The 95,711-nt window shown below is 42.3% G+C and carries 87 protein-coding genes, 1 other RNA gene and 1 riboswitch; of the genes, 25 read left to right on the top strand and 63 right to left on the bottom strand.

The annotated features are described in order from the left end of the window. From WCV88_02950 to argS, 6 genes are all read right to left on the bottom strand, one after another. A partial coding sequence (locus WCV88_02950) for a choice-of-anchor Q domain-containing protein (protein MFA6475140.1) occupies positions 1-1,878 on the bottom strand: 1,878 nt, incomplete at its 3' end. 73 nt (positions 1,879-1,951) lie between these two features. Then, positions 1,952-4,279 carry a hypothetical protein gene (locus WCV88_02945; protein MFA6475139.1) on the bottom strand — a complete coding sequence of 776 codons (2,328 nt, stop codon included), beginning with the start codon at positions 4,277-4,279 and terminating at the stop codon, positions 1,952-1,954. 3 nt (positions 4,280-4,282) lie between these two features. Then, on the bottom strand, positions 4,283-7,171 hold the full coding sequence (locus WCV88_02940) for a hypothetical protein (GenBank protein ID MFA6475138.1): 2,889 nt from the start codon (positions 7,169-7,171) through the stop codon (positions 4,283-4,285). Between the two features lie 5 nt (positions 7,172-7,176). Continuing rightward, the gene (locus WCV88_02935) at positions 7,177-7,467 is read right to left on the bottom strand and encodes a hypothetical protein (GenBank protein MFA6475137.1); all 291 of its coding nucleotides are present in this window, start codon (positions 7,465-7,467) and stop codon (positions 7,177-7,179) included. 39 nt (positions 7,468-7,506) lie between these two features. Further along, a complete protein-coding gene (locus tag WCV88_02930; protein ID MFA6475136.1) occupies positions 7,507-8,646 on the bottom strand; it encodes a glycosyltransferase family 1 protein in 1,140 nt (379 codons plus the stop codon). A gap of 17 nt (positions 8,647-8,663) precedes the next feature. Next, the gene (gene argS, locus WCV88_02925; protein ID MFA6475135.1) at positions 8,664-10,274 is read right to left on the bottom strand and encodes an arginine--tRNA ligase; all 1,611 of its coding nucleotides are present in this window, start codon (positions 10,272-10,274) and stop codon (positions 8,664-8,666) included. A gap of 30 nt (positions 10,275-10,304) precedes the next feature. Here argS and smpB point away from each other — a divergent pair, with 30 nt between their 5' ends. From smpB to rsmG, 7 genes are all read left to right on the top strand, one after another. Beyond that, positions 10,305-10,751 carry an SsrA-binding protein SmpB gene (smpB, locus tag WCV88_02920; protein MFA6475134.1) on the top strand — a complete coding sequence of 149 codons (447 nt, stop codon included), beginning with the start codon at positions 10,305-10,307 and terminating at the stop codon, positions 10,749-10,751. Between the two features lie 96 nt (positions 10,752-10,847). Continuing rightward, positions 10,848-11,219, top strand: a transfer-messenger RNA (tmRNA) gene (ssrA, locus tag WCV88_02915). A 29-nt stretch (positions 11,220-11,248) separates the two neighbouring features. Further along, positions 11,249-11,761, top strand: coding sequence for a translation initiation factor IF-3 (gene infC, locus WCV88_02910; protein MFA6475133.1), 513 nt, complete (start codon positions 11,249-11,251; stop codon positions 11,759-11,761). A gap of 31 nt (positions 11,762-11,792) precedes the next feature. After that, on the top strand, positions 11,793-11,993 hold the full coding sequence (locus WCV88_02905; GenBank protein MFA6475132.1) for a hypothetical protein: 201 nt from the start codon (positions 11,793-11,795) through the stop codon (positions 11,991-11,993). A gap of 21 nt (positions 11,994-12,014) precedes the next feature. Beyond that, on the top strand, positions 12,015-12,356 hold the full coding sequence (gene rplT / locus WCV88_02900; protein ID MFA6475131.1) for a 50S ribosomal protein L20: 342 nt from the start codon (positions 12,015-12,017) through the stop codon (positions 12,354-12,356). A gap of 92 nt (positions 12,357-12,448) precedes the next feature. After that, positions 12,449-13,303, top strand: coding sequence for a phosphatase PAP2 family protein (locus WCV88_02895; protein ID MFA6475130.1), 855 nt, complete (start codon positions 12,449-12,451; stop codon positions 13,301-13,303). Next, positions 13,257-13,802 (top strand): 16S rRNA (guanine(527)-N(7))-methyltransferase RsmG, encoded by a 546-nt coding sequence (gene rsmG, locus WCV88_02890; protein ID MFA6475129.1) that lies wholly within the window; start codon positions 13,257-13,259, stop codon positions 13,800-13,802. Before WCV88_02895 ends, rsmG begins: the two co-directional genes overlap by 47 nt. Here the strand turns inward: rsmG and WCV88_02885 are convergent. The 3 genes from WCV88_02885 to rlmN are packed head-to-tail and all read right to left on the bottom strand — an operon-like array spanning position 13,780 to position 17,068. Then, complete coding sequence (locus tag WCV88_02885; GenBank protein MFA6475128.1) at positions 13,780-14,985, bottom strand: replication-associated recombination protein A; 1,206 nt, start codon at positions 14,983-14,985, stop codon at positions 13,780-13,782. The two genes, rsmG and WCV88_02885, sit on opposite strands and share 23 nt — an antisense overlap. After that, complete coding sequence (locus WCV88_02880; protein MFA6475127.1) at positions 14,952-16,052, bottom strand: hypothetical protein; 1,101 nt, start codon at positions 16,050-16,052, stop codon at positions 14,952-14,954. Before WCV88_02880 ends, WCV88_02885 begins: the two co-directional genes overlap by 34 nt. Next, the gene (rlmN, locus tag WCV88_02875; protein MFA6475126.1) at positions 16,049-17,068 is read right to left on the bottom strand and encodes a 23S rRNA (adenine(2503)-C(2))-methyltransferase RlmN; all 1,020 of its coding nucleotides are present in this window, start codon (positions 17,066-17,068) and stop codon (positions 16,049-16,051) included. Before rlmN ends, WCV88_02880 begins: the two co-directional genes overlap by 4 nt. A 14-nt stretch (positions 17,069-17,082) precedes the next feature. Between rlmN and trmB the strand changes: the two genes are divergently transcribed. From trmB to WCV88_02860, 3 genes are all read left to right on the top strand, one after another. Then, positions 17,083-17,742 carry a tRNA (guanosine(46)-N7)-methyltransferase TrmB gene (gene trmB, locus WCV88_02870; GenBank protein ID MFA6475125.1) on the top strand — a complete coding sequence of 220 codons (660 nt, stop codon included), beginning with the start codon at positions 17,083-17,085 and terminating at the stop codon, positions 17,740-17,742. A gap of 124 nt (positions 17,743-17,866) precedes the next feature. Next, entirely contained in the window at positions 17,867-18,028 is a 162-nt protein-coding gene (locus WCV88_02865) for a hypothetical protein (GenBank protein ID MFA6475124.1), read from the top strand. 16 nt (positions 18,029-18,044) lie between these two features. Beyond that, positions 18,045-18,431 carry a hypothetical protein gene (locus WCV88_02860; GenBank protein ID MFA6475123.1) on the top strand — a complete coding sequence of 129 codons (387 nt, stop codon included), beginning with the start codon at positions 18,045-18,047 and terminating at the stop codon, positions 18,429-18,431. On the opposite strand, the gene eno is transcribed toward WCV88_02860, so the two are convergent. The 33 genes from eno to glmS all read right to left on the bottom strand — a co-directional run bounded on the left by eno (position 18,406) and on the right by glmS (position 52,053). After that, positions 18,406-19,662 carry a phosphopyruvate hydratase gene (gene eno, locus WCV88_02855; GenBank protein MFA6475122.1) on the bottom strand — a complete coding sequence of 419 codons (1,257 nt, stop codon included), beginning with the start codon at positions 19,660-19,662 and terminating at the stop codon, positions 18,406-18,408. The two genes, WCV88_02860 and eno, sit on opposite strands and share 26 nt — an antisense overlap. Beyond that, positions 19,650-20,750: a phosphoglycerate kinase gene (locus WCV88_02850; GenBank protein ID MFA6475121.1), complete on the bottom strand. Its 1,101-nt coding sequence runs from the start codon at positions 20,748-20,750 to the stop codon at positions 19,650-19,652. Before WCV88_02850 ends, eno begins: the two co-directional genes overlap by 13 nt. Before the next feature lie 97 nt (positions 20,751-20,847). Then, the gene (locus WCV88_02845) at positions 20,848-23,250 is read right to left on the bottom strand and encodes an IPT/TIG domain-containing protein (protein MFA6475120.1); all 2,403 of its coding nucleotides are present in this window, start codon (positions 23,248-23,250) and stop codon (positions 20,848-20,850) included. Positions 23,251-23,384: 134 nt separating this feature from the next. Beyond that, the gene (gene rhuM / locus WCV88_02840; protein ID MFA6475119.1) at positions 23,385-24,062 is read right to left on the bottom strand and encodes a RhuM family protein; all 678 of its coding nucleotides are present in this window, start codon (positions 24,060-24,062) and stop codon (positions 23,385-23,387) included. Positions 24,063-24,310: 248 nt separating this feature from the next. Continuing rightward, positions 24,311-25,021 (bottom strand): hypothetical protein, encoded by a 711-nt coding sequence (locus tag WCV88_02835; protein ID MFA6475118.1) that lies wholly within the window; start codon positions 25,019-25,021, stop codon positions 24,311-24,313. 246 nt (positions 25,022-25,267) lie between these two features. Then, positions 25,268-27,007, bottom strand: coding sequence for a hypothetical protein (locus tag WCV88_02830; protein ID MFA6475117.1), 1,740 nt, complete (start codon positions 27,005-27,007; stop codon positions 25,268-25,270). Between the two features lie 430 nt (positions 27,008-27,437). After that, the gene (locus WCV88_02825; GenBank protein MFA6475116.1) at positions 27,438-28,205 is read right to left on the bottom strand and encodes a prolipoprotein diacylglyceryl transferase family protein; all 768 of its coding nucleotides are present in this window, start codon (positions 28,203-28,205) and stop codon (positions 27,438-27,440) included. A 2-nt stretch (positions 28,206-28,207) separates the two neighbouring features. After that, a complete protein-coding gene (locus tag WCV88_02820; protein ID MFA6475115.1) occupies positions 28,208-28,945 on the bottom strand; it encodes a thioredoxin domain-containing protein in 738 nt (245 codons plus the stop codon). A gap of 4 nt (positions 28,946-28,949) precedes the next feature. Then, entirely contained in the window at positions 28,950-30,131 is a 1,182-nt protein-coding gene (locus WCV88_02815) for a pyridoxal phosphate-dependent aminotransferase (GenBank protein ID MFA6475114.1), read from the bottom strand. Between the two features lie 32 nt (positions 30,132-30,163). After that, positions 30,164-31,420, bottom strand: coding sequence for a DUF4147 domain-containing protein (locus tag WCV88_02810; GenBank protein MFA6475113.1), 1,257 nt, complete (start codon positions 31,418-31,420; stop codon positions 30,164-30,166). After that, positions 31,389-32,342, bottom strand: a complete 954-nt coding sequence (locus tag WCV88_02805; GenBank protein MFA6475112.1) for a D-glycerate dehydrogenase — start codon at positions 32,340-32,342, stop codon at positions 31,389-31,391. The genes WCV88_02810 and WCV88_02805 overlap by 32 nt, the downstream gene beginning before the upstream one ends. Further along, positions 32,339-33,109, bottom strand: a complete 771-nt coding sequence (locus tag WCV88_02800) for an inositol monophosphatase family protein (GenBank protein ID MFA6475111.1) — start codon at positions 33,107-33,109, stop codon at positions 32,339-32,341. The genes WCV88_02805 and WCV88_02800 overlap by 4 nt, the downstream gene beginning before the upstream one ends. Beyond that, positions 33,106-34,095, bottom strand: coding sequence for a transketolase C-terminal domain-containing protein (locus WCV88_02795; GenBank protein ID MFA6475110.1), 990 nt, complete (start codon positions 34,093-34,095; stop codon positions 33,106-33,108). The genes WCV88_02800 and WCV88_02795 overlap by 4 nt, the downstream gene beginning before the upstream one ends. Positions 34,096-34,099: 4 nt before the next feature. Beyond that, the gene (locus tag WCV88_02790; GenBank protein ID MFA6475109.1) at positions 34,100-34,903 is read right to left on the bottom strand and encodes a transketolase; all 804 of its coding nucleotides are present in this window, start codon (positions 34,901-34,903) and stop codon (positions 34,100-34,102) included. Beyond that, positions 34,887-35,513 (bottom strand): ribulose-phosphate 3-epimerase, encoded by a 627-nt coding sequence (locus WCV88_02785; GenBank protein MFA6475108.1) that lies wholly within the window; start codon positions 35,511-35,513, stop codon positions 34,887-34,889. The genes WCV88_02790 and WCV88_02785 overlap by 17 nt, the downstream gene beginning before the upstream one ends. After that, positions 35,510-35,959, bottom strand: a complete 450-nt coding sequence (locus WCV88_02780) for an RpiB/LacA/LacB family sugar-phosphate isomerase (protein MFA6475107.1) — start codon at positions 35,957-35,959, stop codon at positions 35,510-35,512. The genes WCV88_02785 and WCV88_02780 overlap by 4 nt, the downstream gene beginning before the upstream one ends. Then, entirely contained in the window at positions 35,956-36,639 is a 684-nt protein-coding gene (locus WCV88_02775; GenBank protein ID MFA6475106.1) for a thioredoxin domain-containing protein, read from the bottom strand. The genes WCV88_02780 and WCV88_02775 overlap by 4 nt, the downstream gene beginning before the upstream one ends. Continuing rightward, on the bottom strand, positions 36,626-37,507 hold the full coding sequence (locus WCV88_02770; GenBank protein MFA6475105.1) for a M56 family metallopeptidase: 882 nt from the start codon (positions 37,505-37,507) through the stop codon (positions 36,626-36,628). Before WCV88_02770 ends, WCV88_02775 begins: the two co-directional genes overlap by 14 nt. Beyond that, positions 37,494-37,871 carry a BlaI/MecI/CopY family transcriptional regulator gene (locus WCV88_02765; GenBank protein MFA6475104.1) on the bottom strand — a complete coding sequence of 126 codons (378 nt, stop codon included), beginning with the start codon at positions 37,869-37,871 and terminating at the stop codon, positions 37,494-37,496. The genes WCV88_02770 and WCV88_02765 overlap by 14 nt, the downstream gene beginning before the upstream one ends. Before the next feature lie 149 nt (positions 37,872-38,020). After that, positions 38,021-38,494 carry a MauE/DoxX family redox-associated membrane protein gene (locus WCV88_02760; protein ID MFA6475103.1) on the bottom strand — a complete coding sequence of 158 codons (474 nt, stop codon included), beginning with the start codon at positions 38,492-38,494 and terminating at the stop codon, positions 38,021-38,023. Continuing rightward, on the bottom strand, positions 38,463-39,080 hold the full coding sequence (locus WCV88_02755) for a DsbA family protein (GenBank protein ID MFA6475102.1): 618 nt from the start codon (positions 39,078-39,080) through the stop codon (positions 38,463-38,465). The genes WCV88_02760 and WCV88_02755 overlap by 32 nt, the downstream gene beginning before the upstream one ends. Beyond that, positions 39,070-40,062, bottom strand: a complete 993-nt coding sequence (locus WCV88_02750; GenBank protein ID MFA6475101.1) for a ketose-bisphosphate aldolase — start codon at positions 40,060-40,062, stop codon at positions 39,070-39,072. Before WCV88_02750 ends, WCV88_02755 begins: the two co-directional genes overlap by 11 nt. A 27-nt stretch (positions 40,063-40,089) precedes the next feature. Next, entirely contained in the window at positions 40,090-41,202 is a 1,113-nt protein-coding gene (locus tag WCV88_02745; protein ID MFA6475100.1) for a hypothetical protein, read from the bottom strand. Between the two features lie 164 nt (positions 41,203-41,366). After that, positions 41,367-42,179, bottom strand: coding sequence for a Bro-N domain-containing protein (locus WCV88_02740; protein MFA6475099.1), 813 nt, complete (start codon positions 42,177-42,179; stop codon positions 41,367-41,369). Between the two features lie 93 nt (positions 42,180-42,272). Further along, the gene (locus WCV88_02735) at positions 42,273-43,538 is read right to left on the bottom strand and encodes a hypothetical protein (GenBank protein MFA6475098.1); all 1,266 of its coding nucleotides are present in this window, start codon (positions 43,536-43,538) and stop codon (positions 42,273-42,275) included. After that, positions 43,535-43,699: a hypothetical protein gene (locus tag WCV88_02730; GenBank protein MFA6475097.1), complete on the bottom strand. Its 165-nt coding sequence runs from the start codon at positions 43,697-43,699 to the stop codon at positions 43,535-43,537. The genes WCV88_02735 and WCV88_02730 overlap by 4 nt, the downstream gene beginning before the upstream one ends. Before the next feature lie 310 nt (positions 43,700-44,009). Beyond that, positions 44,010-44,264 (bottom strand): Trp family transcriptional regulator, encoded by a 255-nt coding sequence (locus WCV88_02725; protein ID MFA6475096.1) that lies wholly within the window; start codon positions 44,262-44,264, stop codon positions 44,010-44,012. Between the two features lie 160 nt (positions 44,265-44,424). Continuing rightward, positions 44,425-45,684 carry an adenosylhomocysteinase gene (ahcY, locus tag WCV88_02720; GenBank protein ID MFA6475095.1) on the bottom strand — a complete coding sequence of 420 codons (1,260 nt, stop codon included), beginning with the start codon at positions 45,682-45,684 and terminating at the stop codon, positions 44,425-44,427. A 59-nt stretch (positions 45,685-45,743) separates the two neighbouring features. Next, positions 45,744-46,697 carry a carbohydrate kinase family protein gene (locus WCV88_02715; GenBank protein ID MFA6475094.1) on the bottom strand — a complete coding sequence of 318 codons (954 nt, stop codon included), beginning with the start codon at positions 46,695-46,697 and terminating at the stop codon, positions 45,744-45,746. An 11-nt stretch (positions 46,698-46,708) separates the two neighbouring features. After that, on the bottom strand, positions 46,709-47,887 hold the full coding sequence (metK, locus tag WCV88_02710) for a methionine adenosyltransferase (GenBank protein MFA6475093.1): 1,179 nt from the start codon (positions 47,885-47,887) through the stop codon (positions 46,709-46,711). A 135-nt stretch (positions 47,888-48,022) separates the two neighbouring features. Continuing rightward, positions 48,023-48,859 (bottom strand): MBL fold metallo-hydrolase, encoded by an 837-nt coding sequence (locus WCV88_02705; GenBank protein ID MFA6475092.1) that lies wholly within the window; start codon positions 48,857-48,859, stop codon positions 48,023-48,025. 5 nt (positions 48,860-48,864) lie between these two features. Continuing rightward, on the bottom strand, positions 48,865-50,136 hold the full coding sequence (locus tag WCV88_02700; protein ID MFA6475091.1) for a ComEC/Rec2 family competence protein: 1,272 nt from the start codon (positions 50,134-50,136) through the stop codon (positions 48,865-48,867). An 84-nt stretch (positions 50,137-50,220) separates the two neighbouring features. Continuing rightward, positions 50,221-52,053: a glutamine--fructose-6-phosphate transaminase (isomerizing) gene (glmS, locus tag WCV88_02695; protein ID MFA6475090.1), complete on the bottom strand. Its 1,833-nt coding sequence runs from the start codon at positions 52,051-52,053 to the stop codon at positions 50,221-50,223. Between the two features lie 299 nt (positions 52,054-52,352). Between glmS and WCV88_02690 the strand changes: the two genes are divergently transcribed. Then, positions 52,353-53,255 carry a VanW family protein gene (locus WCV88_02690; protein MFA6475089.1) on the top strand — a complete coding sequence of 301 codons (903 nt, stop codon included), beginning with the start codon at positions 52,353-52,355 and terminating at the stop codon, positions 53,253-53,255. 198 nt (positions 53,256-53,453) lie between these two features. Here WCV88_02690 and prfB read toward each other — a convergent pair whose 3' ends face one another. Then, positions 53,454-54,548: a peptide chain release factor 2 gene (prfB, locus tag WCV88_02685; protein ID MFA6475088.1), complete on the bottom strand. Its 1,095-nt coding sequence runs from the start codon at positions 54,546-54,548 to the stop codon at positions 53,454-53,456. A gap of 34 nt (positions 54,549-54,582) precedes the next feature. Between prfB and WCV88_02680 the strand changes: the two genes are divergently transcribed. Genes WCV88_02680 through folP form a run of 7 tightly spaced genes read left to right on the top strand, consistent with a single transcriptional unit; the run spans position 54,583 to position 60,116 of the window. Continuing rightward, complete coding sequence (locus WCV88_02680; GenBank protein ID MFA6475087.1) at positions 54,583-56,277, top strand: hypothetical protein; 1,695 nt, start codon at positions 54,583-54,585, stop codon at positions 56,275-56,277. Then, positions 56,273-56,611: a 6-carboxytetrahydropterin synthase QueD gene (gene queD, locus WCV88_02675; GenBank protein ID MFA6475086.1), complete on the top strand. Its 339-nt coding sequence runs from the start codon at positions 56,273-56,275 to the stop codon at positions 56,609-56,611. Before WCV88_02680 ends, queD begins: the two co-directional genes overlap by 5 nt. Further along, positions 56,611-57,093, top strand: coding sequence for a 2-amino-4-hydroxy-6-hydroxymethyldihydropteridine diphosphokinase (gene folK, locus WCV88_02670; protein ID MFA6475085.1), 483 nt, complete (start codon positions 56,611-56,613; stop codon positions 57,091-57,093). The genes queD and folK overlap by 1 nt, the downstream gene beginning before the upstream one ends. Next, complete coding sequence (gene folE, locus WCV88_02665) at positions 57,080-57,637, top strand: GTP cyclohydrolase I FolE (protein MFA6475084.1); 558 nt, start codon at positions 57,080-57,082, stop codon at positions 57,635-57,637. The genes folK and folE overlap by 14 nt, the downstream gene beginning before the upstream one ends. Continuing rightward, positions 57,606-58,622, top strand: a complete 1,017-nt coding sequence (locus WCV88_02660; GenBank protein ID MFA6475083.1) for an anthranilate synthase component I family protein — start codon at positions 57,606-57,608, stop codon at positions 58,620-58,622. Before folE ends, WCV88_02660 begins: the two co-directional genes overlap by 32 nt. After that, entirely contained in the window at positions 58,619-59,344 is a 726-nt protein-coding gene (locus WCV88_02655; protein ID MFA6475082.1) for an aminotransferase class IV, read from the top strand. Before WCV88_02660 ends, WCV88_02655 begins: the two co-directional genes overlap by 4 nt. Next, positions 59,331-60,116: a dihydropteroate synthase gene (gene folP / locus WCV88_02650; protein MFA6475081.1), complete on the top strand. Its 786-nt coding sequence runs from the start codon at positions 59,331-59,333 to the stop codon at positions 60,114-60,116. Before WCV88_02655 ends, folP begins: the two co-directional genes overlap by 14 nt. Here the strand turns inward: folP and WCV88_02645 are convergent. The 3 genes from WCV88_02645 to WCV88_02635 are packed head-to-tail and all read right to left on the bottom strand — an operon-like array spanning position 60,093 to position 63,707. Continuing rightward, complete coding sequence (locus WCV88_02645; protein MFA6475080.1) at positions 60,093-60,545, bottom strand: hypothetical protein; 453 nt, start codon at positions 60,543-60,545, stop codon at positions 60,093-60,095. The two genes, folP and WCV88_02645, sit on opposite strands and share 24 nt — an antisense overlap. A gap of 53 nt (positions 60,546-60,598) precedes the next feature. After that, a complete protein-coding gene (locus tag WCV88_02640) occupies positions 60,599-63,403 on the bottom strand; it encodes an ATP-dependent DNA helicase (protein MFA6475079.1) in 2,805 nt (934 codons plus the stop codon). Continuing rightward, the gene (locus WCV88_02635; protein ID MFA6475078.1) at positions 63,366-63,707 is read right to left on the bottom strand and encodes a hypothetical protein; all 342 of its coding nucleotides are present in this window, start codon (positions 63,705-63,707) and stop codon (positions 63,366-63,368) included. The genes WCV88_02640 and WCV88_02635 overlap by 38 nt, the downstream gene beginning before the upstream one ends. A gap of 48 nt (positions 63,708-63,755) precedes the next feature. On the opposite strand from WCV88_02635, the gene mutM reads away from it, so the two are divergent. From mutM to WCV88_02600, 7 genes are all read left to right on the top strand, one after another. Continuing rightward, positions 63,756-64,586, top strand: a complete 831-nt coding sequence (gene mutM, locus WCV88_02630; GenBank protein ID MFA6475077.1) for a bifunctional DNA-formamidopyrimidine glycosylase/DNA-(apurinic or apyrimidinic site) lyase — start codon at positions 63,756-63,758, stop codon at positions 64,584-64,586. Positions 64,587-64,740: 154 nt separating this feature from the next. Then, a riboswitch (TPP riboswitch) is annotated at positions 64,741-64,833 on the top strand. Between the two features lie 37 nt (positions 64,834-64,870). Continuing rightward, positions 64,871-65,908 (top strand): thiamine ABC transporter substrate-binding protein, encoded by a 1,038-nt coding sequence (locus tag WCV88_02625; GenBank protein ID MFA6475076.1) that lies wholly within the window; start codon positions 64,871-64,873, stop codon positions 65,906-65,908. After that, the gene (locus WCV88_02620) at positions 65,884-67,209 is read left to right on the top strand and encodes an ABC transporter permease subunit (GenBank protein ID MFA6475075.1); all 1,326 of its coding nucleotides are present in this window, start codon (positions 65,884-65,886) and stop codon (positions 67,207-67,209) included. Before WCV88_02625 ends, WCV88_02620 begins: the two co-directional genes overlap by 25 nt. Further along, the gene (locus WCV88_02615) at positions 67,179-67,784 is read left to right on the top strand and encodes an ATP-binding cassette domain-containing protein (protein ID MFA6475074.1); all 606 of its coding nucleotides are present in this window, start codon (positions 67,179-67,181) and stop codon (positions 67,782-67,784) included. The genes WCV88_02620 and WCV88_02615 overlap by 31 nt, the downstream gene beginning before the upstream one ends. 17 nt (positions 67,785-67,801) lie before the next feature. Then, positions 67,802-68,479 carry an ANTAR domain-containing protein gene (locus tag WCV88_02610; protein ID MFA6475073.1) on the top strand — a complete coding sequence of 226 codons (678 nt, stop codon included), beginning with the start codon at positions 67,802-67,804 and terminating at the stop codon, positions 68,477-68,479. 3 nt (positions 68,480-68,482) lie between these two features. Then, positions 68,483-69,505, top strand: coding sequence for a hypothetical protein (locus WCV88_02605; protein ID MFA6475072.1), 1,023 nt, complete (start codon positions 68,483-68,485; stop codon positions 69,503-69,505). A gap of 137 nt (positions 69,506-69,642) precedes the next feature. Beyond that, positions 69,643-70,959 (top strand): glutamine synthetase family protein, encoded by a 1,317-nt coding sequence (locus WCV88_02600; protein MFA6475071.1) that lies wholly within the window; start codon positions 69,643-69,645, stop codon positions 70,957-70,959. Here WCV88_02600 and WCV88_02595 read toward each other — a convergent pair. The 17 genes from WCV88_02595 to WCV88_02515 form a co-directional block, all read right to left on the bottom strand. Continuing rightward, a complete protein-coding gene (locus WCV88_02595; GenBank protein MFA6475070.1) occupies positions 70,941-71,090 on the bottom strand; it encodes a hypothetical protein in 150 nt (49 codons plus the stop codon). The genes WCV88_02600 and WCV88_02595 overlap by 19 nt on opposite strands. A 13-nt stretch (positions 71,091-71,103) precedes the next feature. After that, entirely contained in the window at positions 71,104-71,694 is a 591-nt protein-coding gene (locus WCV88_02590) for a DUF6580 family putative transport protein (GenBank protein ID MFA6475069.1), read from the bottom strand. A gap of 108 nt (positions 71,695-71,802) precedes the next feature. Beyond that, positions 71,803-74,097: an adenosylcobalamin-dependent ribonucleoside-diphosphate reductase gene (locus WCV88_02585; protein ID MFA6475068.1), complete on the bottom strand. Its 2,295-nt coding sequence runs from the start codon at positions 74,095-74,097 to the stop codon at positions 71,803-71,805. A 90-nt stretch (positions 74,098-74,187) separates the two neighbouring features. Further along, positions 74,188-74,760: a cob(I)yrinic acid a,c-diamide adenosyltransferase gene (locus tag WCV88_02580; GenBank protein ID MFA6475067.1), complete on the bottom strand. Its 573-nt coding sequence runs from the start codon at positions 74,758-74,760 to the stop codon at positions 74,188-74,190. Positions 74,761-74,768: 8 nt separating this feature from the next. Then, positions 74,769-75,242 (bottom strand): transcriptional regulator NrdR, encoded by a 474-nt coding sequence (gene nrdR / locus WCV88_02575; GenBank protein ID MFA6475066.1) that lies wholly within the window; start codon positions 75,240-75,242, stop codon positions 74,769-74,771. Positions 75,243-75,367: 125 nt separating this feature from the next. Then, entirely contained in the window at positions 75,368-76,522 is a 1,155-nt protein-coding gene (gene ftsZ, locus WCV88_02570; protein ID MFA6475065.1) for a cell division protein FtsZ, read from the bottom strand. 102 nt (positions 76,523-76,624) lie between these two features. Beyond that, entirely contained in the window at positions 76,625-77,875 is a 1,251-nt protein-coding gene (gene ftsA, locus WCV88_02565) for a cell division protein FtsA (GenBank protein ID MFA6475064.1), read from the bottom strand. Between the two features lie 4 nt (positions 77,876-77,879). Then, positions 77,880-78,257, bottom strand: coding sequence for a diacylglycerol kinase (locus WCV88_02560; GenBank protein ID MFA6475063.1), 378 nt, complete (start codon positions 78,255-78,257; stop codon positions 77,880-77,882). Then, positions 78,254-78,667: an rRNA maturation RNase YbeY gene (ybeY, locus tag WCV88_02555; GenBank protein ID MFA6475062.1), complete on the bottom strand. Its 414-nt coding sequence runs from the start codon at positions 78,665-78,667 to the stop codon at positions 78,254-78,256. The genes WCV88_02560 and ybeY overlap by 4 nt, the downstream gene beginning before the upstream one ends. A gap of 2 nt (positions 78,668-78,669) precedes the next feature. Further along, positions 78,670-79,848, bottom strand: coding sequence for a hypothetical protein (locus WCV88_02550; GenBank protein ID MFA6475061.1), 1,179 nt, complete (start codon positions 79,846-79,848; stop codon positions 78,670-78,672). Positions 79,849-79,865: 17 nt separating this feature from the next. Further along, a complete protein-coding gene (locus tag WCV88_02545; protein MFA6475060.1) occupies positions 79,866-80,453 on the bottom strand; it encodes a hypothetical protein in 588 nt (195 codons plus the stop codon). After that, entirely contained in the window at positions 80,431-87,549 is a 7,119-nt protein-coding gene (locus WCV88_02540) for an Ig-like domain-containing protein (GenBank protein ID MFA6475059.1), read from the bottom strand. The genes WCV88_02545 and WCV88_02540 overlap by 23 nt, the downstream gene beginning before the upstream one ends. Next, positions 87,546-87,989, bottom strand: a complete 444-nt coding sequence (locus WCV88_02535; protein ID MFA6475058.1) for a GatB/YqeY domain-containing protein — start codon at positions 87,987-87,989, stop codon at positions 87,546-87,548. The genes WCV88_02540 and WCV88_02535 overlap by 4 nt, the downstream gene beginning before the upstream one ends. Before the next feature lie 14 nt (positions 87,990-88,003). After that, entirely contained in the window at positions 88,004-88,258 is a 255-nt protein-coding gene (locus WCV88_02530) for a hypothetical protein (GenBank protein MFA6475057.1), read from the bottom strand. Positions 88,259-88,330: 72 nt separating this feature from the next. After that, positions 88,331-94,984 (bottom strand): DUF2341 domain-containing protein, encoded by a 6,654-nt coding sequence (locus WCV88_02525; GenBank protein ID MFA6475056.1) that lies wholly within the window; start codon positions 94,982-94,984, stop codon positions 88,331-88,333. Positions 94,985-95,029: 45 nt separating this feature from the next. Further along, entirely contained in the window at positions 95,030-95,437 is a 408-nt protein-coding gene (locus tag WCV88_02520) for a M48 family metallopeptidase (GenBank protein ID MFA6475055.1), read from the bottom strand. Between the two features lie 6 nt (positions 95,438-95,443). Beyond that, the coding region (locus WCV88_02515; GenBank protein MFA6475054.1) for a hypothetical protein at positions 95,444-95,711 on the bottom strand (268 nt) is incomplete at its 5' end.

The following is a 95,711-nucleotide window of genomic DNA, read 5'->3' as shown; positions in this document are numbered from 1 at the left end:
CGTTACACTCACTAGTTTTACAGTGGTACCTTTACTGTTTAAGACAATAACATACTGACCATTACTAACTAATGCCGCAAGTGGTGTACCCGGTTCAGAAAACACCTGAAAAGTAATAGTTGAGCCGTCAGTGTAGGTTACAATGATACTTCCATTAGTGGCAGTTGATACACTGCTGGCCGTGTCCTTTACAACTGAAGTTTCTGGTGTAGGTTCGGGAGTTGGAGTTGGAGTCGGTTCTGGTGTCGGTGTAGGTGTCGGTGTAGGTTCTGGAGTTGGCGTGTGTGTAGGAGTCGGTTCTGGAGTGGGAGTAACAGGAGCAGCTGACACAGTCACTGTTCGAGTAGCCGTACTGGTATTACCAGAAGAATCAGTTGCCGTATAAGTGATAGTTTGAGTACCGGGTGTTGTGGTAGAAATACTTCCGGTAGGAATTACTGACACCGTACCATCAAAATTATCTGTCGCCGTAGCACCAGCATCAGTGTAAGAAGCATTATAATCAACTGTGACTGGATTAGACCCGAGCACAGTAATAACTGGAGCAATAATATCGACTAATTCATAAGCACCACTATCACAGTTTGAACCTTGAGGTCGACTTATACCACGAGCATCAGTTGTAACTAAGGTAGAAGTATTATCTGTACAATTAGCCGACGGGATAATATTTACAGCTGGTGATAAATCACTAAGGGCATGAGTTTGTATAGACCCACCATTATCCGCTAAAGCACTAAGTAAGGGATCAGTACTAGTTTTATCGGTAAGATCTGTAAAGTAAGGTAAACAACTGGTACCATTATCAATATTATAACCACCCGACGCAATAATTCCTGGGCCAAGAACAAGACAATTTGCATTTGCTGTGGCAGAATTATTCACCACTAAAGAATTCTTTATAGTTAAACCTGAACTGTCTACTAACACCCCGCCACCACTCGATGCACTACTTGTAACTGTATTGTTGCTAATAGATGCAAAAGCTACATTTGCTATGCTACCACCAGACATGAAAATGCCACCACCATAGCTATCGCCGGTGCTGGATGTAACTGAATTACCACTAACTGTAACATTAGTAGCCGTTACTGTGCCTGTGCTAGCTAAAGTCATGCCGCCTCCAACTGCCCTCTGACTGGCACTACTTACAATGTTATTATCAATGGTTACTGCATTCAATGTTAGATTTGCTCCACCAAAATATAAACCGCCACCTTTAGCTCCACCGGTTGTACCGGTGCCAGTACGAGTTACGCTATTACCAGAAATTATACAGTTTGTCATGGAAACATTAGTTGCTGCACCAATAATAGAAATACCTCCACCAGAAGCAGTGTAGGGAACAGCATTAGCATCTACTACAATTGAATTGTCACTGATTTTACAATCTGAAAAAGACACCGTGCCATTCCATACATAAACACCACCACCTTGGTCTGAGGTAGTTTTTACAAACTTGCCACCAGAAATGGTTACACCAGTAATAGTTGCATTATCGATCACCTCAAACACACGACTATCAAATGCTGCATCTGTTGTTATGGTTGTATTATTAATACCATTACCCTGAATAGTTACTCCATTGGGATCGGTTATGTCTAAATCCCCAATCTCTGATAAATCTTCATCACTGCCGACACCTTGTGGAATACTTAAAGTATATGTATCACTACCTAATACAATAATATCGGCGCCAACATTGTCATTAGCGTCCATCACCGCTTCTCGTAGTGAACAATCTCCAATATCACACGTACCTGGTGTGGGGTCGTCTGTTCTGGTTACAGTATACGTTTCCGCCTGCACCGGTGCCGCTAATACTATACTTGCACCAAATACCAGGGTAAACAACGAGATGAATTTTATGTGATTCATATTCAATATTAATGGCTTATATACTAAAATTTAGCCCTCATATAATCACGAAATGAGTCATTTTGTCAAGCCCCTAGACAGCCGCGGGCTTTTCACTTGCCATGATGGCACGAATCTTCTCTGCTTCAAATATTACAATATCATCATTATTGCTATCCTTTTTAATTGTAACCAAACCGGCATCAACTAAAGCCTGTCTGCCAACTTTTTCTGTACCGCTGGTGTATAAATAATCTTTAAGATTTAACAATGCCTCGAATGGTTTAACCACAGCTAGTTCTTTGAAATTAGGAATAACTATAAGTAACATGGCAACTAAATCTTGTTTAGATATCTTAAATCTATCTAGTTCATCAAATACATTATTTTTATGATCACCAGATTCCGTTTTGTTTTTTTCCTTTAAGTAGTCAAATAAACTATTAACGGCTTTTTTATTTTCATCCAGGGCTAAAGCTTCTATCAAATTAGTAGTTTCCTGCATATTGGCCATAGCCTGATAAATTAACTTATTGTCGTCATCCATCAGACCACATTTTATAAACCAGTCTTGCTCATAGCTAGCACGCATTGCGCGACAAACCACGGCAATATTTTCTAAACGAACTTTCATAGTATTCCAGGTATCAGGTTCGCTATTACCTTCTATCAATAAACTAGTTCCATTGCGTACTACTTCACGAAATTTAGCTGATGTGCTTTGACCAATTGAAAAAAATATTTTTTCGATCTCTGCAACTTGTTCCAGAGTGATCGCCGCAATTTCTGTAACTGGTACACTTGGAGCAATTCCTTCAACTGATTGAGCTGCTGCATCAACTGGTTCAGCTGGTGTCATTAATTCTGTCAGTTTAGTTAAGTCAATTTTATCCATTGTACCGATCCCGATTAAACCGTGCATGCGCTCACGAATTTGTGTAATCAATACTTGATCGTCTGCTTTTTTCCATTTTAAGTCTTTGGCTTGTCTGTCACCCATTAAGGCCTTAAAAGATGGATCTTTTGTCAATGCAACTAAAGCCTTACTTTGAGTGTCTTTCAAGATTTTATTAAGTTGCTCAACCATACCTACTTTATCCGCGTTGGCAAACCCTACTAAACAAGTTCTAGCCGAACGTTCAAATTGACGTCCCATGATGGCAAAGGTTATACGCATAGCCTCACGCACCTCTACCAAGGTTTTTGCATCAACTTTGCAACGCTCAATTAATTGTCCAACATTCTGAGGTACCGTTCCTTCGTCGATTAAAGTAATATCTCCAGGTTCATTTAAATTATCCGCTTCCTTAGTATGATTAAATAAATGCAATCCAGTACGTAATAAATCTGCTCGTTTTTTAGTATCTTTATTGTCTTCACGTGGTGCAATTTGATCAAACAACTCAACCATGGCACTCCAAAAGGCTTTTTCTTCATCCGGATTAAATCCATCTAACCGTCCTTCACATTCCCGTAAAAAAGTGTCTGTAATAGTTCCGGCTCTAGTATCCAAGGCTATAGCCGCAATTTTTTTTGGCACTTCGTATTCTAGTACACTAAACTTATCATTCTGATTAATTAATTTTTTCAAATCGGCTTGTTGTTTTTCAAAACGTTGTAAGAGGCGTTTGGCACGATCAACTTGCCGTTTAAGACGCGCTTTTTTCCTATCGATGGCTTTGTCATCTTGACCGTAAGGTTCTAAATCCAGACAATTATTAAATAATTCTATATCGGCTTTTAATTCAGTAATTTGCTGATTGAATTCAGAATTAGTTTGCAGGGCTTCGATGCGCTGTTTAACTGAGCCACCTCTAGGGGTACGAATAGTTAGGTTGCTCATCAATGTTTCCACTTGATTGACTCTGGCTCCAAACCAATCAACGGCATCTTGCAACGCAAAGAAACGCATGTCTTCCAGCGCCGCGGCTGCACCATCCATATTGCCATCCATTTGCTCAGCCAAAGAACTACCTTCGCTCGGATTCACCTCTTGATATATAGCTACTAAACGTTCTTTATCTGCTTCAACCCGTGTATCAACCAAATCGGCGATAATATCCCTCGCTTCGGCATGAGCTGCCAAAGTTTGTTCGTCTTTAATTTCACTAGGACGTTGCCGTTCTAAACGACCATTTCTAAAACGACGTTTAGTATCAGAATACTTAAACCCCAATATCTCCTCAGATACTAATCGAGAAAATTGATAATAGCTTAGTTCCTCCTCTTTTAATTCAACCATGGCATCACCCTCAGCGGCCGGCCGCTCGGTAGCCATATCGAAAGTCACAGCGTAAATATCCTGCTTAGCTTTTTCGAATTTAGGGTTTATCTCGCGCCGACTCTGTTTATCCCCACGCTTTTGTCTTCTTTCACCATTTGGGATATTGTTTTTAATACTTGGTTCAAATTTTTCTGGCATAAATTATGGTTTTTTAAAAATATCAGATTCATCTTTAAATAATCTATCCAGCACTTCTGTGATACGTACTGTATTAACAGTCTTTTTAACTTTTCCTTCAACAAAACCCATGTCTTGTAATGTGCCACCGGCTAGTAGTGCTTGAAAGTACTTTTCTTTTCCAGATTTTGGTAATGATGGATCTGCATCATCAAAACAACCTGCTTTCTTAAATCCTGCCATAATAGCTTCTTTTACTTCATCTTTGTCACCAAATTTTTCCCAAAAATTAATTACCATAACAGCACGATTAATTTCACTAACAATTATTTTACAGCGCAGCTCTATTGCATTTGCAAAGTCATGTTCAACAATAGGCTCCAAGCTTACCACCGACAAGTCAAAAACGTTGTCCCGTAATCTATCGAGTTGCGCCTTACGAGCTGAAGCGGCAGTGGTTTTTTTACGTTCTGCGTCAGCCTCTCTTTTTAGCTGCACCAATGCATCACTAACGCCAATGATTAACTTATCTGGTAACCGCACTAACCAAGTAAACTCTTGTAAAGCGCCAGCATGGGTTGATTGATAAGTAACAACAGCTTGTCTTAAAATAACTAAATCATCTTTTATTTTCTTTACTTCAGCAATGAAGTCAGGATTAATAGTACCATTGTTATTGATCGTATCAGGAATAATTCTTGGAATTCTTTCAAATATATCTCGATGTGTTTCTACAAACTCGACTGTTTCTAAGGCGATATCTATCGCTTGAACAGCAAGTTCATAATCATTTTTAGCCTCATCCGACATATAATCAGCAGCTGCAGCAAAGGGTGCTAATTTGGCTTTTAATGCTTCTAACTTGTTTTTGTCAGTTCTAGCTTGAACAATTTGGTCAGGTAATGTAGCTAGAGCGGTTTGTATACCATTTGAAAGTGTATCCGGTAAATGAAACAGCCATTTATTGACCTTCGACCAAGTATTAAAACTCCCTCTATTTGTATCTCGATCGACATCCTCATATTGAAAATCGGCATCAACCAATTGCTTTTCATCAATATTTTTCAAAAGTGAAAAAACTTCTGTGACTTTATCAAGTTTAGACATAACTTTCAGAACCATATCATCAGTCACTGGTGTTTTATTGGTAATGGCTTCACCGATTTTTTTCAAATCTGGTGTTGCTGCCAATATTCTATCAACGTGTTTGATTGTATTATTCATCAATACTCTTGCCTCTACTTTACGTGAAGCAATTGTACCTCGTAATTCCTGCGCTTTGGTTTGTTCGACTTGTTCGTTAATATCAGGTAATTCAGTTTCTGCTACTGTTGTTTCAGTTGGTCCAACCGACCCGGCTTTTTTTAATAAACCTATTTTCGCATTCATGTCATCAAAGGCAGTACCGGCCGATAAACCAACTTCTACTCCGGCACCACCTAAAATACTACCGGTTAACGCGTTAATGTGTTCAGTACTACCGGCGTAACCATACATTAGGTGCGTAACAACTGATCCAGCAATACCACTTAGGCCTCCAATCACGGTTGATCTAGTACGGCGGGCTTTTTGATCAGCAGTAATTTTTCTATCTAATTGTTTCTTTAAAGCCGTACCTGTCTGCTCATGCACTTGGTTTAATTTAGACTGCACTCTTTTACGTTCACTTTCAGTTAATCCATCTAGGGCTAATTCTATCGCTGCCAAGGCTTTTTCTAGGTTATCGAGCAAGTCAGTTTGTGCTTTAAAACGATTGTCTTTTCCAAATGAGATATAATCCTGTTTGTCTTTTTTACTACTATGGAGACGCTCCTGAATATCGGCTACAACCGTGTAGGCATCAATAATATTTGCTTCACTTGGATCAGCTTGTAAGGCAGTTATCACCGGTACTAAAGCCCCTTCCAACATTTCCGCTGATTTAGCTGCGGGATGTTCAATTAATCCAACGGCGGCTTCAAATTTACGCAACTTTAAGCGATCGGCTTGATTCCATTTTTCCCAATAATTTCCAGCCGCGGCTCCAATTACTCCTGCCCCGACTGCGGTCGCCGCAATTACTCCCACAGCGCTAGCTTCACTACCCATGGCAAAATGGGCACCAGCCGTGGTAGTTACACCCCAAAATGAACCAGAGGTAATAATAGTTTTGGCACCTTGAACAAACTTCGTAAAAGCTGATTTTGGTTTAGTGATATCATATGGCGCCGAACTTAACACGCCTAAGTTTTTTACTTCAGCTAATTGAGCAAGTTCAGTTTGTAAAACAAACTTTAAATGATGTTCAATGGCTTGTTTAGTTTCAGGGGTATCAATATCAATTTCTCCAACACCCCAGACAGTGAATTTTTTTCCTACTTCTAAATCAATTTGGCCAATAATTCTATCTAAACCCGTTGTAAAATGTTCATGGCTCTTTAACTGATTATATGAAATTGATCCACGCTGAAAGCCATCTAATATTGCTGAAAACTTCTTTTCTGTATCGCCGGTATCACCTACTTCGGTATACCGTTGCAATCTGCGGCACATAATAGCCACCTCCATGGCTGCAGTAATTAACTCACTAACATAGTTATCTTTTCTAAATAACTCAGTTTGTTTATCTATTACTTGATCGGTTAAATCGGTATCTAAACCGATAGGCATTTTATGACGTTCAACCGCCTTTGTTTCAATCACTGTAGCATGAGCACTAACAGATAAATGTTGTTTAACTTGATTAACTATTTTTTTAACAGCAGCATCATCTAATCCTTCGGTTTCAAACCGCGTGACAAATTTATCAACATCAACGTCGGTTTCTCTATATAATTCCTGTAAAGATGTTTTATACTCATTATCTAAGATAGTTGGTGTTACTGGAATGACAGTTTCATGAATTTTTTGTCTAAATTGTTGCCGCTCAATCATAAAACTTATTTGATGTTAAGATAATCTTCTCTGAATTGTTGGTACACCTGCAACATAATCTCTTCGTAATTTGGCACAGTTTGCAAAATGGCGGCCACTTTTCCGGTATTTTCTGGTGGCGTTAAAGCTTGCTGTAACTGAATCACTTGTTCTTCTACTAAAAAAGGCTCCAGCCGTTCAAATAAACGCTGCTCCAATTGAATGGTCAAATCCATGATCATTTTCTCACGCAATACTGGTGGTAATGTTGCACCAGGGTGAGCTTCATTTAATAATTGATCTAACAATTCATTCATATGTAATGGAACTATTTTAACACAAAAAAACCGGTTTTGTCAACCGGATTTTATTTTTTTATACACCTCTAATGTCTGCTGAGCGCACTTTTCCCAGCTAAATTGCTTAGCTTGGATTTTGCCTTTTTTTATTAAGCGCGTTCTGGTGGCTTTAGACATTACTTTATCTAGAGCATTTTGTATAGCTAATGACGAACTTGGATCTATCAACACAGCGGCTCGACCAGCCACTTCCGGTAATGATGAAACCTTTGAAGTAATTACTGGAGTACCAGATGCCATGGCTTCCACTACCGGTAAACCAAAGCCTTCATATAAAGATGGAAACACGAAAGTAATCGCACCATGTAATAAGGCTCTTTTATCTTGGGCTGAGATGTATCCGATATACCGCACGCTCCCCGCCCGCACCGCTTGAATGGCGGCATAAGTATCTGTAAACTGATGGCCCTTGCCACCGGCTAACACTAATTGCACATCTTTATAACGTTTTGGTTTACGCCGCACTAAGGCATCGAAGGCTTGAATCATACCGGCGATATTTTTCCGTGGTTCGAGTGTGCCAACATAAAAAAAGTATTTTTCTTTTAAATGAAAAGATTTACGCACCGCATGGATGGTTAATTTGCTAGGTGACTTTACTGTTTCATACCCTTCTGGAACGACTATAATTTTTTCCTGAGAAATCTGGAATTGTTTAATAACATCATGCGCGGTGGATTGCGACACAGCAATAATCTGTTTGGCTTTACGTAAACTGCGCGGCACCAAAACTTTTACCGAAAAATCTTGTTTGTCAGGAAACCATTCGGGATGTTGGTAAATGGCTAAATCATGCACCGTCACAACCGCCGGTTTATTGTATTGTAATGGCAAAACATTGGCCGGTGAATGAAAGACATCTAATTTAGCTTGATTAATAATGCGTGTTACTAACACATGAGAATAGGCTAAAGGGAGATATTTTTTATATTCAGACAATGGAAATTGTATGAGTTGAACATTTTTACGTTTAAACTCCAACACAGAAGTTGAGCGGTGATCATAAAACAACACATACTGATTGGTTTTATCCAATTTCAACAAGTACTTCACTAAATAATAAGTATAGTGACCAACGCCGGCTTGTTCGCCAATTCCCGGATTTAATATTGTCCGACAATCAATCCCAATTCTCATATCCCCCTAATATTATTTTACATGTGTTCCGGCGCGGTAATACCCATTAATTTTAAAGCATTATTTAAAATAATTTTAGTGGCTTGAGCCAACTGATAACGGCTCAGATTAACCGTACCGTCTTCTTCAATCACGCGACCAACACTGTAAAATCTATGAAAAGCCCGGGCCAATTCTAAGGCGTACTGGGGTAATTTATGTATATAATAGGTGTGGCTAATATCTTCAACTAGTTCCGGCCATTGAAATAACAATTTGGTTAAAGTTTCTTCGGCAGCACTGGTTAAGGTAATAGGTGCGGGCTGATGCTGACCAGCCTTGGCTAATAAACTACACAACCGAGCATGCGCATATTGCACATAAAACACGGGGTTATTATCGGAGCGTTCCCGCGCTAAGTTTAAATCAAAATCCATATGCGTGTTGGAATCGTACATTAAGAAAAACCAACGTGTTACATCTAGACCGATCTCCTCAACTAATTCTTCTAAAGTAACAAATGTACCTTGCCGTTTGGACATGCGCATTTCTTTACCATTAAACATTAAGCGCACCAGCTGCACAAAAATAACATCCAATTTGCCGGCGTAACCCAACGCGGCCAGCACGGCCTGAATGCGACCTTCATAGCCATGATGATCAGCGCCTAAATACCAAATGGCCTGTTCAAATTGCCGGTCTTTGAATTTGTCGATTAAATATAAAATATCAGAAAAAAAGTAAGTGGTCTCACCATTGGCTTTAAATATTACTCGATCTTTATCATCCCCAAATTTAGTCGTAGCAATAAAGGTGGCGCCATCAGACACATACAAGATTCCCAATTGGTCTAATAATTGTTTAGCGGCGGCTATTTTTTTATCATCATATAAACTCCGTTCTGATTTCCAGACATCATAATGAATGTGTAATTTATCGGTGACAAAAGTTTTTATTTGCTTAACCATTTCGGCCAGTGCCCATTCTCTTACTTCTTGGCGCATTTCCGCCATTGGTTTGTTGGTCAATTTTATTCGCCCCGCTAACTCTTTAACATATTCACCTTTATAGAGTTCATCTGGATAATCAACGTTCAAACCCTGCAGTTGCATATACCGGCGTAAAACTGATTCAGCTAAGTTATCGAGTTGTTTACCGAAATCATTGATGTAGTATTCAGAGGTGACATCATAACTGCAAGCGCGCAACACCTGCACTAAGGCATCACCAGTAAAACCAGCGCGACCATTACCGAGATGAATTGGGCCGGTTGGGTTCGCCGATAAAAACTCCACCATGATTTTTTTCGGATGGCCGTTTACCACACCACTAGTGTTGGTGCCGAATTTTTCACCTTGTTCCAAAATTAACCGCAATCCTCCAGCTAGAAAAGTATTATTTACAAAAAAGTTTATAAAACCGGGCTGGACGACTTCGATTTTATCAATCCCGTCACGATCAATGACGTCACATAATTCCTGGCCGATTTCCATTGGGCTACGCTTTAACACCTTGGCTAATTTCATCGCCACGTTGCTCGAGTAATCACCCTGGCTCGCATGGGTGGGATACACTACTTCAATTACAAAATCGTTTACCCCCAAAGTAGCAATCGCCTTTTGCATCTTATCTATAATCACGCTTTTCATTCCGCCTAGTATAGCCTATTATGTAGACCTATGCCAACTCTTGCTAGCACAGCACATTTACGATCAAATTTCAACGTTTTGGAAGATTACGAGGTTGGTTTAGTATTAACTGGCGCTGAGGTAAAAAGCTGTAAATTGGGTCATGTCAAACTACAAGGTGCTTACATTGCTTATGAAAACGGCGGCTTTTGGCTAAAAAAGGCTCTGATTAGCCCTTACCAGATTCTTAACCAACGTGGTTACGATCCGATGCGGTCACGCCAAGTATTGCTGCATCGTCACCAAATGAAGTCTTTAATTGGCCAAGTGGCCAAGCCAGGCTTGACATTGCTGCCGGAAAGTTTGTATACTACGAGGCATCTCGTAAAATTAAAAATGGTTTTAGCCCGCGGAAAAAAGAAGTACGACAAGCGCGCTGACATCAAAAAACGAGACGTTAATCGCCAAATCGCCCGTGCTCTTCGACAAAAGATATAAGCCTTCACTCTCACTCTCTAAACACTTAAACTAAACCGCCAGGTTTAGTAGGAGGGCCTGCCCTCCGAAGCTCGGAGCGCAGCGTAGAGCGTAGGAGGGGATGCTTATATTCGATAATTTTACCAACGTACATTAGCTAGTGATGTCGGATGTCATCTAATACATCCATCGTATAAGTGCAAACTTCATACAAAAAGTAAAAGCGGCTTTCATGCCTGCTTTTGCTCCTGCTATTGCCTAAAAACAGTAGCCGTCCGCCAGTTTGATACCTCATAGGGCTGAACGGATGCAAACTCATGAGGCATAGCCGCACCGGCTGACCGGTGCCGGCCGTACTAAAGATCAGATCGAGCAGCAGGGTTGTGCACGGTGCTGAACTGCCACTCTAAACCAAACCATTGTGCTAGGCTAGTAGACGATGTATCGCGGTAAGATTAGACGCGGGTGTAATTCCCGCCATCTCCACAAGCCAAACTAATTAGTAACAAAAAACCTGTATTTCAAAAAAAGAATTTCGTATCAATGAACAAATCCGCGCACCACAAGTCCGCGTCATTGATCAAGCCGGTACCGTCCTTGGTGTTATGAGTGCAGCTGAAGCGATCCGTTTAGCTCATGAACGAGAACTAGATTTAGTTGAAGTCTCTCCAGTGGCTAATCCACCTGTCTGTAAGATAGTCAATTATGGACAATTACGTTACGAGGCCAACAAGAAAGAACGTAAACAACGGGTTAAACAGAAGAAAACTGAGGTGAAAGGTATTCGTTTATCGACTACCATTGGCGAACATGACGTCTCGGTGCGAGTGAATCAAGCCAAAAAGTTTCTGGCTGAAGGCAATAAAGTCCAAATTGAGTTGCTCTTGCGCGGTCGGCAGAAAGCTCATCCTGATATCGGTAAAGATGTTATTCTCAAATTCATGAACCATTTACTCGATGTCGCCACAATAGAAAGTAATGTCAGCTTGCAAGGTGGTAAAGTATCTGCTATCCTCATGCCGAAGAAATAATTGAATCACACGTTTATAATTTAGTTAATGTATGAAGAAACTTAAGACCATCAAAAGTATCAGCAAACGGATCAAAGTCAGTGGGGGTAAAAAGAAACGCCTGATTTTACGCACCCCGGGGCAAGATCACTTTAATTCACGCGAAAGTGGCAAAACCACCCGCAATAAACGTCGTGATTTTGAAATCTCCAAGGTGTTCCACCGCACTATTCGCCGGTCTCTCACTCAATAATTAATTTATATTTGAATCAATATGCCACGCGTAAAAAGAGGTGTTGCTCATGTCAAACGCCGCCACAATCTATTAAAAAGAGCTAAGGGTTTTAAATGGGGTCGAAAAAACCGCATTCGTTTAGCTAAAACCGCTGTTACTCGAGCTGGTGTTAATGCCTATCGTGGACGCCGTCAGAAAAAACGTTTAATGAAAGCCAATTGGGCCGTGAGTATTAATGCCGGTAGTCGTCCACTCGGTATCACCTATAGCCGACTCCGCGCTAAATTACGCGAACAAAAAATTGAGTTAGATCGTAAAAGTATGAGTGAATTAGCCAAGCGCTTCCCGGCCGTATTTGAGAAGTTAGTGCAATCACTCTGACTCTAAAAAAGTTTCTCCACCACTTATATCCAGAAGAGTGGGTCGTAGCCATCACCTTTACGGTGGTGGCTATTGTTTTTGCCCTATCCCCTTTGCCGCTACGGTGGTGGGATGATGGTTTAAAGTTTATTTTTTTTGAACGCTTTGTGTTTGCTTCATTCGTTTTCGCTATAGTTTACTATCTGTGGTACTACCGTACGACATCACTTCATAAAAGTTTTATCTTCAGTTTGCGTGTGTGGTTAGTGTTTTATCTGACCTTGGTGATTCATTTTAATCTAAAAATCAATGTTAGTATTTGGCAGAATATTTTATATGATGCTTGGTTTCATCAAGTTGATTTATGGATGACACCAATTAGTAGTATTTTAGAATCTTGGCACCCGTTAGTTGATAAGGTGTTTGACACTGCCCCCTGGTATGCCACATTATTTGAGTTTTGCTTCTTGGGTACATTTTTAGTTTTAAGTTTAAAAAGTAAACGCGGCTTTCACTTAATGTTTTGCTCTACCATCATTGTTTTATTACTTGGTAGCCTGGGTTATGTGTTGTTTCCGGCGGTTGGACCATTTTTATACGACACACCGGCTTCACCTCATATGCGCGCTGTCTTGAGTGCGATGTATCAACAATATTATGCCTATGTCTCGAGTCATGGCCAGGTTTATTCTCCCGATTATTTAATCAATGGTTTAGCGGCTATGCCCAGTTTACATATTGCTAACATTTTAATTTTTTCTTTTTTCATTTATCATTATATTAGGCCACTGAGTATTGTGTATATTCCATTAACGGTGTTCATTTTCTTGGAAGCCACTTATACCAAATTTCATTATTGGACAGATTTAATGGTCGGCATTCCTTTGGCTGGTTTAGCAATTATTATTACTTATTGGTTATATGCTATCTACGATCGCGCACTACTGCCAACTCGTCACCACCGCTAATCAACACATTAATTTAATATCCCGTAAAGATATTAATAATCTTTACGCCCATCATGTGTTGCCGAGTAAATTATTCATAGATTTAAAACGGGTTCAATCTGGCGATAACATTCTAGATATTGGTAGTGGGGGTGGTTTTCCTGGCATGATAATTGCTTTGTTAGATTCAACCATTCAGGTAACACTGACTGACAGTATTAAAAAGAAAACTGATTTTTTACAGCTGTGTGTTGAAAAACTTAATTTAAAAAATGTCACTGTGTATCATGGTCGGGTAGAAAGCATGCCCAGTGAATTTAAGCATAAATACGATCATGTCACCGCCCGAGCCGTGGCACCATTAGCCACTCTTTGGCGCTATGCTCAACCTTTATTAAAACCAGCTGGTACATTAGAAGCCATGAAAGGCACATCTGATCCAATTCCAACCCATTTAAAACACACCGTTATCCCCTGTCCCGGGTATGATAATACAGTTATTGTGTCGGTTCAGTCTTAAAATATTTTTTACCCTGCAAATGTGTCGGCAAATTTGCTTCACCAGAGGCTTGACCATAACCAAATTGTTTCATTAAAGCGGTTGGGGCATTACGTAAATGCATGGGCACCGGGGAATTAGGTGTATCTTTAATATCTGTTTCAATCATTTTAGCGGCTTGGTAAACAGCCCGGGATTTTTTCGCCTGGGCACAATAGGCCACGGCTTGAAAAATGGCATACTGCCCTTCCGGTATACCCAACGCATGCACTGTTTGGTAGGCAGACTGACACACCACTAAAGCCTGGGGGTCGGCATTACCAATATCCTCCGAGGCAAACTCTACCACGCGCCGCATAATGTATAGCGGATCTTCCCCGGCAAACACCATGCGCCCACACCAATACAACGCGGCATTCACATCATTAGCCCGCATGGTTTTATGGAGAGCCGAAATAATATTGTAATGTTCCTCGCCGGTTTTATCGTAGCGCAGGGCAATTTTTTCGAGAATCCCTTTTACATCTAGGGTTGTAATTTTAGCCACATCCGGAAATGATTGTTGTAATAATTCAATAGTATTCAACGCCACCCGTCCATCACCGTCGGAAATATTCACGATCAATTTAATAATGTCCGGTTGTAGAGACATGCCATGGCATGTCTCTACAACGGCATGTTGTACCATTTTTATTAAATCAACGTTGTTTAATTTTTCAAACACCACCACCTGACACCGCGATAACAACGCCGAATTTAATTCAAATGATGGATTCTCCGTGGTGGCACCAATCAAGGTTACTGTCCCCTGCTCAATGTGTGGCAACAAAGCATCTTGTTGGCTTTTGTTCCAACGATGAATTTCATCTACAAACAAAATGGTTTTTTGAGCATGCAATAATTGATCCGTCTTGGCTTGAGCAATCACGTCACGTAAATCTTTCACCCCAGACGTGACCGCCGATAACGAAATAAACTTAGCTTTGGATGCTTCGGCAATAATGTGCGCTAAAGTCGTTTTACCGGTGCCCGATGGACCCCAAAAGATTAAGGACACCAAATGATCTTGTTCGATCATGCGTCGAATCATGCCATTCGGCCCGACTAATTTTGGCTGACCTAAAAAATTAGCCAGAGTCTGTGGCCGCAACCGTTCGGCTAAGGGTTGGTTTAACTTTGTGTTGTGGGTAAAGAGGGTATCCATAATCTACCAATAGTAATATCGTCTCTATTTTTTCCCCATTTTTTAAGGTTGCTAGATAAATCGCCTGATAAAACTGTCGGCGGTAACTCGTGTAAGTTTTTACCAATATTGTTTTTTATGCCATCACTGGACTGTACCAAATACAATGGTGCGCCCGGGTGTTGTTGTCTAATGTCTGCTAATGAGGTAACCATCACTTCATGTTGCTGGCCATGTGCTGTCCGACGAAAAATCCCTCTAGTCCAGTCAGTCTTTACTACAATATCTGGTTGCTCCCGGCCTATAACGGGTGGCCGCAAATTATACACTTGATCGTCTGCCACTATCACCTGCTGACCATCACCAATATCAATTGTTACTAAACTATCCAACTTAGGCAAATACCGCGTGGCCAATACAGTAGTAGATCCTTGACCTTCCATCGTGTTCAAACAAGTTGCTATAGCGCTCGACACCTGCGCTGTCACGTACTCTGCTACAGCTTGCGCCGTAGTTAATGTATCTGGCAGCGAGGCTAAAACTTGCTCAGCGGTTAAGCTCACCAGTCGCGCGGCTTCGAAAGAATTATTCCTCGGCGTAGACACACCGTCAGCTAGCGTTAAACTGCCATGTACTCGATCGGCTCGAATTACATCCTGGCCAAATTTGCCCAATAAGTATTTATTCCATTCCGGATCACGTCTGGATTTTGCTAACCCGGCTGTCTCAATGGTAAATGTTTCCAGCGGTTGTTTTAGTTCAACTTGGGGTAATCGGCTTAACATTTGATCTGCTTCACTAACAACTTCGGTAATACGCCCAGTTAATTCGGCAGTGATGCGCTCTGCACTGAAATGTTCTAATTGATCGGTTAACTGTTCGAGTAACTGTTGGGCTTGCAGTAATTTATCCGGCTGACTTTTTTCTTTTAATATCCACTGTCGCGCGCGTTCAAAGCGAGCTTGCCAGGTATCAGGGGCTGCCCGGAGCAAACGCTGACGCTCAGCTAGTTGCCACACTAAGTCTTTGGCATGCGCTAATAACTGCTCATGATTGGTATCAATCTGTCTTTCAAATTTTTCTGTCATATTTGTGTCACTAATTGGCCACAGGCGGCGGCAATATCTAACCCACGGGAATACCGGATGGTCGTAGAAATGTCGGAAGATTGCAGGATGTGTTGGAATTGCTCGAGATGTTCTTGGGAGGAACGTTGGAGTGAGGCAGTAGTTTGGTTCCAAGGAATCAGATTCACTTTTATTTGATGTTTTAAAGGCACAAACATTTTTACTAGGGCTTTGGCTTCACTCGGCATATCATTTACATTTAACAGCATGACATATTCCAGTGTGACATGATGACGACGATTATGTTTGGCGGCTAAGTATTCCTCAATCCCAGTTTTGATTTGTTTAATAGTTTGGTGTTTATGACTGGGCACAATTTTAGCGCGCGTCGCATCCGTGCCAGCGTGCAAAGATACAGCCAAACGCACATCAGGAAAATCTGGGTCAGCTAATAATTGTTTTAACGAACCAGGAAAAGCTACGGTAGAAATTACAATTCTGGTTTTACCAATGCAAAAATCTTGCAGCAAGATATTGATCGCTTCTTGCACAGCCGTGATATTAGCCAATGGTTCACCCATACCCATAAACACGACATTGGTAATTGGTTCAGTGAAGTTGAATTTCCAATAACGTACTTGGTCAATAATTTCATCGGTGGTTAAGTTGCGTTTTAACCCCATCGTACCGGTGGCACAAAACGTACAACCCATGCCACAACCCACTTGTGAAGATACACACACGGTGCGCGTACCACGAGAGTTCTGCATATACACCGATTCAATTTTTTGCCCATCGTGTAAAGTAATGATCGCTTTTTTAGTATCATCTTGATCTGAAGAAAATACTTTTATGGTTGTTAATGATGACCAGGGAAAAGTATGAGCCAATTCTTCACGTAAAGTTTTTGATAAAGTAGTGACATGTTCCCAATCCGGTTGCGTAAACCAAGCCAAACGCACTTGATCAATGCGGTAGCGCGGTTGTGCCTGATCAACTAAATACTGACTGATTTGATTTAAGACTGTCTCCATCATGCTATACTAATGAAATGTCGCGAAAAAAGCTAGCTAAATTCGCTGAATTATCTAATTTTCCTCATGTTTTTGAGAAACCAGATCAGATGCCGACCTGGCCAACTCCTTTAATTGTTGAATTAGGCTGTGGTTACGGTGAGTATACTCTAGCCCTGGCTCAGCGTTATCCGGTTAACCATTATGTGGGTATGGATATTCAAGGGGAACGCTTATGGCGTGGTGCGACCGCCAGTGAAACTTTGCATTTAAACAATGTCTGGTGGTTACGCGGCTTTGTGGATCACTTACCACAATATTTTGCTCCACAAACTATTACTGAAATTTGGTTAACCTTTCCTGATCCGCACCCTAAAAAAGGTGGCACCAGAAAACGTTTGACTAATCCTCGTTTTTTAGAATTTTATAAACAACTGCTAGTCCCGGGTGGTCGCTGTCATCTTAAAACTGATTCTGATCAATTATTTAATTATTCACAAGACAGTATTGTAGCATCAGGCGGCGTAATTGATGGCTACACCGGGCCGGATTTGGATATCATAACGCGGTATGAGAAAAAACACCGCGCGCTGGGTGCTGCTATCCATTACGTTACCTGGCACTGGCCAGAGTACACCTCCCCAACCCCCCGCCTTGCCGGCGTGGCAGGTCCTATTCTAGGAGGGAGTAAGAAATAATCTGTTTCTTTATTTAACCCTTCCTACAATAGGAAGGGTGCCTGAGTCTTCGAAGGCGGGATGGTGTTCTGAGGTTCAAGACTATTGGTTGACAAAACCTAAAAAATATCGTATCTTTCCGGCTATGATCTCGGATATAAAACAACAAGCCCTCGAGGCTTATAAAAAATATCATGCCCTAATCCAACAATTAGGCAGTGAACAAAAAAAACAACTGCACGACATGATTACTAAACTAGAACAAGAAAAATTAGCCGCCATTCAGAAACAAATTGATCAATCATAAACATAAATAATATATTATGGGACAAGCATTGGAAAAACCAGGTCATCAACTAGAAAAAGGTAGAAGTGAACCAAAAATTGATCCAGTTAAAGACACTCAAGAATTCTTAGTGAAAGTTTGGAATGCCAGTGGAGCCGCCATTAAGCAAGAAATTGATGAACCAGCTAAACCATTATTAGATGCAATTGGTCGATCGGATCAAACCGGTGAAGTTACTAAAGCTGCCCAGGCTGTTCATACAAATATTGAACAACAAGCTGAATTAGATCAACAGGGTTTATTAAAAGAACTGCATAAACAACAAGAATATTTAAAAGACCCTGCCCTGGTTACACCTAAACCACCGGAGCCAAAACCAACTGTATCAGTGGATGGAATTAAGCCTGCTCCTGCTCGGCAATAGCCAAGAGACGATTATATTTAGCGACACGATCACTCCGTGATAACGAACCGGTTTTGATATACTCAGCATTTACCGCGACGGCTAAATCGGCAATGGTGGTATCTTCGGTTTCACCGGAGCGATGCGATACCACTACAGTGTAACCATGAGTTTGCGCCAAGCGAATCGTATCAATGGTTTCGGATAAACTGCCAATTTGGTTTACTTTAATTAAAATGGCATTACCAACTTGACGCTCGATACCCAGTTGTAATCTCTCCACATTAGTGACGAATAAATCATCCCCCACTAACAAAATAGTTTTACCTAATTTTTTAGTTAAGTCTTGCCAGTTCGACCAATCATCTTCCGCTAAACCATCCTCTATGGAAATAATATGATATTGGTTTACCCAGGTTTGGTAAAGTTGCATGAGTGCAGCAGGACTGAGTGATTTTTTATCAACGGTGTAAGTACCTTTAGAATCATAAAATTCTGACGAGGCAGGATCAAGGGCGATTTTAATATCCTTACCAAAAGTGTAACCGGCTAATTTAGTCGCCGCCGCAATGGCTTGTAAGGCAGATTCGTTACTTTTTAAGTATGGGGCAAAACCACCTTCATCACCCACACTGGTTGATAATTTCTGTTCATGTAAATACTTTTTTAGGGCATGAAACACTTCTGAACCTTGCCGAATTCTTTCCGAAAATAGCTTGGCTTGGGGCACAATCATGAATTCTTGAAACTCCAAACCGTTATCTGAATGCTTACCACCATTTAAAATGTTCATCATTGGGTGAGGTAATGACCAACCCTTAAGTGGCAAACGATAAAGTTTACGAATATGTTTATAAAAGGGTGTACCAGTAGCATCGGCACCTACTCGTGCCGCGGCTAGTGACACGGCTAATATGGCATTGGCTCCCAACTTTTTTTTATTTTTAGTACCATCTAACTTTAACATCATCTCATCTAACGCCCGATGTTGCAAAACATCTTGTCCCACTAATTTCTTAGCAATAATCGTATTAACATTTTTTACGGCTTTTAACACACCATTACCACCGTACCGTTTTTTATTACCATCGCGTAATTCGACCGCTTCATGTACACCAGTCGACGCACCGGATGGCACCATCGCCTCAGCGGAATAACCATTTCTTAGTGTGACTCGCGCTGCTACAGTTGGATTACCCCGTGAATCTAGTACTTCACGAGCCTGAATCGATTTGATAATTAGTTTAGACATATAATTCCTGGTAGTTGTTTACCTTCTAAGAACTCTAACATAGCACCTCCGCCGGTAGAAATAAAGGAGACTTTATCGGCTAAGCCGGCTTGGTGGACAGCACTGACGGTTTCACCGCCACCTAATACAGAATAGGCACCACTGGCTACTACCGCTTTGGCCATACCTAAAGTGCCAGCGGCAAACTCGGGTTGCTCAAACATACCCATCGGGCCATTCCAGATAATGGTTTTAGCACCCGACAGGGCTTGAGTGTAAGCCTGCACTGTGTTCGGTCCGATATCCAAAATACGGTCTTGTTTATCCCACACCACATCACTGGGTAACATGATCTTGTCAGAGATTAAACTTTTAACTGTATTTATTAAATCTGGTTCAACTAATGATTTTTTAACATCATAACCTTGGGCTAACATCATAGTGTTAGCCAGTGCCCCACCTAATAATAGTTTATCAACTTTGGGTAAAAGGTTTTTAATTAAAGCTAACTTGGTAGAAATCTTGGCGCCACCAATAATGGCAATCACTGGATGCTCTGGTGTATTTAAAACTTTGGATAATTCTTCCACCTCACGTTGCATCAATAAACCGGCGGCATGAGGTAGATATTGAGCCACACCAGCCGTGGAGGCATGCGCGCGATGAGCGGCACCGAAAGCATCGTTCACATACACTTCGCCTAAACTAGCCAATTGTTTAGCAAACACCGGATCATTGGTTTCCTCTCCTGGATAAAAGCGAATATTTTCTAAGAGCATCACTTCACCAGCTGACATAGCCGTAATGGCCGATTTGACGATTGGACTAATCAACTCTGGTGTATACAGCACTTGTACGCCTAACACTTGGCTGATTGTTTCCACAATCGGAGTGAAGCGCATAGTTTCTACCACCTGCCCTTTCGGCCGACCAAAATGAGCCATGAGTACAATTTTGGCACCATGCTCACGTAAATAATTTACCGTCGGAATGGTTTCTGTAATGCGCGCCGTGTCGGCCACTTTACCCGTCTCATCGACTGGTACGTTGTAATCCACCCGCAGTAAGACGATTTTGTTTTGGAGATCTAGGTTGTTTAGTGTATTCATAATGGTTGAGACCTCGCCCCCACCCTTCAACTCGCCGGGCTCGCTCAGGGCACCCCCTCTCCTTCTGAAGGAGAGGGGGACGGGGGGAGAGGTCTAATTAATTAATTGTATACGCTCCATCTTTTGTGCCGCGTTGGCCGTCGGAATTTTCGATGGTGACATTATAAGAGCCGCGGGGCATTTTGCCAAATGGTATGACCACACTAATTTCTGTAGCCGAGTTTACATAAGTAGCATTGGCTTTGTAATCACCAAAATACGCCGTGGCGCCATGTCTAAAATTAATACCAGTGATCCGCAAGGCTTTAGTTTCACCACTACTGGTGGCTGCACTATTTGATGATGGTGCTACACTGGCAACGGCCGGAGCCGGTAACGTGTACGGAAGATCTATGCCGTCACCTAAATCAATTTTCCGAATCAAATCATTCATACTATCGGCCACTAATAAATTATTCCCCTTGCGCACTAAACCAACCGGATTATCAAATTGGGCATGCACCCGATCACCATTTATATAGCCACGGTTACCGTCACCCGCTACCAGTTTAGTAACCCCATCCGCTAGATCAGCCACGCGTATCATGTGCGTGCCGGCTTCGGAAAAAAAGATGTGTCCACGATTATAATACACCTCCACTGGTAAGTTTAAATACGCCTCAGCAAATTTGCCATCCAGATATCCCGGTCGAGTTGGACTACCGGTTAGGGTCGTAACTTGCCCATCGCTTAGACGAATTTTACGAATGGCATCATTGTTTCTATCAGCCACATAGAGATAATTATCACCGTTATCGATGGTTAAACTAATCGGCACATTAAATAAAGCGCTACTACCGGTACCATCTTTATAACCATAGGTTTGGGCTTTACCGGCCACTAATTTGGTGTGGCCTTTATTTCTACCATATAATGTCACCCGTCGAATGACTTGATTACCGGTATCGGCCACATAAGCGTATTTACCATTACTATCTATTACTATGCCGCCCGGTCGAGAAAAATAGGCACAAAATTTCTTCCCCACATCAAATTCATTCGGGCACGCTACCCCTTCTTGGTAACCATTATTATCACTACCGGTGGCATTAACATCACCGGCACCGGTTAAATATGACACACTTTTATCGGCAATATTTACCTCACGCAACCGATTATTATTGCGATCAATCACATAAAGTTTTGTTCCATCTGGAGAAACCGCTAAAGATAAGGCGTCAGACAAACGACCGTTTTCACCAACGAAAGCCGTATCATCGTTGGGTGGATAATTATCAATGGTGCTACCCACTAAGGGACGAATGGCTTTATCGGCCGTGGTGATATATTTTACCTTATTGTTTTCCGTATAATACAATTTGGTTTTATCTTTGGTGATAATAATATCTTTTGGCCGACCCGGTAAACCGTTGGTACCATTTTTGTTATGAAACCGATCTTTACCGGCAAAATGTACCACGTCAGTAAAATTACTCAACGATAAGCGCACAATTTCACTGGTACCGGTGGCGGCAATAAATAAATAGTCACCGTAGCGTGTTAAACTGGTGGGATAGTTAAAAGCAAATTCAAAAGAATCTTTAAACTCTAAATAAATGGTACAAGTTCCCGTTGACCCGGTTGAATCATTTTGATCAACCAGACGAATTTTACCAGCATCACCGGTATTTTGAATCGGCAAATCGCGATCATAGGTATTACCCGGATCACCCGTACCGTCAGTTACATAAATATCATCCGCACTGAGGCTATCACCCTCCACCACTGTTAACCCCCATAAGTTTTCAAAACCGGATGACAAACAGGTGCTATTATTTTTTCCTGAACTGCCTTTTTGCCCGGCTATGATTGTTTGGCTACCAGAAGATAACTCTACTCGCACCAAAGTATAATCCAAACTATTAGCGATATAAGCGTAATCACCACTCGTTCTAACATAGAATTTTTTTGGCCCATTTAAACTACTCGTGATGGTACGTTGACTGGAACCATCTAGGTTCATGCTGATAAATTTATCAGCGGCATAGTCGGTAACATACAATTTAGTCCCCCGCACCATCAACCCTTCCGGCCGATTCAAATCACTGGCAATGGTTGTGGTAGTGCCATTCGAAAATTTCTTAATCTTGCCGTTGCCGGCATCAGCGATATACAAATTTCCTGAGGTATCGCGAGCGATGGCCGCTGGATGACCAAATTTTGTTTGACTGGCACTGCCCACGGTATCACCATAACCACCAGCGCCAACTACCGTACTGACAATACCGGATGAATCAATTTTTCTAACAACTCCATTAAAAGTATCGGCGATATAAAAATTGCCGGCGCCATCACTAAGGATATCTTCCGGAAAATCAAAATAAGCGTCCGTACGGAAACTGCCATCACCGGAGATTAGTTTACCAGCATAAGTGGTGGTATCACCGAAAGCCGCCTGGGTGGGGAGAGGAAAAGAATAAAGAATTAAGAATAATGAAGTAAGAATGAAGAATTTAAACATGCAGGGAGTATAACATATTTTATAATACCAGGTAGGTCAAATGGATCGCTGAAAAGATGAAGGAGATGAAAACGCTGAAATTAAACCCTGAAATCAAGTAGAGACGTTGCATACAACGTCTCTACCGGGTGTTCTTACCTGTTATTTTTGTTATTAAATTTATTGTTCATAAGTTTCTTCGCTGCTCGATCAAAATCAGATATATAATTTTTGTCTTGTTTTTTACGATATTTTTCGTATTCGCTTTCTGCAGAAACTACTGCTACTTCATGACTAATTTTTCCATTGTCTTCTAAAATATTCCTTTCATTAAATCGTCTTTCACTACTTCTAATATCTCTGATGCGAGCCAGTTGTTCTTCAAAATAATCTTGACCAAAAATAGTATTTGGGTTTTTTAATCGTTCATCGTCCATGGTAAAACCCTTGATGATATATTCTTTGAGACGTTCAGTCGCCCAAATTCTAAAATTAGTGGCCATGACACTGTTTACTCTGTATCCAACAGATATAATCGCATCTAAATTATAAAACTCAACATCCCTTGTTACTTGTCTTTTGCCTTCATTTTGAACCTGTGCAATTTTTGCACAGGTTGCTACTTTATTAAGCTCACCCTCCTTAAATATATTTTGTAGATGCTTAGTAATAACACTTCTTTCTACTCCGAATAACTTGGCTATCTTCATTTGTGTCAGCCAGATATTCTCATCATGCAAAAATATCTCCACCTTAACTTTGCCATTTGGCGTAGTGTATAATAAAAACTTCGAAAAGGTGTTTTGTTTAATAATCTGCTTGTTGTTTTTCATAATCTGATAATAAAAGCGTCCCCAATCACTTTGGCAACGCTTTATGCTGGTGATAATAAGGTATTTTTTTGTTGTTGTCAAATTGAACTGTACCAACACAGGTAGAGACGCGATTAATCGCGTCTCTACCTGTGTTGGTACAGTTATTTTGTATACGAAAAAAGGCTCGAGATGGATGTATGGGTGGCGGCGACGACAACGCGTCAAGCCTACCACACCTATCCAAATCGAGCCTTACTACTCTTTGATCACCAGCGCCACTCCGGTGGCAGGTGATCGTCAACCGGGAAAAGCCAGAGGAACCAGTCTGGCATTTCCCACGCGTGATTCAACCCCATGGCGTGCAGCACCATGTGGTCGAACCACACTGCGTTCCATCCGTCGGACACGTACGGTCCGACGAAGAACGCCCACAGGCCGACCACGATCACCGTCGACACGGTGGCCGGCCCGGTTCCCTTCCCAAACGACCTCTCACCCATGTGGGGAAAGAGGAAGATCAGGATCCAGCTGGCGGGGCAGTGATACAGCCGCCAACAGGTATCCCCGACCTTCACCCAGTTGTTCCCCAACAGGTGGAGGAACCCGATGCCCCCGGTCGCCATCAGCACCATGACGGCGGTGACCACGAGCATGAAGAGGACATCCGCGTCCTCCGGCCCGTGGGAGTGGGCATCCGGGTACTTTTTCCTGGCGGCGTTGATGATCAACACCACCAGGATTGCCAGGACGGTGCCTGGCCACTGGAGTCGCTCGACCACCTCTGGGTCGGCGAGTGGGGTCCCGTATCCCCACTCCCACACCCACGGCCCGAGCCAGACGACCGCCACGAGCGCGGCGGCCGCGACCCACACCTTGGGGTGGTACCCCAGGGTGAGCCAGTTGGGGAGGAAGGGCTCGTGATGAGCCTCCTCCTTCCCACCGGCGTGGGCGGCGGGGTCGTCAGTTCCACTGTACATAATTGAGCGCACGATCGCGACCCCGATAATAGTCATCAAGAACGGAACCAGAATCGCAAGAGCCGTAGTGAGACTCATGAAATCTCCCTGTAGAGACGTCCCGGCGGGACGTCTCTACAATTTGTTGTTTGAATTGTTGTTTGTTGAAACACGAATGTCGGCGAACCACAGTAATGACTATGGCTCAAACCGACGAGAAACTGGCGTGATATCTTTTACGAGCCACACGCTAATGGCTCGGGCTGGCTAGGTGGACTTCTTGCCACCACCGATACCGGGCGCGAACCCGACAGCGGAAGCTACTCCAAGCAGGGCGGCCATATCCGTCCCCTGAATGAAGTAAAACTTCGCCAGCTCCTTGACCACGTCACCTCTGACCTTTTCGTCAGAGAGTTTGGCGGTGTCAAGGAAGGCTTCCATTTCCGCCATTCGAGTCTGGCGGAGAATGTCGGCCTTAGCCTTGGCCACGGTCTGCTGGATGAAGACCGTGAGCCTCTCATCACTCACCTGCCGGATGTTGTCCGGCAGATCCACGTCCTTGAGCCGCAACTCAATAACGTGGATACCAACTTCGTGCATGTGGTGCACGAAGTGGTCCAAGTGATTCCCCACCTCGGCCGGGATGTCCGAGATGGGCTCATCCCCCGGGGCGAGCGGGGTACGAGGACGACGCGGAGCACCACGACGAGCGAACTCGTAGAGGTGCCCCGTCAAGCCATACAGCCACGTCCCCACCGAACCGGCGAGGGCCTGCCCGAGAATCTCCGCCGCGTGTTCAAGCTGGTGATCCAGCGAGTCCACGTGGAAAAGATAAGGCAGACCGACGGCCCGCAGGGACACGCCGATCTTCAGCCGGATTTCCGGACCGGCCATGCTCGTGGGCACGAACCCAACGATCATGTCCACATCCGGAATGACCTGCAAGGTCCCGTACTCCCCGGGGCGCGGGGCGTCGGGCTGCTTGTGATCACCATGACCGCCGGCAGCGTGTCCGTTGCCGCCGTTGCCATGGTTCCGATTGAAGATCTCTGCCACCATCAGTTCCGGGATGGCGAACCCCGGAACTCCCCCAAAGAACGCACCAGGGAGAATCCACTGGGCGTCGTTGAGGAACGGGCGTGGATCCATCCTGGGATTGTCCAGGATGGTTGGATCCGCATGGTGGGCTCCGTGTGCCACCAATGCGGGGGTCGGCCGCCACGCACACATCCACTCCCAGACCGCCTGTGGCCCTTGGGAGAGAACGTCGCTTGGTACCGACTCCTTCGCCGGGGGGACACCCGTGAGATCCCCGACGAAGGTGTAGACCGTGGGCCCCGTGCGCACGGCCTTGAACTTTCCCGGCCTGTCCAAGCGGAAGAACACCTGGTCCCGCTTGGACCACCGGTGGGTCTGGATGATCGCCCACGCCACCGTTGCCACAATCAGGCAGACGGTGCCGAGTACCCACGCCACGGCCACTGAGGCCTGGGCGATGGGACCCTGCGGGGCGATCTCGGTCGCCGCCCATTTCATCCCCACGAGCCCCCAGTGCAAGAGGCTTGCGCCCCAGGCACAGAGCACTCCCCAGAAGAACGACCCTGACGGGAACGCCCTCCCGGGTGAGAGGATGAAGATCGTGGCGAGTCCGAGTGCCACGATCAGGACGGTCGCCCCCTGCATCCAGGGGTAGATCCAGACCGACCTATCAATAGGGACGTGGCACAACAAAAACATCGCCAGTCCCCAGAGAACAACCTGCACAGGAACCGGGGCTTCCACCCCGATATTCCCGTGCCTCCCCCGCACAAACAGGGAGAGGACGACCAACGTCGCCCCCGCCCCGAACAGGGGGGTCACCCACTCGTTTTCGGGACCGAGGAACGCGAACGCGCCCCCACCCCCGAGCACGGCGAGCAAAAACCCGAGGATAGCCACCAGCCGGGCCGACAGCCCGGACAGGAGGTTTTCCATGACGTCATTCAGATCAGAAAAGAAGCCGGTCATGGCCTCTCCTTTCGGTTTTTGTGACCAAACCCCACCCAGTGTGATCAGAGCATCATTGCCCCAACCGTCCCCTGGATAAGGCTCACAGATAGACCGAGATTAATAACCGACGTCCCGGTACCCCCTGTCCTGGTAGAGACGCGATTAATCGCGTCTCTACCAGGACAGGGGGTGGGATGGTTCGGTTATTCATTTCGATCTACCTGCACCGTATATTTCAAACCAAACAGAAATATATGGTTTTTTTAATTCTTTACATTGATAAATTGTCAAAGGACTCGAAAAACCGTGACAAATAGCTTGTTTTTAAGGCACAAAAAAGCGCCTCAAAAACAGAACACATTATCACATTTTTTGAGTTTTGTCAAACCCAACAAAAACCGGCGGAATTACAATGCCCTGTCCTGTAGAGACGCGATTAATCGCGTCTCTACAGGACGTGTGTGTATTTCTTCCTTATAATCTGCCTCGTGCCAAACACAGTTAAACCACCTAATACCATCACAACTCCCCACCATTGGGCGGCGGTAAAGCCGTACCAGTGGTTATCGGCGATGCGCCAATTGTCTAAAATAATTCGCACCAAACCTTCCCACAGTAAAAATATCGTCACAAAATATGGTGGTAAGGCTTTGGTTTTGTACCGTAGATAAGTAAATAAACTAAATAACACTGCTCCATCTATCACTAGATATAACCCATGATTATGGCGCACGAGGCCATCCACAAAATAAACCTCACCTAAGAAGAAATTTGTCACCGTTCCGGGATGGTCAAAAATAAAGAAACAACCCAACCGGCCGATGGCAATACCTAACGGTAAAGCGTACACCATTACTTCCGCATAAGGTAGAAACGGTAATTTTTTATATTTAAAATAAATCACTCCGGCTACTAAAGCCCCAAAGAAACCACCGCTGATTGACATCCCTCCTTCCCAAATTTTTAAAGCATCTAACACATGTCCGCTAAATAAAGACCATTCATCAAACACAAACCACACTCGACCCATCAACATGGCCGCCACCATTATCCAAAAACTGGCGTCCACTACGGCGGTGTCATTTAATTGCCGCTGTTTAGCAAACTGTTTAACGACCAATACCGCTACGATAATACCAAGTGCCACAAACAAACCCCACACTTGAATCACGATTGGTCCAAGCGTAATCGTTGCCCAATGTAAATTCGGTAACATATTTACAAGCCTAACACACCCACTAAATAATCTTTATTGACGTAACCATCAATTAATTGTTTATCGCCATTATTATTAATAATCAATAAATTCGGTTGGGTTTTAATACCCAAAATTTTTGCCTCCTGAGCATCGGATTCTAATTGTTTTAGTGTAGCACTACTAGTGAGACAAGTTTTAAATTGACTTTCATCTAACTGTTGGTCTTTAGCTAAAGATAATAAAACATCACTGGATAAATCAGCTTGGTGTTCATACAGGGCGGTACTGTACTCAAGTAGTTTATTTTGGGCAGCGGCACAGGTGGCTGCACTACTAGCCGCTTTGGCTCGAGGATGAATTTGTACCAGTGGATACTGTTTTATTATTAACCGGACTGAATCACTATGGTCATTGGTTAAAGCCACGACATCCGGAAAAAACTTTTTACAGAAGCGACATTCATAATCAACATATTGTACCAGCGTGATAGTGTAATTTTCTTTGGCACCAAAAATTTGGTTGTCAGCACCAGAAATGTCTGTCGAGGTTTGTTCAATTACTTGAGTGATTGGTTCGGTGAGAATTTGACTCTCCGTATCTAACGGCGCAATAGCATAACTTGTTATTTCACCACCCGAAAACACATAGGCAAAAAAACCAAACCCGGTAGCCGTCATTATCACCATACCAATCACAATGCCAACAATAAAGGTTAAACGGGCACTAGTGTGGGCGGTAAAAAAATGCTCTTCGGGCATATATTTAGCCGATGAGTTTTGGCCAGACCTTTTCTAAGCGAGCAATGGCTTGTTCAATTCTGGGTACGGCATTGTTGGCAAACGATAATCTAATGTATCCCTCACCAAACCGGCCAAAGGATGTGCCGGGTAACACAGCAATATTGGCTTCATCAAACATAAAGTTATACACATCTTGGCTACTACGCCCGGTACCGGTAATATCCGGGAATAAATAAATGGCGCCTTGTGGTAAATGGCACGACACACCATCAAGGTTTTCTAAACCAGCGTAGAGCACATCACGGCGTTTCTTTAATTCCTCGCGCATTTTGGCTACCGCTTCTGGCATACTAGGATCTTTCCAGGCAGCAATACCGGCCCATTGCACAAAGTTGGCTGAACAAGATACGGTATTGTTTATCAAATTAGCAATCACATCAGCGGTGGCCTTATTTGGGCATAAACCATAACCGCAGCGCCAGCCACTCATGGAAAAAGTTTTAGTGTAAGCATCCAACACAATGGTACGCTCACGGGCACCGGGAATACTGAGAATACTTTCAAATTTACCTTCAAAGACTAATTCTGAATAAACTTCATCGGCAAAAATCATGGCATCATATTGTTTGGCTACATCGACAATGGCTTGGAGTGATTCATGCGTTAAAATGCCACCAGTGGGGTTTTGCGGTGAGTTAACAATAATCAATTTAGTATTTTTATTGGCAACTCTGCGTAATTCTTCCACATCAAAATTGAAACCGTTCTCCCCTTTCATTTCTAACGCCACTGGTTTAGCTCCAATAAAATTGATCACTGACTCATAGGTGGGAAAACCTGGGTTGGGATAAATTACTTCGTCGCCTTCATTTACCATGGCTAACAGGGTATAAAAAATCATCGGTTTACCACCAGGTGTAACCACCATCTCTTCCGGTTTGGCGGAAATATTACGCGAGGCTGACATTTGTTCGGCCAGCACCTCCCGCAACTCCATTAAACCAGCTGACGGTAGATATTTCGTTTTATTATCGCGCAACGCCTGAATGGCTGCCTCAACAATTGGTTGGGGTGTGGGAAAATCGGTATCACCAATTTCCATGTGGATCATATCCCTGCCTTGACGCTCAGCGTCTTTAGCGCGAGCTAAAACGTGAAACGCCTGTTCTGTACCTAAACGTGAAATTCGATTGGCAAAATTCATATATGTAAATAATTTATTATGTGTCTATGGTATCACAGGACTGGGGGTTTTTCAACCAACAACAGCACGATATCCCCCACATTGGTACCAGTTGGTCCGGTAAACAATAATTGGTGCAATTTGTTTAAGATTGTATAGGAATCGTGATTATCCAAAAATTTATTGGTGGTAAAGACGCGATTAATCGCGTCTTTACCACCAATAAACGTCCCAAAGGCGGCAGCGACCGGTTTAGGTGTAAAACCATCAACCCCGTCGGTGGCCAATGATAATAGGCTGATACCGGGTGCCAAATGCGGTAAAGCCGCCAATACTAATTCTTGATTACGCCCACCATAACCGTTGCCTTTTACCGTCACTGTAGTTTCACCACCGGCTAATAATAAAACCGGTAACTGTTTAATAGCTTGAATCTTTTTAGCATAACGACACAATCTCTTAGCTACAATTCTAGCTTCTCCAGATAAACGATCGGTTATAATAACCGGTGTGATCTGTTTCTGTTTGGCTAGTTTAACTAAATAATTTAAAGCAATTTTATTTGAACCGATTAGGATATTCTTTACTTTTTTTGAATTTATCTTTTTAGGAGTTTCTAATAAGATAATTTTTTCTAACGGTTTATTATAGATATGATATTTTTTTAGAATTTGCCTGGCTTGTTTAGTGGTAGATGCATCCGCCACGGTAGGGCCTGAGGCGATAACATCTAGCGGGTCACCAATCACGTCAGAAATAATCAAATTCAACATCGCTGCAGAACACACTGCGGCTAATTGCCCACCTTTAACCTGTGAAATATGTTTACGCACAGTGTTCAACTCAATAATATCCGCCCCGGCTCTCATTAATTTTTTAGTGAGTTCAACTTGTTGTGGCAAAGTGATACCTGCCCGCGGAATAGTAAACAAACTCGACCCTCCCCCACTCCACAAGCCAATTACTAAATCATTTTTTCCAGCAGATCGTACTAATTTCAATATATTGTTACTAGCTTGTACTGTATTTTGATCTGGAAACGGATGTGACCCCGTCTGTACAATAATTTTCCCTATTGCCTGTTGGCTATTGCCTGGTACATTTATATAACCGGCGGTAATCTTTTTGCCGAGCATTTTATTAATTTGTACCGCCATGCCAAAAGTGGCCTTACCGGCACCAATGACATAAATATGTTTATAAACACCTAATTTTGGTAAATTAACCTTAACCATTTGCTCAGGCTGCAAAGCTCGTAAAGTTGCTTGAGCTAACTGTTTAAGCAACTTGATTGGGTAATTTTTTTCCACGGACAAACGCCTTAATATTTTTTGCTACTACCATGGCCATAGCAGTGCGGGTATCAATGGTGGCCGAACCGATATGCGGTAATAAAACAGCGTTAGATAATTTGGCTAAACCGGGTACCATAGCTGGTTCTTTTTCATAAACATCCAAACCAGCACCAGCGATCTGTTTCGATTTTAAGGCTTGTACTAAAGCCACTTCATCTACTACGGGACCACGTGACGTGTTTATTAAATACGCTGATGATTTCATTAGGGCTAACTGTTTTTTACCGATCAAATGTTGCGTATTGGGCAATAACGGGACATGTAAAGACACCACGTCGGATTTTTTTAAGAGTGTATTTAAACTAACTTTTTTTGCCCCCAATGATAATTCTACTTCCCGCTCTTTTCGTTTGGTGTAATACAACACATGCATACCAAAACCGTGATGCGCAATTTCAGCCACACGGGTACCAACTCGACCCATGCCAATCACACCTAATGTCTTACCAGAAATGCCGTGTCCTAAATACATCATTGGTCCCCAACCCGGATACTTACCTGCCCGCATAATGCCATCAGTTTCTACCAAGCGGCGAGACACTGCCAACATTAAGGCCACTGTCAGTTCGGCGGTTGTTTCTGTGAGGACACCGGGTGTATTAGTCACAGCCACACCATGTTTCTTAGCTGCCACGATATCAATATTATTATACCCAGCGCCATAATTGGCGATCAATTTTAAACGGGGTGCTTGAGATAATAAGGCATCATCAATTTTATCGGTGAGGATAGGTACGAGAATATCACAATCTTTCACGCCGGCTTCAAGCTCACGACGTGAAATCACACTATCTTTGTTTCTTAATTTTACTGTCCCCAATGTATTGATGATGTTGAGAGCACTACCGGGAATCGGGCGGGTGATAAATATTTTCATAAAATATTGACTAGTTGTTTATGTAATGATTTATTGGTAGCTAAAATATGTTGATTATTGTCACGCCAATCCCAGGTGCGTCCATCTAGTTGAGTAATAATACCACCAGCTTCTTGCACCAACAACCCACCGGCGGCTATATCCCATGGGTAAGCTCCACCGATCATATAAGCGTCAATTTTACCTGACGCTAAAGCCATGAAAGTTTGTGCCGCCGAGCCAAATGATTTGTAATAGGTGGTATGTAAAGCGAGCAACGAACGCCAATGGGCAAATTGTTCCAACGAACTCCGCAGGCGCACATTACTAATGGTTACTACCATATCTTCTAATCTGGTTACTTGGCTGACATGAATTTTTCGACCATTACAGTAACTTCCGTGTTTTCGTTTAGCATAATAGTACTCATCGTGAATTGGGTCGTAAATCGCGCCGTGTGTCACGGTATTATTTTTTACTAAAGCCACAATAATACCAAACAAAGGTATTTGGCGTGCAAAATTACTGGTGCCATCAATTGGATCAATAATCCAAGTGTACTGACTTTTACCCCGTAACTCACCACTCTCTTCACTGAGAATATTATGATAGGGAAATTTTTTTCGAATCGCTGAAATCAAAATTCTTTCTGATGCATAATCCGCCTCAGTGACAATGTCATGTTGTGAAGTTTTGGCCGTGCCGGTTGTGATGACACCATAATTTTTCCGAACACTTTTACCGGCTTGAAATATTATTTGTTTTATAAAACGATCAAGCTGCGTCATTTACGTTTCAGCACAGTGTGAATAGCGGCCACGATATCGGCTTGTTTCATGTGACAGATGGTCATTAATTCGTCGGCCGTACCGGATTCACCGTAACGATCTTGCATACCAATAAACTCAATCGGCGCGGGATAATGTTTGGCTAATGTTTCCGCCACAGCGCCGCCTAGCCCACCAATCACACTAGCCTCTTCGGCGGTGACAACAGCCCGAGTTTTTCTAACAGATTTTACAATTGTTTCAACATCCAGTGGTTTCACTGTAGTAGCATCGATCACTTCTACGCCAATCCCTTGAGCTTCTAATTCTTTAGCTGCTAACAACGCTTCATATACTAACGGTCCACAGGCTATCACGGTCACATCATCACCGGTATAAAACACTTCGGCTTTACCCACCGTAAAAGGGGTTTGATTAGTAGTAAAAATTGGGTATTTATCACGTCCGAAACGGATATACCATAAATGCGGTTCAGTAATAGTAGCCATGGTCGCTTGATGAGCTCTAATACTATCGCTGGGTACTAACACAGTGGCGCGCGCAATGGTACGCATCGTGGCAATATCCTCAACCGCTTGATGAGTAGCCCCATCTGGCCCAACAGACACACCAGCATGTGCTCCAGCTACAATGCCATGTAAATTATTATAACCAAAGGTGGTACGAATTTGTTCCCAACAGCGGCCCGGTGAAAACGCGGCATAAGACGCCATGTACGGCACTTTACCAACAGCCGCTAAACCCGCGCCCACTGTTATCAAATTCTGTTCAGCCACACCGATTTGCACATAACGCTCTGGGTAAGCTTGTTGAAATAAATGTGAGCGAGTGGATTCACTTAAATCAGCACACAATACCACTACCCGATCATCTTGTTTACCTAACTCTACTAACGCCGAACCGTAACCATCCCGCGTCCCGGTATATTTAATAGCTTTAGGATCAAAAATGTTTTCTACTAAATGAGCTGAAGATACAATTGGCATAAATTTAGGCTAATTCTTTTAGAGCGCGAGTTAATTCATCATTGGATGGGGCTTTACCATGCCAAATATAATCATTTTCAATAAAGCTAACTCCTTTACCTGGTATGACATTAGCAATTATTAAAGTCGGGGCTTGATTTAGGTGTTTACTTTGCTCCATGATGGAAATTACCGCCTCAATATCGTGGCCATCAACTTCCAATACATTCCAATTAAACGCGCGATACTTATCGGCCAATGGATCAAGCGGCATAACATCTTCGGTATTACCATCAATCTGAATATAATTTCGATCCATGATGACAGTGAGATTATCAAGTTTTTTGGCCGCGGCAAACATCACTCCCTCCCAGGTGTTGCCTTCTTGTTGCTCGCCATCACTGGTTAAACACCACACATGTTGCGGGGTTTTATTCATTTTAAAACCTAACGCCATACCGGCGGCTTGCGATGTGCCTGAACCTAATGGACCACTAGTGGAATCCAAACCCGGTAAATCTGTGCGATGGGGATGCCCTTGTAATCTACTACCCAATTTACGCAGCGTCATCAATTCTTCCACCGGAAAATATCCGGCGTGTGCCATGGTGGCATATAGTACGGGGCAAATATGGCCGTTGGATAACAAGATACGATCACGCTCCGGCCAGTCTGTTTCAGTTGGACGAATATTAGCGACTTTAAAAAACAAAGCTGTAAAAACATCAGCCATGCCGAGCGGCCCAGCTGAATGGCCAGAACCGGCGGCATTTAAAGATTTTAAAATGTCTTGACGAATGAGTTTGGCGGTTTTATCTAAGGGATGCATAGGCGGTTGCGATATCGTTAGCTTTAAATAAATAACTATTAGCACATAAAATATTAGCTCCGGCTTTGACTATACTGGGTTTCGATTGATCATTCACACCACCATCCACGGCAATTGGTAAATTCGGTTTTTGGGTGTGTAGATATTTGATTTTTTCTAAAACATCACTGTTAAAACCTTGGGCGGCAAAACCCGGTTCTACACCCATAATCATCACTAAATCAAGCTTCTCAAGATAATCAATTACATCATAACTAGGAGTATGGGGGTTAAGAGCTACTCCACATTGTTTATCTAAACCATGAATCAACTCAATAATATTATCCATATTATTAACTGCTTCACGGTGCACCACAATGCTAGATACCATCGATTGCGCCCATCGCCGAATCGACAATTCCGGATGACGGATCATTAAATGTAACGAGACACGTAAACCTTTCCAATCTATTTGTTCCAGTATAGCCGGATCATTAACAGTCACATTAGGAACAAATTCACCATCCATAATATCTAAATGAATTTCTGGAGCTAAGCCCACCACGGCATTAACCCGTTGTTGAATCGTGGCGACATCTTTTTCTAAAATGGCTGGTAAAACTGTAATCATACTTGTTGTTCAAATTGAGTAATTTTTTGTAAACGTCTAATGTGCCGTGCCTCATTCGAAAATGGTGTGGCGAGGAACTTATCCATAATAGCCGATGCTTGTGATTCGTTCAACCAGTCACCGGATAAACCGATCACATTAGCATCGTTATGCTCGCGCGCATGTTGAGCTGCTTCAACACTAAGTGGTGCTACTGCCCTGATACCGATTACTTTGTTAGCCGCAATCACTACCCCAGCCGCTGACCGACAACATAACACACCTCTACGCTCACCCGGTGCTTGTGCGACGGCTTTGGCTACTAAAAAAGCATAATCCGGATAATCATCTTCCGGATCAAACACTGTAGCACCTAAATCAACATACTCTAAATTGTTTTTTTTCAGAACAGTTTTGAGGTGTTCTTTAAGAGCAAAACCGCCGTGATCGGCACCTAAATATATCATGGTTGGATTATAGCAGCCTCAATAATATCCGACCACTGCTGCTCGGTTAACACGCCTTCATATTTTTTACCATTCACAAACCAAGTGGGAGTAGCGCTAACGCCAGCCAGAAAACCTTCATCAATATCCTTCTGCACCTCATTTTTATATGTATCGTTAGTGATACAGGTATTAAATTTGGTAACGTCTAATCCAGCTTGCTGTGCCCATGTGGAAAATATTAATGGCGCTTGCGTCAGAGCCGATTGATTAGCATAGGCTATGTCGTGCCAAACCCAAAACTGACCTTGCTCATCGGCACATTCCCCCGCCTGCGCCGCAGCTCGACCTTGTAAATGAATGGTATAAAGTGGAAAGTCACGATAGACAAAATAGATATCGTTAGAATATTTGTTTAAGGTAGTTGTGAGAGCGGCTTCAGCTTCTTTACAAAAGGGACATTGAAAATCCTCAAAAGCAATGATGGTTACTTTAGCCGCTGGACTACCGAGCGACGGATCATCATCGGCATCGGGAGCGACATATAAATTATTATTGGTAATAGTGTTGGTATTTTGAGTCACTGGTTTTTGTAAATTTCGATATTGCGCAAACACCAATAAACCAAATAATAAACCAGTCAGTAAAATAAACACCAGTATAACTAAGGCTAATACTTTTCCAAAACTATGATACCACATAGGTCATGATGGTTCGACACATATTTTGTTCCGTTAAACATTGCCCAAAAGCCTGCATCTCCGGCTCGGCCGCAAACGTGCGATAACTAAACAACAACATGGTAATGATGATACTTAACCCAATGACAACGCTGCGACTACTCGGCAAAGTAAGCCGTTCGCCCAACCAAACATTGATGCGTGCCTGACTGGTGGAAAAAAATGACGCCGACACACCTGGTGTGACACACAGTTCTTCGACTACTTTAACAAACGCCGACCGAATCGATGTAGTATTAACCACGGCATTATCCGCCAACACTTCTTGGGCGGTCACATAACGTTGATATTGTTTATACCAAATTGGTACCGCTCCAATAAATAATCGTTTTAAAGGATCAAACGATTTAGCATGCGCCACTTCATGTTGAATGACGGCTAACAATTCAAAACCATCTAAACGCGCAATTAATCCGCGACTAATATAAACCTGTGGCCGGATGTAACCAACACAAACGGCTAGCGTTTCATTACTATCAATATAATTTATCTGTATACCTTGATAAAAAGTATGACGTTTATGATTAGATGATAGTTTTGTTTGATAAAGTTTTGTGCGAATAAAAGCAATGATCGCATTAAGACTAAAAATAATTAAACCAATGACGGCGATGATAAATACTCCTAGAACAAACCGTCCGGCGGTATCGGTTGGAAACAAAGCGTAATTAGCACAACCACACATTTGTTTATAGCCCAACCATCGATCCACCATGTTTTGCAAAAATGGTTTAAGTACATTACCCAAACTAAGTGTTAACCAAATAGTAGTCAGCACTAAAATGCAATTTGAGATGAGAAAACGGTGTATGGCCTTAGCGATGTTCATTGACGATTTTTTTTAAAGCGGCGAATTTTTTCGGATCAATTTGATCAACTGTATCAACAAATTGCGCAATGGCTAAATCACCATATCTACTGACCAACATGTCAATCATAACTTTAGTGGTATGTAAACACAATTCAGTTTCGGTTTGCGCTGTTTTGTATTGATAAGCCTTACCCACTTTAACGCGTTGTAAGACACCTTTTTTGGTGAGCCGATCCATCGTTGTCATCACTGTAGTGTAAGCAATATCCCGGTGGTTTTGCATAGATTCATAAACAGCCCGCACGGTATTAAAATCATTACCCCACATCACATCCATGATATGTTGTTCTAGTTCACCTAATGGTTTTAAGGTATGTAACATAATAGAACAGGGGTGATTAATCACCCCTGTTATAGGCTTTTAGCAAGAACCGCATTTTCCGCCGCAGTCACAGCCTTCACCGACCATAATTTTTTTCATAAAACGCGTGCGTTAGTTAATTACTACTGTATGTAGTATAAATGATTATTTTATGATGTCAACCATTGATCCACCGATAACCACAATGGCTTTGGCATAAACATTATCCATAGGGTACCAACAAACATAGCTGCATCTCGCCAGAATAATTCTTGGAAGGTTGCACCTAATTCAAACCAACCGCCAAAACAACCACAGTCTTGCAATAACGTTCCTCGAGAAATGTTGATGCCAATAGCGATTAAAAAAGACAGCAACATTAACAACACAATAAAGGCACTTAATCGAGACCAAGCACCGAATAATAAAGTTAAACCAAACACTAGTTCTACCCAGGGCAATAAAAATGCGTAAATGGTGACATACGGTTCTGGTAAAATATTCCACTGTCTGGCTAAACCAATAAACTCTGCAATTGGCGCGGTTGTTTTACTTAAACCGGCGATCACAAAAATCAAACCAATGACAACCCGTAGGCCAAATACTAGATACTTATTGACCGAGTTGTTTTGCCACTTCCGCATGGAGTTGATCATAGGTTGGTCCAACTAAACGAGTTCCGTTTACAAAGACGGTTGGTGTGGAAGTAATTTTGGCATTATTACCTTCAGTTTCATCTTCAGAAATACTAGCCAGAGTCGAATCGTCATTTAAACACTGTTGAAATTTATCTCGATCAAGCCCCAACTCAGCCGCATAATCAGCTAAAGTGGTTTCAACATTATCCGCTATCGGCCACTCACTTTGGCGTTGGAATAATAAATCATGGTAATCCCAGAATCGATTTTGCGCATATGCACATTGGCCAGCTTCGGCGGCTAAAGCACCAGACGGGTGTACCTGACGTAACGGAAAATCATTATAAGATAACTTTACCTGACCGGGATATTCCTGTAAGACTTTTTTTAAGTTTGGCTCTAAGGCCTTACACGCCGGGCATTGAAAATCACTGTATTCCTGAATGGAAACTTTAGCGGTGTCGTCGCCGCGCACCGGATCAGCGGTTGATCCTTGTACCGGTGATGAAGTTGACGCTTTCCATTGAATTAAAGCAATTAACCCAACCATGATGGCCAGCACACAAATAACGGTAATAATTTTAACGCGCATAAAATTGTTTAGCTTGTTCTAAAGTAATTTGGTTAATTTTTGGAGCTTGATTAGCACAACCAAAAGCGATCATGCGCCCTTTGACCATGTCCCGCAAGGCATCACGCGCTGGAGCTAAATATTCCCGTGGGTCAAACTGTTCGGGATGTTCAGCGAACTGTTTACGAATGGCGCCAGTTACCACGATGCGACCATCGGTATCAACATTTACTTTACTCACACCAAACTTAATAGTTTGTTGTAGCTGCGGTATATCCACACCTTTACTATTAGGCATATTGCCACCGTATTTATTCACAATCGCCACTAATTCTGCTGGCACACTCGATGACCCGTGCATCACTAAAGGTAAGTTTGGTAAGCGTCGATGAATTTCTTCCACTACTTCATGTTGCAACACACAAGCCTCTTTAAATTTGTAAGCCCCGTGCGAAGTACCAATGGCGATGGCTAGAGAATCAACCGAGGTTTGTTTGACAAAATCTTCCGCTTGAGCTGGATCGGTTACTAAAATTCTTTTCACACCAGCGCCATCTTCGACTCCACCAATTGTACCTAATTCTGCTTCTACACTCACCCCAAACGGATGAGCATATTCAACCACCGCTTTAGTGACTGCTAAATTTTCTTCAAAACTCAAGGCCTTTTTCCCGGATTCATCTAAAGAACCATCGATCATCACAGAGGTAAAACCCAAACCAATAGCGGTTTTAACTACTTCCAAACCGTTGCCATGATCTAAGTGCATAGCCAAAGGTATTTCCGGATGTTCTTCGGCGGCGGCTAAAATGATATTGCGTAAATAAGTTAAGCGGGAATATTTTAATGCCCCGCGCGACACTTGAATAAACACGGGCGATTGCGTTTCCGCTGCCGCATCGATAATGGCTTGCACTTGCTCCATATTATTGGCGTTAAACGCGCCAACCGCATAATGGTTTTGCAAAGCGTGATCTAAAATGATTTTACCTGGTGTTAACATGAAAAACAGTATAACACAGATTGATTATTATTCAACCAATATAAAACCAGATTCACTAGAATGTTCTTTTTCTTCTGGTATTTTTGTACCTCTTGGGGCACGATGATAGCGTTTAGTGACACCATCAAAACCGATTTCTTCAATGAGTACCAATTGATAGTTTTGGTCATATTGATAGTTGGTCTGTGCTACAGAGTCACGGCCGCCTATACTAAACTTTAGTTCTTTATGATCTAATTTACCAGAGGCGGTAAACGTCTCAGTAGTTTCTCTGGTTTCGACCATGGAGCCTCTATCATCGTAGCGCTTTTTAATTTCATAAGATCTCATAACATTACCACTGGTTTCATCAACTTGCCTATCTAATTCACTCTCATGTCGTTTCGTATAAGTAACATATCTTTTTCTTTCCGAACCAACTGATTCAGTGACTTTTTCTTTTCTAAGTTTGCCTCCTATAATAACAGTTTCACGGTGTACATTGACATGCCCCTTACTGGCATCAGTAAATTTAACTTGGTTCGGTTTAAAACCCATAATATCTTCTATGATTTCACCATCAACTCGTGTGCCCACACGTTGAATCACCATACTTTTACAATCTGCTAATACACCACTTGCTATCTGACCAAAAGTGTTGGCTGTAGCTTGCCTGGTTTCAACTTCTCTCCCATCTCTTTGAGTAATTGTGCCATCCCAGACCACATTATGCTCATGATCATATTGTTGCAGAGCAATTCTGCCGGGTGCCTGATATGAATAGACTTGATCCAACCAACCAGCGTCATTGGTTTCTACCACACGCAAAGGTTGCCCCTGTGGTGTTTCGCGACGATACTCACTAACGCTACCAGATTTTGGATTAAACTGAACTTGAGTGACACCGACTAATTTACCTGACAGTATGCGTTCACGAATAATTACAGCTTCATCTTCCGGTTTATTAGGTGCCACATAAGTACTACGTTCAATACCATTGGCCACACCCGGAATTGATGCTTCGCTAACATGACGTTCAATTAATTTTTTCCACCAAGACCGCGCTTCAACCTCACGTGGTTGTATTTGTCCTGATTCTTCACGGGGAGTTCTTTCAGTATGAGTAGGTGGCAACCGTTTTAGTTCTGGTTCTCTGGGCATACACATTCCGATTTAGGTAATTTACAATTTGGACACTGTTCTTCCAGCATCATACCACATTGCATGCAGGCGGTGTCGGTAGTATTGGTGGATACATGCCGACAGGCCAGACAAATTTTTGTTGTTGTAAGAGTATTCATAGAAGGAATGTATCACGAATCACATTATTTTAAAAAGTTATTTTTTGACACAATCGATCGACCCAAGCGTTTTTCTAAGTGTTGTCGAGCATTACCAGCAACGTCTCCACCAGCTCTCGCGTCTTTACGTAGTTTTGGAACACCTTGTGAATTTTCTAGACGATGAATTTCTGTGGTTGTGCGTTCACCAAGCATATTAAAAATCAGTTCAAAGTCATTCATATGATCACGTAGATTTTGACGTTTCAAACCTTTGAGTTTTTTGTACTCATGTGGTGTTACTCCAAAGGTAGACTTAGAAATTTCTGCTGTTAAGATTTCATAATCTTGCTGCTCGGAAGCACCGCGATTTTTCCATTCATCGGTTAATTCTTCACGGATGGCCATACCACGAAGGCGTTTTTCGATCCAGGCTGAACTATAGCCCTTAAGTTTGTACAACATCCGAGTTCGTTTAGTCGCCAATTCTGGATTTTCTACTTCTTGAATGCGCTCATAACCTACTCTAGCTAACCATCGTTTAAAGGGTTCAGCTTTTGGTGACGATATAGATTGAACCAGACGAAAGAGGCCTTCTGTATGCCAACAATACATTTTTTGTTTACCTCCTGTAGTATCTATGGCCAGCATAAGGGGTGGTACAAATTGTACCCCTCCTTTGTTGATCAGATCCGCTAGCTCCTCATCTCTAGATTTTAAACGTTTAAAGTACTGAGCCGGATCACTGGAGTCTGTCAGAGACTCGATTACATCATTAATAACAAACCACCATTCCTTGTGATAGAACGTTTTTCTGATTTGTTTACCTTTAAATAAGGCAATTTTAGATGGTGACATAGGATTGTTTATAAATAAAAAGCGCTCTGGTTGGCGCTATCATTGATGATGATACTACAAAAAATTAGTGCTGTCAAATGAAATTTAAATATGTCACTTCATTGGATACTTAGCCATGAAGGCCTCAAGCTCGGCAGATAATTTAGCTTGTTCAGCTTGCATTTGCTGCCGGTGTAATTGTGCCTCAGTTAACAGTGCTTCGGCCTCTTGTAAGGCTGGATCAGTGGCCAACTGATAATCTTCTCGCACCGCTAATTGATCACTAATCTCGTATTGACCATGGGGTATATTTTTATGCCAAACTTTTTTCTCCAAACGAGAAATTTGAAACCAACCTATGGCTGATCCGACCGCTCCACCTAATACCGCCATAGGTACATTAGAACCTGGTTGACCTGCATTATAGATATAGCCAGCCATCCCTAAAATACCAGCTGCACTGAGAGTCATATGAGCTGTTTTCAACATCTCCCAAGCTTGGCGCGCAGTCACTCGTATTTGCACGGCTGCCTTACTACGATCATAAATTTGTTGACGTGCCGCCAAATAATGTTCAGCACTCTCGGCCACCACGGTCATTTCAAAATACTGTGCTAAGAGTTCATTTAAACGTTGGCCAGCTGTGCGTAAATGTTCCGCCAAAGCTCGCACCGCCGCCTCAGCTTCTGACCGTGCTGGATCTGCAGTGGGAAGCGGTGCTCGTGGGTCTTTGAATAAGGCCTGGCCGCTACTGCCGATATCATCAATTTCTTTTTCAAGGTTAGCGATGTCTGTTTGTAAAGCAGATAGTTGTTCTACTAACAATTTAATTTCGGCCTCACGGTTGGTAGGGTTATCGTCTTTATTTTGTTCACGCCGTTTTTTATCTTGCATATATGCTTGCGTCGGCTCATATAACTCAAAAAATTTATCTGAGTAATCATTAGTTTCTTCCAGATGTGATAAACCAAACTCTAGCGCTGATCCAACCATGGCTCCACCAGCACTAGCTAAAATAGTGAAAGACGGATCGCCACTTAACATATGGGCTGCTGCACCACTGCCTGCTCCTACAATGGTACTAGAGGTGACATAACGTATTGTCGCCCAGGCTAGCTTTGTTGCCTTAGCTTTAAGTAACGCAAATCGTTGTTCATTTTGATATTGTTGCTCCAGCGTTATTAAATTTCCTTCGGCTTGATCTTGTTCTTGCAATAAAGTGTGATAATGCGTCAAAGCACTGTCAAAACGGCGGCTGGATTCAGCCAGATGATCAAGATAAGCCCGCAACGTTTCAGGTGTAGCCTCACCTGTCCTTGGTGTATCTTGCCTTGGCTCACTTCGTCGTGGTAACGGTGGACGAGTTTTTTCGTGGCTCATTTTTTATTCTTATAAAGCTGATCTTGGACATCTGCTGAAAAGGCATCAATGTCACTATTCAAAGATTTAAACGCCGCTTCCATGTCACTAGGTGTGGCTTTGCCCTGAGCAATTTTTTCGCACAATTCATCAAAAGTTGGATCGTTTAGCTGTACATTCATAATGAAAAAATATCAGTTTTTTTTGATTTAGTCAATTATTATCAGAGGGGTATAGTGCCTGGAGTAGATGAATGCATCACCTACTCCAGGACTTGAATGAAGGAGCCACTACCAGCAGAGCACACCGAAATCATCATCTTCAGCGCTATCAGTTTCCTGAGAATCAGTCTCCTCCGGCACCACGACATCAACCGGACGTTCCTCACCACAGTCATCACAACGCATAACAGCGGTGGAGGTGTTCTGATCGACGACGAGGATGAATTGATGCACATGTGACATGTGTGTCTCCCTCTGGCCAACAAACAAATCACTGCCAGTGTTTTGATGTGGCCAAAAGACGTGCACCGCGCGTGACGGTGGCAATACCAACACCCAGTTGTTGGCTGATGGCTCGTTGACTGACGCCGCGTTTTAATAATGTAATAATTTCTAAGCGTTTAGCAATTTCGGCTAACTCACCAGGAGTCAACAGATCATTAAGCACGGCGGCCATAAATTCAGGCCGATCAATCTTGGTGAGAAAGTGAATTAAATTTTTCTTGTACCGCTGCGTATCGTTCATATCTGTCCTAGTGTACTAGTACATGAAATTGATGTCAAGAGGCGAACGATTCGGACAGACTATGACTACCTTCAAACAAATTGCTCATGAAAGAGCAATTTGCAAGTATGACTATAATACCCTTATGAAATAAGGTGATTATGCATGTCACTTCCTCACCCTATGTCCCCATTTCCCAGGAAGACAGATACTTTTTTTGTTCTGGAGTAAGTTGTTCTAATTTAACGCCCATGGTTTTAAGTTTTAAGCGGGAGACACTATCATCGATTTGTTCCGGTACGTTATAGACTTGAGCCGTGAGGGTTTTATGATTCTTAATCGCCCATTCGGTAGTGAGAGCTTGCACGGCAAAACTCATATCCATCACAGAAGCGGGATGACCTTCGGCGGCGGCCAAATTTACTAAGCGGCCTTCACCCAGCACATGAACAATTTTACCGGTTTTTAAAGTGTAGGCTTCTACAAACTCACGCACCCGTTCTACCGATTTACTAAGTTTTTTTAGATTATCAAGATTGATCTCAACATTGAAGTGCCCTGAATTGGCTACTAACACACCATCCTTCATGGCTTGAAAATGTTTAGTGTCTAATACATTAATATTACCAGTCACGGTACAAATAATATCGGCTTGTTTCACAGCTTCTAACATCGGCATGACGCGGAAACCATCCATCACCGCTTCTAACGCTTTAATTGGATCCACTTCTGTCACAATCACGTTAGCTCCCATACCACGGGCACGATCGGCTAAACCGCGGCCACACCAGCCATAACCGGCTACCACAAAAGTTGAACCGGCTAACAACACATCGGTGGCACGCACGATACCATCAATGGTTGATTGACCAGTACCATATCTATTATCAAAAAAATGTTTGCAGGCGGCATCATTTACGGCCACAACAGGAAATTTCAAGACACCATCTTTTTCCATGGCGCGTAAGCGAATAACACCAGTGGTGGTTTCTTCCATGGAAGCGACGATTTTATTATGCAACTCAGGGTGATCTTTTAGGATCGCACTCACTAAATCGGCGCCATCATCCATAGTGACATTGGGTTTATGCGCGACGGCTGCTTGTAAGTGCTTATAATATGAGGCGTTATTTTCACCAGTAATAGCAAACACTGGAATGTTGTAGTGTTTCACTAACGCAGCTGCCACATCATCTTGAGTGGATAAAGGATTTGAAGCACAGAGCACCACATCGGCGCCACTGGCTTGCAGGGTGCGCATTAAATTCGCAGTTTCGGCTGTGACGTGTAGACAACACGACATCGTCATGCCTTTGAGTGGTTGTTGTTTAGAAAATCGGTCACGAATGGCGCGTAAGACGGGCATATCATGGTCGGCCCATTCAATGCGTTGTTTACCACCATCGGCTAATTTGAGATCCTTGACGTCGTAATTTTTCATATGATGGTTAATTGATACACTCGGTAGAAACGTGCCGGCGGCACGTCTCTACCTATCGATTAAATAATTATATTATGTTTAAAATTTTTATAATAGCGTTTTTTAAATTGTGTTTTTGTAAACGTGTGGTTTTGTGTGCCGTATTGTTCGATGGCATACGTCGCACATAAAGCGGCCACACGACCAGCTTGCTCGGGTGACCACTGGCGGAGTATACCAAGAATTATGCCACTGCGGTAGGCATCACCTGCCCCGGTTGGATCTAATACCCGGGTGGGTTTAGCCACCGGCAAAACATAGCGTTTTCCACCCACAAACCAATCGGCGCCTTTTTCACCTTTGGTGACAACCAATTGGGTCAAATTTTGTAGAGACGATTTATTCTGTAGAGACACGCCATGGCGTGTCTCTACAGACATTAATTTTTTTTGAACCACAGCCAGTTCATAATCATTTACCACCAAGGTGTGAGCACCATTTAATAAATAGGTTAATTGTGCTCCGGTTAGCCAGGTAAGTTGTTGTCCTGGATCGACAATAAACGGAACATGATTATGGCGATATTGCTCGGATAGTTTCATCATATCAGCAAGATTACCAGCCGCTATAATACCTAATTTGGTTTGTTTTGTTACGATCTGTGCTGACACGGCCGGATAACTAATGGCACCGAAATGAAAACCAGCTATTTGATTATCACCTTGGTCGGTAATAATGTGAGCGGTGGCACAGGTTTCTTTTGGAATTACACGAATGTCCCGAAGATTGATATGGTGTTTGATAAGATGCTTTTTGTAGGGAGCAAAATCATGACCGACACTACCAACAATACTGGGTTTTTCTCCAAATAATGATAGTGTATAAGCGATATTACCGGCGGTACCACCAAACTCGATGGATAATTTATCTAGACCAAAACTGACATTGAGATTATGAATTTTATTAGGCAGAATATGGTCAGAAAATTTTCCAGGAAAATCCATGATGCGATCGAACGCAATTGAGCCTGACACGATAACCGACATTATTGTAATTTCTTCACGGCTTGTTTAAGTTGGATAATACGATTGGTTTGTTCCCAAGGTAGTTTTAAATCGTTTCGACCAAAATGACCATAGGCCGCGGTTTGTTTATAAATTGGCTGACGTAAATTTAGTGCTTTAATAATCATGCCGGGACGTAAATCAAACACTTGTTGTACAGCGTCAGCTAGAATATCGTCTCCAACTACGCCGGTACCAAACGTATCAACGCGCACCGATAACGGTTCGGCCATACCGATGGCATAGGCTACTTGCACTTCAGCGCGTGAGGCTAATTTAGCCGCCACAATATTTTTTGCAATCCAGCGCGCGGCGTAACTGCCGGTGCGATCAACTTTACTGGGATCTTTGCCAGAAAAAGCACCGCCACCATGGCGGGCATAACCACCATAGGTATCCACAATAATCTTGCGGCCGGTTAAACCAGTATCGCCTTGTGGCCCACCAATCACAAATCGACCAGTTGGATTAACATAATATAGCGTATCTTTATCTAACAAGTTTTTTGGAATAACTGCTTTGATTACCTGTTTAATAATCTGCGGCTTGAGTTTTTTAACCGATAATTCTGGATTATGCTGTGCTGAAATTAACACTGACCGAACCCGCACCGGTTGATCATTTTCGTCATATTCTACCGTAACCTGACTTTTACCATCTGGGCGCAAACCTTTAATAATATTTTTTTTGCGCACTTCTGCTAAGCGTTTGGCTAATTTATGCGCCAAAACAATTGGTAATGGCATTAATTCTTTCGTTTCATTACAGGCATAACCAAACATCAGGCCTTGGTCACCTGCCCCTAAATTAGCCAGATCTTCTTGTTGGTCTTTAATACTATCCACACCCATGGCAATGTCAGGCGATTGCTCTTTTATTGTTACCATCAAACCAGACGTTTCCCAATGAAACCCATAATCGGATTTGGCATAACCAATATCTTTAATGACGGCGCGCACTAAGTTTGGGACATCAATCTTGGCAGAGGTAGTTACCTCTCCACCCACCAAACACACACCATTGGTTAAATAAGTTTCGCAAGCCACTCGCCCCTTTGGATCAAGGGCTAAAATGGCATCGAGCACCGCATCGGAAATTTGATCAGCCATTTTATCGGGATGACCCTCGGTGACTGACTCAGATGTGAAGACTTTACGCATATTTTTGTAATTAATTACTAAGTTGGTGCTTAGTTTTTGAGGCTAATAGTAATCCTTTATATAACAGGATAATAACCGTTAATCTCAAAAACTAACAAGCACTTCAAGACAGTATATATAATATTATTGTGGGGGTCAATTGTTAATCACGATATTCCCCCAGTCATCAGTTCTTTTAATCTCACAATACTGTTGTAACCTATGTACCACCTCAGCGTGCGGATGACCATACGAATTATCTTTTCCCACTTCGATGATACACAACTCCGGTGTAATTTTTTGTAAGAATGCTTCTGAGGATGACGTTTTGCTACCATGATGACCAACTTTTAAAATATCGACGTCATGCAATAAATTTTGTTTGAGTAATTCATCCTCCACTGGAGTTTCGGCATCACCCACCAATAAGATCGTTTTTTCCGTAGTTTGATTTTTATAATGATATTCAGCGACCAATGAAGTATTATTGGTACTTAAAGTGGTCAAAGGTGTATCCGCTTCAGGGTATAAAATATCGATATCATCTTGCTCACCCAACACAATTTTATTCCCCTGTTGTACTACGGTGTGTTGAATATTTTTTGTTTCGATTAAGTTTAATAATTCTTTATAGTCTGATTTTTCGGCTGGCAAGGCTGTGGTGATAATTTGTTTCACACTATACCGCTTCACCACTTCAATCAGACCATCGATATGATCGGCATCCGGATGAGTGAGTAACATCAGTTCAATGGTATTGTCTTGTGGCGCTAACACTTTGGGTAACTGCTCGAGAATTTTACGATCCGGTCCACCGTCAATCAACACATCGCTCCCATTACTGGTACGAATATAAATGGCATCGCCTTGTCCAACATCTAAAAATGCTACAAACGAACCAGTCAGATTACCCGGTAAAGATTGCTGATAAAAATAATACAGCGCCACTCCAACACAGATTAAAATGACCAATTTATTTATTTTTGTAAACATATTTTTTACCACTTAATATAGGCATAAGGCAATGCGGCACACCAATCAACATATTGCACAAGTAAATTTATAATCACTTCCAATAATGTCGCTAACATTTGCGCTAGATTTGGAAATAATACAGACAGGGCTGTGATGACACCGCCGGCAAATAACATGAGATTCGACGTTGGCAGCACCACGATGTTTGATAGCATGGCCACATTAGACCAAGTACCAAAAGTATAACCAATCCACGGTGCTGTGGTGGTAGTGGCGGCTAAGGTAGTGGTGACGGTATCGCGTAATTCAAATTTTTCCGGTAACCATTTGGTAAATGGTTTAACAAACGGCGTCATATACACCAAACCTAAAGTGGCTAAAAACGATAATTGAAAACCAACATCGTGTACTAAGATATATGGATTCACCAGAGTAATTACTCCAGCCGCCCAGGTTAACGTCAGATGAATGCGATGTGGTCGACCAATAAATCTACCTAATAACGGAATTGATCCCATCACCGTGGCGCGAATGACGGTGGCGGAAAAACCGGTTAGCACACAAAAAGCCGTTAAGGCTAAAACTATCACTAATGTTTGATAAAATTTTGGCAACCATTTAGTAAAACTGGTTAATAATTGCACCAACAACAACACGTGCATGCCGGACACAACTAAAATGTGCACCACCCCAGCCCGCTGAAAACTAGTATAAATAGAAATAGGAATCGTATCTTGTTCGCCAATCAACACACCTAATAATAATGACGCGGCCGGTTCGTGCCATAAACTCTCAACCCGTTTCCTTAAATTATTTCTAAACTCATAAATGCTAGTAATTATTTTGTTACCTTGGTTGGTAGCAACGAACGCGGTGGTTGGATAATCACATAAAGCTTGAATATGAAACCGAGCTAAATATTTATCATAAGCAAATCCCTCGATTTGTTTAGGTAACCGAATGGTGCATCTAAGATTTATCACATCACCATAACGATATTCCGGATACAAGTCAGCATCGAGTTGCAGATGTTGTTGTTCTTTGGTAACAACTACCAAACGCTGACTACCTTCATGCAAAACCGGTAAACGATCCACTAACACTGTGTCATTAAATTTCGCTCCGTCTAAATATATTGGGTCAACAAAAAACTGATCATAATAAGCCACCCCGATGGCGGCACATCCCATTAACCAACCCAACAACACATAACGTTTCCAGCCAATTAAGCTGGTGACAAAACCACAACCTACTAAAAAGATAATTAGTTGGGGTATATGCCACACCCCGGCCATAAAGATTAACCATGACAACCAAACAAGCGTTGATCTATGCACAAAAAGCGCCCCAATACTTCGGCAGCGCTCTTTAAAAGTATATTACTCCACTGTGACTGATTTAGCAAGGTTGCGCGGCTGATCAATATCTCGCTTTAATGTATCGGCGATATAATAAGCCAATAATTGTAATGGCACGATGGCTAATAATGGTGTGAGCATTTCTAAGGTTTTGGGAATATAAATCACATCATCAGCGACTTCAGCAATATGTTTATCTCCAACTGTGGCAATGGCCAATACTCGCCCACTACGCGCTTTAACTTCTTGAATGTTACTCAATACTTTTTCATAGACACTATCTTGCGGTGCCAATACAATCGATGGAAAGTTTTTATCAATCAAAGCAATTGGACCATGTTTTAAATCCCCCGCCCCATAACCTTCGGCATGTAAATACGAAATCTCTTTTAGTTTCAGCGCCCCCTCATAAGCAATGGGATAATTATATTTTCGCCCTAAGAAAAATAGATCATGATACTTGCTGTATTTTTTCGCCAATTTGGCAATGGTTTTTTCTTGAGCAAAAATAATCTCTACTTTTTCTGGTAGGGTTAATAATTCTTTGGCAATGCGATTACCCATCACTACGCTTAACCCACGTTGGCGACCAACAAATAAAGCCACTAAGGCAAGCATAGTTAGTTGCGCCATAAACGCTTTGGTTGAAGCCACACCAATTTCCGGGCCAGCATGACAATACGCTCCAGCATGCACCTCGCGGGCAATAGTGCTACCAACTACGTTAACTAAACCAAGTACTAAAGCCCCTTTTAATTTAGCTTCTTTAACAGCGGCAATTAAGTCAGCCGTTTCACCACTTTGGGTAACGGCAATTACAGTAGTGTGCTCATCGATAATCGGTTTACGATAGCGAAACTCCGCGGCCGATTCGACCTCGACCGGAATACCGGCATACTCTTCGATCATATACTCGCCCACTAGCCCAGCATACAAAGCCGTACCCATCGCGACAATAATAATGCGATTAGTATTTTGTAAACGATCGGCCTGTTCAATAAACCCACTCATGTGCGCTAAACCCTCTTCCAGTTTTAAACGGCCACGTAAGGCATTCATGATTACATCCGGTTGTTCATGAATTTCTTTTAACATGAAATGTTTGTAGCCTTGCTTTTGCGCCTGGTTAATATCCCAATCGACTCGTTGAATTTTGGCATCAATGGTTTGTGCCTTCAGATCCTTCATGGTGTAACCAGTATCAGTTAACACACACACTTCCCCGTCGTTTAAATAAATTACTTCGCGCGTGTGTTTCATAATCGCCGCCACATCAGACGCCACCATGTATTCACCTTCGCCAATAATGCCTAAAATCATCGGGCTGCCTAATCGCGCTGCCATAATCTTGCGCGGTTCTTTGTTCGATAACGCTACTACCCCATAGGTACCCACCACATCGTTCAACGCCGCTATAAAAGCCTCTTCAAACGATAAAGTTTTATGGTACTCCTCAATTAAATGTACCAGGGCTTCGGTGTCGGTATCGGAATAGAAAGCATGCCCTTTAGCTTGCAGAGCTGATTTGATATCGTGATAATTTTCGATAATGCCATTATGAATCAAATAAATTTCTTCCCGACAATCGCGGTGGGGATGAGCATTATTGTCACTTGGTTTACCATGGGTCGCCCAGCGTGTGTGCCCAATACCAACTGTGCCAGCTAATTTATATTTAGTTAACTCTCTTTGTAAATTACCCAGCTTGCCTACCTTCTTATGGCAAGCCACTCCAGCATTTTCTATCACCGCCAAACCCGAAGAATCGTAACCACGATACTCCATGCGTTTTAGTCCATCAATAATGATTGGGCTAGCTGGTTGTTTACCGATATATCCAATGATGCCACACATAATGCCGTAAGGATGAAGGATTTGGTGGGGTTAGTCAACCTCTCCAGGCTCCTCACCATGAGCCTACCGGTTGATTGCGTATCCCTGGAAAATATCGTACGGATTGACAAACCTACTATAATGTGAAACACTCATCCGCGTTGGCGATTTGAACGTACTAATGTACGTATTAAGTCCTCCTTCTTGGACACATAAATGCACTAACTATATATGAGCGAAACTTTTATCAGTTTATCTGCGAATATTATATTAGCATTTTTTTCCTTTAGTCATGATTAACTTATGAGTATTGAATAGCTATGATAAATATAGAGAAAGAGATCGAGGAATATATCTATAATTACGAAAACCCCAAAAGGATTCCCCTTTCAAAAAAATATCCTTTTCTAATAAAACCAATTATTTTCTTGCGCCATAAGTTGAGAGATGTTCAAAATTTCTTCGATTTTAGGATCAAGTACAAAAAAAACGATGTTTTTTTTGATTGTGTGGTAGCAAGACATCAATCAGTTTTAAGACGAAGACTCGGAGATAGTAATCCAAAACTGCAAGAACAAAAAATTGTAAATCTAAAACAAGCGATTCAGCAATTAAACGGAATAATAATAGAACCTAATCATATTTTTTCGATTTGGAAGATTATAGGTGAACTAAAATATGAAAATGGATATGTTGATGGGATGCTTTTATCAAACGGTAAAGTTATTGAGGGAATTGGTGGCGGACTCTGCCAACTATCAAATTTTCTTTACTGGATTTTCTTACATGCACCAATTGAAACAGTAGAAAGGTATCATCATTCTATGGATGTTTTTCCTGATTCAGGCAGAACTTTGCCGTTTGGCAGTGGAGCAACTATTTTATACAACTTCATAGATCTGAAAGTAAAAAACATATCTACATCTCCATTACAATTAAGAATATGGCTTACCGATAATCATTTGAAAGGACAAATAGTATCCCCTCACCAGATACAAGAAAAATTTCATGTCTTAGAAAAAAATCATTGTTTTATCAAAAGAGGTAAAAAATATTTTAGATATAATGAAATTTGCATAGAAACAAAAATCAATGATAAGGTGATAAAAATAAATAATATTACCACAAATTTCGTACCCGTACTTTATGACGTGACAGAAGAATATCTGCAAAAAAATAATTTTAAAGTTTTGAATTTTACAAACCGGGAAATAACAATTTAAAACAAGGAATTAATTTTCAAGAATTACATTTGTAATCATAGTCAGTAAACGTGTGGTTTAGCCTAGAAGAGACGTGCCGGTGACACATCTCTTCTAGATTCATATTACAATCTTTTTCAGTGCCTGCCCGCCGAAGCTCTGAGCGTAGGCGGGTCTTCAGTTTTTTTCAGTGCCTCAGCGATCAATTCGACCAAGTCTCTAAACCTCATTCGTCACCCGCGCATCTACCGTCTTACGTAAATACGCCTCAACAAACCCTTCCAGTTTTCCATTTAACACTGCGTCGGGGTCGGATTCTTCATAATCGGTACGATGATCTTTTACCATCTTATAAGGATGTAACACATACGAGCGAATTTGATTCCCCCATTCGGCGGACGTGTATTCGCCTCTGAGTTTTAATTTTTCGGCTTGTTCAGCTTGGAGTTGTAACTGGTGTAATTTCGCGCGCAGGATTTTCATGGCGGTGGCTTTGTTCTGATGTTGCGAGCGTTCATTTTGGCAAGTGACCACGATGTTGGTGGCTAAATGGGTAATGCGTACGGCAGAATCGGTGGTATTAACACCTTGGCCGCCTTTGCCACCAGCTCGATACACATCGATGCGCAAATCTTCATCTTTAATCTCCACGGGCGATGATTCCCCCAGTTCAGGTAACACTTCAATCAAAGCAAAAGAGGTTTGGCGCAAAGCATCAGCGTTAAACGGTGATTGCCGCACGAGGCGATGCACACCGTGTTCACTTTTTAAATAACCATAAGCATAGCGCCCGGTTACTTCCAGTGTCGCCGATTTTATGCCAGCTTCATTACCACGTGCCACTTCAAGCACAGACACGGCAAAACCTTTTTGTTCACAATAACGCAACATCATACGCATCAACATTTCGGCCCAATCTTGTGCATCTACTCCACCAGCGCCAGCGTGAATGGCCACCACGGCCGAAGCATCATCATATTTTTTACCGAAGAGTAAATGAAACTCTAATTCGGTAAACTGTTTGGTGAGTGCGGTGCGTTGGAGTTCTAGTTCGGCGGTAATTTCAGGATCCGGCTCGGTTTGATTTAAATCAGCCATCTCTTGGAGATTTTTCAAACTCACTTTCAAGTCATCCCAGGTTTGAATTTCTTTACGCAAATCATTCACGGTTCGGCTAACCGTTTGGGCATGAGATTGATTTTGCCAAAACTCGGGCTGCGCCATTTCCGCTTCAAGGGTGGCTACTTTAGCCCGCATGCCGGCAATGTTTAATTGCTCACCAATCGTACTAATGCGCTCTAACATATTTTGCATGACAGTACATTAGCATAATGATATAATTGCTGCCATGGATCGCCAACGGGTGTTAATATTTATCGTGCTTGCCTCTGGTTTGCTTGTAATTGCCGGGATTATTTGGTGGTTATGGCCACATTCCACTACCACACCACCCCCCGCGGTAAACGCAGCAGTAGAGCCGATCGACCAAAAAACTTTTTTGGATATTAGTGCCGGCCTAGTGGTTTTTCTTAGTACCAGTGAGACCGGTAAAACGGTTTACGCGACCGATACTGCCAGTACGGCCAGTCTGGCTTTATCTGATCAAAGCCAAGAATTACTGAGCAATTATCTGCTCGCGACTAATCATTGGTATGGTGTGACCAATGGTGTAATGTCTCTACACGAATCATCCGGTACAAGAACAATTGGTCAACTGTCCATTCAACCTCAAGCTATAGCGGTTGATTCAGCAGAATTGTATGTAGCTTGGTTTAGTAACGAACAATTACATTTATATACTATTGCTACAGCCGAAGATAAAATTATTTATACCGGCACAACTGGAGCACTGTATGATCAACTAGTGTTTGCACCTGACGGTAGTGAAATGGCTTTTGTGGAAAATAGTCAAAAAATTATTTCGGTTGATTTAGCTGGCGCGGAGTTATATAACTCGATTAGTTTACCGTTTTATGAGTTTCATTCATTAAGTTGGATTACAGCTAATGAGTTTGGATTAGTAGTAACTAGTGCAACGCAAAATCCTGAACCGTTTTCACCCTATGTTTTGGTGTTACAACGCGATGGGACAAAAGCCGAAGAACATAAAATATTAGATCGGGTTGGTGTACCAGTAGTGGTTTGGTCAACGGATGGTAGTCAATGGTTATTTTTTCACCCCTGGCGCAATACTTGGTTAGCTTATAATCGCTTCAATCAAATTACTCAGGAAGTCCCAGCCAAAACCGCTGGTAAGTTAACGGCCTTTGCCTATCAACCCAGTTATAGCTCACTACCAGTTACAATTGAACCAGATATTCCAAGCACTCCAACCACAACCGGTACATTTACTACCACCGCTGATGAATGGGATAACTACAATAATACAATAAGAAACATCGTGGCTAAGTTAAAGATCGATCTTAAGACATATCGTTTCACGACCACTGATCAAGGTTTGTATGTTGAATTCGTTTATAAACCACCGGTTGAAACCACATTCTTGGATACCCTAAAAACCATCTTTGCTACATTTCCTGATGTGCCAACGGTAACACTGGTAATAAAAGATGATACCGGTAATGTAATTTGGCGCGTTGATAATGCCATTAAGACTAATCTCACCGATCAAGGTAATAATTATATACAACTGGCCAAACTGGGTGCTATTCAACCCACGCGGAAATTTTTTAGCACCGATCTATTTACGGTTTTACACCCAAGTAATCTCACTGGTAAAATTTTACCGGACGGCACTATAGTATTTTATTCTACCGAAACTACCTTTCTCTCCAGTACCGCCTGGACTGGCTACAGTATCACGCTTAAACCGTACAGCGCACCCGGTATAACACTCAACCAATGGTTAAGTGTAAATCGCCCCGATGGTATGATTACTAATTCTATCAACGCTGAAGCGGCTCTTTTACATAACAACACGGTTTATTTATTTACTGTGCAACGCGATGCTGGTTTGAAAGAAACCGATAAAACCGATTTACAATCTATGGCCGACAGCCTGAGTTTTTATGACAACAATTAGTGTTACTAAAGAGTTTACTTTTTCGGCTGCACATTTCTTGACAAAATATCATGGTAAATGTGAAAATTTACATGGTCACAATTATCGTCTGGCTGTTACTGTCACTGGGCCATTAAACAATGATGATCTAGTGATAGATTTTACGGAATTAAAAAATCTGGTAAAAAAACACATACTAGATATTTTGGATCATACAAATTTAAATGACAGATTTTCTAATCCAACTTGTGAGCTAGTGGCTGAATGGATATTTACTGAATTAAAGAAATATATACCAGTAACAACCATTCAGCTTTGGGAAACAGACACATCATCAGTAACCTACACCGGCTAATGCGGGCTTACCTGGGCATCGGCAGTAACATCGAACCGCGCCTTGATTATTTGGATCGCGCTATCACCGCCTTAGAACAGTGTGGCCGAGTTATAGAATTATCACCCATTTATGAAACCGAGCCACTTGGGGCTAGTGCCCACGGTTGGCACTTAAACCAAGTGGTGGTGTTAGATACTTCACTGGAACCAGATATTTTGTTAGCGAGCTGTAAACAAATCGAACAGGCTTTAGGCCGCAAACCATACCCCGGCTACACTGATCGTGAAATTGATATTGACATCTTACTATATAACGATACAGTACTAGCGTCGGATGAGTTAATTATCCCTCATCGGGCTTTGGCTGATAGAAATTTTTTTCTTCAACCACTATCAGATGTCGCACAATTAATAATAGAACCCCGGTCTGGTAAAACTATTAAACAATTATTAGATAACTGTCCGGATACACTCCAAGTAAAACTATATGAACCAAACTAAAATTGAAACTCTGATTGCCCAACTTCTAAAAGAGATAGATCCAGCACCAGCGCGGGAAGGGTTAAAAGACACTCCAGCCCGAGTAGCTAAAAGTTATCACAAATTATTTGCTGGATACGATATTGATCCGGCCTCGTTGTTAACTTTTTTTGATAGTGAACACTACGATGAAATGGTGACGTGCAAAGCGATTGATTTCTATTCAACTTGTGAACATCATTTATTACCGTTTTACGGCAAGGCACACATTGGTTATATCCCACAATCTAAGATTATTGGTTTATCAAAATTGCCCAGAATAGTGGAAGTATTTGCGCGCCGATTACAAAATCAAGAACGTTTAACCTCACAAATAACTGAGTTTTTAGATCACGCCTTACAAGCCAAAGGGATTGGTGTGGTGCTAGAAGCCACTCATTTATGCATGCAAGCGCGTGGCGTGGAAAAACAAAACACCATTGTTACGACATCATCATTTCGCGGCTTATTTAAAATCAACCAAAATACGAGACATGAATTCTTATCGCTTTGTCTTGATCGATAAGACACGTGCATATCAAGGTGATGGTTATCATGGTCTAATCACCTCGTGGCTACAATTAAAAAAATGGTATTGTTCTGGTGCGGCTAGACATCAACTAGTTATTGGCTTTATCAACTATGAACAGGATCAAGTGTATTTTGGAATATTTGATCGTTTCAAACCAGTATCTTTACAGACCCTGTTGAATCCAACACCATTTAAGATAAAACTATCTTACCCAAATTATTCTCAATATAAAAAAGCCATTAATAAAATTATTCACCATTTAAGTATTGGGGATATTTATCAAGCTAATTACTGCTATAGATTATCTGGTAAAACACGGGCTAGTCTTGAGCAAATTGCTTACCGTTTATTACACAATCAACCAACCCCTTATGCGGCTATCATTACTACTCCCGATCACCAAATAGTTTGTAACTCTCCGGAATTAGGGATAAGACTAAATAATAATTTATTGGAGACAAAACCAATGAAAGGAACTGCGTCGGTGTCTTCACCAAGATCACAGCTACTTTCCAGTGCCAAAGAAAAAGCCGAGTTGGATATGATTATTGATGTGCACCGCAATGATTTGAATCGAGTGTGTCTGCCGGGAAGTGTGGTGGTAAAAAAACGACGGGAAATTATTAAATACAAAACGGTTTATCAAGCTCAAGCGGTGATTCAAGGTATGAAAGACAAACACTACAATATACTCGATGTATTAAAAGTGATGTTACCATTTGGTTCAGTGACGGGGGCGCCTAAACAACGGGCGGTAGAAATATTACAAGATTTAGAAACTCAACCCCGCGATGTGTATTGTGGCGCGATGGGTTATATCGCCGGGCGTAATCAAGCTGAATTTAATATCGCGATTCGCACGGCTACTCTGCGAGACAATCAATTGCATTATTACGTTGGGGGTGGTATTACGTTGGCATCTACTCCAGCCAAAGAGTATCAAGAAACCCTAACTAAAGCCAGATTATTATTACCATGAAAATTTCCATAAACGGTCAGTTTGTAAAAAAAATCTCTTTATCTGGGAAAGAACCTGAGTTTATGTGTGCTTATGGTGTGTTTGAAACGATTAGAACCTATGGTGGTAAACCGTTTCAGTTATCGGCTCATTTAAAAAGATTACAAGAATCAGCTAAGGTGATTGGGTTAAAAATGGCTTCTCAGAAAACGATTACTCAATATATTTCAAAACATACTGATGAAAGAATAAAGAATAAAGAATTAAGAATAAAAGTAATTGGGGCACCAAATAGAATTTATGTGTTGTCTGAGGAATTAAAAATAGATTCTAAAATATATAAAACTGGGGTGAAATTATTAAACTATCCCTATCAACCAGCTGTGCCAAAAATAAAATCTTTAGCCAGAATATTTGAATATCAAGCACATGAATTAGCTCTAAAACAAGGCTGTTTTGATGCCTATCTGGGTAATGAATGTGCCTGTGCAAATATATTTATCATAAAAAATAATACTATCATTACTCCCAATCGAGATATTCTGTATGGTGTCACTAGACAAGTTGTTTTGAATTTGTGCAAAAACCGTTATCGCGTTGTGTTTAAGAAAATCACCTGGCAGGATATCCAACATAGTGCGGAATGTTTCATCACCCAAACATCTACGGGGATTGTACCGGTTGGTAAACCAGGTCAGATTACTAAAGAATTAATAAAGTTGTTTGAGTATGAAAAAAAGTAGAGTTAATTTAATGGGTATCGTTAACGTCACACCGGATTCATTCTCGGATGGTGGTCAATTAAAAACCACTCGCGCAGCTGTCCAGCATGCTCTGCAACTCGTGCGTGAAGGCGCTGCGGTGATTGATATTGGCGGTGAATCTAGCCGGCCGGGTGCTAAACCTGTCTCACTGCAAGAAGAACTACACCGGGTTATTCCAGCAATTAAGGCTTTACATAAAAAAACCAACACACCCATTTCGATTGATACTTACAAAGTAGAGGTAGCCAAACAGGCCATTCAAGCTGGTGCTACCTGGATAAATGATATTACCGGCCTGCGTGATCCGGCCATGCGCCAGTTAGCCGCTCAACACCACTGTACCGTGATAATAATGCACATGCTAGGTGAACCACAAACCATGCAAAAACACCCACGTTATAAAAATGTCGTTTTTGAGGTAAATAATTTTTTTAAACAACAAATCAAACTGTGTCTTGCATCTGGTATTAAACCAGATAAGATTATTTTAGACCCTGGCATTGGGTTTGGAAAAACTGTCTCACATAATTTGGCATTGATTAAAAACATTGCTGTGTTCGGAAAAAAACCCGTCATGGTGGGGGCATCACGCAAATCATTTATCGGTAAATTAACCGGCGCTGATATACAAAACAGGCTACCAGGTACGCTGGCAGCCCATTTTATAGCCGTCCAACATGGTGCCGCCTGGTTACGGGTGCACGATGTGGCTGCTCATAAACAATTTTTAGATATGACTGGCGCTAACTGATCCTGACCAAATGCAACTATCATCTGAGGCGGCATGATAATAATTACCTTTAATCTTTCTGGTTCTGGTTAATCTACCTTTAATATATCGGTCATAACCGGCAATATCATAATTTAAACGAATGCGCCGTACTCCGTTACGCATAAAAATACGACCCGTACCAAGTTCCGCTGGAGTTTGCGCTTCATCGGAAAATTTTACTCGCGCATCATTAATTGTTCCATTAGCGTCCATGTCCACAATTCTAATGACAATATTGCCCGTGGCACCGGCTGTATAGCACAACCCGCCATCAAGCAATTCCCAATCACCATTGTATCGACCCTCCAAATTAGACGGTACAAAAGCATAGGCTGACATTGGCATAAACCAACTAGTAACAGCGAACAACGAACTAACAACGAATAGCATTTTTGTAATTTTTTTCATAATTGTCCTCCCCAATTAAAAATTAACTTAATTAATAAATTTATATTAGCACACTATAATAACTTGCACCATTCGCAGTCATTACAACCAGTTGAGAATTCTAGATTTTGAATGTGTTGATAAGTCTCCACTAATTCAGTGGTCACCTGTTTCACATCGTCGTCACTAAACTCATACCGCCGATGCACAAATTGTTGTTTCTTTTTACTCGGCTGAATAAAGTGAATTTCGCCTGACACAGGGGTATAACCAAAATCACCAGCGGCGTCACAGAGTAATTTATAAAACACTAATTGACGGTAATAAGATCCACCCACGGCCAAATTGGCACTTTTATTATCCGGATTGCCGGTTTTATAATCGATCACATGTATTTGTTTACTGGCTTCATCAACCACTTGAATCGCATCAATTTTTCCGACAATGGGCACTTCCCCGACCAGACAATTATACGGTTTAAAGTCTTTCTCCATAAACTTGTTTTTTTGCAAAAACTCATAATGCACCGGGTAATATTTGTCTAGCAACTTTTCACCAAAATCTAAACTATCTTTAAAATCTTTTTTACTCATTAATTGTTTTTCAAGTTCTCTTTTAAATATTAAAAACACATCCGCTTGGCTCGGCAGCTCCTTTAAAGTGTTATGCATGGCTACTCCAAACCCAACGGCGCGTGACATGGTTTGCGGTACACGTAATAAATCTTGATACAAAAACTTGATCGGACACTCCAAATAATCATTCAAGTGCGTGGCACTCATTCGATAATTCTCTAGCAAACTCTTAAGATAAACTTGATTGGTTTCTATAACAACTTTAGGCTGGCTAAGAGTCAGTTGCAAACGCTCGATCGGTTCAGCTTCAACCTCGGCTACACCATCAGCCGGTTTTACAATATCACTCGGTAATTCATTTAAAAACTGGCTTGGCATCAGGGCACGGCCGGTAGCGGATTGTTTAGCCACACTTAAATATAAATGTTCTTTAGCGCGCGTCATGGCCACATAAAATAAGCGCCGCTCATCTTCATTGCGTTCATGCTTGGCCAACTCAGCGCTTAATTGAATAATGCCTTCGGGTAGTTTTAATTTGCTGCGATCCGGTACGTTACCCCAGTGTTTATCGCGACAATGAATCATAAACACATGTTTAAACTCTAACCCTTTGGCTCGATGCGCGGTCATAAGTTGTACAGCATTGGCCTGAGTGGATAACGGTTCTTCTTCTAAAGTTAGATCATGGTGTTGTAATAACTGAAAATAATCTAACACATTCTTAATAGTAATAGTTGGTTCACGGCGTGTTAAATTGACGACGGCATGATACAAACTACTTAATCGGTTTAGATGCTCAATCGCATGATCGTGTTGCAGCACATAGCGTAACCAACTAGATTCGTTCACTATCTGAGTAAACCACTCCGTACACAAATCATTATGCATTGCACTGCGCCAATGAACCACACGCTGCTTAAATTCTGTAATTACCGGATCGGTTAATTGGAGAAGTTTATCATTGTGTAATCCCAGCCAACGAGCATGCACTAAGCTAAATAAATTCGCGTCGCTATCACCGTAAGAAATATATTGAAATAACCGCAATAATTGTTGAATTAATGGATCGGATAAAATATTTCGTCCCGACACACTATGCACTGGTATATTTAATTGTCTGAGCGTTTCTAAGATGGCTTCACCGTCACTATTAGTTCGATACAACACAGCGATTTCTTCCGGAGCCACACCGTTAGCTAATAGCGCCTGAATGCGTTTCCCAACCCAAAATAGTTCTGTACTGGGCGAGCTTAACGTAGCTATTTCTAGTGGAACAGTTGGTAAATCACGCGCCGACTTTAAGTGAGATTTTAATTCTGGAATATATTTGGCTAAACTTTGTTCATTGTGATCAATCACGGCACTGGCGGCATCCAGTATCCATTGTTGGCTGCGATAATTTTGCTGTAAACTGATTAATTTAGCGGCTTTGCCATAGCGGTGTTGGAACGATAAAATATTTTCTAAGGCCGCGCCTTGAAATCGGTAAATCGATTGTTTATCATCCCCCACCACAAATACATTAGGCGCCGGATCATTCCCTGCCAATAAGTTAATAATTTCATTTTGCGCATTATTGGTATCTTGATATTCATCCACTAATAAATGCAAATACTGTTCTCTATACTCAGCTAACAAATCTGGGTCTTTTTTAAAAACAGCGATAACGTGCAACAACATATCTTCATAATCATAGAGTTGTTGATCTTGCAATTTTACCTGATAGGCGCGATACACTTCTACTAAAGCTTGCTGCTTTTCGGTTAGTTCAAATTTGGCTAAATCATCCGGTGAGACATGTTCACGTTTTAGGGTTTGAATGGCGTGGACAATTTCAGAAATATAAAAATCCGGTGCGCCGAATGGTTTTAATAAACTATCAGCTGGAAGCGTTTCGATGATCTCCTGAATTAAAGTAATATGATCCAAATCGGTGATTTGTTGTAAAGCCGCTTGGGCGACAAATAACTCCGGATGATCAATAATCACTTCGTTACAAAAACTATGAAAGGTATGCACTCGCACTTGATAGCCAATTGAACCCAGTAGGCTAACTAAACGTTGCCGCATAGCCTGGACTCCACTTTCAGTGAAGGTTAAGCACAGTATATTACTGGGTTTAAGATCCTGGGTTTGCAACAAACGGGCTATCCTGAGAGCGATAATCTGAGTTTTACCCGTACCGGCTCCAGCCAAAACCAACATCGGGCCATCGACATGATCAACCGCCCGAACCTGTTCCGGGTTTAATAACTGATACTGAACGTCAATTAAATTGGACGACAATTTGGCAGTAGGCATCATCGTTGGGCGAATGGATTGTAACAGTGGGATGATGTTGTTTAAAAGCCGCTTGCGCTTTGGTGGCTAAAGCCAGAGCCACTTTTCTGTTTAACACTTTATACTCAATAGTGTTGACGGTAGTTTTAGCTTGTACTAATACTGTTTTATCTTTAGTGTAGCGCTGAACAATATTTGTTAATAAACGCATTAAGTCGGTTTTTTCTTCGACCTTTTTAACATTAATAAACTGCACCGTACTAATTGACCGGCTGGGTTTTTGTGCACCCTCTTTGCGGGTGATTTTATCTGTCTTGGGTTGTGGCATAGTCAGAGATTATAGTAGCACAAGTGTAAAATGTTGTATAATACCAATATGCCGGAATTACCTGAAGTTGAAACATTAGCGCGAGGCTTACGAACACATATTGTTGGTAAAACTATCACCAAGGTTATTGTTCATGAAGCCAAAAAGTTTAAGGGCACACCAGTAGAATTACGTAAATATGTTCTGAAAAGAACCGTCTCTGCTGTAGACAGAAAAGCCAAATGGTTGGTTTTAAAGCTGTCTTCAGGTTATAGTTTTGTCATTCATCTCAAAATGACCGGGCAGTTACTTTATCAAAAAAAAGAACCCCTGCCGTTACCGAACAACCATACCCGAGTACAATTCATGTTCAGCGATAAAACCCAATTATTTTTTCAAGATATGCGTAAGTTTGGTTATGTAGAGCTTTATAGCCCAACTGGTTTAGCCGAGTATTTTATAAAAAAACGTCCAGGAATAGAACCCATTCAACCGACTTTTACTTTTGCGTACTTTAATCAACAATTAAAAAGTCACGGTAACACATCACTTAAGGCAGTTTTATTAAACCAACAATTAATTGGCGGCATTGGTAATATTTATAGTGATGATATTTGCTGGCAAGCTAAAGTAAAACCAATGCGGCGCGTAAAAACCTTGACACTGTCTGAGCGTAAAGCCATTCACGTAGCGGCTCGAACCATTTTGCAAGAAGCGATCAAACTTGGCGGTACATCTTTTAGCCATTTTTATTCGGTCACTGGTAAACAAGGTTCTTACTGGAATCACCGTAAAGTTTATCAACGGGTGGGCGAACCATGTTTGAGATGCGGTTCGATTATCAAAAAAACCAGATGTGCTGGCCGAGGCACGTGTTATTGTTCGGGTTGCCAAAAATAAACAGACCTCTCCCCCTGCCCCTCTCCTTCAGAAGGAGAGGGGAGCTTTTTATAAATCTTTTCTTTCTTACTCCCTCCTCTCCTGAGGAAGGAGAGGAGGGTTGGGGAGGGGAGGTCTCTCGAGTTGCCAAAAATAACTCAACTGGTAATATGATAGCACTGTATAGGAGCGTCCTTATGGACTGAGAAGTATCCTTACATTACCTGATCTGGGTTATGCCAGCGTAGGGAATACAGGCTGTATTCCCTATAAATTGGGAATTTTATTTTTAATAAACATATTTTGTGAAAAAAATATATATACTACTCACCGTATTTCTTTTTGGTACTGGTTGTGTAAAATCAACACCAGTGGCCACCGAACCGACTACATTAACAGTTTACACATACGACAGCTTATCGGCCGACTATGGATTACTCCCAGCCATTAAAGATCAATTTGAACAGGATCATCAAATCACTTTAAATATTGTTAGTTTTACTGATACTGGGGCGATGTTAAATCAATTAATCGCGGAGAAAAATAATCCTAAGGCCGACGTAGTGTTAGGGTTAGATAACATTAACCTACCTGATTTAAAAACTAATAATCTACTAGATCCATATAAACCAACCAGAGCTAGTGCTATTCCAAAACGACTCCGGTTTGATAATGATTTTACTATGACCCCGTTTGATTATGGTTATGTTAGTTTCGTCTATGATAGTCAGGCACTAACCTTTTCTGAACCGATTAGCTTGATGGAATTAGTAAATAATTCAGCTTACAATAAAAAAATTATTATCGAACAACCCGGTTTGTCCTCCCCCGGTACACAATTATTGTTTTGGGCACATCAGGCTTTAGGCGATGACCAAGCCAAAGAATTTTTTGATAAACTATCCAATCAAGTTCTAACAGTAGCGCCAGATTGGAACACGGCTTACTACTCAATGTTTTTAAATGATCAAGCTCCGATTGTATTAAGTTATGTTACCAGTCCGGCGTACCACATTGATCAAGAACAAACCGACCGTTACAAAACAATTCCCATAACAGATGGTTATTTACCACAAGTTGAAGGTGTCGGCTTGGTGCATGGTAGTGCAGCCACAACTCTAGGACAACAGTTTATTGATTACATGTTGAGTCAACCTGTCCAACAAGCTATCCCTACTACCCAATGGATGTTCCCTGTTTTGAAAAATGAGGTAACACTGCCTGATGCCTATTCACAAATTATCACACCGAATTTAAAAACCAGCTTACCACTTGATGAAATTACTATACAAAATAATTACACACCTTACCTAGAACAATGGCATACCAGCTTTGGTCTGTAATTTGGTTTACTCTCTGGCAAGCTAGTTTAACTACCCTATTGGCAATTTTTCTAGGTGGTAGTCTAGCCCTGTTTGAGCGTGCTACTCGTGCCCATCCCCCAACTTTCCTATTTCCTATTTTCTATCTACCTGTTTTTCTTCCCCCTATCCTAGTGAGTACCAGTTTTATTCAGCTCTTTTCGGGCTCGTCACTGCTCTATACACCAACCATGGTGGTACTGGCCCACCTCTACTACAATATCCCTCTGGCTTATCTTGCGATTCATTCTGCTTTGCAGGCTATCTCATTTCATACCGAAGAGTCGGCTCGGGTGTTAGGAGCGAACAATAAACAACTGTTTCTTACCCTGTGGTGGCCACAACTCAAACCAACTATCCTAGGTGTAGCCGGTATCATCTTTTTGTACTGTATCACTAGTTTTGCACTACCCTTACAACTAGGTGGTATCCATGCCCAAACTCTCGAAGTGTGGCTGTATCAACGCATTATCCTCTATCATGATTATAACCTAGTTGGTTGGATCACCGGCTTGCAGACTGTGATTTTCAGTCTGGTTATTTTATTAATAATTCGTCCCAATCTTAAACCCCAACTATCTTTTACGCCCCCCACCATCATTCATCATTCTTCATTCTTCATTCATTTTATTCATGCCTGTTTAGCAATAATAGTACTAACTCCTCTTGCATTCTTTGTTTTTAAAACAATTAGTCAAACCAATCTTAAAACACTGACCTTATTAACTCACAGCCATTTTTTTCTAAGTATTCTTTGGACAACAATGTTAGCCAGTTCTGTTATTATAACAACTTTATTTATCAGTCTATTATTAAAATCTTCCTTTAAAATCAGTGTTTTATTATTAACCTTATCACCAGTAACACTGGGTTTTATCTGGTTACTGATATTAGGCCAAAGTAAATTAAGCCTCTGGTTAGCTCTGGTAATCGGATTAGTACCGATCACAAATTATTTCATCGCCCAAAGTTATCGGCAACTACCGGAATATTTTCATAACACAGCCAAAATATTAGGTGCTAATTACTTACAACAATATCTGTTAGAAATTAACTGGTTAAAACCGACTATTAGCCAGGTGATAAGTTTAGGCATCGCCTTTGTGTTTGGCGATATTGCCTTGGCTAGTTTACTTGCCCCCAACAATGCTCCAACTAGCATGCAAGTAGCCTTTGGCTTGTTATCTAGTTATCATTTTCAAGTTGGTAGTTTAGCGCTTGTGTGTATATTAGGGATAATTTTTATAACCATATGCTCAACCTCCAGATTACTCAGGCGTTAATCCTTAGAGATATTCACATTACTGTACCCACTGGTGATATTTTAACTGTGCTGGGAAAATCCGGTTCGGGTAAAACTACATTATTACGCTGTATCGCCGGCTTACAAGATTATACTGGTAATATAACAGGTTTCCATCCAAAACGACTTGGATATATTGAACAACACAATACCCTCTTTCCACATCTTACTGTCGAAGAAAATATAAATTATCCCTTACATGTTCGACACCTAAAAAAATCAAGTACTGAGATTATGAATGATTGTGGTGTCGCACAATTAACTACCCGTTACCCCCATGAAATTAGTGGTGGTGAAATTAGGCGTGTAATGTTAGCCAGAAGTTTAGTTTATGAACCAACGGTATTATTGTGTGACGAACCTTTCGCCGCGCTTGATGCTATTACTCGGGTAGAGCTGGCGCGCTGGTTTAAACAACTAATAACGCAAAAAAACATTACTGTCATATACGTTACTCACGATATTAAAGAGGCACAGTTCATGAGCCAGCACTTAATTATACTCGATCAGGGTAAAATGACTGATAATACTAGCCTATTGCACGCTCACTTCTAATACTATACGATACTGCCATGTTAAAACGACAATTAGCCTTATTAGAGCGCATCATGGATACAATTAGCTATAAGCTTGATTTGGATGAAGTATTGAAGGAAGTGGTTGAATTAGTCTCAGATACCATGAAAGCCGACTCTTGTTTGATCTATCTAGTGCAGGATGATCACTTAATTTTGAAAGCGTCCAAGATACCACACCCAAAAATGATTAACCAAGTGGCCATGAAATTTGGTGAAGGTATCACCGGTTGGGTAGCTGAACATCGCCAGTTAGTAGCTCTTACGGAGCAATCTTATGCCGATAAACGTTTTAAAGTAGTACCCTATTTAGATGAGGATCGCTGGGAAGCCTTTGTATCAGTACCAATTATTTATCAGGATGAAATTGTGGGAGTAATTAATGTGCAACACCGCCGCAAAAAACAACATCCAGAAACCGAGTTAAGATTATTACGGTTAATTGCCACTCAAGTTGGTGGAGCCATTTATAACGCTAAACTGATTTCTGAAACGCAAACTCTCAAAGCGGCGCTAGAAACGCGTAAAGTGGTGGAAAAAGCTAAGGGTATTTTAATGAAGAAACAACAACTCACCGAAGAGCAAGCTTATGGTTTGATTCAAAAAAAATCGATGGATACAAAAAAGACTATGAAAGAAATCGCCGAAGCGATTATTATTGCTTTATCGCTGTAAACTATGCTTAATCGTGAAGGATTACTTGAACTTAAAAAACATTTACCCGATAAAACTGGTGAGGAAGGACGTGTCTATTTTTTTGGAACACCAGACGATCCCCAGGTTTTAAAAGAATGGTATCAAACTCATTGGCATGGACAAATTGAACGAACCACCGGTAAAAAAATTCCCATATCACCCTTTCATCATAAAACCAAATATTATGAAATGTCTTTAATCTACGAACTTTTTCCGGAACACACTATCGGTGTTACTGGTGCCGCCGATCCCCGTTTGGATAGTGCCGCTGATGGTGCTGGCTACCCCGTTACTGTGATGAAACGAGTGAGCGGTGATCCTACACAACAAGCTGAGTATGATGCCATAATTGATAAAGCCTATGAAACATTATTGGATCAAACTCAAACAATTGAGCAAAAAAAACGAGCCACTCAAAAAGCTGATCGAGCCGTAGTAAAACATTTTGGGAGTGATTTGCGTGACACGGTAAGAGAAACTAGTGCCAGAGCCACCGATCAATCACCAGCAGCCACCATTGATCGGGCATTAAAGTTAGCGCGCGAGATCAATCCTGATAGTGTTGTAGTACAAATGCTGGAACATGGTATCGCTCCAGTGCGACCCCAATTTAATTTTATTCCTGGTCAGGCTAGTCATGGTACATTTATAGAAGTTGAGATTATTGATCGTGATAGACTGAGAAAAAAGTTAAATGATCGCCAAAATCATGAAGTCTTACAAAGACGCTTTACCCGCTATGATATTTTTCGCCAATTGGATTTAGCTTATACACTTTTGTTTTGTAATTGCCCGCAATCTTTGATAGACGACCCAGCCGTGCAGCAAGCCGCCTACGAGGCCTTGATAACTACAAAACATTATTTAGAAACTACACCGGCAGATCGTATTAATTTTGAACCATACCGAATATTTGCCGGCATTGGTCTGTCTTATATACATGATCGGACTCTTTTGCTCAAAGCCTTGGCACCAGCTGCGATAGAACAAAAACTCCGCAGTTGACAGTTTTTTCCAAGACGCTATACTTTGCTAGTACAATGTCGTACACCAATTAAGACAATGCTGTCTTCACCTCACTTGTATACAATGTATATAAGGGGGCGAAGATTTTTTCTTTATTAGTAATAATTTAATATCTTATGACGACAGCGGAAATATTAGCCAAAGTGAAAGCCGAACACGTGACCATGGTAGGATTTTGGTTTACCGATGTACTCGGCCAACTAAAGGGAATTACTTTTCCGGTAGAAAGACTCGAGCGCTATTTAGAAGAGGGCACCTTTTTTGATGGTTCATCGATTGATGGTTTCTCCCGCATCGAAGAAAGCGATTTAGTGCTCAAACCAATTTTAGATTCGTTCGCCATTTTACCAATTGAGGCGGATGTCCATAAAATCGCTCGCTTCATGTGCTCGGTATATGATGCTCATGGTTTACCGTATGGCTCAGACCCACGTAATGTTTTAGCCCGCAACGTCGCTTTTGCTAAACAACAGGGTTATGATTATTTTGTTGGACCTGAACTAGAATACTTTTATTTTAAAGATAATACCGCCACAGTTGGTTTAGACAAAGCCGGTTATTTTGATCAGATTACTCTGGAACAAGGTACCATTTTGCGTGAACGCACGGTGGAGGCTCTAGAACGACTCGGTTATAGCGTTGAACGTGGCCATCATGAAGTGGCTCCATCACAACAGGAGATCAACATGAAATACAGTGATTCTCTATCGATGGGAGATATTGTCATGACATATAAATATGTGGTGAAAGAAATTGCTCGTGAACATGGCGCCTATGCTACATTCATGCCCAAACCGATTTTTGGCCAAAATGGCAGCGGCATGCATGTGCACCAAAGTTTATGGAAAAATGGGGAAAATATGTTTCATGATAGTCGCGATGAATATGGTTTATCCAGTTTAGCTAAATCCTATGTGGCTGGAATTTTAAAACACATGCCGGAAATAGTCTTAGTAACTAATCAGTATGTAAACTCATATAAAAGACTCGTGCCAGGTTACGAAGCACCCGCTTACCTAGCCTGGGGTCGCCGTAACCGCTCTACGTTGGTGCGTATCCCTCTAACCCGTGGTGAAGCTAATGCTACCCGCATTGAATTACGTTGCCCAGACCCAGCCGCTAACCCTTACTTAACTTTTGCCGTAATGTTACGCGCCGGTCTAAAAGGTATTATGGAAAATTATCAATTAAGCCCAGCCACGGAAAATGATATTTTCGAAATGTCTGATGAAGCGATGGCTAAAGCCAATATCACCGCTCTGCCCGGTAGCTTAAAAGAAGCGATTAATTTAGCCAAAAACAGTGTTTTACTGAAAGACACTTTAGGTGAGGATGTGCACGCTAAACTAATCATGAATAAAGAAATGGAATGGAATAATTACCGCCGTCAAGTGCACCACTACGAAATCGAAACTTATTTGCCAATGCTTTGATTTATCTCCGCCAGCATTTCTTCAACCACACTATCCTCCACGCCATGCAGCTCAGCGATCATGGCAAAAGTATCAAAAGCTTGCCCAGGACAAAACACACAGGCCACCTGCTCGCCAAAATACTTGAGCATAATCTCCTGGGCTTCAGGATGCTCTAACAATACTTCGCCGATGAGAGATTCTTTGGTGATTGTAGGCATGAGAGTAAACTAGATATTTAACGACGGTTAAGGAAATAACCGATAACACTGGTACTAGAAATAAATTCCCTAATAGTTGATTGCGTAAAAACGGCAACCCATTAATATATGATAGCATTAAACCGGCCGACGTGTGGGCGTACATACCACTAAGCTGCCAGACACCAAAATTCGTCCACAAATAAAAGAATAGTGTTGTTATCATACCAAACCCGGTGAACTTTAAACTATCCTGCCAAACTTGAATAGTTTTACGCTGTCGTCTTTTTAACAAAGAACTAGCTAAACCAATTATCGCCCAGGCACTCCAGGTGTAGAGCATAATATTGGTATTACCTATTACCATATCCGTACCAACGACACTACACAAACTAACTAGTAATCCCAGATACGGCCCCAGTAACGCCCCCGCTATAATCGATACACTAGTTAAAGTTTCAACATTTGGATACTCAAGTAATAACAATCTACCTAATCCACCCAAGACAATTAAACTTATTGCGATTATTAAATTCTTTTTTGTAAAATGTTTCATTTTGAATCGTACTGCACCATCCCCCCGCCCTTCCTATTCTAGGAAGGGAGCAAGATAATTTTTCTTACCCCCTCCTACGATAGGAGGGTTGGGGAGGTGTGTTGTTGGTTAACTACACTTAGAATACCCACAGTTAAAGCAAGTTAGGCAGCCTTCGGCCATGGCCATGATACTACTACATTCCGGACACTCTGGGGAGAAACCGGTGTTGGCTACCGACGAACTGGCGGAAATTAGTTTATATTTGCCTTCGGCTTTTTTCACCGTGGTTGTCATAGTGTCTTCCACCATTTGTTCAACTTCAGCTTGTTGTTGCGCCGGGGCTGGTTTTAATTCAAGGTCTTGCATGTGTTGGCTGAGCACCTGCGCGATAGCATCGGGAATAGATAAAATCATACCGTTCTTACCAAAGATCGGCATTGGTCCACGAATCCCTTTAATTTGCTCAACCACAGTTGGCAATGGGATACGAGCGCGTAAGGCGAGCGACACCAACCGACAGATCGCCTCAGATTCTTCCGCAAACACTCCACCGGCTTTACCAATCGTGGCGAACACTTCAAATGGTTTACCGTCTTCATCATGATTAACTGTTACAAACATGGTACCGTAACCAGTTTTAATCTTATACGTGATGCCAGCCACTTTTTCTGGACGCAAACGAGGTGAAATAATCGCATCTTTGGTCTCGGTTTTGTCAGGTTTAGCGGCTGAGTCTTTTTTAGTGTCGGTTAAACTGGTCAACACGGCTTCACTGCGTGAACCATCTCGGAAATATGTTACTCCTTTACAACCTAAATCATACGCCTTGATATAAAGCTCTTGTACTTGTTCTTGCGTGTGTGTATGTGGAGCATTAACCGTTTTACTGATACTAGAATCAACATAGCGCTGAATCGAAGCTTGCATGCGCACGTGTTCTTCTGGTGTTAACACTTTGGCACTAACAAAATAATCAGGCATGTCATTAACATCAGGGTGTGCATCCTTCCAGGCTTTATATAAGGGGTGATACACCGTATGTACACCTAAACGATCTTTGCGTTGGAAAGCAAAATCATAGACTGGTTCAATACCAGAACTAACGCCAGCCAGAATACTGGTGGTGCCAGTGGGAGCTTGAGTTAATAACACACCATTGCGTAAACCTTGCCGCGCGATGGTATCTTGCAAAGCCTGAGGTAAACGTTTAATGAAAACTCCTTGCATGAATTTATCCTTGTCAAAAGCCGGAAACGGACCTTTTTCTACCGCTAATTCACTGCTAGCGGCATAGGCTTCATCGCGAATGGTCTGATGCATCTTTTCAACAATCTCTAGTGATTCTGGGCTACCATAACGCACGTTCATTTTTATCAAAGCATCGGCTAACCCCATAGTGCCTAAACCAGTGCGTCTAATGCGCCGTTGGGCCGCTTCATTTTCTGGGAAGAAATACTCAGTGGTATCGACTACATTATCTAAGAACCGAATAGCAATCCGGGCTACCTTTCCCAAACGATCATAATCAAAAGTATTATCGGCGCGCACACAGTTAGCTACGTTGATTGATCCTAAATTACATACACCCCAAGCCGGTAAACCTTGCTCACCACATGGATTAGTGGCGATAATTTCTTCAAAGTACCAAGCATTGGATTCTTTATTGTAACGTTCTTTGAACATTAAACCTGGCTCACCAGATGCCCAAGCGGATTCACAGACAAGATTCCATAAATCTCTAGCTTTGACTGTTTTGTAAACTTTACCGCGCCATTGTAGATTCCAATCGGCATTGGCTTTGACTGCTTGCATGAAACTATCCGACACACACACCGACAAATTGGCGTTAGTAATTTGACCCATGGTACGTTTAACCGTGATGAATTCCATTACATCAGGATGATCAATATCCAACATGAGCATTAATGCGCCTCGTCTTGACCCACCTTGAATAATCAAGCCGGTGGCAAAGGAATACAATGCCCCAAACGAGACCGCCCCGGAAGCGGTGCCATTGACCCCTTTCACATAAGCCCCGCGCGGACGCACACTGGAAAGATTCACTCCCACACCACCGCCTCGGCTCATAATTTCCACCATCAGTTTAACACTATCCAAAATGCCACCTCGACTATCATCGGGTGATGGGATAACAAAGCAGTTATATAACGTTAAAGGTACGCCAGAGCCCGCGCCGGATAATATTCGGCCACCTGGAACAAAATCGAAACCATTTAATATACTATAGAATTTTTCTTCCCACTCTTGTTTTTTGCTATCAGTTTTTTCAACAGTCGCAATGGCTTTAGCTACCCGCTGCCACATTTGTTCGGGAGTGTCTTCGATGCGCTTGCCTTGGTCGTCCTTTAAAGTATAGCGATCGAAAAAGACGTCTTTGGCTAAGCCCTGCAGATTGTACATAAGATTATGTTGATTTATCTATATATAGTGGTTAGAAACAAAGTATACCACAATATATTGTGTTGTCACTGTGGATAACCTAGTAGCGCTCTAATGTTCAATACCAAGCCTAGGGGCAAAGTTGACGTAATTGAAATAATGCTTAGCCGGTTGCATCACGGTCACTAAATCGGCCAGATTAAAGAGCGCCGGGTGCGCTTCAGCGCCGGTTAGAACTACTTCAGTTTCACGGTGACGATTATCAAGAAAATCAACCAGTTCTTCAATTGGCAATAGACCATAGTGCACCGCTGAGGTAATTTCATCTAAGATTAGAACATCCGGGCGTTGTTTACTGCGCATCGCCTGGCGAGCATAATCTAAACCTTGTTTCGTAAAATAAGCATCAGCGGCTTGAAGTGCATCGAGTGACAATAAATCAGCTCGACCAAATTGAACAATTTCGATATTAGACCCTAATTTCTGAAAGGCTAGAAACTCACCGGCATCTTTGTGCCCCTTTAAAAATTGAATCATCAAGACACGATGGCCTTGCCCAGCCGCGCGTAACAAAACACCCAAAGCCGCTGAGGTTTTACCTTTACCCGCGCCGGTATAGAGATGAAGATAACCTAATTTTTTCTTTGGCTGATGTGACTTGGTTGGCTTAGGATGAATATGCATAGTGGTTTTTAAGTTTTTTTCTTATGTTTGTTCATTAGGCGCTCAACTTCTTCCTGAAAGGATAATAAATCTTCAAAATCTTGATACACTGAAGCAAATCGGATATAGGCTATTTTATCAATTTTTTTCAAATGACGCATCACGATATCCCCAATCGCCTTTGATTCAATCACATCTTCGCTAGTGGCGGCAATTTGAATATCCCGCTCAATCCCCGCTACAAGTTTCTTAAACCGTTCGTCATCTTTAAGACGTTTTTCTAAGGCAATGTGTAAACCACGGGTAATTTTTTCTGTAGAATACGGTTCCATTCGACCAGCCCGCTTTTTTACCGTCAAGTTAAGAATTTCGACTTGTTCTTTGGTGGAAAAACGAAACTCACATTTCGGACACTCCCGTCGCCGTCGAATCGCCATGCCATCATCCATGTCACGCGAATCGACCACTTTTGTATCCGTAAATAAACAGGCTGGGCAGATCATAGTTCGTCAGTTAGTATAGATCATCTGCCATAAATAAACCATAATAAAAAACATATTGACACACATAAAACTGGTAGAGACATGCCATGGCATGTCTCTACCAGTTTTATGTTAATTGTTGTTCCTTACATCATCTTCTTCCGAATGAAGGCCGGTACCTCTAAATCTTCATCGGAGGAATTATCTACGGGAGCTTCGTCCATGATATTTTTGTTGCGGAAAGTATTACTGGTTGCAACGGGCATATCTTTATCTTCGCGTTTGCTAAATGGCGTTTGGCGCACAGCTTGAATTTTTTTGGCGGCTTTGGCTGGTTGACCAAAACCAGTCGCTACGACCGTTACTTTAACTTCATCACCTAAAGATTCATCAACATTGGATCCAAAAATAATCTTGGCGGATGGATCAGCCGATTCAGTAATCACCCGAGCGGCTTCATTGACTTCGTACATACTCAAATTTGGTCCACCAGTGATGGTAAACAAGATACCCTTAGCTCCATCAATACTCAATTCTAATAATGGACTATCAACGGCTGATTTAGCTGCCTCTACAGCTCGATTCTCACCCGTGGCTTTACCGATCCCCATCAAGGCCGAACCGGCGTTGGCCATAACCGATTTTACATCAGCAAAGTCAACGTTAATTAAACCTGGTACAGTAATCAAATCAGAGATTCCTTGCACACCTTGAAATAAAACATTGTCGACAGTTTTAAAGGCATCAAGTAAAGATGTTTTCTTATCAATAATTTGTAACAAGCGATCATTTGGAATGGTGATAATTGTATCCACCGCATCGGCCATTTCATTATAAGCGGCATCGGCAATTTGGTTACGTTGCGCTCCTTCAAATTGAAATGGTTTGGTTACAACGGCTACTGTTAACGCACCGGCATCACGCGCTAAACGAGCAATAATAGGACCAGCCCCAGACCCAGTACCACCACCTAAACCACAGGTCACAAACACCATATCCGCTCCCTTGAGCATGGCGGTTAATTCTTCATTAGTTTCTTCAGCGGCTTTCGCTCCAATGGCAGGATCCATACCGGCACCTAAACCGCGAGTTGTACTCTTACCAATATGGATTTTGTTCTTAGCTGGATTATGGTGTAAAGCCTGGGCATCGGTGTTAATAGCGACAAATTCAACCCCTTTTAAACCACTGTCAATCATGCGGGAAACGGCAGAGCCACCGGAGCCACCAACGCCCACCACAAGAATCTTTGCGAATGTTTCTACATCAGGTTTAACTTCTACATATTTACCATTAGCCATATAACACTTTTTTTGTTCAATGCTAAGTTATACAATTGCCAATGATACTAGCAATAGTATATTACGTCAATAGTTCTGAACACTTTTTGTGTCCACACAAATTTATGGTAGTAAACTCTTAAACCACTTCTTCATTTTTGTCGTGGCATCGCCCACTACAGAAAAACGAGCTAGTGAGGCTAAACCACCAGCGTGCGGTTGTTCATTCATATTTTCTCCCCACAAAACCAGGCCTAATGCAGTCGCAAAGACCGGATCTTCTATCTTATCAATAGCTGTTTTGAACTGACGGGGTGTACCAACTGAGGCTGGTAATGAGAATTGTTTTTTAGCCACCTCTGTAATGCCGGTCAACTTAGCACCACCACCGGTTAAAACTATACCAGCTGGTAACATGCCATGACGATTAATGACTTTTAATTCTTTATTCACTAAGGTAAATAATTCCTCTAAACGCGCTTCAATAATTTCGGCTACTTCGCGGCGTGAGACACGACTATTTTCATTTGGATCAATTTCACGTAAATCAATTTCTTCATGCTTACCCACTTCATCCGGAACAGCTGTGCCAAAGCGAGCCTTGATGGCTTCAGCCACATCAACAGACGTGCGTAAGCCAATGGCAATATCATTAGTGATGTGACCAGAACCGACTGGGATAACTTTGGTATGAATCATATCCCCTTCTTCAAATACCATTATGCTGGTGGTTAATCCACCCATACTCACTAAAGCCACACCTAATTCTTTTTGTCTTTTAGTTAAAACTGCTTCACCGACTGCTAATACACCCAGCACGAGATCTTGAATATCTGTTCCGGTACGATAAACACACTTGGTTAAATTTTTGATTTGCGCGGTTAAACCCAAAATAATCTGAGCATCAACTTCTAACTTTATGCCGGTCATGCCAATTGGATCTTTTACGCCAGATTGATTATCCACCTGAAACTGATGTGGAATCACATGTAAAATTTCATAGTTCGGTGGGGTGGCTACGGTCTGCGCGGCTTCAATGGCGCGTTGCACATCATCTTCACGAATTTCACCATCGGCTTTAGACACCGCCACTACGCCATGACTATCTTGCGCCACAATATGACTACCATTAACACTCACATAAGCTCGCTCGATGGGAATGCCGGTCATGCGCTCAGCTTTATCTAGAGCACCAGAAATACTCGACACCGCATCTTCGATGCTGGTCACAACTCCTTTGTTGATACCTTCAGCGGGATGCTCAGCAGCACCAATAATATGTAAATCACCATCGTGCTGATTGACCTGCCCAACCGCAACACGAATAGTCGTTGAGCCTATATCTAATCCAGTAATGATGTCAGCGCGCGCCATGGTACTATTGTAGCAATTGCACCAATTCAAGGCAATAAGGTATGAACACCATCGCAGCAATCAAAGCCGCCCCTACCGAAGCTAACAGCACTGTCGCTGCCATCATATCTTTAATAATGCCAACATAAGTGTGCATGCGCGGTTTTAGGATATCAACCAGCTTCTCAAAAATGGTATTAATCACTTCTAACACTAAGACACACACTATCATCATAGTGAGCACAATAGCTTCTGGTAAAGTAACACGAAAGAATACCATCGCCAGCACCACTAACACAGCTATACCGCACTGTAAGCGAAAATTCTGTTCATTGCGCCAAACATACTGTAGGCCTTGAACAGCATAGTAGAAACTGTTATGGAGTTGTCGTACACTAATCATAATTTTATTGCCTGTAAAATACGTTGTTCGAGTGGGCGCATAATTTTAGCAGCCGTGGCTTGTTCATGATCATATCCAAGGATGTGTAAAAATCCATGTATTAATAACCAAGCTAATTCTGAACGTAGTGGGACTTGTTTGGCTTTGGCTTGCCGCTTGGCTTGTGGATAACACAGTACAATTTCACCACCTTCTGGCCCATACGGAAACGAGAGTACATCTGGAATGTAGTTTTGCTGACGGTATGTCTTATTTAAAGCCTGCATTGACGTATCACCGACTACATCTACACTGATAAAGTCATAACTGTCTGGAATTTTTACATAACGCTGCAGAGCTGAAAATATAGTCTTTATGAATGATTCCGTCACCAGCTGAGCAGATACACGCTTGGATAACTCAAGTTGCATGATTAATTCAAGGAAAAGCTTTTCACCATTAACTGAAAGGTATCAGGGAAGAACAATTCAGCACTGGTGCCATAACGATAACTGACAGCATAGACATAATCATTATCAACAAAGTAAGCGGTACTACCGTCAGCACTCCAGACACCCTTTAAACCGGAAAATGTTGTCACCGGTTTTACACTAGTTTCGGCTACTTTGTTGGTTTCAACGTACCAATCTAAGGCAGTTAACCCAGATGGATTACTAGTGACACTAATCGCCACGAACTGTCCCGCTAATTCAAGGGTATTTGGCGTAAATAATATTTCAGTATTATCACCCTCCGTTAAGGCATCGGCAATCCACTTGTTTGGATGTAACACAGTGTAACTATACATACTATTTGTATAAGTATCGACTAAAGCTGCATTATCAGATATTTTACCAGCACTCGTAGCATTAGTTGGATCATAACCGGCGACTACTTCAACACCGTCTTTATAACCATCACCATCCGTATCAGGTAAATCGGCTTTAGTTCCCCAAATTTTTTCTTCGTCATTGGTTAAACCATCACCGTCAGTGTCTTTGGCCGGGACACTAATATTCGTGTTGGTATTTACCGGAGCATTTACATTAGTATTAACGTTGGTATTTGTGTTAACAACAGCATTGGTATTTGAATTTGTATTACTATTAGTGTTGGCATTATTAACATTACTGACATTACTATTAATTTTATTCGTGTTACTGTTTGCATTGCTGGCATTCACAGCATTAACATTATTGTTACTTGTGTTAGTAGTACTAGTAGAAGTTGTTTTGGAAGAAGTGGTTGATGTAGTGGTTGTGACTGGAGCTTTAGCCAATACTAAGAAATAATAGGCTACTCCACCAATCGTAGCGAGCACCATTAATATTATTAGCACAATTAACACAATGGTCAGTTTTTTTCGCGGCGGTTTTTCACTACTCGGGCTGCTACCGGCCGGATTAGTCGATAAAAATTTTTCTGGCATAGCATAAACCTGCTCGTCGCTTACCCCTTGCACTGGAATTTGCACAGGTTGTGGTGGAAATGATGGGGCGGGCAATGGTGAGGTTGGTGGAGTGGCCGGAAAAGACGGTGGTGTAGTAGGAGTGGGTTGTGGCGCGGCTGGAAATGGAGTAGCTGCGCCTTGGGGTGGTTGTGGAAAATCCATAATGTAATTTAAGTTATTTATTTTGGTAAATCGAACAAACGTTTAGTTGAATCAGGATTATTAGGGTCATAGAAGTGGGTTACTTCATCACCGTCAGTGTAGCCATCACCGTCCGTATCAGGATTACGCGGGTCAGTATCATAAACCCGTACTTCCTCACGGTCGGATAATCCATCTTCATCGGTATCCTTCTTTTTTGGATTGGTATTTAACACCAATTCTTCCTCATCTGATAATCCATCATGATCGGTATCCACACTAGTAACATTAATATTGGTATTAGTATTGATGTTTGTGTTGGTATTGATAGGAACCGTGACTGGTATATTAGTATTGATGTTTGTGTTGGTATTGATATTGGTAGGAACGGGTGATTGTGGTTTAGGCAATGTCTGCCAATATAAATAACCACCAACCACTAGACCACCTAATAGTAGCAAACCTACTAGCACTATGGCAATAATCCATAGCTTACGATGTGATCGGGGATAAACTACCGGTTCATATGGTTGCGCAACTGGCTCTGGTTCCGCTCCCGCTGCGGCATTAACAGATTCAGCGAAGATATCTTCAACATTAGGGTCAATCGGCAAAGAGTTTGGCATACAGGGTATTATCTGTCGTCAATGTATTATTGACCAGGTAGTTAAAGGTCGAACACCCTCCGGAAAAACCACTGATTTTAGTAGACACAGCTGTGGTACCATCAGAATATGTCGTGCATGGATCATACGAGTAACTCTGTCCCCAACTACCTAAACCGGTATAATCTAGCTTGGAATATAAAGCAAATTGATCAGCCGATTGATATTCATAAAGATAAACATGAGAATCAGTTGGCCCGAAGAATTTTTTGTTTACCGGATCCCAACATGAGCCAGAGGCATCATAGTATTTATTATCGTCCGGCGCGTATGGGCACTGTGTGGTTGCATCGGCAAAAGTATTAACCGGATCCGTAAACAACGTCTGCCCCAGCGCATCGCCTAACACTGCATCCCAAGATGGCCAAACTGACGTGGTTAAACCGGTAATATATGAACCACTGGTTAAATCTGGAAAATCATTTACACCATTACCGTCACTATCATGATAATAATAACTACTTAATAAATAAGCGATCGTACCTAAGTCGGTCACCCGGTTGGTATCGATGACTAATTTAGCTTTTTCTAAGGCACAATCGGTTGATAATGTCTCATTACGATTAAATTTGAAACCATCTAAAATAGCCGTGACTACATCAGTCGTGGCACTGGAGGCATCGGCACTGTAAGCCACTACAAACATGTAAGATGATAAAGTACCATAATTAAGATCTTCTTCTTCCTCCCCCTCAACCTCTATAGAATCATCGTGATCATCCAAATTATTGGCCGCCACATAAACAGTATTACCGACTGTGACAGCATCATAACCATTCACTGTGGTTGGAGTAGCGGTAGCCGAAGGGTTATTGGTATTTAGCATATACCATAAATCTGGATTGATACTATCCCAAGGTGAAGCTGGTGAACCGTCAATATCGTTTGGATAAACCCGTAACACAATCAAGTTATTATTAGTAGTGGCATCATTGGTAGTCGCAGCAGTATCTTTAAAACCGATTTCATAAATAAAATCTTCCGTGTGACCATATTCTTCAGTAATTTTAGCGCTATCTCTACTAAACACCTCATCAAACTCAGCCATATCACCCTGACAGTATGACCAATATAAGTTGTAATCACTGTTACTATAAGTGACTAATTTATCTGGATCACAGTATTGAAAATCGTATAATAAACTATCGGTAAAAGAATTATTCCAACCTTGTTCAACGGAACCATCTCCAGTGATGGAAACTTTTACTGTATCAGTATGTTCACCTTCAGCATCTGGTGTATCAGCGGTGAGAGTTTGATTAGGCACATCCGTACTGGCACCAATAATGCCAGCAATCGGACAGATATCGGCTTCTAAATCGGCTAAGGTGGTATAGGTTGGTGTCCAGTCATAACTCCAAGAAAAACCAGGTTCTGTACCATCATCAATTCTACTAATCGCCTGACTATCACCGGAATAGGTGGTAGCGGTGATATCTTCCGTTTGCCCTGATTCATTAAAGGTATAATCATGGTCAATAAAGTCACTACTATCCGCCTCTAATACTACGCTGGCCGGACCACACTGGGTCGAATAATCAGCCGCTGATGCAGTGGTAAAAGTGTATTTGATATAACCATCATGACACACACCGAGTGCACTCATGGTCGCATCACAGCCAATAGCGGCACCGGTCGTGGCTGAAATTACACCCGATTGATGCTTTGTGCCTGACACAATTGTATCCTGACTACGAATGATCAATTCATAGTCAGTGTCATAATCCAATAATTTTGTCAGATCTAAAGTTAACTCACTGCCGGTTTTGGTTGGAGTAATTGTGCTCAACACTGTTTCATCACTAGCTGTGTCATCAGCTGAAGATGGGCGTAAGAAAATATATTTATCAAAGTTATCGCTCGTATCAGTGGCGGCACTGGTAGTCATGCCTTCACTAAATTTCACATGTAGCTGCACATTGGCGCAAATATTTGTATCACCTGGTTGAACAGCCATAACCGGATCAGTAAAGGCTACTACTGGCTGACCAACACAAGTACCACCATCGACGGCAGTAGTGGCAGTATCATCGTAGATACAACTGGAGACATTACAGCATGAATCCGGTTGAGCGCGGCAAAACCCAGTACTTGAGGTGGTACAACTACCAAAGGCGGCATCATAGGTGAGATCACAATTCAATGCATGATCGGCGGTACTGTTACATTCCCCACACGAGGCACAAGAAATTGGAAATTCAAGACCATTACTGACGCACTGAGTATTATTTTGAGTGGTAGAAATTACGTTGACATCTCCAGTTTCACTATCACTCGGCACAGTTGTATCGTATTTTGTACTGGAATATGTCGTCCAATCTATGATTGCTGCTTGATCTGAATAGTATTGAGCAGAACCATCTAATGATACAAAACCGGTAACATCTTTTGAACATTTCAAACTGGTATCAATCCGATCGGCATAACACGTGTCTGAATTTGTTACTACACAACTGGCCGACCCAGTTGTAATCTGACAAGTAATAGTTGTATCAGTGGTATCGGTATACACACAAGCACCAACGGTGGCATCGTAAAAAGTATTGGCATTGGAGGTGGCCGGACCGGAACTGCCATTAGCACAAACTTCACTGGTATCAGTCGGATTGACATAATACGTGTTACTTTCTGTGAGAGTACAAGAGGTATCACCCGCCGTGATTTTGCAGTCACCTAAACTAGTAGTACAAGCGCAATAACCATCAGCTTCAGCGCGGAAATTCTCACCGGTTAAAGTAACATCATTAGCCACTGGGCTGTAGACGGGATTAGCATTACACAACACTGGCAAATCAACTTCAGAGCAGCTATTATCCATAGTAAAATCAACGGCATTGCTGGTTTGAGCGATCAACTCCGCATTCACTGTACTAACCTGTTGCACTTGCACACTAGCTAAATCAGTGGTGGCATCAGTAAATATACCATCTGGTGCTGTGACAATAATCTGGCGGTTACTCCACTCTTGCGTTTCTGAACAGGCTAACTCGGCTTGAATACCATCCATGGTAACGGTACTTCCCGGAGTGGAACTGGCGGGATCATAATAAGACCCAAAATGACAACCCTGAATAGTTACCGGTTGCCCGACGGCACCATGATCTGGACTAAGCTTAGTAATAACCGGCGCACAAGTACTGGCCACACAAGTGGAAGTACAAGCACTGGAAGAACAATCACTGTCAGTGGTACAAATATTGCACTGCTCGGCCGCTGCACACTGCCCGGCGTTACAACAACCGGTGGCACAATCAAAATCGGAACTACAACTCACATTAAAATTCAAAGCGTTACTGGTAGAAGTATCGTCCTCCAATTGCACACCTTCAGAACTACTAACAGCCCCTTCTGGTACGATAGAGTTGTTAATTTCATTGGCACTAGTCCAAGTTTCAGTGCCATCAGTCTGAACACGACTGATTGAACCAGCAAAAGTGACTCGCCGATTGGTGGTGAAAAGATCAAAGTGGTCACCAAATAAATCGGCGATGGTACCTTCTTGGCCACGAGCTGGCTCTATTCTACATAAACAAGCTGTTGGGTCACTACCCACCGCACAACCCTCAATGGTGTCAGACAATCCGTAGTAACTCTGTAATGTTACATCGTAGGTGCCCGGGGTAACTGAACCATCTTCTGGAACTTGTACCACTACTTGATCGGTATTCCAAACGTCACCACAGTAGGTTGAAGCTGGAGTTGAGGCGGTAGTACTACCAAAACTGATACTGCCAGCACCACCGGCGGTAAATGTACTTGAAGTAGCTGAACAAGTTTCAGAACCAGCTACCACACATTGGGTAGCACCATCTTCCACACGACAAGTGCGGCTAGTACCATCAGTCATGATACAGTCACAACCCCTAAAATAACCTAAATCATAATTAGCCTCGGCTGATTCAGTGGTACAAGTGCTACCTAACTCACAATATTCCTCATTTAAAGTACAACTGGAAATACCACCAGATAACAAACAGGCCACATCACCTTCATCAATCGTGCAGGTTTCACCGTCTGCTTTTAAACTGGTACACGTACAATAACCCGATTGAGTTTGATCACTACCAAAATAGCAACCATTTAAAGTTAAACAACCACCGGCTCCAACCGTAGCTGGGGTAAATCCAATTACATCTGGAGCACAATGTGACGTGGTGGCATCACAATAGGTATCACGACAATCGGCCGTATAGCAATCACTATCTTGCGTACAATAACCAAAATCAACCTCAATATCAGCTGAATCTGACACACCTTCGATGGAGGCAGAGACAGTAGATAAACCATCATTGGTTTCGCCGGCTCCCTGTAAACAAACAGTATCATAACCATTAGTTGTAGTATGAGTCAGACTACTACCAACGACATCGCTACCGGTGGTGCTATTGCTACCAAAAGTTAATATAGCAGGTTCACTTATATCCCAAGTGTAATCCCCCACCGCATCAAGCATCAAACAATCAGCCGTGGCCGGACGAGCGCGCAATGAATAGCTTGTGTCTTTATAATTATGATTATCCAGACACGCATCCACCGCGTCATAACCCGTGACACGTTCCGTGGCTGGTGAAACTGATAAAGAATCTACTTTACAGGCACTAGTATCATCTCGCACTTTAAAATTCCAGGCGTAATCACTATCTAAGCCCACACCAGTGCTGTCAGTCACACTTGATGGTATAGTTACTTTATAGTAGTAACCAGCCGAAAAACCACCGCTCGGAGTGAAGGAATATTCACTAGCCGTACTGCCGGCACCATAAGCTGAATCGAGAAAACCGCTAATATACTCACCAGTAATTGGCGTACAAGTTGTATCATCGAATGGTTCTGTATTATTACACTTATAAATCGCCACGCCAGATTCAACCGCAGTATCATCCATAGTCGTGGTGAAAGCAAAATCAATCACACTATTAACACAGGCATTATCACTCGAACTGGTTGGATTTGGTAGATAATAGGTGCCGGCACTGAGATCACAACTATAAGACTCAAATAAACTAGGCGGTTCGGCACAGGAAATTTTAAAATCTAAACTATTACTAATACCAGTAGACCCAACTGAAAAACTATACGTATCTAGAGCAGTTACCGGCGTGCCATCCGTGACAACGGTCTGACTAAGATAGGTTTCATTATACACATTCCAACTAGTCACCGTGCCAATATTAACCTCACCAGAAGATGATTGAAAATAAACGGCACCATCATCTCCAAAATTTTCTCCTAAGGCCGTGACACTATCGGCTCCAGTATCACTACACTTTGGTACTAACTCACACAAACCAGGGCCAGGTGTACCGTCGGTTACGGTAAAGCTTAATTGATTACTATATTTACCGGCGGCTGTAATAACTTGAATGGTTGGTGTATCATCAACATTTAACCCCACTGGTACACGCACAATAATACTGGTATCGTCCCAACCATCCGCACAAACGAATTCACCGGCCACATCACCAAACCACACTTGACCACGCTCACTGCCAGATACAGCTGGATCATAATCACCGAAATGCTTTCCGCGAATGGTAATATACTGTCCAACTGGCCCAGTGGCTGGTGAAGTACTACGCAGATAAGGTGAAGCTACTACCGCCACTTGCGGTGAATCATCGGCACCATTATTATTTTCCACACTCACTACCCCGGTTTGACTGGCCACCGGTAAGCGCAAAGAAATACTGGAACTACCAGTATGGCTAACAAAACAACCTAATGTAGTATCGTGCCCAGTATCAAAACAATTTATTCCAGCTGCCGAGATATTATCGTTAAAATTAACATCATAAAATGGATAAAGATAATCACCGGTTAAAGTGGTAACACCAGTATCTTCATCTCCACTGGTACCGATTGGTGCTTGATCTTCACTGTAGTAAGAATCTTCTTGGCTGACACTATCAATATTCGGTACACAATATGGTTGATCGCCGGTCGTAAATGTCCAGGGATAGGTGGTGGCAGCCGAATCGATATAATCATCCGTTGGGCTACCTGTCATCAGAACATCAAAATTACCACTCAACGGGTTGCCGCATGTATCATAAATGGCGCCAGTAAACTGATCGGTCGCTGGGTCACCACTATACAAACTAATGCCATACTCAGTGTTACTATCTAATTGGTCTTGCGGAGAGGTAACAATAGTATCATCCGATTCCCCACCAATACTGGTTAACCGAATGTTACCAATATCTAATGTATCGGCTACAACGTCAGCGGCTTTGAATAACCAAAAATTATTATCAGATGGCGATGCCGGATCAAGGCTTTCCGAAAATGATACCTGCAGTGTTGGGTTCAAACAAATATCCACATCACCGTCAGCTGGAAATGGTGCCAGTTCGGCCACATTAACAGTTGGTGGAATATCATCGGTGGTGGTACCGGTGCTGAAAGTAAAAATCCGTTTTGAATCACTGGAGGATAAATTATAGACCGCGCCGGTATCTGGGTTAATCCCTTCGATGGCACTGGTTAATTCTACCTTATAAGTAGTATCAGCCTGATAATCACTGGCTGGATAAAACACCGCTGCAGTTTTATCTTCAGAAAAGGCATATGAACCATCTACCACGCTACCATCACTCGGTACAGTTACTTTAAAACTACTCGCCGTTACAGTTGGATCATTCAAAGGATAAGAAAATGTCACCGCAATTACATGGCATAATGGGACATCAGTTTCTTCATTGCGTGGATTAGAATGATCAATATAAAAGGGCGAACCAGTCCCTGGTGCATAAGGTGCAAATGGCGTGGCATAAGTTGAATTTTGGGCATCACTCGCCGCTAATAATTGATTGATCACATAAGTAGCTATTCCCCAGGCCGACAAGACAATTACTAAACCAATCAAGGCATTACGTAAAATCGTTTTTGCTTTATTGATCTTTTCTTCTTCCCCACCCGCAAACATCCAAACAAAACCACCATAAATTATTAGAATTACAGCCGCTAAAGCCAGTAAACCTAAAGACCAATTGATAATTGCGATGATAATATCAATCGGTGAGGCTGTACCTAAAATCAACCCCAAGTCTGTATTCATGATTTGGCTAATAATTCTTTCAACACCGCTGATACCACTTTACCATCGGCCTGTTGCCCTAATTCACTCATGGCTTGTTTCATAACCACACTAAAATTTTTATCCGGACTCTTGACCACTAGGGCTTGCAGTTTTTCTTTTACTTGAGCAGCGTCAAGTTGAGTTGGCAAATAATGTTTAATAATTTCTAATTCAGCTTGTTCTTTATTCGCTAAATCAACTCGCCCGGCACCTTGATAGGTGGTGATACTATCGGCTATTTTTTTCGCTTCTTGTTTTAAAACAAGCAGAGCCCGCTGATCATCATCAGTCGAGCTCTGGTTGTCGATCGCAGATTTTTGCATGGCCGCTTTTATACCACGGAGCGCCAACACACGAGCATCATCCTTACCTTTTAAGGCCACCACCATATCGGTCTGAATAGTTGTATAAACGCTCATGTATTTTGTGTTTTTTATCGGCGTGGTTTACGTTTGCGGTCTTGCGTTAAATCAAGCTTACCAATTTTACGCAGATGTTCACGTTTAGCATGTGATGCGCTACGCAAAATTGCACTACGCCGTTTTAGACGCTTACTCACCGGCCGTTGCCGATGCTGTTTCTGCTTGATTAGTATCATATTACCGCTGGCTTGCACCTTACGCACAAAGCGGCGCACCAAACTTTCGTTTGATTCTGACTCGTTACGAGCTACTCTTATTGCTGGCATAAAATTTTCACCTCCTTTGGTGAAATTAATTTAATAATTGCACGTGGACTATAACACTATAGTTTTTGAAAGTCAATTACTTGAATTCGACACAACCTCTACTCCCCCATCTCTTTTTAGATGCCAGTGGAAGGTGTGTTTGCGGTTGATGAATTTACCAATCTTTACACCCACATTGTGTTCACCTTGTCTGACTCTAATGTAGAGTGGCGGTTTGTAATTAGTGATGATGACACGTTTGGCTTGGCGGGTGAGTTTGTTGCCCTGAGTAATTCTGACTATGATTAAGGTGGCATGTTCATTATGTGACCACCAGAAGATACCATTATCGTAAGCTTCTTGTTTGTAGAGAGATTCTTGTCTGAGACGATAGGTACTACGCACTTGTCTGTGGTTACTGATCCTTATTTGATCGGTTTTTATTCCACCGACATAGAGCTGCATGTACTTACCGTCTGTTACTAGAATACGTGTACTATCGGGTGATAGTTTGTATCTGAAGGCGGTATTACCATTGAATGGATCAATGATGACACTGGTACCATCTTGGTAGGTGATATGCAGCTTACCGGATTTGGTTTTAGTCATGGTGTCTACGGTAATATGAGCATCAGGATCGACTGGTGGAGTAGTATCTTCGACTGGGGTGTCTATCACTGTGACGGTGTTACCTACTACGACGAGATCATTGTAGATGATGTCTGTTGAACTAACTTCATAGGCTAGGGTTACTTCCATGTCTGGATCAACGTTGGTATCCGTCACAGCTGCGATGGTGACAGTTTGCGGAGTTGACCAATTGTCTGGGGTAAAGATTAGAGTAGTTGGATCTATGGACACCTCCGTACCATCAGTGATGATGACCATGACATCACCAGTCGGTTGAGAATCTAGGACAACGGTGTAAGTAGCTGAGTCGCCTCCTTCAGTGAGAGTGATGCCACCAGTTGGTGCGGTGATGGTGAGGCCGGCGGTAGGCAACACTGTCGCTGTGTCATTGTCTGTATTAATTACTGAAACATTGTCTGGGTTCAGATTATTGTAGTTAGTATCACTTGAAGTAGTGGCGTCTAATATTATAGAGTAGGTTATATTTCCATCATCAACCTCATCATCAACTCCGGTTACTGTCACAGTCTGTGGTACAGACCAGTTGAGTGCGGTGAAAGTAAGAGTAGCTGCAGAGACTGTTCCTTCAGTGGTATCTGAGGAAGAGAGTGGCATGGTCATATCAGCAGTCGGTTCAGATGTTAGTACTACAGTGAAAGTAGCAGTTGTGCCTGATTCGGATGTGTTTCCGGAAATAGTTCCAACGGTTATTCCGGCCGTGTCGTTATCTGTGACATTAGCTGTGACATCGGCCACCGTTATGCCAGTATAATTTCCATCTGATGAAGTAGCCACATGAGTAATAGTAGCTGTTTCTGGACTAGTTTCATCTAAACTGTCATTTGCGGCTGTAACGGTAATATTTTGTGATGTAGACCAATTGGCTGAGGTGAAAACTAAAGGATCACTCACTGACACATCTGCATTGCCAGTGGCAGTGATAGTGACATTGGCAGTGGGTTCGGTATTTAAGACTACGGCATAAGTGTCTGTTGCTCCACCTTCAGTGACACCGGTTGAACCACTGGTTTCAGTGATAGTAACGCCGGCTGTATCGTTATCAGTATTAGTCACGGATACATCTGCTGGATTAATCGCATCATAAACAGAATCAAGTGTATTGCCGGCATTTACTGTAACTAAACTCTGGTAAGAAATATTGCCATCATCCACATCGTCATTAACTCCGGTCACTGTAACAGTTTGTGGTGTGGCCCAATTCACTGAGGTAAAAGTTAAAGTAGACCCAGTAGTAACAGTACCTTCAGTAGAATCATTTGAGGTGGAGTCTACTTCAACATTTCCGGTTGGTTGAGTATTTAGAACAACCGTGTAAGTAGCTGTACCATTAGCTTCGGTGGTATTTCCGGAAATAGCTCCAACGGTTACTCCAGCAACATCATTATCTGTAATGGTGAAAGTATGCTCCGTATTGGCACCCAAGGTGGCATTGGTGGGCGCGGACAACGTAACAATAATGGTTTCATTGTCGTCATCTATCTGATCATTCACTATAGTTGGCGAGATGGTGGTAGACGTATTACCGGCCGTGATCGTAGCCGTGCCACTCGCCAGTGTGTAATCGGTTCCACTACCCGTCGCCGTACCACCGGTGACCGCATAGTTTACGGTAACATCTTGGAAATGAGCCGGAGATAACGAGATGGTTATAGTAGGAGCGGCGGTTGCTTCAGAACCACTTGAGGTAGTAGCGGAAAATTCAACTGTACGTACGGCCGTATCTACCACAAAAGCCACCAGGCCACCGCCTCTTGCCACCACATACGCTGAACTATTACTGGCGCTATCTATGGCCAAGACCTGCCAATAGTAATTACCATCGGCCAAAGCGCTGCTGGTATAAGAAGTGGCACCTTGAGCCCCAAGCGCGGACGTGTAGTCTACTTCAGGTGAAGCGAAGGTATTGTTATTGTCTATCTGAATATGGTAGCCAACCGTATCGTACGCGTTAGTGTCCGTGATGGTAAACTCGAGTGTAGGGGTGTTGTCACCGGTTGTTGAACCGTTAATAAAACCTGCCGGACCAAGGGACGCGGGAAGGTTGGGATCATTGTTAGCTGAATTCAGAGTAATTGTATCTATTTGTGCCAGAGCCGGGCCTAATAAAAAGGCCTTAACTTTTAGCGATCCGGCGGATAATGAAACAATGTTGAGCCGTAGAACGGTTAGACTATTCCGATTGGCATCCGAGCTAACCGCGGTCCAGCTGCTGCCATCAAAATATTTCCAGGTAGTACCGTTGTCATTTGAAACCTGATATTCAGCACCATCGATATCACTTGGACCGTAAGTAACGGTGATACTATCGATACTGTCAAACTTCTTCGCGACATTCGTTGCAATAGACGAAGTGGCGTAAAGCAAAGCCGAGGTAGAAGAGCCGATGGCCACCGTAGGCTCCGTGGCGGCGTATTGACGATCACGAATCCAATCCCAATAAGCCTCATAGGCCTGACCGGTAAATGAATTATCGTATCGTTCGCCTAAAACGATCGGTTCAGAAGAAACGGCATTAGAAATATTAGGAACGGATAAATACGATGTGGCCGGAGTAGAATAATTAACCACCGAGATATCAACTTTACTAGAAGGTTTTGCGGTAATTGTAGTCAGTAAAGTTGTAGCCGCGGGATATGTTCCCCCAATAGCACTCCACCCTCCGTCATTCCGGTAATAAACCGTGCCCGGCTCTCTCATTAGACCAATACCATTAGACACGGACAGGTAAAAGCCCGCAGGCGTAAAACCATTACCAGGCGCGGAGATGTAGCGCGATTTCATCTCTAAGATGGTGTCATTACTAAAGGTGGCAATTGAAGTTAAACGTCCCGTAGTACTTGTCCCCTTTAATTCACCTCCGGTTACGGTAAACCCGGTACCGTCAGTTACCGTCCATATGCCGGTGTCTACCGCTACACCCGAAAAATCGTCAAAAAATACGAACGTGTTGGCTCCGCTACTCGTAGTCATAGCCGCCGCATTCCCATAAAACATAGTGATATCCGTGTCCCCGGAAGCAGCCAGACTATCCACTTTTACCCAGACCTCAATGCTTGAAGTGCCGGGCGAACAGGTCTCTATCCAATAGCTCAAAACATTACCAGAACCTCGTCTAAATCTAAGATCGCTGCAGTCAGCATTAACAGAAGCAAAACTGGCAAAATTACCCGCGGTGAGCGTTACTTTAACCTGAAAATTCGTCAAAAGACTGTTGGCGTTGGTGATAGTCAACGTCCTTTTATAGAGCCAAGCCGCGAAATCTGAGTCGGGTACGGTTGGAACGCCCGTCGCATAACCACCGGACACTGAAATTTCTGCGTCATTGTAGGTATAGTCACCGGCGGTACTGAAGTCCCACGTAGAAGCGGAAGCACCTGAATCAGTAAACCAACAATAGGTGTTCCCCCCGTTAGTAGAATTGGTGTTGGTTACATCCGAACCTAAACAAGCATTGGAATCGCTGACAGTCACATAATTAACATTAAATGTTCCGTTAGCCGCAAGACCGGTCAGTTGTCCACCTGTTGTACTGCCAATAATAACATTGTGACCGCTTGTCCCAGTTAACGTTAGGAGACCGGAAACGGTTTGAATGGTACCGGCCGTAATATTAACCGTCTTGTCAGAGGTAGTGACCGATAAATTATTAAAAGTATTAGTTCCTGAAATAATTGAGGTTCCGGTAGTGTCTAGAACAACCAGACCTGTCCTACCATTGAATGTACCACTGTTTGACCAATTCCCCGCGACGGTCACTTGATGATTAGTAGCCGAAACATCAAACGTTCCAGCCGTCACTGTAAGATTACCGTTAACATCCAGGGCTTGCCCGAGTTGAAAAATATCCGTAGCGCCGTCGGTACTATTAATGGTCAAATGATGATAGTTAGGGGTGAGCGACGTTATGGTATAAGTATCAGCTGCGCTGTCGCCATCGCCTGTATACGTCACGGTGGAACCTGAGCTTAAAGTTGGTGCCGTGACCGTCTCGCTCCCTCTTAATTTCAATGTACCACCATCTTGAACTGTGAAGGTGCCTCCACAAGTAAAATTAAAGCTGCCTAAACTAAAAGTTCCCTCAACAACATCACACGTTCCGGTTGAATGAGTAAGATTGGTTGTGAGCTGTGCTTCTCCGGAAGCCTTATTTATCTTGAAGCTGCCAGGGTTGAACGTATTGGCAGCGTTCTGCGCTATAGTCTGTGTTCCGGTACCATTGAGTTCCACTGTGAGGTTGGCGCCACTGAACGCATCCGTGGTACTCATACTAAAATTACCACCCACGTAAAGTGTGTAGGCTGAAGCGGGGTTACCTATCTCACCATCCGTACGAGTGAAATTTCCCGTGATAGTAATATTGGAACCAAAAGTCGTCACTCCACCTGTTCGATTGAACGTCACGTTACCCGGCAATGACGTAGTGCTCAGTGTAGTTGTTGGCGTGCTGTCAAAAATAAAGGTTGGTGTACCGCCACTCGCCGTAATAGTGCCACTATTCGCAAACGTACTCGAGATGGTCATGTCAATAGCGCCAAGCTGGAGCGTCTTTTCACTGCTAATCGTAGCTGTTCCGTCTATATGGAGCGACGTGGCATTTCTAAAATCATTAGTCGTCCCGCCGAACGTAGCAGCGCCATTAACTTGAAAAGTACCGACCCCGGCCGTAAATGAGCCGAGATTATTGATACTATTGATCGCAATATTTCCCGTTGTAACCAATGTGCCACCCGCCTGTATAACTAAATAGACGTCACTGGTTTGACTGGCGGTTATCGTTTGATCAGTGAGAACCGTAAAACTATTTGAAGCCCCGACACCAATCACGATCGTAGCTCCGGTGGCGGTATTAAGATTAACAGGAACCGAATAGCTAGTCCCTGTAATATAGGAATTTCCACCGGCCCACCGGCCCATGGTCAAAGTTCTGCCGGAAATATCAAAGGTACCATTATTGGTAAATATTTGCATGATTTGAATGTTGGTTACCGCCGCGTTTACCGTCAACGTGTCTCCGGTACCGACCGTAAGATTCCCTCGAATATCAAAAGAAGTAACCGCATTTAAGTTGTTTGTTGCACCGTCAAATGTGGCGTGGCCGTTTACTTGAAAAGTACCGGCGCCCGCCGTAAATGAACCGGAATTACTCAATGTACCCATATTTACATTTCCCGTTGAAGTAAAGGTTGCGCCCGCCTCAACGGTTATGCCGCCATCACTTTGCAAAAAACTAGCGGTGAGCGTTTGCCCGTTAGGCACCGTGTGGTTACTAGCACCGGTGTTAATCGCAACCACCAAACCTTCCGCGTCAGTATTAAAGTTTCCTGTATGTACGATAGAGTTGCCACCACAAGCCCAACAACCGGTGATCAAAGTTCTTCCAGATCCATGCAAGGTTCCACCGCTAAAGGTAAACGTATTCTGCACAGTCCATGTTCCGGAAGTGGGTGTGAAAGTACCGCCACTCAGAGTAAATGTGCTATTGAGATCCAGAAATGACGTATCTCCAGCGTAGACTCCTCCGGCTTGTGTCCAGGCACCGTTCACCGTTAAGGTTCTGGCTTGAGTGATGGTTCCGGTAAAGCCGGCTAGAATATTTACTCCAGCCACCGTACCACTAAATCCGGCACCGGAATCTATGGTAGAAGAAGTATCCGATACAGCCGGATCAAAAGTGACTACATCACCTCCGCCTGGACACGCATTCGAATCCCAGTTCGTGCAGGTGCTCCACAGCCCATCACCTCCGCCATTATCCCAAGTTCTTGTTACCGCATAAACTGGTCGTCCAAAGACATCTGGAAACATTATTGAAGCCGTCACATCAAACATGGTGACACAGCTAACCAACAAAACCGAGTAAGTTAAGGTTCTTAAACGCATCTGCCGTTTATAGAGGGCATGTTGGGTATATGATGCGGCGTAACCTTGATCGGTTAAATCGTAAAAGGTTTGAAAACTTTTTTGAACTGGATAAAATAATAAGACTAAAACATGGTAGAAACCTAACCAGATATGCAAAAACAACAAAACAATCTTTGAGATAAAAGACTGTTGAGATTTTTTTGAATGAAGTGTTATTTGTTTCTTAATAAACATGTTCATTAAGAAACTATTATAACATTATTACCTAATAACGACAACTTAAGTAGATCGTACAAAAATTGTTCTTAATTGTTTTCGTCTCATTTTATAATCCGGAATACTTTGTGCGACTAGCTCCCAAAATTTATGGGAATGATTGAGTTCACGTAAGTGGCATAATTCATGCACGATAATATAATCAGCCAAATGCGGTGGTAACTGAATGATCCGATAATGAAAATTTAAATTGCCGTGTTTAGAACAACTCCCCCAACGCGTCGCCTGATTTTTCACAGACACACGCTGATAAACAAAACCATAAGTTTGATTTAAATGTACCAAACGATTCTGAACAAACTGTAATGCCTGACTTTTTTGTTGTACATATTCTGTTACCGCCCCGGCTAAATAACCGCGCCGCATTTGTCTTCTAACTTTGCGTCTTCTAATTCGAAAAAATAACTTCATGCTCCACTAATTATTCGACACAACCTCCACTCCCCCATCTCTTTTTAGATGCCAGTGGAAGGTGTGTTTGCGGTTGATGAATTTACCAATCTTTACACCCACATTGTGTTCACCTTGTCTGACTCTAATATAGAGTGGCGGTTTGTAATTAGTGATGATGACACGTTTAGCTTGTCTGGTGAGTTTATTACCTTGAGTAATTCTGACTATGATTAAGGTAGCATGTTCATTATGTGACCACCAGAAGATACCATTATCGTAAGCTTCTTGTTTG

The organism is Patescibacteria group bacterium, from assembly GCA_041665365.1.
GTDB lineage: Bacteria > Patescibacteriota > Patescibacteriia > UBA9570 > UBA9570 > UBA9570.
The sequence above is the reverse complement of the archived record's forward strand: the minus strand, read 5'-3'. Positions and strand labels throughout refer to the sequence as shown.

Bases quoted from the DNA above. Each gene is read 5' to 3' on its own strand.
- WCV88_02945 (MFA6475139.1), bottom strand. From the start codon at position 4,279: ATGCCAGAAAAATTTGAACCAAGTATTAAAAACAATATCCCAAATGGT.
- WCV88_02940 (MFA6475138.1), bottom strand. From the start codon at position 7,171: ATGATTGAGCGGCAACAATTTAGACAAAAAATTCATGAAACTGTCATT.
- WCV88_02935 (MFA6475137.1), bottom strand. From the start codon at position 7,467: ATGAATGAATTGTTAGATCAATTATTAAATGAAGCTCACCCTGGTGCA.
- WCV88_02930 (MFA6475136.1), bottom strand. From the start codon at position 8,646: ATGAGAATTGGGATTGATTGTCGGACAATATTAAATCCGGGAATTGGC.
- argS (MFA6475135.1), bottom strand. From the start codon at position 10,274: ATGAAAAGCGTGATTATAGATAAGATGCAAAAGGCGATTGCTACTTTG.
- smpB (MFA6475134.1), top strand. From the start codon at position 10,305: ATGCCAACTCTTGCTAGCACAGCACATTTACGATCAAATTTCAACGTT.
- WCV88_02905 (MFA6475132.1), top strand. From the start codon at position 11,793: ATGAAGAAACTTAAGACCATCAAAAGTATCAGCAAACGGATCAAAGTC.
- rplT (MFA6475131.1), top strand. From the start codon at position 12,015: ATGCCACGCGTAAAAAGAGGTGTTGCTCATGTCAAACGCCGCCACAAT.
- rsmG (MFA6475129.1), top strand. From the start codon at position 13,257: ATGCTATCTACGATCGCGCACTACTGCCAACTCGTCACCACCGCTAAT.
- WCV88_02885 (MFA6475128.1), bottom strand. From the start codon at position 14,985: ATGGATACCCTCTTTACCCACAACACAAAGTTAAACCAACCCTTAGCC.
- WCV88_02880 (MFA6475127.1), bottom strand. From the start codon at position 16,052: ATGACAGAAAAATTTGAAAGACAGATTGATACCAATCATGAGCAGTTA.
- rlmN (MFA6475126.1), bottom strand. From the start codon at position 17,068: ATGATGGAGACAGTCTTAAATCAAATCAGTCAGTATTTAGTTGATCAG.
- trmB (MFA6475125.1), top strand. From the start codon at position 17,083: ATGTCGCGAAAAAAGCTAGCTAAATTCGCTGAATTATCTAATTTTCCT.
- WCV88_02865 (MFA6475124.1), top strand. From the start codon at position 17,867: ATGATCTCGGATATAAAACAACAAGCCCTCGAGGCTTATAAAAAATAT.
- WCV88_02860 (MFA6475123.1), top strand. From the start codon at position 18,045: ATGGGACAAGCATTGGAAAAACCAGGTCATCAACTAGAAAAAGGTAGA.
- eno (MFA6475122.1), bottom strand. From the start codon at position 19,662: ATGTCTAAACTAATTATCAAATCGATTCAGGCTCGTGAAGTACTAGAT.
- WCV88_02850 (MFA6475121.1), bottom strand. From the start codon at position 20,750: ATGAATACACTAAACAACCTAGATCTCCAAAACAAAATCGTCTTACTG.
- WCV88_02845 (MFA6475120.1), bottom strand. From the start codon at position 23,250: ATGTTTAAATTCTTCATTCTTACTTCATTATTCTTAATTCTTTATTCT.
- rhuM (MFA6475119.1), bottom strand. From the start codon at position 24,062: ATGAAAAACAACAAGCAGATTATTAAACAAAACACCTTTTCGAAGTTT.
- WCV88_02835 (MFA6475118.1), bottom strand. From the start codon at position 25,021: ATGTACAGTGGAACTGACGACCCCGCCGCCCACGCCGGTGGGAAGGAG.
- WCV88_02830 (MFA6475117.1), bottom strand. From the start codon at position 27,007: ATGACCGGCTTCTTTTCTGATCTGAATGACGTCATGGAAAACCTCCTG.
- WCV88_02825 (MFA6475116.1), bottom strand. From the start codon at position 28,205: ATGTTACCGAATTTACATTGGGCAACGATTACGCTTGGACCAATCGTG.
- WCV88_02820 (MFA6475115.1), bottom strand. From the start codon at position 28,945: ATGCCCGAAGAGCATTTTTTTACCGCCCACACTAGTGCCCGTTTAACC.
- WCV88_02815 (MFA6475114.1), bottom strand. From the start codon at position 30,131: ATGAATTTTGCCAATCGAATTTCACGTTTAGGTACAGAACAGGCGTTT.
- WCV88_02805 (MFA6475112.1), bottom strand. From the start codon at position 32,342: ATGAAAATATTTATCACCCGCCCGATTCCCGGTAGTGCTCTCAACATC.
- WCV88_02800 (MFA6475111.1), bottom strand. From the start codon at position 33,109: ATGACGCAGCTTGATCGTTTTATAAAACAAATAATATTTCAAGCCGGT.
- WCV88_02795 (MFA6475110.1), bottom strand. From the start codon at position 34,095: ATGCCAATTGTATCTTCAGCTCATTTAGTAGAAAACATTTTTGATCCT.
- WCV88_02790 (MFA6475109.1), bottom strand. From the start codon at position 34,903: ATGCATCCCTTAGATAAAACCGCCAAACTCATTCGTCAAGACATTTTA.
- WCV88_02785 (MFA6475108.1), bottom strand. From the start codon at position 35,513: ATGATTACAGTTTTACCAGCCATTTTAGAAAAAGATGTCGCCACGATT.
- WCV88_02780 (MFA6475107.1), bottom strand. From the start codon at position 35,959: ATGATATATTTAGGTGCCGATCACGGCGGTTTTGCTCTTAAAGAACAC.
- WCV88_02775 (MFA6475106.1), bottom strand. From the start codon at position 36,639: ATGTGGTATCATAGTTTTGGAAAAGTATTAGCCTTAGTTATACTGGTG.
- WCV88_02770 (MFA6475105.1), bottom strand. From the start codon at position 37,507: ATGAACATCGCTAAGGCCATACACCGTTTTCTCATCTCAAATTGCATT.
- WCV88_02765 (MFA6475104.1), bottom strand. From the start codon at position 37,871: ATGTTACATACCTTAAAACCATTAGGTGAACTAGAACAACATATCATG.
- WCV88_02760 (MFA6475103.1), bottom strand. From the start codon at position 38,494: ATGCGGAAGTGGCAAAACAACTCGGTCAATAAGTATCTAGTATTTGGC.
- WCV88_02755 (MFA6475102.1), bottom strand. From the start codon at position 39,080: ATGCGCGTTAAAATTATTACCGTTATTTGTGTGCTGGCCATCATGGTT.
- WCV88_02750 (MFA6475101.1), bottom strand. From the start codon at position 40,062: ATGTTAACACCAGGTAAAATCATTTTAGATCACGCTTTGCAAAACCAT.
- WCV88_02745 (MFA6475100.1), bottom strand. From the start codon at position 41,202: ATGCCCAGAGAACCAGAACTAAAACGGTTGCCACCTACTCATACTGAA.
- WCV88_02740 (MFA6475099.1), bottom strand. From the start codon at position 42,179: ATGTCACCATCTAAAATTGCCTTATTTAAAGGTAAACAAATCAGAAAA.
- WCV88_02735 (MFA6475098.1), bottom strand. From the start codon at position 43,538: ATGAGCCACGAAAAAACTCGTCCACCGTTACCACGACGAAGTGAGCCA.
- WCV88_02730 (MFA6475097.1), bottom strand. From the start codon at position 43,699: ATGAATGTACAGCTAAACGATCCAACTTTTGATGAATTGTGCGAAAAA.
- WCV88_02725 (MFA6475096.1), bottom strand. From the start codon at position 44,264: ATGAACGATACGCAGCGGTACAAGAAAAATTTAATTCACTTTCTCACC.
- ahcY (MFA6475095.1), bottom strand. From the start codon at position 45,684: ATGAAAAATTACGACGTCAAGGATCTCAAATTAGCCGATGGTGGTAAA.
- metK (MFA6475093.1), bottom strand. From the start codon at position 47,887: ATGCGTAAAGTCTTCACATCTGAGTCAGTCACCGAGGGTCATCCCGAT.
- WCV88_02705 (MFA6475092.1), bottom strand. From the start codon at position 48,859: ATGTTTACAAAAATAAATAAATTGGTCATTTTAATCTGTGTTGGAGTG.
- WCV88_02700 (MFA6475091.1), bottom strand. From the start codon at position 50,136: ATGGCCGGGGTGTGGCATATACCCCAACTAATTATCTTTTTAGTAGGT.
- glmS (MFA6475090.1), bottom strand. From the start codon at position 52,053: ATGTGTGGCATCATTGGATATATCGGTAAACAACCAGCTAGCCCAATC.
- WCV88_02690 (MFA6475089.1), top strand. From the start codon at position 52,353: ATGATAAATATAGAGAAAGAGATCGAGGAATATATCTATAATTACGAA.
- prfB (MFA6475088.1), bottom strand. From the start codon at position 54,548: ATGCAAAATATGTTAGAGCGCATTAGTACGATTGGTGAGCAATTAAAC.
- WCV88_02680 (MFA6475087.1), top strand. From the start codon at position 54,583: ATGGATCGCCAACGGGTGTTAATATTTATCGTGCTTGCCTCTGGTTTG.
- folK (MFA6475085.1), top strand. From the start codon at position 56,611: ATGCGGGCTTACCTGGGCATCGGCAGTAACATCGAACCGCGCCTTGAT.
- folE (MFA6475084.1), top strand. From the start codon at position 57,080: ATGAACCAAACTAAAATTGAAACTCTGATTGCCCAACTTCTAAAAGAG.
- WCV88_02660 (MFA6475083.1), top strand. From the start codon at position 57,606: ATGAATTCTTATCGCTTTGTCTTGATCGATAAGACACGTGCATATCAA.
- WCV88_02655 (MFA6475082.1), top strand. From the start codon at position 58,619: ATGAAAATTTCCATAAACGGTCAGTTTGTAAAAAAAATCTCTTTATCT.
- folP (MFA6475081.1), top strand. From the start codon at position 59,331: ATGAAAAAAAGTAGAGTTAATTTAATGGGTATCGTTAACGTCACACCG.
- WCV88_02645 (MFA6475080.1), bottom strand. From the start codon at position 60,545: ATGAAAAAAATTACAAAAATGCTATTCGTTGTTAGTTCGTTGTTCGCT.
- WCV88_02640 (MFA6475079.1), bottom strand. From the start codon at position 63,403: ATGATGCCTACTGCCAAATTGTCGTCCAATTTAATTGACGTTCAGTAT.
- WCV88_02635 (MFA6475078.1), bottom strand. From the start codon at position 63,707: ATGCCACAACCCAAGACAGATAAAATCACCCGCAAAGAGGGTGCACAA.
- mutM (MFA6475077.1), top strand. From the start codon at position 63,756: ATGCCGGAATTACCTGAAGTTGAAACATTAGCGCGAGGCTTACGAACA.
- WCV88_02620 (MFA6475075.1), top strand. From the start codon at position 65,884: ATGGCATACCAGCTTTGGTCTGTAATTTGGTTTACTCTCTGGCAAGCT.
- WCV88_02615 (MFA6475074.1), top strand. From the start codon at position 67,179: ATGCTCAACCTCCAGATTACTCAGGCGTTAATCCTTAGAGATATTCAC.
- WCV88_02610 (MFA6475073.1), top strand. From the start codon at position 67,802: ATGTTAAAACGACAATTAGCCTTATTAGAGCGCATCATGGATACAATT.
- WCV88_02605 (MFA6475072.1), top strand. From the start codon at position 68,483: ATGCTTAATCGTGAAGGATTACTTGAACTTAAAAAACATTTACCCGAT.
- WCV88_02600 (MFA6475071.1), top strand. From the start codon at position 69,643: ATGACGACAGCGGAAATATTAGCCAAAGTGAAAGCCGAACACGTGACC.
- WCV88_02595 (MFA6475070.1), bottom strand. From the start codon at position 71,090: ATGCTCAAGTATTTTGGCGAGCAGGTGGCCTGTGTGTTTTGTCCTGGG.
- WCV88_02590 (MFA6475069.1), bottom strand. From the start codon at position 71,694: ATGAAACATTTTACAAAAAAGAATTTAATAATCGCAATAAGTTTAATT.
- WCV88_02585 (MFA6475068.1), bottom strand. From the start codon at position 74,097: ATGTACAATCTGCAGGGCTTAGCCAAAGACGTCTTTTTCGATCGCTAT.
- WCV88_02580 (MFA6475067.1), bottom strand. From the start codon at position 74,760: ATGCATATTCATCCTAAGCCAACCAAGTCACATCAGCCAAAGAAAAAA.
- nrdR (MFA6475066.1), bottom strand. From the start codon at position 75,242: ATGATCTGCCCAGCCTGTTTATTTACGGATACAAAAGTGGTCGATTCG.
- ftsZ (MFA6475065.1), bottom strand. From the start codon at position 76,522: ATGGCTAATGGTAAATATGTAGAAGTTAAACCTGATGTAGAAACATTC.
- ftsA (MFA6475064.1), bottom strand. From the start codon at position 77,875: ATGGCGCGCGCTGACATCATTACTGGATTAGATATAGGCTCAACGACT.
- WCV88_02560 (MFA6475063.1), bottom strand. From the start codon at position 78,257: ATGATTAGTGTACGACAACTCCATAACAGTTTCTACTATGCTGTTCAA.
- ybeY (MFA6475062.1), bottom strand. From the start codon at position 78,667: ATGCAACTTGAGTTATCCAAGCGTGTATCTGCTCAGCTGGTGACGGAA.
- WCV88_02550 (MFA6475061.1), bottom strand. From the start codon at position 79,848: ATGGATTTTCCACAACCACCCCAAGGCGCAGCTACTCCATTTCCAGCC.
- WCV88_02545 (MFA6475060.1), bottom strand. From the start codon at position 80,453: ATGCCAAACTCTTTGCCGATTGACCCTAATGTTGAAGATATCTTCGCT.
- WCV88_02540 (MFA6475059.1), bottom strand. From the start codon at position 87,549: ATGAATACAGACTTGGGGTTGATTTTAGGTACAGCCTCACCGATTGAT.
- WCV88_02535 (MFA6475058.1), bottom strand. From the start codon at position 87,989: ATGAGCGTTTATACAACTATTCAGACCGATATGGTGGTGGCCTTAAAA.
- WCV88_02530 (MFA6475057.1), bottom strand. From the start codon at position 88,258: ATGCCAGCAATAAGAGTAGCTCGTAACGAGTCAGAATCAAACGAAAGT.
- WCV88_02525 (MFA6475056.1), bottom strand. From the start codon at position 94,984: ATGTTTATTAAGAAACAAATAACACTTCATTCAAAAAAATCTCAACAG.
- WCV88_02520 (MFA6475055.1), bottom strand. From the start codon at position 95,437: ATGAAGTTATTTTTTCGAATTAGAAGACGCAAAGTTAGAAGACAAATG.